Annotated in this window: 115 protein-coding genes, 1 tRNA gene and 1 other RNA gene (2 of these 117 only partly in view); 47 read left to right on the top strand and 70 right to left on the bottom strand. The window is 66.6% G+C overall.

Features of this window, described 5'->3' with window-relative positions; genetic code table 11:
* Positions 1-1,070 carry the 5' portion of a glutamine synthetase family protein gene (locus CLV77_RS02105; RefSeq protein ID WP_083707727.1) on the bottom strand. It extends 286 nt beyond the left edge of the window, so only the first 1,070 of its 1,356 coding nucleotides appear in the window; it begins with the start codon at positions 1,068-1,070; the stop codon falls past the left edge of the window.
* 135 nt (positions 1,071-1,205) lie between these two features.
* On the opposite strand from CLV77_RS02105, the gene CLV77_RS02100 reads away from it, so the two are divergent.
* The gene (locus CLV77_RS02100; RefSeq protein ID WP_076979473.1) at positions 1,206-1,913 is read left to right on the top strand and encodes a GntR family transcriptional regulator; all 708 of its coding nucleotides are present in this window, start codon (positions 1,206-1,208) and stop codon (positions 1,911-1,913) included.
* Positions 1,914-1,996: 83 nt separating this feature from the next.
* Here the strand turns inward: CLV77_RS02100 and CLV77_RS02095 are convergent, their stop codons facing one another.
* Genes CLV77_RS02095 through pcaD form a run of 5 tightly spaced genes read right to left on the bottom strand, consistent with a single transcriptional unit; the run spans position 1,997 to position 5,598 of the window.
* Positions 1,997-3,058 (bottom strand): 3-carboxy-cis,cis-muconate cycloisomerase, encoded by a 1,062-nt coding sequence (locus CLV77_RS02095; protein WP_076979474.1) that lies wholly within the window; start codon positions 3,056-3,058, stop codon positions 1,997-1,999.
* A gap of 38 nt (positions 3,059-3,096) precedes the next feature.
* Positions 3,097-3,696 carry a protocatechuate 3,4-dioxygenase subunit alpha gene (pcaG, locus tag CLV77_RS02090; protein WP_076979475.1) on the bottom strand — a complete coding sequence of 200 codons (600 nt, stop codon included), beginning with the start codon at positions 3,694-3,696 and terminating at the stop codon, positions 3,097-3,099.
* Entirely contained in the window at positions 3,696-4,439 is a 744-nt protein-coding gene (gene pcaH / locus CLV77_RS02085) for a protocatechuate 3,4-dioxygenase subunit beta (protein ID WP_197685768.1), read from the bottom strand. The genes pcaG and pcaH overlap by 1 nt, the downstream gene beginning before the upstream one ends.
* Positions 4,436-4,819: a 4-carboxymuconolactone decarboxylase gene (gene pcaC, locus CLV77_RS02080; RefSeq protein WP_076979476.1), complete on the bottom strand. Its 384-nt coding sequence runs from the start codon at positions 4,817-4,819 to the stop codon at positions 4,436-4,438. The genes pcaH and pcaC overlap by 4 nt, the downstream gene beginning before the upstream one ends.
* Complete coding sequence (gene pcaD, locus CLV77_RS02075; protein WP_076979477.1) at positions 4,816-5,598, bottom strand: 3-oxoadipate enol-lactonase; 783 nt, start codon at positions 5,596-5,598, stop codon at positions 4,816-4,818. The genes pcaC and pcaD overlap by 4 nt, the downstream gene beginning before the upstream one ends.
* Before the next feature lie 78 nt (positions 5,599-5,676).
* Here pcaD and CLV77_RS02070 point away from each other — a divergent pair, with 78 nt between their 5' ends.
* Both CLV77_RS02070 and CLV77_RS02065 read left to right on the top strand, forming a co-directional pair.
* The gene (locus tag CLV77_RS02070) at positions 5,677-6,597 is read left to right on the top strand and encodes a LysR substrate-binding domain-containing protein (protein ID WP_076979478.1); all 921 of its coding nucleotides are present in this window, start codon (positions 5,677-5,679) and stop codon (positions 6,595-6,597) included.
* A 158-nt stretch (positions 6,598-6,755) separates the two neighbouring features.
* A complete protein-coding gene (locus tag CLV77_RS02065; RefSeq protein WP_076979479.1) occupies positions 6,756-7,229 on the top strand; it encodes a MarR family winged helix-turn-helix transcriptional regulator in 474 nt (157 codons plus the stop codon).
* Positions 7,230-7,245: 16 nt separating this feature from the next.
* Here the strand turns inward: CLV77_RS02065 and CLV77_RS02060 are convergent, their stop codons facing one another.
* From CLV77_RS02060 to CLV77_RS02035, 6 genes are all read right to left on the bottom strand, one after another.
* Entirely contained in the window at positions 7,246-9,141 is a 1,896-nt protein-coding gene (locus tag CLV77_RS02060; RefSeq protein WP_076979480.1) for a TRAP transporter permease, read from the bottom strand.
* Positions 9,141-10,133 (bottom strand): TAXI family TRAP transporter solute-binding subunit, encoded by a 993-nt coding sequence (locus CLV77_RS02055; RefSeq protein WP_157801991.1) that lies wholly within the window; start codon positions 10,131-10,133, stop codon positions 9,141-9,143. Before CLV77_RS02055 ends, CLV77_RS02060 begins: the two co-directional genes overlap by 1 nt.
* Positions 10,134-10,218: 85 nt before the next feature.
* A complete protein-coding gene (locus CLV77_RS02050) occupies positions 10,219-10,683 on the bottom strand; it encodes a hypothetical protein (RefSeq protein WP_076979481.1) in 465 nt (154 codons plus the stop codon).
* A 7-nt stretch (positions 10,684-10,690) separates the two neighbouring features.
* Positions 10,691-11,683, bottom strand: coding sequence for an ABC transporter substrate-binding protein (locus CLV77_RS02045; RefSeq protein ID WP_233128079.1), 993 nt, complete (start codon positions 11,681-11,683; stop codon positions 10,691-10,693).
* Positions 11,680-12,873, bottom strand: coding sequence for a Gfo/Idh/MocA family oxidoreductase (locus CLV77_RS02040; protein ID WP_083707729.1), 1,194 nt, complete (start codon positions 12,871-12,873; stop codon positions 11,680-11,682). Before CLV77_RS02040 ends, CLV77_RS02045 begins: the two co-directional genes overlap by 4 nt.
* Positions 12,863-13,795, bottom strand: a complete 933-nt coding sequence (locus CLV77_RS02035) for a PDR/VanB family oxidoreductase (RefSeq protein ID WP_083707730.1) — start codon at positions 13,793-13,795, stop codon at positions 12,863-12,865. Before CLV77_RS02035 ends, CLV77_RS02040 begins: the two co-directional genes overlap by 11 nt.
* 131 nt (positions 13,796-13,926) lie before the next feature.
* On the opposite strand from CLV77_RS02035, the gene CLV77_RS02030 reads away from it, so the two are divergent.
* Both CLV77_RS02030 and CLV77_RS02025 read left to right on the top strand, forming a co-directional pair.
* Positions 13,927-15,207, top strand: coding sequence for a Rieske 2Fe-2S domain-containing protein (locus CLV77_RS02030; RefSeq protein ID WP_076979484.1), 1,281 nt, complete (start codon positions 13,927-13,929; stop codon positions 15,205-15,207).
* Between the two features lie 295 nt (positions 15,208-15,502).
* Positions 15,503-16,579: an AbrB family transcriptional regulator gene (locus CLV77_RS02025; protein WP_076979485.1), complete on the top strand. Its 1,077-nt coding sequence runs from the start codon at positions 15,503-15,505 to the stop codon at positions 16,577-16,579.
* 16 nt (positions 16,580-16,595) lie between these two features.
* Here CLV77_RS02025 and CLV77_RS02020 read toward each other — a convergent pair whose 3' ends face one another.
* From CLV77_RS02020 to CLV77_RS02010, 3 genes are read right to left on the bottom strand one after another with little or no spacing between them, the layout of a single operon-like run.
* Complete coding sequence (locus CLV77_RS02020; protein ID WP_076979486.1) at positions 16,596-17,681, bottom strand: ornithine cyclodeaminase family protein; 1,086 nt, start codon at positions 17,679-17,681, stop codon at positions 16,596-16,598.
* A 24-nt stretch (positions 17,682-17,705) separates the two neighbouring features.
* Positions 17,706-18,185 (bottom strand): tripartite tricarboxylate transporter TctB family protein, encoded by a 480-nt coding sequence (locus CLV77_RS02015; protein WP_076979487.1) that lies wholly within the window; start codon positions 18,183-18,185, stop codon positions 17,706-17,708.
* A complete protein-coding gene (locus CLV77_RS02010; RefSeq protein ID WP_076979488.1) occupies positions 18,175-19,686 on the bottom strand; it encodes a tripartite tricarboxylate transporter permease in 1,512 nt (503 codons plus the stop codon). Before CLV77_RS02010 ends, CLV77_RS02015 begins: the two co-directional genes overlap by 11 nt.
* A gap of 231 nt (positions 19,687-19,917) precedes the next feature.
* On the opposite strand from CLV77_RS02010, the gene CLV77_RS02005 reads away from it, so the two are divergent.
* The 4 genes from CLV77_RS02005 to CLV77_RS01990 all read left to right on the top strand — a co-directional run bounded on the left by CLV77_RS02005 (position 19,918) and on the right by CLV77_RS01990 (position 23,397).
* On the top strand, positions 19,918-20,769 hold the full coding sequence (locus CLV77_RS02005; protein WP_076979489.1) for an NAD(P)-dependent oxidoreductase: 852 nt from the start codon (positions 19,918-19,920) through the stop codon (positions 20,767-20,769).
* Between the two features lie 165 nt (positions 20,770-20,934).
* On the top strand, positions 20,935-21,513 hold the full coding sequence (locus CLV77_RS02000) for a cupin domain-containing protein (protein WP_083707732.1): 579 nt from the start codon (positions 20,935-20,937) through the stop codon (positions 21,511-21,513).
* Between the two features lie 20 nt (positions 21,514-21,533).
* Positions 21,534-22,121 carry a cupin domain-containing protein gene (locus CLV77_RS01995; protein ID WP_076979490.1) on the top strand — a complete coding sequence of 196 codons (588 nt, stop codon included), beginning with the start codon at positions 21,534-21,536 and terminating at the stop codon, positions 22,119-22,121.
* A 70-nt stretch (positions 22,122-22,191) separates the two neighbouring features.
* Complete coding sequence (locus CLV77_RS01990; RefSeq protein ID WP_076979491.1) at positions 22,192-23,397, top strand: Bug family tripartite tricarboxylate transporter substrate binding protein; 1,206 nt, start codon at positions 22,192-22,194, stop codon at positions 23,395-23,397.
* A 112-nt stretch (positions 23,398-23,509) separates the two neighbouring features.
* Here CLV77_RS01990 and CLV77_RS01985 read toward each other — a convergent pair whose 3' ends face one another.
* The 8 genes from CLV77_RS01985 to CLV77_RS01950 form a co-directional block, all read right to left on the bottom strand.
* On the bottom strand, positions 23,510-24,034 hold the full coding sequence (locus CLV77_RS01985) for a hypothetical protein (RefSeq protein ID WP_076979492.1): 525 nt from the start codon (positions 24,032-24,034) through the stop codon (positions 23,510-23,512).
* Complete coding sequence (locus CLV77_RS01980) at positions 24,031-24,651, bottom strand: hypothetical protein (RefSeq protein WP_100053102.1); 621 nt, start codon at positions 24,649-24,651, stop codon at positions 24,031-24,033. Before CLV77_RS01980 ends, CLV77_RS01985 begins: the two co-directional genes overlap by 4 nt.
* A gap of 32 nt (positions 24,652-24,683) precedes the next feature.
* Positions 24,684-25,160: a hypothetical protein gene (locus CLV77_RS01975; protein ID WP_076979493.1), complete on the bottom strand. Its 477-nt coding sequence runs from the start codon at positions 25,158-25,160 to the stop codon at positions 24,684-24,686.
* Positions 25,150-25,923 carry a class II aldolase/adducin family protein gene (locus tag CLV77_RS01970; protein WP_076979494.1) on the bottom strand — a complete coding sequence of 258 codons (774 nt, stop codon included), beginning with the start codon at positions 25,921-25,923 and terminating at the stop codon, positions 25,150-25,152. The genes CLV77_RS01975 and CLV77_RS01970 overlap by 11 nt, the downstream gene beginning before the upstream one ends.
* Positions 25,923-26,687 carry a sulfite exporter TauE/SafE family protein gene (locus CLV77_RS16255; RefSeq protein ID WP_076979495.1) on the bottom strand — a complete coding sequence of 255 codons (765 nt, stop codon included), beginning with the start codon at positions 26,685-26,687 and terminating at the stop codon, positions 25,923-25,925. Before CLV77_RS16255 ends, CLV77_RS01970 begins: the two co-directional genes overlap by 1 nt.
* 9 nt (positions 26,688-26,696) lie before the next feature.
* On the bottom strand, positions 26,697-27,269 hold the full coding sequence (locus CLV77_RS01960) for a hypothetical protein (RefSeq protein ID WP_076979496.1): 573 nt from the start codon (positions 27,267-27,269) through the stop codon (positions 26,697-26,699).
* Between the two features lie 16 nt (positions 27,270-27,285).
* Positions 27,286-28,572, bottom strand: coding sequence for a Rieske 2Fe-2S domain-containing protein (locus tag CLV77_RS01955; RefSeq protein WP_076979497.1), 1,287 nt, complete (start codon positions 28,570-28,572; stop codon positions 27,286-27,288).
* 63 nt (positions 28,573-28,635) lie between these two features.
* The gene (locus CLV77_RS01950; RefSeq protein ID WP_197685769.1) at positions 28,636-29,748 is read right to left on the bottom strand and encodes a cupin domain-containing protein; all 1,113 of its coding nucleotides are present in this window, start codon (positions 29,746-29,748) and stop codon (positions 28,636-28,638) included.
* 120 nt (positions 29,749-29,868) lie between these two features.
* Between CLV77_RS01950 and CLV77_RS01945 the strand changes: the two genes are divergently transcribed.
* The 5 genes from CLV77_RS01945 (at position 29,869) to CLV77_RS01925 (ending at position 35,369) form a co-directional block, all read left to right on the top strand.
* Positions 29,869-31,701, top strand: a complete 1,833-nt coding sequence (locus CLV77_RS01945) for an ethanolamine ammonia-lyase reactivating factor EutA (protein ID WP_076979499.1) — start codon at positions 29,869-29,871, stop codon at positions 31,699-31,701.
* A gap of 107 nt (positions 31,702-31,808) precedes the next feature.
* Entirely contained in the window at positions 31,809-32,630 is an 822-nt protein-coding gene (locus CLV77_RS01940) for an IclR family transcriptional regulator (protein WP_076979500.1), read from the top strand.
* A 23-nt stretch (positions 32,631-32,653) separates the two neighbouring features.
* Positions 32,654-33,640, top strand: coding sequence for a 2Fe-2S iron-sulfur cluster-binding protein (locus CLV77_RS01935; RefSeq protein WP_076979501.1), 987 nt, complete (start codon positions 32,654-32,656; stop codon positions 33,638-33,640).
* Between the two features lie 43 nt (positions 33,641-33,683).
* Entirely contained in the window at positions 33,684-34,505 is an 822-nt protein-coding gene (locus CLV77_RS01930; RefSeq protein WP_076979502.1) for a 3-methyl-2-oxobutanoate hydroxymethyltransferase, read from the top strand.
* 12 nt (positions 34,506-34,517) lie between these two features.
* Positions 34,518-35,369 (top strand): alpha/beta fold hydrolase, encoded by an 852-nt coding sequence (locus CLV77_RS01925; RefSeq protein ID WP_076979503.1) that lies wholly within the window; start codon positions 34,518-34,520, stop codon positions 35,367-35,369.
* A gap of 93 nt (positions 35,370-35,462) precedes the next feature.
* Here CLV77_RS01925 and CLV77_RS01920 read toward each other — a convergent pair whose 3' ends face one another.
* Together CLV77_RS01920 and CLV77_RS01915 are read right to left on the bottom strand one after the other, a co-directional pair.
* Positions 35,463-36,404, bottom strand: a complete 942-nt coding sequence (locus CLV77_RS01920) for an ABC transporter substrate-binding protein (protein ID WP_076979504.1) — start codon at positions 36,402-36,404, stop codon at positions 35,463-35,465.
* Positions 36,405-36,458: 54 nt separating this feature from the next.
* On the bottom strand, positions 36,459-36,749 hold the full coding sequence (locus tag CLV77_RS01915) for a hypothetical protein (protein ID WP_076979505.1): 291 nt from the start codon (positions 36,747-36,749) through the stop codon (positions 36,459-36,461).
* Positions 36,750-36,896: 147 nt separating this feature from the next.
* Here CLV77_RS01915 and CLV77_RS01910 point away from each other — a divergent pair, with 147 nt between their 5' ends.
* The 5 genes from CLV77_RS01910 (at position 36,897) to CLV77_RS01890 (ending at position 41,199) form a co-directional block, all read left to right on the top strand.
* On the top strand, positions 36,897-38,000 hold the full coding sequence (locus tag CLV77_RS01910; RefSeq protein ID WP_076979506.1) for a zinc-dependent alcohol dehydrogenase: 1,104 nt from the start codon (positions 36,897-36,899) through the stop codon (positions 37,998-38,000).
* Between the two features lie 36 nt (positions 38,001-38,036).
* Positions 38,037-39,047, top strand: a complete 1,011-nt coding sequence (locus CLV77_RS01905) for a CobW family GTP-binding protein (RefSeq protein WP_233128080.1) — start codon at positions 38,037-38,039, stop codon at positions 39,045-39,047.
* A 14-nt stretch (positions 39,048-39,061) separates the two neighbouring features.
* A complete protein-coding gene (locus CLV77_RS01900; RefSeq protein WP_076979508.1) occupies positions 39,062-39,772 on the top strand; it encodes a 4-carboxy-4-hydroxy-2-oxoadipate aldolase/oxaloacetate decarboxylase in 711 nt (236 codons plus the stop codon).
* The gene (locus CLV77_RS01895) at positions 39,769-40,791 is read left to right on the top strand and encodes an amidohydrolase family protein (RefSeq protein WP_076979509.1); all 1,023 of its coding nucleotides are present in this window, start codon (positions 39,769-39,771) and stop codon (positions 40,789-40,791) included. The genes CLV77_RS01900 and CLV77_RS01895 overlap by 4 nt, the downstream gene beginning before the upstream one ends.
* Positions 40,792-40,956: 165 nt before the next feature.
* The gene (locus CLV77_RS01890) at positions 40,957-41,199 is read left to right on the top strand and encodes a DUF1127 domain-containing protein (RefSeq protein ID WP_076979510.1); all 243 of its coding nucleotides are present in this window, start codon (positions 40,957-40,959) and stop codon (positions 41,197-41,199) included.
* 10 nt (positions 41,200-41,209) lie between these two features.
* Here the strand turns inward: CLV77_RS01890 and CLV77_RS01885 are convergent, their stop codons facing one another.
* The 4 genes from CLV77_RS01885 to CLV77_RS01870 all read right to left on the bottom strand — a co-directional run bounded on the left by CLV77_RS01885 (position 41,210) and on the right by CLV77_RS01870 (position 44,625).
* Entirely contained in the window at positions 41,210-42,133 is a 924-nt protein-coding gene (locus tag CLV77_RS01885) for a LysR family transcriptional regulator (protein WP_076979511.1), read from the bottom strand.
* A gap of 122 nt (positions 42,134-42,255) precedes the next feature.
* Entirely contained in the window at positions 42,256-43,242 is a 987-nt protein-coding gene (locus CLV77_RS01880; RefSeq protein ID WP_076979512.1) for an EamA family transporter, read from the bottom strand.
* Positions 43,243-43,394: 152 nt separating this feature from the next.
* The gene (locus tag CLV77_RS01875; protein ID WP_076979513.1) at positions 43,395-43,997 is read right to left on the bottom strand and encodes a cupin domain-containing protein; all 603 of its coding nucleotides are present in this window, start codon (positions 43,995-43,997) and stop codon (positions 43,395-43,397) included.
* 1 nt (position 43,998) lies between these two features.
* Positions 43,999-44,625, bottom strand: a complete 627-nt coding sequence (locus CLV77_RS01870; protein WP_083707737.1) for a cupin domain-containing protein — start codon at positions 44,623-44,625, stop codon at positions 43,999-44,001.
* Positions 44,626-44,889: 264 nt separating this feature from the next.
* Between CLV77_RS01870 and CLV77_RS01865 the strand changes: the two genes are divergently transcribed.
* Positions 44,890-45,228: a non-heme iron oxygenase ferredoxin subunit gene (locus CLV77_RS01865; protein WP_076979514.1), complete on the top strand. Its 339-nt coding sequence runs from the start codon at positions 44,890-44,892 to the stop codon at positions 45,226-45,228.
* 127 nt (positions 45,229-45,355) lie between these two features.
* Here the strand turns inward: CLV77_RS01865 and CLV77_RS01860 are convergent, their stop codons facing one another.
* The 11 genes from CLV77_RS01860 to CLV77_RS01810 all read right to left on the bottom strand — a co-directional run bounded on the left by CLV77_RS01860 (position 45,356) and on the right by CLV77_RS01810 (position 57,221).
* A complete protein-coding gene (locus tag CLV77_RS01860) occupies positions 45,356-46,888 on the bottom strand; it encodes a tripartite tricarboxylate transporter permease (RefSeq protein WP_076979515.1) in 1,533 nt (510 codons plus the stop codon).
* A gap of 64 nt (positions 46,889-46,952) precedes the next feature.
* A complete protein-coding gene (locus CLV77_RS01855) occupies positions 46,953-47,891 on the bottom strand; it encodes a Bug family tripartite tricarboxylate transporter substrate binding protein (RefSeq protein WP_076979516.1) in 939 nt (312 codons plus the stop codon).
* Between the two features lie 25 nt (positions 47,892-47,916).
* Positions 47,917-48,471, bottom strand: a complete 555-nt coding sequence (locus CLV77_RS01850) for a hypothetical protein (protein ID WP_076979517.1) — start codon at positions 48,469-48,471, stop codon at positions 47,917-47,919.
* Positions 48,468-50,054, bottom strand: a complete 1,587-nt coding sequence (locus tag CLV77_RS01845) for an ethanolamine ammonia-lyase reactivating factor EutA (RefSeq protein WP_083707738.1) — start codon at positions 50,052-50,054, stop codon at positions 48,468-48,470. The genes CLV77_RS01850 and CLV77_RS01845 overlap by 4 nt, the downstream gene beginning before the upstream one ends.
* Positions 50,055-50,060: 6 nt before the next feature.
* Positions 50,061-51,272, bottom strand: coding sequence for a cupin domain-containing protein (locus tag CLV77_RS01840; RefSeq protein WP_076979518.1), 1,212 nt, complete (start codon positions 51,270-51,272; stop codon positions 50,061-50,063).
* A gap of 59 nt (positions 51,273-51,331) precedes the next feature.
* Positions 51,332-51,943, bottom strand: coding sequence for a tripartite tricarboxylate transporter TctB family protein (locus CLV77_RS01835; protein ID WP_076979519.1), 612 nt, complete (start codon positions 51,941-51,943; stop codon positions 51,332-51,334).
* Complete coding sequence (locus CLV77_RS01830) at positions 51,940-53,445, bottom strand: tripartite tricarboxylate transporter permease (RefSeq protein ID WP_083707739.1); 1,506 nt, start codon at positions 53,443-53,445, stop codon at positions 51,940-51,942. The genes CLV77_RS01835 and CLV77_RS01830 overlap by 4 nt, the downstream gene beginning before the upstream one ends.
* A 112-nt stretch (positions 53,446-53,557) precedes the next feature.
* Positions 53,558-54,598 (bottom strand): Bug family tripartite tricarboxylate transporter substrate binding protein, encoded by a 1,041-nt coding sequence (locus tag CLV77_RS01825; RefSeq protein WP_076979520.1) that lies wholly within the window; start codon positions 54,596-54,598, stop codon positions 53,558-53,560.
* A gap of 34 nt (positions 54,599-54,632) precedes the next feature.
* Positions 54,633-55,769, bottom strand: a complete 1,137-nt coding sequence (locus tag CLV77_RS01820; RefSeq protein ID WP_076979521.1) for an ornithine cyclodeaminase family protein — start codon at positions 55,767-55,769, stop codon at positions 54,633-54,635.
* A 185-nt stretch (positions 55,770-55,954) separates the two neighbouring features.
* Positions 55,955-56,908 (bottom strand): EamA family transporter, encoded by a 954-nt coding sequence (locus CLV77_RS01815; protein ID WP_197685770.1) that lies wholly within the window; start codon positions 56,906-56,908, stop codon positions 55,955-55,957.
* A 236-nt stretch (positions 56,909-57,144) separates the two neighbouring features.
* A tRNA-Met gene (locus CLV77_RS01810) sits at positions 57,145-57,221 on the bottom strand.
* 292 nt (positions 57,222-57,513) lie between these two features.
* Here CLV77_RS01810 and CLV77_RS01805 point away from each other — a divergent pair.
* Complete coding sequence (locus tag CLV77_RS01805) at positions 57,514-58,089, top strand: hypothetical protein (RefSeq protein ID WP_143815112.1); 576 nt, start codon at positions 57,514-57,516, stop codon at positions 58,087-58,089.
* Positions 58,090-58,104: 15 nt separating this feature from the next.
* Here the strand turns inward: CLV77_RS01805 and hemC are convergent, their stop codons facing one another.
* A complete protein-coding gene (gene hemC, locus CLV77_RS01800) occupies positions 58,105-59,052 on the bottom strand; it encodes a hydroxymethylbilane synthase (RefSeq protein WP_076979523.1) in 948 nt (315 codons plus the stop codon).
* Between the two features lie 161 nt (positions 59,053-59,213).
* On the opposite strand from hemC, the gene hemE reads away from it, so the two are divergent.
* From hemE to CLV77_RS01785, 3 genes are all read left to right on the top strand, one after another.
* Complete coding sequence (hemE, locus tag CLV77_RS01795) at positions 59,214-60,245, top strand: uroporphyrinogen decarboxylase (protein ID WP_076979524.1); 1,032 nt, start codon at positions 59,214-59,216, stop codon at positions 60,243-60,245.
* Positions 60,246-60,408: 163 nt separating this feature from the next.
* On the top strand, positions 60,409-61,305 hold the full coding sequence (locus CLV77_RS01790; RefSeq protein WP_076979525.1) for a hypothetical protein: 897 nt from the start codon (positions 60,409-60,411) through the stop codon (positions 61,303-61,305).
* Positions 61,302-62,219, top strand: coding sequence for a hypothetical protein (locus CLV77_RS01785; RefSeq protein WP_076979526.1), 918 nt, complete (start codon positions 61,302-61,304; stop codon positions 62,217-62,219). Before CLV77_RS01790 ends, CLV77_RS01785 begins: the two co-directional genes overlap by 4 nt.
* A 6-nt stretch (positions 62,220-62,225) precedes the next feature.
* Here the strand turns inward: CLV77_RS01785 and hemF are convergent, their stop codons facing one another.
* Positions 62,226-63,119, bottom strand: a complete 894-nt coding sequence (hemF, locus tag CLV77_RS01780) for an oxygen-dependent coproporphyrinogen oxidase (protein ID WP_076979527.1) — start codon at positions 63,117-63,119, stop codon at positions 62,226-62,228.
* 102 nt (positions 63,120-63,221) lie between these two features.
* On the opposite strand from hemF, the gene CLV77_RS01775 reads away from it, so the two are divergent.
* Entirely contained in the window at positions 63,222-63,605 is a 384-nt protein-coding gene (locus CLV77_RS01775) for a hypothetical protein (protein WP_076979528.1), read from the top strand.
* Between the two features lie 59 nt (positions 63,606-63,664).
* Here the strand turns inward: CLV77_RS01775 and CLV77_RS01770 are convergent, their stop codons facing one another.
* The 3 genes from CLV77_RS01770 to clpS are packed head-to-tail and all read right to left on the bottom strand — an operon-like array spanning position 63,665 to position 65,868.
* The gene (locus tag CLV77_RS01770) at positions 63,665-64,474 is read right to left on the bottom strand and encodes an SDR family NAD(P)-dependent oxidoreductase (RefSeq protein ID WP_076979529.1); all 810 of its coding nucleotides are present in this window, start codon (positions 64,472-64,474) and stop codon (positions 63,665-63,667) included.
* Between the two features lie 41 nt (positions 64,475-64,515).
* Positions 64,516-65,526 carry a class I SAM-dependent methyltransferase gene (locus tag CLV77_RS01765; RefSeq protein WP_076979530.1) on the bottom strand — a complete coding sequence of 337 codons (1,011 nt, stop codon included), beginning with the start codon at positions 65,524-65,526 and terminating at the stop codon, positions 64,516-64,518.
* 18 nt (positions 65,527-65,544) lie between these two features.
* A complete protein-coding gene (gene clpS / locus CLV77_RS01760; RefSeq protein ID WP_076979531.1) occupies positions 65,545-65,868 on the bottom strand; it encodes an ATP-dependent Clp protease adapter ClpS in 324 nt (107 codons plus the stop codon).
* Between the two features lie 157 nt (positions 65,869-66,025).
* On the opposite strand from clpS, the gene CLV77_RS01755 reads away from it, so the two are divergent.
* Together CLV77_RS01755 and CLV77_RS01750 are read left to right on the top strand one after the other, a co-directional pair.
* Positions 66,026-66,721 carry an HAD family hydrolase gene (locus CLV77_RS01755; protein ID WP_076979532.1) on the top strand — a complete coding sequence of 232 codons (696 nt, stop codon included), beginning with the start codon at positions 66,026-66,028 and terminating at the stop codon, positions 66,719-66,721.
* Positions 66,722-66,881: 160 nt separating this feature from the next.
* Entirely contained in the window at positions 66,882-68,624 is a 1,743-nt protein-coding gene (locus CLV77_RS01750; RefSeq protein ID WP_083707740.1) for a D-alanyl-D-alanine carboxypeptidase family protein, read from the top strand.
* Between the two features lie 91 nt (positions 68,625-68,715).
* Here the strand turns inward: CLV77_RS01750 and CLV77_RS01745 are convergent, their stop codons facing one another.
* The 5 genes from CLV77_RS01745 to CLV77_RS01725 all read right to left on the bottom strand — a co-directional run bounded on the left by CLV77_RS01745 (position 68,716) and on the right by CLV77_RS01725 (position 75,228).
* On the bottom strand, positions 68,716-70,317 hold the full coding sequence (locus CLV77_RS01745) for an ABC transporter ATP-binding protein (RefSeq protein ID WP_076979533.1): 1,602 nt from the start codon (positions 70,315-70,317) through the stop codon (positions 68,716-68,718).
* Entirely contained in the window at positions 70,314-71,420 is a 1,107-nt protein-coding gene (locus CLV77_RS01740) for an ABC transporter permease (RefSeq protein WP_076979534.1), read from the bottom strand. Before CLV77_RS01740 ends, CLV77_RS01745 begins: the two co-directional genes overlap by 4 nt.
* A 4-nt stretch (positions 71,421-71,424) precedes the next feature.
* Positions 71,425-72,513, bottom strand: coding sequence for a microcin C ABC transporter permease YejB (locus CLV77_RS01735; protein WP_076979535.1), 1,089 nt, complete (start codon positions 72,511-72,513; stop codon positions 71,425-71,427).
* Between the two features lie 26 nt (positions 72,514-72,539).
* Entirely contained in the window at positions 72,540-74,405 is a 1,866-nt protein-coding gene (locus CLV77_RS01730; protein WP_100053109.1) for an extracellular solute-binding protein, read from the bottom strand.
* A 301-nt stretch (positions 74,406-74,706) separates the two neighbouring features.
* Positions 74,707-75,228, bottom strand: coding sequence for a c-type cytochrome (locus CLV77_RS01725; protein ID WP_076979536.1), 522 nt, complete (start codon positions 75,226-75,228; stop codon positions 74,707-74,709).
* Between the two features lie 113 nt (positions 75,229-75,341).
* Here CLV77_RS01725 and CLV77_RS01720 point away from each other — a divergent pair, with 113 nt between their 5' ends.
* Positions 75,342-76,175 (top strand): prephenate dehydratase, encoded by an 834-nt coding sequence (locus CLV77_RS01720; protein ID WP_076979537.1) that lies wholly within the window; start codon positions 75,342-75,344, stop codon positions 76,173-76,175.
* Positions 76,176-76,179: 4 nt separating this feature from the next.
* Here CLV77_RS01720 and CLV77_RS01715 read toward each other — a convergent pair whose 3' ends face one another.
* Entirely contained in the window at positions 76,180-76,650 is a 471-nt protein-coding gene (locus CLV77_RS01715; RefSeq protein WP_076979538.1) for an SRPBCC family protein, read from the bottom strand.
* 66 nt (positions 76,651-76,716) lie between these two features.
* Positions 76,717-77,679, bottom strand: a complete 963-nt coding sequence (gene nudC, locus CLV77_RS01710) for an NAD(+) diphosphatase (RefSeq protein ID WP_076979539.1) — start codon at positions 77,677-77,679, stop codon at positions 76,717-76,719.
* A 181-nt stretch (positions 77,680-77,860) separates the two neighbouring features.
* Here nudC and CLV77_RS01705 point away from each other — a divergent pair, with 181 nt between their 5' ends.
* The 6 genes from CLV77_RS01705 (at position 77,861) to recR (ending at position 83,680) form a co-directional block, all read left to right on the top strand.
* The gene (locus CLV77_RS01705; RefSeq protein ID WP_076979540.1) at positions 77,861-79,954 is read left to right on the top strand and encodes a 5'-nucleotidase C-terminal domain-containing protein; all 2,094 of its coding nucleotides are present in this window, start codon (positions 77,861-77,863) and stop codon (positions 79,952-79,954) included.
* Between the two features lie 72 nt (positions 79,955-80,026).
* Positions 80,027-80,124: signal recognition particle sRNA small type (ffs, locus tag CLV77_RS01700), an RNA gene on the top strand.
* Positions 80,125-80,213: 89 nt separating this feature from the next.
* The gene (locus CLV77_RS01695) at positions 80,214-80,645 is read left to right on the top strand and encodes a YidH family protein (RefSeq protein WP_083707741.1); all 432 of its coding nucleotides are present in this window, start codon (positions 80,214-80,216) and stop codon (positions 80,643-80,645) included.
* A 110-nt stretch (positions 80,646-80,755) separates the two neighbouring features.
* Positions 80,756-82,597: a DNA polymerase III subunit gamma/tau gene (locus tag CLV77_RS01690; RefSeq protein ID WP_076979541.1), complete on the top strand. Its 1,842-nt coding sequence runs from the start codon at positions 80,756-80,758 to the stop codon at positions 82,595-82,597.
* A 12-nt stretch (positions 82,598-82,609) separates the two neighbouring features.
* Positions 82,610-82,963, top strand: coding sequence for a YbaB/EbfC family nucleoid-associated protein (locus CLV77_RS01685; RefSeq protein WP_076979542.1), 354 nt, complete (start codon positions 82,610-82,612; stop codon positions 82,961-82,963).
* A gap of 114 nt (positions 82,964-83,077) precedes the next feature.
* Positions 83,078-83,680, top strand: a complete 603-nt coding sequence (gene recR, locus CLV77_RS01680) for a recombination mediator RecR (RefSeq protein ID WP_076981048.1) — start codon at positions 83,078-83,080, stop codon at positions 83,678-83,680.
* Between the two features lie 28 nt (positions 83,681-83,708).
* Here the strand turns inward: recR and CLV77_RS01675 are convergent, their stop codons facing one another.
* Positions 83,709-84,560, bottom strand: coding sequence for a class I SAM-dependent methyltransferase (locus CLV77_RS01675; RefSeq protein WP_076979543.1), 852 nt, complete (start codon positions 84,558-84,560; stop codon positions 83,709-83,711).
* A 160-nt stretch (positions 84,561-84,720) separates the two neighbouring features.
* Between CLV77_RS01675 and CLV77_RS01670 the strand changes: the two genes are divergently transcribed.
* The 3 genes from CLV77_RS01670 to arsC are packed head-to-tail and all read left to right on the top strand — an operon-like array spanning position 84,721 to position 86,178.
* The gene (locus CLV77_RS01670) at positions 84,721-85,071 is read left to right on the top strand and encodes an ArsR/SmtB family transcription factor (RefSeq protein WP_076979544.1); all 351 of its coding nucleotides are present in this window, start codon (positions 84,721-84,723) and stop codon (positions 85,069-85,071) included.
* Positions 85,068-85,763 (top strand): aquaporin, encoded by a 696-nt coding sequence (locus tag CLV77_RS01665; protein WP_076979545.1) that lies wholly within the window; start codon positions 85,068-85,070, stop codon positions 85,761-85,763. The genes CLV77_RS01670 and CLV77_RS01665 overlap by 4 nt, the downstream gene beginning before the upstream one ends.
* A gap of 1 nt (position 85,764) precedes the next feature.
* Positions 85,765-86,178, top strand: a complete 414-nt coding sequence (arsC, locus tag CLV77_RS01660) for an arsenate reductase (glutaredoxin) (protein WP_076979546.1) — start codon at positions 85,765-85,767, stop codon at positions 86,176-86,178.
* 122 nt (positions 86,179-86,300) lie between these two features.
* Here arsC and CLV77_RS01655 read toward each other — a convergent pair whose 3' ends face one another.
* On the bottom strand, positions 86,301-87,074 hold the full coding sequence (locus tag CLV77_RS01655) for a DUF1013 domain-containing protein (RefSeq protein ID WP_076979547.1): 774 nt from the start codon (positions 87,072-87,074) through the stop codon (positions 86,301-86,303).
* Between the two features lie 124 nt (positions 87,075-87,198).
* On the opposite strand from CLV77_RS01655, the gene CLV77_RS01650 reads away from it, so the two are divergent.
* Together CLV77_RS01650 and CLV77_RS01645 are read left to right on the top strand one after the other, a co-directional pair.
* The gene (locus tag CLV77_RS01650; RefSeq protein WP_076979548.1) at positions 87,199-87,873 is read left to right on the top strand and encodes a ribonuclease T2 family protein; all 675 of its coding nucleotides are present in this window, start codon (positions 87,199-87,201) and stop codon (positions 87,871-87,873) included.
* Positions 87,870-89,231: a DUF2254 domain-containing protein gene (locus CLV77_RS01645; RefSeq protein ID WP_076979549.1), complete on the top strand. Its 1,362-nt coding sequence runs from the start codon at positions 87,870-87,872 to the stop codon at positions 89,229-89,231. The genes CLV77_RS01650 and CLV77_RS01645 overlap by 4 nt, the downstream gene beginning before the upstream one ends.
* Positions 89,232-89,261: 30 nt before the next feature.
* Here CLV77_RS01645 and CLV77_RS01640 read toward each other — a convergent pair whose 3' ends face one another.
* The gene (locus CLV77_RS01640; RefSeq protein WP_076979550.1) at positions 89,262-90,233 is read right to left on the bottom strand and encodes an NAD(P)H-quinone oxidoreductase; all 972 of its coding nucleotides are present in this window, start codon (positions 90,231-90,233) and stop codon (positions 89,262-89,264) included.
* A 55-nt stretch (positions 90,234-90,288) separates the two neighbouring features.
* Entirely contained in the window at positions 90,289-90,993 is a 705-nt protein-coding gene (locus CLV77_RS01635) for a COQ9 family protein (protein WP_076979551.1), read from the bottom strand.
* Between the two features lie 103 nt (positions 90,994-91,096).
* Here CLV77_RS01635 and rpsU point away from each other — a divergent pair, with 103 nt between their 5' ends.
* Positions 91,097-91,303, top strand: coding sequence for a 30S ribosomal protein S21 (gene rpsU / locus CLV77_RS01630; protein WP_076979552.1), 207 nt, complete (start codon positions 91,097-91,099; stop codon positions 91,301-91,303).
* A gap of 148 nt (positions 91,304-91,451) precedes the next feature.
* On the opposite strand, the gene CLV77_RS01625 is transcribed toward rpsU, so the two are convergent.
* Entirely contained in the window at positions 91,452-91,916 is a 465-nt protein-coding gene (locus CLV77_RS01625) for an Lrp/AsnC family transcriptional regulator (protein WP_076979553.1), read from the bottom strand.
* A 135-nt stretch (positions 91,917-92,051) separates the two neighbouring features.
* Here CLV77_RS01625 and ald point away from each other — a divergent pair, with 135 nt between their 5' ends.
* On the top strand, positions 92,052-93,170 hold the full coding sequence (gene ald / locus CLV77_RS01620; RefSeq protein WP_076979554.1) for an alanine dehydrogenase: 1,119 nt from the start codon (positions 92,052-92,054) through the stop codon (positions 93,168-93,170).
* Between the two features lie 51 nt (positions 93,171-93,221).
* On the opposite strand, the gene mscL is transcribed toward ald, so the two are convergent.
* The 3 genes from mscL to pheT form a co-directional block, all read right to left on the bottom strand.
* Complete coding sequence (mscL, locus tag CLV77_RS01615; protein ID WP_076979555.1) at positions 93,222-93,656, bottom strand: large conductance mechanosensitive channel protein MscL; 435 nt, start codon at positions 93,654-93,656, stop codon at positions 93,222-93,224.
* Between the two features lie 126 nt (positions 93,657-93,782).
* On the bottom strand, positions 93,783-94,232 hold the full coding sequence (locus tag CLV77_RS01610; protein ID WP_076979556.1) for a YtoQ family protein: 450 nt from the start codon (positions 94,230-94,232) through the stop codon (positions 93,783-93,785).
* Between the two features lie 150 nt (positions 94,233-94,382).
* Complete coding sequence (gene pheT, locus CLV77_RS01605) at positions 94,383-96,803, bottom strand: phenylalanine--tRNA ligase subunit beta (RefSeq protein WP_076979557.1); 2,421 nt, start codon at positions 96,801-96,803, stop codon at positions 94,383-94,385.
* Positions 96,804-97,170: 367 nt separating this feature from the next.
* On the opposite strand from pheT, the gene CLV77_RS01600 reads away from it, so the two are divergent.
* Positions 97,171-97,371, top strand: a complete 201-nt coding sequence (locus tag CLV77_RS01600; protein ID WP_076979558.1) for a hypothetical protein — start codon at positions 97,171-97,173, stop codon at positions 97,369-97,371.
* A gap of 161 nt (positions 97,372-97,532) precedes the next feature.
* Here CLV77_RS01600 and pheS read toward each other — a convergent pair whose 3' ends face one another.
* From pheS to pyk, 4 genes are all read right to left on the bottom strand, one after another.
* Positions 97,533-98,606, bottom strand: coding sequence for a phenylalanine--tRNA ligase subunit alpha (gene pheS, locus CLV77_RS01595; RefSeq protein WP_076979559.1), 1,074 nt, complete (start codon positions 98,604-98,606; stop codon positions 97,533-97,535).
* Positions 98,607-98,767: 161 nt separating this feature from the next.
* The gene (gene rplT, locus CLV77_RS01590) at positions 98,768-99,130 is read right to left on the bottom strand and encodes a 50S ribosomal protein L20 (protein WP_076979560.1); all 363 of its coding nucleotides are present in this window, start codon (positions 99,128-99,130) and stop codon (positions 98,768-98,770) included.
* Between the two features lie 18 nt (positions 99,131-99,148).
* A complete protein-coding gene (gene rpmI / locus CLV77_RS01585; RefSeq protein WP_076979561.1) occupies positions 99,149-99,349 on the bottom strand; it encodes a 50S ribosomal protein L35 in 201 nt (66 codons plus the stop codon).
* Between the two features lie 146 nt (positions 99,350-99,495).
* Positions 99,496-100,941 carry a pyruvate kinase gene (gene pyk, locus CLV77_RS01580; RefSeq protein ID WP_076979562.1) on the bottom strand — a complete coding sequence of 482 codons (1,446 nt, stop codon included), beginning with the start codon at positions 100,939-100,941 and terminating at the stop codon, positions 99,496-99,498.
* Positions 100,942-101,076: 135 nt separating this feature from the next.
* Here pyk and CLV77_RS01575 point away from each other — a divergent pair, with 135 nt between their 5' ends.
* Both CLV77_RS01575 and CLV77_RS01570 read left to right on the top strand, forming a co-directional pair.
* Positions 101,077-101,811 (top strand): N-formylglutamate amidohydrolase, encoded by a 735-nt coding sequence (locus CLV77_RS01575; protein WP_076979563.1) that lies wholly within the window; start codon positions 101,077-101,079, stop codon positions 101,809-101,811.
* 30 nt (positions 101,812-101,841) lie between these two features.
* A complete protein-coding gene (locus tag CLV77_RS01570; protein ID WP_076979564.1) occupies positions 101,842-102,138 on the top strand; it encodes a DUF1244 domain-containing protein in 297 nt (98 codons plus the stop codon).
* A 106-nt stretch (positions 102,139-102,244) separates the two neighbouring features.
* Here the strand turns inward: CLV77_RS01570 and CLV77_RS01565 are convergent, their stop codons facing one another.
* From CLV77_RS01565 to CLV77_RS01555, 3 genes are all read right to left on the bottom strand, one after another.
* Positions 102,245-103,096: a D-amino-acid transaminase gene (locus CLV77_RS01565; protein WP_076979565.1), complete on the bottom strand. Its 852-nt coding sequence runs from the start codon at positions 103,094-103,096 to the stop codon at positions 102,245-102,247.
* Between the two features lie 13 nt (positions 103,097-103,109).
* Entirely contained in the window at positions 103,110-104,081 is a 972-nt protein-coding gene (gene dgcA, locus CLV77_RS01560) for an N-acetyl-D-Glu racemase DgcA (RefSeq protein WP_197685771.1), read from the bottom strand.
* 70 nt (positions 104,082-104,151) lie between these two features.
* Entirely contained in the window at positions 104,152-105,150 is a 999-nt protein-coding gene (locus CLV77_RS01555; protein WP_076981050.1) for a polyprenyl synthetase family protein, read from the bottom strand.
* A 55-nt stretch (positions 105,151-105,205) separates the two neighbouring features.
* Here CLV77_RS01555 and CLV77_RS01550 point away from each other — a divergent pair, with 55 nt between their 5' ends.
* The 3 genes from CLV77_RS01550 (at position 105,206) to CLV77_RS01540 (ending at position 106,499) form a co-directional block, all read left to right on the top strand.
* On the top strand, positions 105,206-105,424 hold the full coding sequence (locus tag CLV77_RS01550) for a putative signal transducing protein (protein WP_076979566.1): 219 nt from the start codon (positions 105,206-105,208) through the stop codon (positions 105,422-105,424).
* A gap of 7 nt (positions 105,425-105,431) precedes the next feature.
* Positions 105,432-106,232, top strand: coding sequence for a tRNA1(Val) (adenine(37)-N6)-methyltransferase (locus CLV77_RS01545; protein WP_236861022.1), 801 nt, complete (start codon positions 105,432-105,434; stop codon positions 106,230-106,232).
* A gap of 102 nt (positions 106,233-106,334) precedes the next feature.
* Positions 106,335-106,499: a YdcH family protein gene (locus CLV77_RS01540; RefSeq protein WP_076979567.1), complete on the top strand. Its 165-nt coding sequence runs from the start codon at positions 106,335-106,337 to the stop codon at positions 106,497-106,499.
* 316 nt (positions 106,500-106,815) lie between these two features.
* Here the strand turns inward: CLV77_RS01540 and phbB are convergent, their stop codons facing one another.
* The 3 genes from phbB to CLV77_RS01525 all read right to left on the bottom strand — a co-directional run.
* Positions 106,816-107,541, bottom strand: coding sequence for an acetoacetyl-CoA reductase (gene phbB, locus CLV77_RS01535; protein ID WP_076979568.1), 726 nt, complete (start codon positions 107,539-107,541; stop codon positions 106,816-106,818).
* An 83-nt stretch (positions 107,542-107,624) separates the two neighbouring features.
* Positions 107,625-108,800 carry an acetyl-CoA C-acetyltransferase gene (locus tag CLV77_RS01530; RefSeq protein ID WP_076979569.1) on the bottom strand — a complete coding sequence of 392 codons (1,176 nt, stop codon included), beginning with the start codon at positions 108,798-108,800 and terminating at the stop codon, positions 107,625-107,627.
* 290 nt (positions 108,801-109,090) lie between these two features.
* Positions 109,091-109,697 carry the 3' portion of an EAL domain-containing protein gene (locus CLV77_RS01525; protein ID WP_076979570.1) on the bottom strand. The gene runs 239 nt beyond the window's last position, so only the last 607 of its 846 coding nucleotides appear in the window; its start codon lies off the right edge, out of view; the stop codon is at positions 109,091-109,093.

The raw sequence follows: 109,697 nt of genomic DNA, 5'->3' as shown, positions 1-109,697 counted from the left end.
TAGGGGTTGGCATCGGCGCCCGCGACCCGGTGCTCAATCCGCCGCGCGGCGGGGGCCCCGCCGGGGATGCGGACCGCAACCGAACGGTTCTCGTAGCCCCACGCCACGTTCGAGGGGGCATGGGCCCCCGGCAGCAACCGGCGATAGGAATTCTCGTGCGGAGCGAAAACCAGCGTGTTCTCCTGCATGGTCTGCAGCAGCCCCGCCACGGCCGAGTGCATCAGCTCGGAGCCTTCTTCGCCGCCATTGTCGAAGACGTTGCGCCCGCGGCTGTCCTCCAGCGAGAAATGCACGTGAAAGCCGCTGCCGGCCCGGTGGCCGTAGGGCTTGGCCATGAAGGTCGCGGCAAAGCCATGCTTGCGCGCAAGGCCGCGGACCAGCCGCTTGAACAGCACCGTGTCGTCGGCCGCGCGCAGCGCATCGCCGATATGGCGCATGTTGATCTCGAACTGGCCGGCGCCATTCTCCGAGATCGCGGCATCGGCGGGGATGCCCTGCACCTCGCAGGCGGCGTAGACATCGTTGAGGAAACTGTCGAAATGCTCCAGCTCGTCCAGCGACAGGGCGCCGTCGGAATCCAGCCGCTTGCCGGTCACCGGCGACAGCGGCGGCTGGGGCACCGGCTCGGTCGGGTCGAAGAGGTAGAATTCCAGCTCGGTCGCGACGACCGGGGTCAGACCCATGGCGGCGAAACGCTCCATCACCGCGTTGAGCGCGTGGCGCGGATCGCCAAGGAAGGGCTCTCCGTTCTCCTGGTAAAGCCACAGGGGGATCAGCGCGGTCGGGCGGGTGGTCCAGTTGATGGCGACGATATCGCGCCCGGTGTAAAGGCAGCGGCCGTCGGCATCGCCGGTCTCGAAGACAAGGGCGCTCGTCTCGATATCCTCGCCCCAGATGTCCAAGCCAGCCAGCGACAGGGGCATCCGCACACTTCCCGCCAGCACCTTGGCCGCGTCGTCCACATGGACACGCTTGCCGCGCAGGGTGCCGTTCAGGTCGCAGATGCAGGCGAAAATGTTCTCGATGTCATTCCGCGTCGCCAGCCGGTCCAGCTGTTCCTGATGCGCCATGGGAGACATCCGACCACCCTTGAATTTTGTGATACCTTTTGCAGAAATATTCGCGATACCGGCTTGGAGTCAATCGGGCATATGCGCTAAGTTGCGGCCAATCACGGCGCGCTTGATCGCGAGGAGGCTTCGGCGATGACAGGCATCTTGGAGATCCCCACCATCGACGTGGACCCGCGCGCCACCGACCAGGAAAGCACCTATCTGCGCCTGCGTCACGCGATCATGACCGGCTTTCTCGCGCCCGAGACGACCCTGACGATCCGTGGCCTCGCCGAGGCGATGGAGGTTAGCCCCACCCCCATCCGCGAAGCGGTCCGACGCCTCAGCACCGAATACGCGATCGAGGTTCTGGGTAACCGGCGCATGCGCATCCCGCCCATGTCCTCGGCAAGGTTCGAGGAGGTGGTCAACCTGCGGATCGCGGTCGAAGGCCACGCCGCGACCCGCGCGCTTCCTTATGTTTCTTCCAGCCTCATCAGGGAGATGACCCGCGTTGACCGGCAGATGGACCGGATCCTCGGATCGCCCGACCGCGCCGGGTTGATGATCCTGAACCACGAGTTTCACCGCCTTCTCTACAGCGCCAACCCCCACCAGGCCGCGCTGCCGGTGGTCGAAAGCATCTGGCTTCAGCTGGGCCCGTTCCAGCGCCAGGTTTTGAACGAGGGGTTGGAGTTCTACCAGATCGACCGCCACAAGGAGATCCTGGGCGCCCTGCGCCGGCGCGACGCGATCGCCCTCGCCGTGGCGATCGAGGCCGACATCCGCGACGGCATCTACCGCTCGGGCCGGCAATACCTCGAAGACCGCGCGGCGCGGCAGATCGGGCTGTCGGCCTGAGCGGCTATGCCCCTACGACGGGATGTTGGCCGCGCGCCCTCGGCGCCCCGAAAAATGTGATACCATTCGACCGGTGGCAGGGGTCACCGCAGCCCGGGAGATCCCATCGTCTCGATGCTCTGGCACAATTCGATCGCCGCTGAGGTGGCGCGCCCGGTCGTCATCAGCATTTGCGGCAGAACCATCCATTCCAGCGCCCAGCCGCTGCCCGAGCGTTCCTGTTCGTGGATCAGGGCGTGGTGCATGGCCCCCACCTGCACGGCGTTGAACCGGGCCAGCGTCACCAGAAGCTCGGCCTTCACCGGGTTCTGCTTGTGCGGCATGGCCGAGGAGCTGCCGGTCCCCGTGACCGCGATCTCCCCGATCCCCTGCTGGGCCATGAGGGCAATGTCCTGCCCCAGCTTGCCCATCGTGCCCGAGACCAGCGACAGCCAGGAGGCGTATTCGACGATCCCGTCGCGCATCGCGTGCCAGGACCGGGCCGTGGGCGCCAGGCCCAGCGCCTTCGCCACCCCCCCGACAACTGCGTCGGCCTGGTCGCCAAGCGCCTTGCGGTCGCCCGAGGCGCCGCCCACCTGGACCAGTTCGACCCGAGGCCGGATCTCGGCCAGGCGCGCGCGGTGCGTGGTCAGCGGCTCGCGCCAGGTCGCAAGGCGATCGTGGACCGTGATCTCGGTCGCGGCCTGCATGCGGGTTCGCCCCATGAGCGGGGTCGAACCGAAACGGGCGTCGAGGTCGTCGAGCACCTCAGACAGCTCATCCAGACGCTGGGCGATGAGATCCGATGCCTCGCGCAGGGCAAGCACCGTGGCCGTGTCCAGGACATCCTGTGACGTGGCGCCCCGGTGAACGGCCGCCGGGTCCGCCAGCGTCTTCAACTGTGCCACCAGTTGCGGCACCGGAAGCCCGTCCCGCCCGGTCCCCTCGGCCAGATCGCCAAGGTCGATCCGGGCCCCTTCGATGGCCCTTGCTGCGGCCTCGGCCTTTTGGGGGTCGAAAAGGCCCGCGCTGCCGCATGCTCGGGACCAGGCGGCCTCGAACGCCAGCATGTGCGACAGGGTCCGCTCGGCCGACAGGATCTCGGCCATTGCCGGATCGCCAAATAGGCCGCCCAGCCAGGGGTGTTCGAATACGCTCACGCTCATCTTGTCCGGCTTTCGTCCAATCTTCTGCGGGGCTCCCCCTAGATATCCAGGAAGACAGTCTCGCCCTCGCCCTGGAGGCGGATGTCGAAACGGTATCGCCCATCATCCGTCTTCCGGGCGATCAGCGTATCGACCCGGGGCCGCTGTTCGATACGGCCAAGAAGGGGGTCACCGCTGTTGTCGCAATCGGAAAAGTAGATCCGCGTGTTCAACCCGATGTTGATGCCGCGCGACACGATCCACAGCGAGATATGAGGCGCGCTCTCGACGCCATTCCGCCCGGTGTAGGAGCCAGGCTTCACGGTGCGCAGGGTATATTCCCCGGTCTCGGCATCGGCGGCGAAGCGGCAGAAACCGGTGAAGTTCGGGTCGGCCCCGTCCTGGCCCGGAAACAGGCCATTCGCGTCGCATTGCCAGCTTTCGATCAAAACATCGCGCAGGGCCCAGCCGGTCCCGTCGAAGACCGAGCCCACGATCTCGATGATCTCGCCCTCGATCTTTCCCGCGATCGGATCGGTGCCGACCTCGGTCTCGAAACTGCCGCCGTTGCCGGCATAGGTGGGCATCAAACCGATGTGCACGTAGGGCCCGGCGGTCTGCGAAGCCGACTCGATCAGCGTGTCGATTTTCTGGACCATCACATGCCCTCCAGCTTGTTCTCGAACATGGTCTGGCGCCGTCCACGCAGAACGATGTCGAACTTGTAAGCAAGGTAATCCAGCGGCCGTGACTTCGAGAAATCAAGCGGCGCCACCAGCCGGTCCAGCGAGGCACGATCCTTGATCGTCGCTGCGATGGGGCAATGGTCGATAAGCGGATCACCCTCGAAATACATCTGGGTGATCAGGCGCTGGCCAAAGCTGTGCCCGAAGACCGAGGCGTGGATATGCATCGGCCGCCAGTCGTTGCCCCGGTTGGGCCAGGGGTAAGCGCCCGGCCGGATCGTCATGAACTCGTAATATCCGTTCTCGTCGGTGATCGTGCGTCCGCAGCCGCCGAAATTCGGATCCAGCGGTGCGAAATAGGTGTCCTTCTTGTGCCGGTACCGTCCGCCGGCGTTGGCCTGCCAGATCTCGACCAACGTGTTCGGCACAGCCCGGCCGTCCTGATCCAGCACCCGCCCGTGCATCAGGATCCGTTCGCCCAAGGCGGGGGCGGCGCCCTGGCTGAAGTTCAGGATCAGGTTGTTGTCCAGCTTTCCCAGAAGGCCGTGGCCGAAGGTCGGCCCCGTCTCTTCCGAGGGGCTGCTTTCCATCGATAGCAGCGGCAGGTTGGGCGAGCGGGTGACGCTTGTCTTGTACTCGGGATCGCGCGGCGCGGGATGGACAGTGCGGTCGCGCGGGATCAGTCGGCCGTGGTCCGGAATGGCGTGTTCGCTCATGTCTTGGCCTCCTCCATTTCCCGGTAGGTCTGCTTGACCAGCTTGAGCGCGTGGTTGGCCTTGGGCACGCCGGCATAGATCGCCACGTGCTGCAACGCCTCGGTCACATCCGTGATGGTCGCCCCGGTGTTGGCTGTCGCGCGAACATGCATCGGGATCTCCTCGAAATTGCCGGTGGCCGCCAGCAGTGCGAGCGTCAGCATCGAGCGTTCGCGCCGGCTGATCCGGTCAGAGGCCCAGACCGTGCCCCAGGCGGACTCGGTGATCAATGTCTGAAAGGGGATATCGATGTCGTTCTTGGCAGCTTCGGCACGATCGACATGCGCGTCGCCCAGCACCTCGCGCCGGACCTTCATTCCGGCCTCGTATCTCGCGCTCACGTGGCATTCCTTTCTACGAATCCGCGTATCATGGCGGCAAATTCCGCAGGCTCCTCGATCGCGGGAAGATGGCCTGATTGCTCGAAGAGGGCGAGGTCGGCGCGCGGCAGGCCCGCGGCCAGCCGCTCGACCACCTCGGGCGGGGTGGACATGTCATGCTGGCCACCGATGACCAGCGCGGGTTGGGAAATCTCGGCCAGGCGGGCCGTCACGTCGGCCCGGGAGATGGCGTCGCAAGTGGCCATGTAGCCCTGCGGATCGGTCCGGCGAAGCAGGTTGCGCCACAGATCCGCCTCGGGGCGGGCCATCATGGCGGGCCCGAACCAGCGCGGCAGGATCTCATCGGCCATCGCGGCCATGCCCCTAGCCCGGATCCCCGCGATCCGTTCCCGCCAGACGCTGGCGGTGACAAGTTTCGAGGCCGTGTTGGACAGGACCAGTGCAGTCACCCGCTCTGGCGCCATCAGGGCGACGTGCTGGGCAATCAGCCCGCCGACCGAGCAGCCGACGATCACGGCGCGTTCCAGGCCCGCGTGGTCCATCGCGGCGATCAGGTCCTCTGCCAGGTGGGTCAGGTCGTAGGGGTCCGGCGCGGTATCCGACAGGCCGTGACCGCGCTTGTCCATGCGCAGGCAGGTCCAATCCTCGGGCAGATGCGGCAGGACGGCGTTCCACATCCGCATGTCCGTGCCGAGGGAATTGGCAAAGACAAGCGCCGGGCCCATGCCTTTGCGGACCTCCAGGTGCACGCTGCCCCATTCGAGTTTCAAAGCTTCCACGACACATTCCTCCTAGGCGCATACTGGCATAGAATGTTCACTCGAAAACATACATTCTCATGCTAAAAGCATAACCATATGAATATACCAAGCGGACTCAAACTGCGCCATGTTGAGGCGTTTCTGGCCGTGGCGAGCCATGGCAACATCTCGGCCGCGGCACGCGCGCGCCACGTTTCCCAACCCGCGCTTTCCAAGACGGTGTCCGACCTGGAAGCCCTGTTGGGAGTCACGCTGTTCGAGCGTTCGGGCCGGCGCGCGGTGCTGACGCCTGCCGGCGAGACCTTCCGCGGCCATGCGCAGGTGGCGCTGCGCAGCCTGGAGGCGGCGGTCGACACGTTCTCGGGGCGGGCATCGGGCGGACAGGTGAAGGTCGGTGTGCTCCCGACCGTCGCGGGGCGGTTCTTCCCATCGGTGGCGCTGGAATTCTCGGACAGTTTCGAGGGCACGCTGGTGACGGTGCTGACCGGGCCGCACAGCAGCCTCATCGAGATGCTGAGATCGGGCAAGATTGACCTGATGGTCGGGCGCATGCCGGTTGCCCGCGACATGCCGGGCCTGTCGTTCGAGTTTCTGTACGAAGAACCGATCCTGCTGGTCGGGCGCCCCGACCACCCGGCCAGAAACATGTCCGCGCCCGAGGCCCTGGCACACTTCCCCCTGATCCTGCCGAACTCGGGCGCGATCATCCGGCAGAACGTGAACCTCTACCTTTCGACCCTGGGCCTGTCCGACAAGAAACCCCGGTTCGAGACGGTGGCCCCGCCGGTCGCGCTTGCGCTGCTGGAAAAATCGGACCTGCTGTGGTTCATCTCACGCGGCGTGGTCGAGCGGGAAGTGCAATCGGGCGCCCTCTCCTGCATCGAGCTTTCTTCCGATTACATGACCGGGGCAATCGGCCTGACGCGGAAGTTCAAGTTTGACGACAACAGCCCCGCCGACCGGCTGGCCCGCCTGCTGCACCGCCGCGCGGCGGAACTGGCCGATGGGTCGCGGTGATCGGCGTAGCGCAGACCGCGCATTGGGTTATATATGTTGACCTAGCGTCCCTGCTGGCATGTCCTCGGGACGCGACGCCCGGGCAGGGTCCCCGGCGCAGCCAGCCTTTTGAGTTAGGCGCCCGCGCTGATATTCTGCCCCCGTGAAGGAGACCGGAAATGGACGACCACAGAGCACCCTTGGCCGAACCGTTTCCGCTGGAAAACAGTTTCGGCTACCTGATCCGTTCGACCCACCGGCATTTTCAGAACTACCTGAGCCTGCGGATCCGGCCCCACGGGGTGACCCTGGGCATGTGGTATTTCCTGCGCGTCCTGTGGGAGCACAACGGCCTGACCCAACGCCAGTTGTCGGACCAGGTGGGCACGATGGAACCGACGACCCTGGAAGCCATCCGCGCCATGGAAAAGCGCGGACTGGTGCGGCGGGAACGGGATCCGGCCGACGGGCGCAAGCGCCTGGTGTTTCTGACCGAGGAGGGGGAGGCCCTGCGCGCGGTCTTGCTGCCAATCGCGCGCGAGGTGGTCGACGAGGCTGCCGCCGATTTCAGCACGGAAGAGCGCGAGCAACTGCGCGGCCTGCTGATGCGCATGCGCAGCCGCCTTGCCAAGGCGACTGCTGCATCCGACTAGCGCCGGGCGCGCCCGCTCAGGCCGCGCCCGATTCCGGCTTGGCCCATCCGCGCCTGCCCTGGCGGAAGACATAGGCCCCGTAAAGCACCGCCACCGCCGTCACCGTGGCCGATAGCAGCACGATAGGCGAGACGGCTGCCGCCGCCAGCACCAGGTAAAGGCCACGCCTCAGCCAGCTCATCTCGCGCTCCAGCGCATTGGCCAGCAATGACACCGCCACGACGCCGCCAACGGCCGCCAGGCCGATCTCGGGCCAGGTCCCCATCGCCAGAAGGGCGGGGTTCCAGACGAAGACGAAGGGCAGCGCAAAACCCGTCGCCGCCAGCTTGACCGAGGTCACCGCAATACGCATCGCATCTTCGTCCGCGATGGCCGCCGCGGCGAAGGCCGCGACCGCAATTGGCGGCGTCAAAGCCGAGAGCAGCGCAAAGTAGAGCAGGAACATGTTGGCCGGCAGAACCGCCAGGCCCGCCGAGGCGATGGCCGGACCGACCAGCACGGCGGCCAGGATGTAGGCACTGGGCGTCGGCATGCCCAGCCCCAGGATGATCGTGATCAGCGCCGCCAAAAGCAGGAGCGCGATATCACCCGACCCCGCCACCAGAGAGACCAGCCCGCTTGCCTTCATCGACAGGCCCGTCATGGTCAGCCCCCCGATCACCAGACCCGCAGCGGCACATGCGCCGGCCACGGGAAGCATCCGCATCGTGGTTTCGCCGATGCCTTCAAGCAGCTCCCGCGGCGACATCCGGGTGCGCTTCTGCATCATCGAGGTCGCCAGCAAGGAGACCGACCCGAAGACCGCCACGTAGGTCGGGGTGTAGCCGACCAGCAGGGCGATGGTGATGACGATCAGCGGCACGACGAAGATCCACCCGGCTTTTAGCGTCTCGAGGACGGGATCGACCTGGTCGACACCGCGCAGACCGAGGCGACGGGCGCGCAGGTGCACCTGGATATAGATGCCCAGGTAGTAAAGCAGCGCGGGGATCAACGCCGCGAAAACCACGGTGCGATAATCGATGCCGGTGTATTCCGCGAGGATGAAGGCGGCAGAGCCCATGACCGGCGGCATCGCGGCACCGCCCGTCGAGGCGGCAACCTCGACCGCGCCGGCGAAGCGCGCGGAATAGCCCAGCCGTTTCATGATCGGGATGGTGACCGAGCCCGTGGTCGCCACGTCAGAGGTCGGGCTGCCCGAGATCATGCCGTACATGCCCGAAGACAGGATCGCGATCTTGGCGGGTCCGCCCGGCGACCGGCCGGTAAGGGCGGCGGCGAGCTGGAACATGAACTCGGCCCCCCCTGCCCGGCTGAGCAGCGATCCGAACAGGACGAACAGGAAGACATAGCTTGCCGCCACCTGGATCGGGACGCCGAAGACACCGTCTGTCGTGTAGATCAGCGTGTCGATGAACGAACCGAAATCAATATAGCCATGTCCCAGCGGTGCCGGGATCAGGTGGCCCCAGAGGTTATAGGCAAGAAAGACCGTGACGACGACCGTAAGCCCGGGCCCGGTCGTGCGCCGCGTGGCCTCGAGGGTCAGCGCCAGCAGGGCCGCCCCGAAGAAAAGCTGCGCCGTGCTCAGCGGGTAGAGCAGCGTGATATGCGAGGCGAGCGCCTCTCGTGTGACATAGAAATAGACCCCGCAGGCCACCGCCAGAATGGCAAGGGACCAGTCGATCACCGTGGGACGGGGGCCGGCCTCACGAGTGGCGCCCACATGCAGGAACAGCAGCGCATAGATGCCGCAGACGAACAGGATGCCCACCAGCAGCGCGTCGGGAAGCGCAAAGATATTCGCATAGACGACCCAGAGCGCGAACGCCGCCGAGAACAAGGTGAGGGTCCGGCCGAGGGCGCCGCCAATCACGCGGCGGCGCCCGGTGCCCAGGAATCGAGCAAACATTACAGCAAGCCTGCCTCTTTATAGGCCCGGATCGCGCCGGGATGATGAGGCGCGGCGGTCTCGCGCACCATCAGCTGATGGCTGAGGGCCTTCATGGCGGGATGCACCGACTGGATCTTGTCGATATTCTCGATCATCGCCTTGGTCAGGGTATAGGCGGCCTCTTCCGACATCTCGTCGCTGACCGTCAGCACCGCGCCGAGGGCGAGGGTTGTGACCGGCTCGGGCTGGTTCTCGTAGGTGCCGGCGGGGATGGTGAACTTGGCGATCGAGAACTCCTTGCCGACGGTATCGAGAACATCGTCCGGGACATTCAGAAGCCGCATGTCCAGTGCCTCCTCGACCTTGCGGATCGAGCTGTGGCGCACGAATACGCCGTTGGCATAGACATCGACACGCCCGTTGGTCAGCATGTCGGCCTGTTCTTTCGAACCGGCGGTGATGATGGCGCCGCCCCAGCCCTCAAGCTGTTCGGCACCAGCGCCCGCGGCTTCCAGCATCGCCGCGGCGACCTGACCGGTGATGTTGCCCGCGCGGTTGATGGTGATCTTGGTGCCCACCTTGTTGGCGGCGATGTCGGCCAGCGAGCGGACGCCGTTCTTCTCGGCCCAGCTGTTCGAGGCGATGAACTGCATCGGGGCCCAGTCGTAGAGGTATCCGATCGTCCGCAGGTTCTTGACCGGACCCCGGAAAGGCGCGCCGCCGGCCAGTGCAATCTTCAGCTCGGCGTCGTGGATCAGGCCCATCTCGGCGCGTCCTTCCGAGACGATCAGCGCGTTGGCAAAGCCGCCACCCGAGGTCTGGTAGGTTACCGAAGATCCCGGCGAGTCGGCGCTCAGCGCGGCTTCCAGCCCGGCGCCCAGCAGGGTCCAAAGCCCCCCGGGGCTTGCCCCGGCCAGCGTCAGGTTCAACTGTTCGGCCTGTAGCGGCGCGGCCAGTGTCAGCGCGGCGGCGACGGCCGCGGCGGTTCTTCTCAGTGTCGATGCAAGCATGTTATCCTCCCTTGATGCCCGTTCGAGTTTCAGCCGGCGGGGGTCGCTTCTGGACCCACCCCGGCCTGTTGGTTGGAGCCTGCCATCACGGCGCGTCCCCAAGCCCATGGAGAAGAGCCGCGAAACCGGCGGCTCCGGTGACCTCGCGCAGCGGAAGGTCCGCCGCGGCCGAGGCCAAATCTGTTTCACTGCCTTCGTCGAAGCGAAGGCCCTCGCCGTCCCAATACCACCAGTAAATGACGGCCCCCGCGCGGTCGCGGATCGGGGTGCGGAACGTCGGGAAAGGAGAGTTGCCCGCCTCGTCGGGAAGCGCGCCCACCTTCTGCCAGTCGAGGTCCAGCTGCGAGAGAACCGTCTCGAGCGGCATGAGCAGGATCTCGCAATCCCCGCCCTGCAACAGGCCGGCCGGATCGGCGGGCCGCGTCTTGCAAAGCGACGGGGCCAGGCGGACGACCGGCGGGTAGCTGGGATGGACGTGGGTCACGCTGGCATAGGCCAGCCCGTTGCCAGTCTGCATTTCGATGATGTCGAGCGGTGCGATCCGGGTCATCGGGGCCTCACAGACTGTAGGATTCTATGGTGGAGGGGTGGAACAGCTCCTCCACCGCCACGCGCCGGGGTGAGAGACCCTGCGCGTGGTGGTAATCAAGAAATCGGTCCAGCACGTGGGCGTTGCCCGCGTAGCCGTAGGACCAGGGGTCCGATCCCATCAGGCGCTGCGCCATGCCAAGGCCGTCCTCGACAAAGGGCATCGTGACCTTGGTCGCCGAGGTGTCGGCCAGCGCCGCCTCTGCCAGGCCCTTGGCCTGGGTGAACGCCTTCAGCAGCGCGCCGGGCAGCCAGGGGTGGGCCTCGGCGAGGGAGCGGCGCAGGCCCAGCACGTGCATGATCGGAAAGATGCGGGTCGCGCGGAAATAATCCGCGGCGGCGGCCATGGTATCGGGCCACAGCCGGTCGACGTCTGGATGCCCCTCGGCAAAGCAGCGCGGCGCGCGCGGGCCGATGAACCCGTCGATCTCGCCGGCGGCCAGCATGTCGTTCAGGGTCGCCCCGTCGGGGGCGTTTTCCATGGTGATGTCGGACGGAAGGTCGACGCGGATCTTCTCGGGGCGCCCCGGTGTGTCCATCCCGCCCCGGATCCAGCGGATGTCCGAGGGTTTGACGCCGTGATGTTCCTCGAGGATCCCGCGCAGCCAGACATTGGCCGAAAGCTGATACTCGGCGATGCCGATGCGCCGGCCCACCAGGTCCTTGGGCTCGGAAATGCCCGCATCCTTGCGCACGTAAAGCGAGGTGTGACGGAAGGCGCGACTGAGAAAGACCGGGATCGCGACGTAATGCGGCTCTCCCCGGGCGACGGAGATCGAGTAGGACGACAGGGACAGTTCGCTGATGTCGAAGGCCTGGTGCCGGAAGGCACGAAAGAACATCTCCTCGGGCGACAGCAGCATCGGGATCGGATCCACACCGTCGATCTGCACCCGCCCATCCACGATGGCGCGGGTTCTGTCGTAATCGCCCATGGCCAATGACAGCCGCAACTTGCTCACTTGCTCGTCTCCCCGTGATCCGTTTTCACTTGATGTTCCAGGCGGACAGGTGCCCCGCCGTCTTTTGCCGAACGCAGGATGGCGTGGCAGACCTCAAGGCTTGCCATTCCCCAACGCGCGGTCTGTGCGGGCGCCCGCCCGTGGCGGACCGCATCCACAAGGGCGTCCAGCACCCCGTGGCGCGGACGATCCGTCCCGGGGGCAGCCCGGAATTCCCGTGTCTCGTTTCCGAAAATCTCGACCCCGTCGGGGGTCAGGCGAAGGTCGGCGCGGTCGAGCAGGGCGATCACCGGCCCGAAATGTTCATGGTGCTCGGGGGTCCGAAGCGGCGTGGCAGAACCGAAGGTCCGCGTGGACTTGAGCGCGGCTTCGCGCGCGGGATCCAGCTCCTTCAGGGCCCGACGCGCGGCGCCATACCCATCGGCGGGCTTTTCATGGCCCAGCTCACCCACGTTACCCATCCACAGGTCGCTGTCGAAATGCGCATAGCCCGAATAGGTCAGCGTGGCGAAGGCGCCCCCCTCGAAACCGATCAGCGCGCTGTAGGCGCCTTCGGTCGGCCGCTCGGGATCCCAATCGCCGGTCATCGCAGTGATCTGCCGGCCCATCCCGCCCGCCAGCAGCCGGACGATATCGACTTGGTGCACCGCCTGCGAGAAGAGGACACCGCCCCCCTCCTCGGTCCGAAGCTCTTCGGGGCGACGGGGACGGTAAAGGAAATCGGTGTAGTTGAACGCCTGGATCATCCGCAGCGCGCCGAACTCGCCGCTTTCGATGATGTCGCGCGCCAGACGCACGGGCGCGTCGAAACTGTGGGAGGGGCCGACGATGACCTGCACGCCCGCCGCCTCGGCGGCCTCCACCATGGCGGTGCCATCCTCGAGGGTGACGGCCAGCGGCTTGTCGACAAGCACGTGCTTGCCATGGCGCGCGGCGGCCTCGACATGTTCGCGGTGCATCTGGTGGGGGGTGGCGATGTAGACGGCCTCGACCTCGGGATCGGCGCACATGGCTTCGACACTGTCGTAGGCGGCGCCGCCATACTGGTCTTCGAAGGCCGCGCGGCTTTCGGCGCGGGGGGCAGCGGCGGCGACAAGCCGAACGCGCGGGTCGGCGTGAAACGCACCCTGCATGAGCACGAACGCCCGGCCCAGCCCGGCCACCCCGATACGCACCGCTTCAGAGGTCAAGGACAAGCTCCTTCGAGCGGGCGCGGGAGACGCAGATCAGGACGTAATCGTCCTTTTCCTCGTCCATCAGGACCATGTCGCGATGATCGGCCTCGCCCGCGATCAGGCGGCATTTGCATGTGCCGCAGGTGCCGCTTTCGCAGGAGGACACGGTCGCGACGCCCGCCTCGCGCAGGGCTTCAAGGATGGAGCGGTCGGCGGGCACGGTCACCTTCTTGCCGCTGGCCTGAAGCTGCACATCGAAGGCGACATCGTCGGGCCGGGTCACTTCGACCGGCTTGAAATCCTCGAAATTGACCCAGCCTTCGGGCCAATGTCCCGAGATCGCCTGGATCTCGTCCATCAGGGGTTTGGGGCCGCAGCAGAAGACCTTAACATCCCTGGGCTCCTCGAAATGGTCCCAGAAATCATAGACCTGCTCCGGATCCCCCCCGTCGTGATGCGCTGTCAGCATTGCACCCCAGCGCCCCTGCAACTCGTCAAGATAGGCACTCTCCTCGGCGCTGCGGGTGCAATAGATAATCTCGAAAGGCTTGCCCTCGGCTTCCAAGGCCTGGGCCATGGAATAGATGGGCGTCACGCCGACACCGCCTGCGATCAGCAGGTAGGCGGGCGCCTCGCTCAGGGCGAATTCGTTCTCCGGCGGCTCGATCGCCAGGACGGTGCCAACCTCGACCGCGTCATGCATCGAGGCCGAACCGCCGCGCGATCCCGGCTCGCGCTTGACGGCGATGACATAGGCTTCGGGCGTGGCACCCGGGCGGACCAGGGAATACCGGCGCATCGCACCCGAGGGGGTGCGGACGGTGACATGCGCCCCGGGCTCGGCCGCCGGCAGCGCGCCGCCCGCCACAGGGGTCAGGGTGAACTCGCGGATGCTGGGCGTCAGGTCCCGAATCGCGGTCACTTGCATGTCGATCATAGTGCTTTCGTTCGTCATTTTCGGGTCACTCTCCGAATGTGGCTTGAAAAAGCTTAGGGAACTAAGTATTAAGAGTCAACGGCCATTTGACATGGATCAATGACAGCGCAATTGACGAAGGAAGCGATCAAATGCTGACAAATGAAGAGAACGATCTGCTGACCCGTGTGACCGGCGACGCGCCCATGGCACAGCTTATGCGTCAGCACTGGACCCCTGTCTGCCTGCTCGAGGAGGTCGCCGAGAATGACGGCAAACCCCTCCGTGTCGAGGTTCTGGGGGAAAGCTATGTCGCCTTCCGCGACACCAAGGGCCGGCTGGGAATGCTGGACGAGCTTTGCCCCCACCGGAAAGCCTCTCTCGTCTACGGGCGCAACGAGGATTGCGGCCTGCGTTGCCTCTACCATGGTTGGAAAATGGACGTGGACGGCAACGTCGTCGCCATGTCCTCCGAGCCCGAGGGAAGCCCGCTGAAGGACAAGGTCAAGGCCCGCGCCTACCCGGTCCGCGAATGGGGCGGCTTTGTCTGGGCCTGGCTCGGCCCCGTCGAGGAGACCCCCGAGTTCGACCCGCCCTCCTTTGCCCCGACCAACGACACTCCGATCGCCATCCTGAAGATCCGCGTGCCCGCCAACTGGGCGCAGATCCACGAAGGCCAGATCGACAGCGCCCATTCCTCGTCGCTGCATTCCTCGGACATGAAGCCCGCGCGCGTCGAAGGTGCCGCGGCGGACGACAAGGCCTGGTATCGCCCTTCCACCGACAAGTCGCCGCGGATGCAGACCCAGACCACCAGCTACGGCTTCCACTACGCAGCGATCCGCAAGCCGATCAAGAACGCGGCCAGCCACAATTACCTGCGTGTTACCGAGTTCGTGGCGCCCTACTACTCGCTGATCCCGCCGAACAACAATTACAACGTCGCCTCGGTGATCGTGCCGATCAACGATGAAGAGACAGCTTTCCACTTCATCGCCTGGGGCGATCGCGGCACCCCCAGCACCGAGGAATGGCGCCGGTTCAACCATGCCGTTCCGGGCGAGGATGTCGATCACAAGTGGCGCCCCAAGCGCACGCTCGAGAACGACTTCCTTCAGGACCGCGAGGCCATGAAGGCCGGCAACTTCACCGGGGTGCAGGGCATCCCGAACCAGGACATCGTGATGTGGGTGTCGATGGGTCCCCGCGTCAACCGAAGCACCGACGTTCTGGGCGCCTCGGACCTTGCCATCGTCGAGTTCCGCCGCCTCATGGTCGATGCCGCACGCAAGGTGGAGGCCGGAGGCACCGCGATCGGCACGGGCCCCGACAGGGTGCCGCAAGCCCGGATCGCCTCCTGCGAGGGGGTCTATCCCAAGGAGGTCGACTGGCGCACGCTGGTCGCCAACGAAGGCGCCAAAGCCGCGGAGTGATCCGCGCCCGCCCGGGATAACCCTGGCGCCGCGCCCACGGACGGCCCGCCCAACGCCACGACAGCGCCCTGCCGGTAGCAGGGCCTGCCTGGCGGGCGGGCCTTTTCATGTTCAGGGACCTGCTCCGGTCACCCGGGCTCTCCCCCGCTTGGCGGAAAGCCCGGGGCGTAGAAATCAAGGGGGCCGGGATCGCTGTCGCCCGGGGGTGGAACAGCCGGATTTATCTTGTGGCACTGGCCAGTTGCCGGCGGCTAAGATAAGCCACGCGCGTCCATCAACGAACAAGGATCTTGCGATGCGACAGGTGATCGAATCCGGGATCATTGGCGCCGTTTCCGTCGGGCTGGCGGTACTGGGTGCCCTGGGGTTCCAATGGATCGGGATGCCCCTGCCATGGATGCTGGGGCCGCTTTTTCTGTTCGCGGTGCTCTCCTTCTTCGACCTCACCCCCTTCGGCCGGACCCTGGGCCTGCCGGGCAAGTTGCGTGTGATCTTCGTGCCGGTGGTCGGCGTGATGATCGGCGCCCGCGTCACCCCTGACATCATCAGTGAAGTCGCCCGCTGGTGGCCAAGCCTGCTGCTGGTGGTGCCCTACATGGTCGTGGTCCAGCTTCTGAACGCCGAGATCCTGCGCCGGCTGGGCGGCTATGACCGGCCGACCGCCTTCTTCGCCGCCAGCCCCGGCGGCATGGTCGAGGCCGTCCTGATCGGCGAGGCCAATGGCGGCAACGGCCCCCTTATGGCGATCCAGCATTTCGCGCGGGTGACGCTGGCCGTCTCGGTCATCCCCGTCCTGCTGAGCCTGGAACTGGGTCAGCCGGTCGGCAGCGCCGCGGGCGTCGTCGCCAGCGCCGATTTCCGCATGCCAGACGCGCTGGACATCCTGCTGATGTCGGCCGCCGGTGTCGCGGGGGTGTTCCTGGCGCGGGGGCTGCATATCCCGGCCGCGATCATGGTCGGTCCCCTGATCCTGAGCGCGATCATCCACGCCACGGGCATGACCGACGCCCAGATCCCCGACGCCCTTCTCAAGACCGCGCAGCTGGTGATCGGCACCACGCTTGGATCCCGCTTTGCCGGGCCGTCCAAGCGCGACCTGGTTCGCGGGCTGGGCCTGTCGGTGGTGACGCTCAGTTGTACGCTGCTGATCGCCTTCGGTGTGGCGCTGCTGACCTCGGCGCTGGGGCTTGCAGATACCGTGGTCTCGTTCATCGCCTTCGCGCCGGGCGGCCTGGTGGAGATGGGGCTGATCGCGATCTCGCTCGACGCGGACCCGATCTTCGTCGCCACCCACCACGTGATGCGGATCGGTCTGGCGGTGACCATCGCGCCATGGATCTTCCACTGGCTGAACCGCCGATCGCGGGGCTGATGGGGAGCAAGCCCCCTCAGTTGCGAATGGTCTGCAGGAACCAGGCGTCGGGCAGCTCGTGCCCGAGGTTTTGGGCGCGGGCGGCCTCGAATGTGGCGCCCGCGACGGCGTGGAACTGGGCGCCCTGCATGTTGCCGCGTTCGGACCACGTGATCTGATCCGCACTGGTCCGGCCCCGGGCGCGGCCTGCCACCAGGTCCGCCAGGGTCACGCGCTTCTCGGGCAGCATGTTGCCATGGGCGCGCTTGCGGCTCACGCCCTTGGTGGGCCCGGCGCGCCAGGTCAGGAACTCGTCATCGAAGGTCTCAAGCCCCAGGGCTGCCGGCGCGTCGCCGAAACGCAGGTAGGCGTCGACCCGGGCGATGGTGGCCGCGTCGGGCAGGCCACCGCCGCCGATGTTGACCACGTGGGTCCCCGGCTCGACCAGATCGCCGTTCAGCACGGGGCGGTCGGAATCGGTCAGGGCGGCCACGATGTCGGCGCCGCGATAGATCTCCTCGGGGCGGTCGCAGACGACGACCTCGATCCCGTGTTCGCGGCGCATCCGGTCGCCGAATTCCTCGCGGTTGGCCCGGGTCGGGCTATAGACCTGAAGCCGGGTGATGTCGCGCACTGCGGTGAAGGCCTTCATATGCGTCTCGGCCATGCCGCCGCTGCCCAGCATGCCGACGACCTTCGCGTCATCGCGGGCCATGTATTTCACCCCCAACCCGCCGTCGCCGCCCACGCGCATGTGCTGCAGGACCCCGTCGTTCAGCAGGGCCAGCGGCCTGCCAGTCTGCACGTCGGTCAGGAAGATCAGGCCACAGAACAGGCCAGGCTCGCCACAGTATTTCTCTTCCGTGGTGGTGCCGTCTGGGGTGGTGTCGCGGTAGATGATGTCGGACTTCATCCGGATCGCGAAATACCCGCCGATGGCCCCGCCCTCCATCGTGCCCCAGCGATATTCCTTGGCCGGATCATCGGTGGGGATGGTGATGTCGATACGCGGTCGGCAGGTCGCATGACCCGCGGCGGTGGCCAGGTAGCTGGCCTCGAGCGCGGCAATGGTGGCGTCCATGCTCAGCACCCTGTCGGTGGTCTCGTTGTCGATCAGAAGCATCGGGGCACCTTCCTGGCAGGACGATCAGAGACTCAAGCCCGGCAGCAGCAGGCCGGGAAAGAGGGACAATTCCAGAAGCTGGATGAAGATGCCGTAGAGCACCGCCAGCGTGGCCAAGCCCGCGATCGTGGCGTTGCGCCAGTTTCGGCGCCTCTCGAACCCGACGTAAAGGAAGACCGCCAGCGGCCCGCCGACGATGAACCCCGCACCCAGCAGCAGCGCCGTGAAGATGCCGAGCCACAGGAACATCACCCCCTCTGAGCGGCCGCCATCCTCGGCCACCCGTTCGCGGTGCGCGCGGCGAGTGGCGTCGGGGTCCGAAGCCTCCCGCCGCATGTCGCGGATGTCGAGCAATAGCTGCGCCCCCGCCAGAAGCGCCCCGGGCACCGCGATCAGCAAGGGCATGAACGCGGCCTTCTGGGGCAGCGCCAGTGCCATCAGCGCGGCGCCCGCGAAGAGGGCGAAGACCACCAGCGTGGTCAGGATACGGCTGTCAAAGGTCATTGGGCACCTCCCGGCGGCCAGGCTTGAAATGCTGGCGATGGATGTAAAGCGCGACCGTTCCGACGATCAGCGCGATCAGCACCAGGCTGAGCGGACGCAGGAAGAAGGTGGGCCCCCAGATCGCCAGGGCCTTGTGGATCGAATCCTCGGCGATCGCTCCCAGCACCAGGCCGATCACGAAGGGCGGGCGCGGCCAGCCGTGCTTTTTCAGGAAGAACCCCAGCACCCCGATACCGACCAGCAGGACGATATTTTCCCAGGCGGCCTCGGACAGGTAGGCCCCCAGGAAGGCCAGGACCAGGACGAAGGGGATCAGCAGCGCACCGCGCACGAAGACCAGCAGCGAGAAAGCCGGCGCCATCACCAGGAAGACGAAGACCGACAGGAAGTTGGCCAGCGCCAGCGCCCAGATCAGCGACCAGACCAGGTGCATTCCGGTCAGCGCCATCGCGGGGCCCGGCTGGATCCCAAGCATGACGAAGGCGCCGATCAGGATCGCCATGCCCGAGCTTCCGGGCACCCCGAAGAACAGGGTCGGAAGCAGCGCGCCGCCCTCCTTGGAGTTGTTGGCGGTCTCGGGCGCGATGACGCCGCGCACGTCGCCCTTGCCGAAGTTCTCGGGGTTCTTGCTGGTCTGGACCGCGTGGCCATAGCACAGCCACGAGGCCGCATCGCCACCCAGCCCCGGGATGGCGCCAATGGCCGCCCCCAGCACCGAGGTCCTGAGCGTCAGCCACGGGTGGCGGAAGACATCGAAGATCCCGTCCAGCACCTGCTTGATGTCATAACGGGCGGGGCGCCCCTCGACATCCGCGATGGCGCCACCCTTGACGCCCAGCGACATCATCTCGGGAATGGCGAAGAGGCCCAGGACGGCGGCCACGACGCTGACCCCGTCCCACAGGAAAAGCTGATCGAATGTGTAGCGTTCGGCCCCGGTGTGCGGATCCAGCCCGACCAGCGACAACAGCAGGCCCAGAAAGCCGACCGCGACGCCCTTGATCAGGGACCGGCCCGACAGCATGGCGATGAAGGTGATGCCGAACAGGGCCAGCAGGAAGAACTCGGCCGGCGAAAACGCCAGCACGACGGGGCGCAACACCGGCAACATCGCTGCCAGGAAGAGGGCGCCGATCACCCCACCCACGCCCGAGGCGCCAAGCGAGGCGCCAAGCGCGCGCCCGGCCTCGCCCCGCTGGGCCATCGGAAAGCCATCGACGATGGTCGCCGCATCAGGCCCGGTGCCCGGCACACCGAAAAGGATCGACGGGATCGAGCCGCCGGTATGGACAACCGCATGCATCGCCAGCAGGAAGACGGCGCCGGCCAACGGGTCCATGCCGAAGACGAAGGGAATGAGCAGGACAATCCCCAGTTTGCCGCCCAGCCCCGGCACCGCCCCGAAGAACATGCCTATCGGGATGGCCAGCATAATTAATCCCATCAGATGGAACGACGTGACGATTTCGTACAAGGGCGTGAAGATCGCTTGAAAATCCATACGGGCACTTTCTGACGGAGTGAACATCAGTCGAGGCGCATCGACAGCTCTGATCCGGAAAGGCCTGATTGGCGCTTCCGGTCGCGGGGTGCCCTGAAACGGTAGGGGCGACATCAGCGCCCACTCAAGAAAAATTGGACCGCCATTTCACATGAAGGAACAGGGCCGTTTCTGGTTTTGCACCTTTCGCAACCCTCGGCTCCACTCGATTCAGCAACGAGGGAGTGTCGAATGAGGTGCGGATTTATCGGTGTCGGAGAGATGGGGCGCCACATGGCAGGCCATGTTCAGAACGCGGGCCACGAGGTCCGGGTGCACGATCTGGACGCGGCCGCGCTCAAGGCCTGCCGCGCGGAGGGGCTGGCGCCGGCCGCTGGACTGGCCGAGCTGGCGACCTGGGCCGAGGCATTGGTGATCATGGTCGCGACCGACGACCAGACCCGCGCCGTCGTCGCCGACATCCTGGGGGCGCTGGGTGGGTCCGATTCCGCGCAGCCCCCTGCGATCCTCGTCACCGCGACCAACCACCCCGACACCATGCGCGAACTGGCCGCCGCTTGTGCCGAAGCGGGGGTGGATTTTGTCGACGCGCCGGTCTGCTATGGCCGCGAGGGGGCGCGCAACGGCGATCTTGTCTCGCTTGCCGGCGGCCCCGCCAGGGCGGTCGCGCGGCTGAGCCCGGTTATGCTGTCCTATTCCCGCAGCATCGAGCATATCGGCGAGGCACCGGGAAGCGGCCAGATCGCCAAGACCTGCAACAACATGATGCACTGGGCCGCATGCGTCGCCAATTACGAGGTGCTGTCGCTGGCCCGCTCGCTTGGCCTTGATGCGCAGCGGATGCGCGAGACGCTGCTGAAATGCCCGGCCCGCAACACCACGCTGGAACGCTGGGACACGACCCGGTTCACCTGGCATGAAAAGGACATGGATCTGGCCCTTGAACTGGCCCAGTCCCGCGGTCTTCCGCTGCCGCTTTTCGGGGCGGTGGATCAGCTGGTCAAGCACCTCGGCCCCCAGGACGTGGCCGACCTTCTGCGCGGGGAACGCGCGGCTTACCTTGGAAAGCCCCTCGACCCCTAGGCACGCCATCGCAAAGGGCGCGTCTCCAGACCCCAACGATCCTTGAGTGCAATCGGGACTTCATTCCTCTATACGGAATGTTGTCCCGTTGACGGAAACGATGCGCATTGCTAGCGTTTTTGCCAGCACCGACGAAAATCCAATGCCACGAAACAAGGAGGAGTCATGTCCACAGGACAGGATGAGAATGGTGGCCTTGGCCACAACAGCGACAAGCGCGAAAAAGTGGTCTGGGAACGCTGGACCCGCAAGCGCACCTTCGTTCGCGCGCTCGAGGGCAACTACAGCGAGATGAAAGAGGAGCTTTACAAGCAGCCTCGCGTCTACAAGACCTCCGAGATGAAGTGGAAGGGCGGGCCGCACAACTTCGGCAAGAAGGTCATCAACCCCCAGGCCAACAAGATCGCCCAGTCGATCGAGGCCCATGTCGATGCCTTCGCGCCCCACGGCTACGGCCAGATCCACGGCCACATGAACTCGGCCGTGTTCTTCGTGCTCAAGGGCAAGGGCCACGACATCCACGACGGCAAACGCCTGGATTGGGAAGCGGGCGACGCGCTGATCGTCGAGAATGCCTGCGTGCACCAGCACCTGAACGACAGCGACGACGAAAGCATTGTGCTGGTCCTGAAGGCCAAGCCGCTGTTCCTGTTCATGCACATGATCTTCCAGAAGATGGTCGAGTTTCCGCCCACCGAACCTGTGCCGGGCCACGAAGACTATCACCCCCCCGTCAGCCTCTGAGCGCAGGAAAGGATCAGACCATGGACGCATCGACTTTCGCCGACGCCATCGAACGCCAGCGCGCCAAGCAGGCCGCCCCCGAGGTGTCGTTCTACAACGACGCGCTGAAGGCCAGCCAGGAATTTCGCAAGGAATACGACAACCGTCTCAACGTCGTCAAAAGCGCGCAGATGCCGCTGGAGCGGTCCGGCGACGGGCTTATCAAGCACATCATCAACGAGCGCATGGACACCAAGGAGTGCTGCATCGACGTCTACATGCAGTTCATCGAGGCCCAGAAGGCCAGCGGCACCAGCCGTCACCTGTCCGAAGAGATCGCCTTCGTGATCGAGGGCACCGGCCACGACCTGCATTACGACGTGAAATTCGAGTGCAAGGTCGAGTTCGAGTGGGAATGGGAAACCACCCCCAAGAAATACGACTGGGGACCGGGCGATTTCATCTACGTGCCCCCCTATGTCGCGCACAAGCGGGTCAACACCTCGGACATCGAGGCGCGGATCGTCGTGTGCAACAGCCGCATCATGAAGTCCATCGGTCTGGACTGGTTCGATCAGCTCGAACCGGCCGAGGGCTTCGAGGATGTCTGGGTTCCGCCAGCTGACTGAACCCAGTCCACCAAGGGGGACCGGGCCGCCAAAAGAGTTCGGCTCCCGCATTTCAACCGGGAGAAGCGACATGAAGACACTACTGACGGCCCTTGCCGTCGCCTCCAGCCTGGCGCTGCCAGCCTGGGCGGACGGATATTTCAAGGGCAAGACGATGACCTACATCATCGCGACCAACCCGGGCGGCAACTACGATGCCTACGCCCGCCTGATCGGTCGGCACCTGGAGACGCGCCTTGGCCTCGACAAGCTGGTCTTCAAGAACCTGCCAGGTGCCGGCCACATCATCGGCACCAACACCCTTGCCGCCGCCGAGCCCGACGGGCTGACCATCGGCACCTTCAACACCGGCCTGATCTACGCCCAGATCCTGCAGCGCAAGAACATCAAGTTCGACCTGCGGGAGCTGAGCTGGGTCGGCAAGGCCGCAGCGGACCCGCGGGTCATCATCCTGTCCACAAACAGCGGGATCAGCAGCTTCCAGGAGCTCCTGGACACCCCCGAGACTGTGCGTTTCTCGGCCTCGGGCATCGGCTCGGCCTCGTTCACCGAGACCAAGATGCTGATCGACGGGTTCGACCTGAAGGTGGACATGATCCCCGGCTACAACGGCAACGAGGGCGAAATGGCCATGCTGCGCGGCGAGGTCGTCGGGCAGATCGGCAGTCACGGGTCGATGAAACCCTTCGTGGACGCCGGCAACGGCGTGGTCGCGGTGGCGCTTGGCGGGGACCTACAGCCCCAGGCCATCGACTTCGCCCAGTCCGATCGCGCGAAATCCATCGTCAACCTGATCAACGCGATGTCGAGCTTGGGTCGCCTGACGGCAGCCCCTGCGGGCGTTCCCGAGGACGTGCTGGAAGAACTGCGCACGGCTTATATCGAGGTGATGAACGACCCCGGCTTCCTGGCCGAGGCCGAGAAACTGGGCCTGCCGATCGAGGCCGCGCGCGGCGACGAGGTGGCCGAGCTTGTTCGTGCCGCCCTTACCCAGACCCCCGAGACCGTGGAGATCATCGCCACCGCGCTGGAAGTCGAGGTGCCCACCAACACCACCAAGACGAAGATCATGAGCATGGGACCCAAGAACAAGGTCGTGGAGTTCATGGATGGCGACAAGACGATCAAGGCCAAGATCTCGGGGTCGCGCACCAAGATCACGTTGGACGGCCAGGCCGCCGAACGCGAGGCGCTGATGGCCGGGATGGGCTGCGAGATCGAGTACGATCCCAACCATGAAGAGTTCGAGCCGAGCCGGATGGACTGCACAAAGTAATTCGCCCCTCCCCTGCTTCTGGGCGGGGGTCACTCACGCGAATGGAACGGGCGGGCCGGGCAACCGGACCCGCCCGCTTCCTTTTTAGCGGCACCTTTGTGGGGGGTGGGACCTACGGCGCGGCCATCGGCGCAGCTGTCCCGAAATCGCTGAGCAGCCCGACCAGCATCGCAAACCCTCCCGCCAGGAAGGGCACGACCAGCACCGACAGCACCCGCAGCCGGAAGAACGACGGCCCCAGCAGGGGCAGCTCGTAAATCAGGATGCGATGGGAGCCGAACAGGCTCCAGGACGTGATGAAGGTCATCAGCGCCGCCGTGCTGGCACCGGCCTTGGCGAACACGGCGGCAATCGCGAAGGAAATCACCGGCCCCGCGGGCACCAGCAGCCCGGCGGCGGCGGCCACCGGCAGGGCCAGCAGCCCCGCGTCGGGCCCCATGTGCCGCGAAATGGCCTCGGCCGGCAGGACGGCCGCGATGAACCCGGCCGCGATCAGTGCGCAGATCATTCGCGGGACCAGCTGCGCCCCCTGCTCGATCACGCGGCGCAAAACGGGGGCCGGATCTTTGTGCCGGTGGAAGGCGATGGCGACGAGGGCCATCAGCAGGCCCAGCAGGACGAGGAAACCGACGCTCATTCGCCGGGCCTTGCCTGGCGGGGCGAGTTGACCGGCCCGGCCTCGGGCGGCTCGCGCAGGGTCAGGGTCAGGGGAAGCGCACGGGCGATCATGCCGGCCAAGATCGGCAGGGGCAGGCTGACGGCCAGGCGCAGCATGGCGAATTCACTGCCCATGAACGGCACATCCCAGACCAGGACCCTTTGCAGCCCCAGCAAGGCCCAGGCGGTGATGTAGGAAACAAGCGCCCCGCGATCCGCCCCCGAGGCGGCCAGCACGGCCAGAAGCGCGTAGGCCGAGGTCGGCCCCCCGGGCGTCACCGCCCCCGCCACAAGGGCGATCATCAGTCCCGCCAGCCCGGATTCGCGCCCGACCAGGCCCGCCAGTTTCTCACGCGGCAGCATCACCCAGATCAGCGCGGCAATGGCCAGCGCCACCGCCAGCCGGGGCAGCAATTGCATCAGAAGGCCGATATCGCCTAGCAGCGCCTTCTCGACCCCGGACCAGCCCTTCACGAACCAGCACAGCACCCCCGCCGCGAAGGCGGCGCCCAGGAACCCCAGGAAACCGCGACCGAAGGCCGCCTGCCGCAGGTTGCGGCGCCATGCAGGGCTGGAGAGATAGCTGTAATCGGGCAATCGCACTCCTTCAAAGGGCCGACCGCAGGGGCCTAGTGATCGTGGCGGTGGCCGTGGTGCTCGTGGTCATGGTCGTGATCATGGTCGTCGTGGGAATGCCCGTGCGCCTCGTCCCGCTCGTCACGGTATCGGCGCTCCAGGGCGGCCGTCTCGGCATGACCGGCGGTCACGGCCTCGATCACGGCGCGGAAAAGATCGGCGTCGGGCGGAAGCTGGCCCGCCAGGAATCCCGCCAGCCGGGCGAAGGCGATGGCCTGGGAGGCGATGGCGTCGACCGCCTCGTCCTCGGCGGCAGTGCTGGCGTCGCGGATCGCGCGGGTCAGCCCCTGCTGGAACAGCTCTTCCATGTAGGCGGCGCGACCCTCGGCACGGTCAAGGCCGCGGGGCCCCGCCGGCGGGGCGGCGTCATCGCGTGGCTCCGGGGTTTGTCCCATCATGCGGGCCATGACGGAAAACCGCTCAAGCAGTTCCTGGTTGATCAGGATGTTCTCGTCGATCTCACCGCACATTGGCGTGTCTCCCTTGGCTCAGGTGAAAGGCCCAGCACTTGGCGAAAAGGCCGGGCTTGTCCAGGTTGGCGCGATGGGCGTCCAGGTCCCCGGGCGGCAACGGTGTGGCGGGGCCCAGCAGCGCCGCGCGCCATGCGCGTTCGGCATTCTGCTCGGAATAGATGGCAAGCGCCGTGGCCTCGGTCAGTGCGGCCAGCGGATCGCCCGCGCGCCCGGTGAAGACCGACCCGTGGCCGGCCAGGTAGATCCCCCGCGCCTGCCCCATCGCATCCGCCATCGCCGCACCGCGTGCGCGCGTCGAGATGGAATGGGCATGGGGATAGGTCGGCGTGTCCGAGATCAGCGCCGACTGGGGCATCAGCAGGGGCAGCGGCGTGCCGGTCTGGGTGAACAGGGTGCTCCACATCGGATGGCCATGGACGACGGCGGCCACATCCGGGCGGGCAGCGTAGATGGCGGCGTGCAGATGCGCCTCGTTCGGGGGGCGAATGCCGTCGATGGCCGCCAGCGTGTCGGGCGCATCGACCCGGACGCGGCAGACCTGGTCGGGGCTCATGGCGGCACGGTCGCTGGCGCCCGAGTTGATGTAGAAGCCCGGCTGCTGCGCGCCCGCGGCGGGGTCGCGCATCGAGGCGTGGCCGTTGTAATCCATCACCCCGGCGCCCACGAGGATGGTGACCGCGTCGCAGATGCCTTGCAGCAAGGCCTGATCGCGCGCCCCCGACCCGCCGGCTTGCGCCGAGGAGGAGGCCCGCGCCGTCATCAGGCGTGGCCGTCCAGCAAGGGTCCGAAGAGGGTCGCGAAATTCTCCTGCGCCAGCATTCCGCCGACAAGGATCGCGCCTAGCCCGATGGCGGTCATCGCCGCCCCCGGCAGCCAGCCGCCCAGCCGCTCCAGCTTGCCCAAGGGCAGCGCCACGACGGCGGAAAGCCCGGCCATGCCAAGGATGGAGCCCAGGCCGAAGACGAGAAGATAGCCCAGCACCTGTCCCAGGCTGTCGGCCGTGGCCGAAACGAGCACCAGGAACCCGGCGGAGCCTGCCAGCCCGTGCATCATCCCCACAGCCAGGACCAGCCCGTTGCGCGGGCGGCGGGCCAAGGCGGCGCGTTCGGGGGACTTGTGGCTGTGCTCATGGGCGCTGTCGGCGTGGCGGACCGGCTCTCCGGCATGGCTGTGCAGGTGCAGGTGGCGGGTGCGGTCGGCGTGTTCATGGGCATGCAGGTGGATGCGCTCGCGCCGCATGCGCAGCAGCACATGCGCCCCCAGCCCGGCGATCATCAGCCCGACCACGAACTCGAGGCCGGCTTCCATCCGCCCGCTGATCGTCAGCCCCAGGAAGAAGACCCCCAGGCAGACCGCGAAAAGCGAGACCGTGTGACCTAGGCCCCACGCAACCCCGCGCGAGACCATGGCCCGCACCCCGCCGCCGCGCGACTGAAGCGAGGCCACGGCGGCCAGGTGATCGGACTCGAGCGCGTGGGTCATCCCGATAAGAAGACCAAGGGGCAGAGCGGCAAGAAATTCCATCGGTTCCTTTCACGCCCTGAGGGCGTTCAGCATGGCAGGAATGAAATCGGCATCCCGCGCCACGACCAGGATCGAGGCGAAGGGGCGCAAGGTGTTGACCACATGACTGGTGGGATCGCTGTCAGGCGAGCTGGCGGGCGCCCCCGACCCACGGCCGTTGGCCAGGGCGGTGCCGGCCAGGGCCAGTCCGCCGCACATGATGTGACGGTGATAGGCTTCGCGGGCGATGACCTCGGCCGCGCCGGCATTCTCGCCGGTAGAGGAGATCAGGACCACGACATCGGCGCCCTCGATCTCCTCGCTCAGTTTCGCGCCGGTCCCGTCGGGGTGCGACAGCGGCAGATCGTCGGCGCCGGTGGCCTCGGGATCGACATCGCCGCCCGAGCCGACGGCCAGGAAATGGGCCCCCTGCCAGGGGGCCTCGGTGATGGCGAACATGGCCTCGGCGGCAGGACCGTCGAGGGCGAAGATCCGCGACCGGCGCCGCCCCGAGTTGGGGTAGTTCACCCGAAAGCGCGCCTCGGCCGCGGTCGAGGCACTGGCACAGCTTGCCAGCAGGGTCGGACGCGTCTGATCAGTCATGTCGCCCCCTTCCCGTTCAGACCGAGGTGTGTTTCTGACCGGGCCGGGCGGCCAGGTCTTCCTTGCAGGTCTCGGCATACGGCTGATCGGCCGGCAACACCACCGCGACCGAGCGGACCATCTGGTGCGCGGGGTCGCGTCCCGGCGGGGTCACGCCCTTGTCGCGCAGGGCCGTGACCGCCTTGCGAAGCCGGTGGCGGGCCATGATGATGCCGTTGTCGGTCGACACCAGGTTCTCCTTGGTCCGGTCCACGATGGGCCCCATGCTTTCCTGAAGGCTGGCGTCCTGCATGGCGATGCCCTTGATGCCGGAATAGGTGTCGCCGCGCTTCTGGGCGTCCCGGTCCATCATGTAGTCGTTGTCCTTGTTCTGCAACGGGCGGAACGTGCCCGGCACATACTCGTTATGGACGCCGTGACCGTCGCGCATGTACTGCACCTCGGCCTCGGTCAGGGCGCGGGTCGGGTGATAGTCGAAACTCCAGGCCCAGCAATTCTCGTCGTCGATCGGGATCCAGAAGTGCCCGTGCATCGGGTGGTCGCCGCGGGGCGGAACCATGGTGAAGCTGGGCATGACCCAAGGCGTGATCCGCCAGTAGAAATGCCCCTCTTCGGCGTTGCGGCGCGCGCCGATGTAAAGGCCGCCCTCGGCCTCGGTCACCTCGAAGACGGGCTTCTTGTCGGCGTGGTTGTACTGGTTGCCCTTGGCCCCCTTGAAAAGCGGATCGCTCTTGAGGCCGCCGGAGTGCAGGAAGGACACGTGGCTGGAATCGATCCCGCCTTCCATCGCCTGCAGCCAGTTGCATTCCTGCCAGCGCTTGGAGGTGTAGGTCTGCTCGGCCGGGACGGTGGCGAATTCCCAGGTCGGCTTGGGCGGACGATCTTCCTTGTCGCCCATGTGGGTCCACAGGATGTCGCCGATCTTGATGAGAGGATAGGCCTGCAATTTGACCTTCTCGCAGAAGCCCGACTCGTCGGGCTCGGACGGCACCTCGATGCACTGGCCGGTATAGTCGTATTTCCAGCCGTGGTAGGGGCAGCGCAGGCCGCCTTCCTCGTTGCGGCCGAACCAGAGCGAGACGCCGCGGTGGGCGCAGAACTCGTCCATCAGGCCATAGCGGCCCTTGCTGTCGCGAAAGGCGATCAGACGCTCGCCCAGCAGCTTGACGCGCACCGGGGCGCAATCGTCCTCGGGCAGCTCGGAGGCCAGGAGGGCCGGGATCCAGTACTGCCGGAACATGTCGCCCATGGGCGTGCCGGAGTCGGTCTGGGTCAGAAGATCGTTAACGTCCTTGCGAAGCATGGGACTGCTCCTTCTTCGTGGGATGGGGCCCGGCCGGGCAAGACCGGCCGGGCAGAGATCGGGTCAGGATTTCGGCGGCAGGTCGGGCTTTTCGGCCTCGTAGGCGGCGTCCATCGCGGGGGTCAGGCCATTGGCCGAAAGGGCCTCGGCGAACATGTTGCGTACCTGCTGGCTTTCGTCGGCGTAATCGATCTGGTCGCCGCCGATGCGCTGGCTGATCCAGGCTTTCGGCACGCCCTGGGCGTTGCGGATGGCGACGCCCTCGTATTTGAACGCGAGGTAGCGCGCGGGCGTGTTCCCGGTGTTGAAGTGCTGGTGATACCACATGTTGGGCGGCACGATCATGCTGCCGGGCTTCCAGTCGTAGCGGGCGGGCTCTTCGCCCTCGGGCCACATCAGGCTGTAGCCTTCGCCCGACAGGATGATGACGTGGGCGCCGGGGCCGTGTCGGTGGCACTTCTTGTAGGTGCCGACCGGGAACTGGCTGATGTGGCTGTTCATCGAGCATTTGGCGAGTTGGAAGCGGATGTGACCGCCGCCGGCGCCGCGCTCCTTGGCCTCGATCAGGGGCAGGTTGACCGCGTCGGCGACGAAGTTCGTCTCCATCAGCAGGCCCTTCTGCTCGCCCTGGTCGGCGAAGTAGTCAGGCTCACCCGAGAAGCGGCCCTTGAAGTCGTGGGGCGTATTGAACAGGAATTCGGGCTCTTCGAAGACGTTGATCAGCGGCGGCATGTTGGTGACCGACACGAACCGCGCAGGCTCGGAGCCCGAGCCGTTGAAATGCTGGTGATTGGCGTTCAGCGGGATGCCGAAGATCGCGCCCGCGCCCCACTCGAAGCTGGTCTTGTCGCCGTCGTCGTTCCAGACGGTGGTCGACCCTCGACCCGAAAGCACCAGGATCGTCTCTTCGTAAAGCTGGCGCTGGGGCTCCAGCTTCTTGCCGGCGGGGATTTCCATCACGTAGCAGTCGTTGGTGGTGCGCGACGCGTCGTGGTTGATGAACACGGCGTTACCGCCGCGACGGGCCCATGGCTTCAGCTCCACCTCGTGGAGGCTGGGGATGTAGTGGCCCTGAATGATGTCCAGGCCCTCGCCGGCGATGAAACGCGTATAGGGCGTTTCCTTCTCCTGCTTGAACTTCTCGGCCAGCTTTTCTGAAACCATAGCATTTTTCACGAGGCGTCTCCGTCTTGCTCAAGCCTTTGCGGGAAAGGCGGATTGGGTGGTTGCATTCACGATAGGGGATGGCTATTGTGTCGTCAATGGACCGACGGTCCGCATAAAGGAACAGTCGCGATGAGCAGCAATTCCCCAGATGACAAGCGGCACACGCTGGACGATCACATGTTCGGCGACTTCTATCCGCATGAGCACGGGGACGACGCCGATCACGACCATGACGACATCGACCCGGGCCCGCTGGAGGACAATCCGATCTGGCAGCGCGACAATGTCATGCTCACCTCGGTGGGGATCGACATCGGCTCGGCCGGCACGCAGATCCTGTTCTCGCGCGTGCACCTGCAACGCATCGGCGAAAGCCTGGCCAGCAAATACGTGATCGTGGACCGGCACACGGCCTATGAATCCCCCGTCACCTTCACCCCCTTCGCGGATGAGACCACCATCGACGGCGTCGCCCTGGGCGCCATCATCGACGACGCCTATGCCGCGGCGCAGGTCCGTCCCGCCGACATCGACGCGGGCGTGGTGATCCTGACCGGCGAGGCGCTTCGGCGCGAGAATGCCCATGCCGTGGCCCAGATCGTGGCCGAGCGGGGCGGCGATTTCGTCACCGCCACGGCTGGCAACCACATGGAGGCCATGCTGGCCGCCTTCGGCTCTGGCGCGGCCAAGGCCAGCCACGACGCGGGCTCGCGCATCCTCAACATCGACATCGGCGGCGGCACGACCAAATTGGCGATCTGCGACAGCGGCAAGGTCGTCTGGACGGGCGCGCTTCACGTGGGCGGGCGCCTGATCGCGACCGAGGCGGGCCGCGTCGTCCGCCTGGACCCGGCCGGACGCCACTTCGCCCGCGAGGCCGGGTTCGACCTGTCGGTCGGCAGTCCCGCCGACGAGGGGGTCTTGGACGAGATTGCGCGCCTGATGGCCGACCGCCTGATCACGGCAATCACCACCAACCCGATGCCCGCCGAGGTGTCCCGCCTGTTCCTGACCGACCTGCCGGGCGATAATTCCGAGCTGGCGTCCGAGGCGGACACGACCCGCATCGACGGGGTGATCTTCTCGGGCGGGGTCGGTGAATACGTCGCCGGGCAGGAAACCCGGTCCTTCGGCGACCTGGGCCTGCCGCTGGGCAACGCCCTGCGCGAACGCGCCGAGGCGGGCGACCTTGGCGCGCCGCTTCTGCCGGCTGCGGCCTGCATCCGGGCGACGGCGCTTGGCGCCTCGGAATACTCGGTCCAGCTATCGGGCCAGACCAGCACCATCACCGCCCCCGGCAAGCTGCTGCCGCGCCGCAACATGCAGGTGCTGAAACCCTATGTGGACCTGACAACCCACCCCGAGGCCGACGCCATCGCCAACAGCATCCTGCGACATTTCGAGGCCTTCGACCTAGAGCCGGCCGAGGACGAGGTCGCGCTGGTCTTCGAATACCGGCTGGAGCCGGACTATCCCTACATCCGCGCGCTGGCCGACGGTATCGTGCAGGCAATGGCGCCCCGGATCGCCGGGGGCCATCCGCTTTACGTCATCATCGACGGCGACATCGCCCACACCCTGGGCGGCATCCTGCGCGACGAGATGAAGCTGGAAAACGAGCTGCTTGTCCTCGACGGGCTCAGCCTGCGGGATTTCGACTATATCGACCTGGGCAAGATCCGCCTGCCCTCATTCACCGTGCCGGTCACCGTGAAATCCCTGCTGTTCGCGGAAGATCCCCGCGCCCCCAACCGGGTCGAGCGGATCCATTTCCGCGACGACGAGGCGATCGCGCGGGAAACCGGGAATGGGGACAGGCATTCACACGGGCATTCGCACGGTCACGCGCATAGCCATGGGCATGGGCACGGACACACCCACTCTCACGGGCATTCGCACTCTCACGGGCATTCACAACCTGACCAGGGAGCCGCCACTGCTGCGCGTTCTGGTCGCAAATGACGGCAAAGGGCCGCATCAGCCGGGTCGCGCCGTTGACACCCGCCGCACGACGGGGCGTTAATGGAACGCAGTTCTCTATCCCGGAACAGCGAAAGGCCCAGAAGAGCATGCCCACCCCGGAAAAATCCGAGCCGAACCGAAATCCGCGCCGCGACAGCACGCGCCTGTCTTCCGTAACGACCGCGATCCACCTTCTCAAGACCTTCAGCCTCGAAGACCAGGAGCTTGGCATAAGCGAGCTTGCCAAGCGGCTGGGCGTGGCGAAAAGCACCGTACACCGGCTGGCAAGCGCCCTACTGGACGAGGGGCTGTTGCAGCAGAACCCCGAGAACGGGCGATACCGGCTTGGCGTCGGTCTTTTCTCGCTGGGCTCGCAGGTGCGGTCGCGCTTCGACGTGGTGAACGCCTCCAAGAAGATCCTCAACGACCTGCGCGAGCGGACCCAGGAAAACGTGCGCCTTGCCGTCCTTGAGGGCCAGCGGGCCGTCTTCATGCATGATTTCGAAAGCCCCCAGACCCTGCGCCTGAAATCGGGTACGGGCCGCCAGCTTCCCGCCTTTGCCGTGGCCGAGGGGCTGTGCCTGCTGTCGGGTATGCGCGAGCCCGAGCTGGAGCGTTTCCTAGAGGCACCCCGCAAGCCCATGACCGAAAAGACCATCACCGACGCGGCCGAGATCCGCGAGCGCGTGCGCCGGGTCAAGCGTCAGGGCTATGCCATCGAGGATGAGGAATGCGAGATCGGCACCCGCTGCCTGGCCGCGCCCATCTACACCAGCGACGGCCGCGTTCTGGCCGCCGTCGGCGTCGCGGGCCCGCGCCTGCGCATGAAGAAAAGCCAATTCTCGAAACTTGCACCCGTCGTGATCGAGGCCGCCGAGACGATCTCGCAGACGATGGGCTTTTCGGGGAGGCCTCGCATCTATGTCTGACACTCACCCAATCCCGAGGGCCCATGAACAAGATCACGACCACGCCCGATGGCGCATCCTTTGACTGCGACCCCAACGACACCATCCTGCGCGCAGCCCTGCGCGCCGGGGTGGGCATGCCCTACTCGTGCAATGTCGGATCCTGCGGCAACTGCAAGTTCGAGCTGATCGAGGGCGAGGTCTCGCACCTGCGCGAGGATTCCCCGGCCTGGGGCGAGCGGGACCAGAAGCGCAACCGTTGGCTGGGCTGCCAGGCCCGCCCCGACGGCCCCTGCACCGTCAAGTTCCGCGCCGACCCGGCCTGCGTGCCCCTCCACCCCCCGGTCAGCCGCCCGGCCGAGCTGACTTCGGTCACCCAGATCACCCATGACATCACCGAGTTTCGCTTCATGGCGGACGGGCCGGACGACTTCCGCCCCGGCCAATACGCCCTGCTGCACCTGCCCGGCGTGAAGGGCGCGCGCCCCTATTCCATGTGCAACCTGCCCGGCGAGGACAGCTGGAACTTCCAGATCCGGCGCGTGCCCGGCGGCAAGGGCACCGAGGCCCTGTGGGCCATGACCCCCGGCGATCGGGTGCGCATGGACGGCCCCTATTCCACCGCCTACCTGCGCGAGGATTCGCCGCGTGACCTGATCCTGATGGCCGGCGGCTCGGGCCTGTCGCCCATGGTCTCGATCGCGCGCGGCGCCAAGGCCGCCGGGATGCTGAAGGATCGCCAGCTGCATTTCTACTATGGCGCGCGGGGCGAGCAGGACCTGATCGACCCGATCCTCCTGGGCGAGGATCTGGCCGACAGCGTGCGCTTCACCGCCGCTCTCTCGGATGCGCCCGAGACAAGCCATCGTCAGGGGTTCCTGCACGATGTCGTCGCCCAGGACCTGGGGGACGCGCTGAAGGATCATGAGATCTACTTCGCCGGGCCCGCCGTCATGTCCGCGGCGATCCAGAAAATGGCCCACGAGGCCGGCGTGCCGATGGATCAGCTGCATTTCGACGAATTCTACTGAGCCCAGCGCCCCCCCCTACAGACATACAGCCAAGGAGCCTTTCATGGCCAAAATCACCATTCCGGCCCTACAGGCCAAGAAACGCGCGGGCGAGAAGATCTTCGGTCTCGTGGTCTGGGACTACCAGATGGCCCAGATCGCGGACCGGGCCGGCGCCGACATCATCTCGGTCGGCGACACAGTGGGTCACAACCTCTGGGGTCAGCCCAACCCGCTGGAAATCACGATGGATCAGATGATCACCGTGACCCAGGCGGTGCGGCGTGGCACCAAGAACGCCCTGCTGAGTGCCGATTTCCCCTATGGCCCGTTGCAGGAAGGTGCCGACAGCGCGGTCAGCGCGGCGATCCGCTTCGTCAAGGAAGCCGGGGTCGACATGATCAAGCTGGACGGCGCCGCCGATTTTCCGGAGGCCACGACCGCGTTGGTCAAGGCGGGCATCCCCGTCTGGGCACAGTTCGGCGTGACGCCGCAAACCGCCCTTTCCTACGGGATGGAATACGGCGCCATGAACCGAACCGACGCTCATGTCCCCGAAGGCATGACCGACCGGCTGATCGAAGAGGCCCTGATGCTGGAGGCCGCGGGCGCCTCGATGCTGGACTTCACCAATTCCGGCCCCGTGGTCGGCCCCAAGGTGGTCGAGCGGATCGGCGTGCCGGTGATCGGCGGATTCGGCGGCGGCCCCTGGCTGGATGGGCGCGTGCGCATGGCCAATGCCGCCATCGGCTACAACGCCAAGTCGCTGGACAGCGACGCCGAGAACTACGCCAACGTCGCCAAGATCATCCACGGTGCGCTGACCGAACTGGGCCAGGACGTGCGCGCCGCCCGCCAGATCAAGGGCACGCCCCCCGCCAAGTAAGGAACTACCACCATGCCGATGGTCAAGATCGACGGGATCGAAACCCGCTACGAGGAAATGGGCCAGGGGCCCGCGCTGCTGATGTTTTCGCCCGGCGGCTTTGACGCCCGGATCGAGAAGTGGACCGACCTCGGGGTCTACAAGCGCATCCGCCTGCTGGAGCATCTGCCCAAGCATTTCCGCTGTATCCTCTTCGACCGGCGCGAAAACGGCCAGTCGGGCGGCCGGGTCGAGCGGATCACCTGGGATCATTTCGTGACCCAAGGCGCCGGCCTGCTGGACCACCTCGGGGTGGAGCGTGCGCATCTCATGGGGGGCTGCATGGGCTGTTGCCCGGTCGCGGCCTTCGGCGTGGCCCTGCCCGAGCGGGTCCTGTCGATGGTGCATTACTGGCCCGTGGGCGGCGCCAATTACCGCATCAGCGGGCATCAGCGATTTGCCCGCCACCTGGCTTTTGTCGAGGAAAACGGCCTGCAGGCGGTCGTCGACCTGGTACGCAGCCACGACAAGAACTTCAGCGCCGATCCGCGCGGTGGTCCCTGGGGGCAGCCGATCCGCAACTCGGACGCCTTTGCCGCCGAATACGCCACCCTCGACCAGGCAAAATACCTGCTGACGGTCACGGCCATGTATCGCGGCATGATCGATCGCGACACCGCCCCCGGGGCCGAACCCGAGGACCTGATGCGCCTTGAGATCCCCAGCCTGATCGTTCCCGGCGCCGACGGCTTTCACGCCACCTCGGCGGCGCGCTACCTTCAGGAATGCCTGTCCGGTTCGGAATATTGGGACATTCCCGTCGATCAGCAGACCGAGGACAATGCCCCCGCCCGGGTGATCGAGTTCCTTCAATCGGTCAGCTGACTTCGCCATCGATCCAGAAACTGAAAAGGCCCCGGGGATCATCCCGGGGCCTTTTGTCTTTCCGACTGCGAGGCGCGGATATGCGCGGACCTGTCAGCCAACCCGGTCGTGCATCGAGGGCGGAAACAGCTCTTCCAGCGGGGTGCGCTTGGCGATGATGCCCTGGGTCACGGCATGGTCCATCAACGTGTTCAGCACCCCCGCGTTCGGGGCGATGCCATAGGGCAGCGGGTCGTCCATCACCTCCAACGCGGCCATGTGGACCTTGTCGGCATGGGTCGGCTCGGAGATGCGGCCGGCCTTCAGGTCCTCAACATACATCCGCTTCGATTCGGCGAAGGCGTCGAAGACCTGGACGGCGACGTCGGGGTTCTGCGCCAGCAGCTCGTCGCGCACCACGACCACGTGGTTGATTGGGTAAAGCCCCCGGCCTTTCAGCGCGGCAACGCCGGCGGCAAAGGGGTCAGCGATCATCGGGGCCACATCAGGGTGGTCCACCTTGGCACCGACCGCCGCCACCAGCTCGCCCGAGGTCAGCCGCCCTTCCAGGTCGCCGTCGGGAAGTGATTCGACATTGGCGGGCGGCGTGTAATCGGCCACATGTTCATCCCCCGACGGGCACCAGGTGACCGACGACAGGTCAAGCCCGTGCTCCTCCTGCAATATCGCGCGGCCCCAGACACCGGTGGTGACGGTGTAGCCGCGATTGACCCCCACCCGGCGCCCCGCCAGGTCGGCGGGCGAGGTCAGCCCCGAGGGCACGTGGTGCAGCGTCGCGCCGTGGTGGAAATCGCGCACCAGAAAGATCGGCAGCGCGGTGAACTTCACCCCGTGGGCGCGGGCCGTGATATAGGTGGTCAACGCCATCTCGCTGACATCGTAGGCCAGTTCGCGGACCATGCGGCGGAAGCCCTTGACCAGGACCGGCACCTCCTCCCACTCCAATTCGAAATCGGGCAGCGCGACGCGCCCTTCCTTGAGGGCGCGGTTGTTGCCTTGCAGGCGCGAGACGGCGCTCAGTTTGGTCTTGCTCATCTGGGTCGTGTCCTTTCGTCGGGTATCAATGCTTGAGGGGTGTCCATTCGCGGGTCAGCAGCAGTCGCCGGTGCCGTCGTCTTCCAGACGTGGCAGCATCCAGGCGGGCGGAAGATCCCGCGCCGTAATGCGCCCAAGCGGCAGGAACAGGCGCAGGCGGTGGCGCCGCCCGTCTTTCCAGAAGACGATATTCGTCTCCTGGTCGGGGAAACCCGGCTGGCGCGGCACATCCTGCGAGACCAGGACGATCTCGTCCGGGGCAATGCCGAACTGCGCCCGGATCAGCCCTTCGACCCGGGCCAGCGACGGCAGGTCTCCCCTGGTCTGGTTGAGGCGGGTGAACATCGCGTTTCGGGACCTTTCGCGCGCGCCCTTCGGCGCGGTCGGATTTCTCACTTGTTCCTATATATGGAACTTCGTTCTTGCCCGCAGTCTGCCGCTTTGCTAACGGTGGGTCAACGCCGAATGGGCCGGATTGGGGAGGGATCGAACTTGACCGAAAAAGTTCTTGCCGCTGTTCGCACAGCACCGCAGACAACCGAGTTCCGGGAGTTCGACATGCCCGAAATTCCCGACGATGCCGCTCTTCTCAAGGTCGAGGTGGCGGGCATCTGCGGGACGGATGTCAAATTCTACTCCAAACCCCCGATCGACGATCCGGTCATCATGGGGCACGAGAATATCGGCGTCATCGCCAAGGCCGGCGCCACCTTCAAGAAGCGCCGCGGCCTCAAGGAAGGCGACCGCGTCTTCGCCGAGCATTACGTGGGCTGCATGAACTGCGAACATTGCCACCGCGGCGATTATCGCCTGTGCTATGCCACCGATTGGCGCAAGAACCCCGAGGGGCTTCGCTTTGGCTACACCTCGGCCAAGCGCCCGCCGCATCTATTCGGCGGCTTTGCCCAGTACATGTTCCTGCCGTGGAACTCGGTCCTGCATAAGGTGCCCGACGGGCTGTCGCCCGAACTGGCCGGTGTCGTGACCCCCATGGCCAACGGCATCCAGTGGGCGCTGTTCGACTGCAACGTCGGTTATGACAGCCGGGTGCTGGTGCAGGGTCCGGGCCAGCAGGGCCTGAGCCAGGTCGTCGCCTGCCGCCAGGCCGGCGCATCGCTGATCATCGTCACCGGCACCTCGAAGGACCGCAAGCGCCTGGAGGTGGCCAAGAAGCTGGGCGCCGACCATGTCATCGTGGTCGACGAGGAAGATCCGCTGGCGCGGATCATGCAGATCACCGGCGGCGAAGGTGTCGACGTCTCGTTGGACTGCACGGCGGGGGCGGGCACCATTCCCGTGATGCTGGGCATCGAGGCGATGAAGCGCAAGGGCGGCACCCTTCTGATCCAGGGCGAGTTGAGCGAGTTTCCCAACTTCCCGCTGGCCAAGGTCGCTAACAAGTACATCACCATCAAGGCGGCCCGCGGCCACAATTACGAAAGCTGCGAGCTGGCGCTGAAACAGCTGAACTCGGACCGCTTCGACCTGGACCTGATCACCACCCACAGGTTCGGCCTGAAGGACACCCACGAGGCGATCAACGCGGTCGGCGGCAGCGGCGAGGTCATCCACGTCTCGCTCATGCCCTGGGAATAGGCCTTGTCCGCGCCGTCGAGCGATAGCCGAACGCCGGTGACAGTGATCACCGGCTTTCTCGGCGCGGGAAAGACCACGCTGGTCAACCATCTGCTGAACCAGTTGGGCCCGGATGACGGGGGACGCAACTATGCGATCATCGTCAACGAGTTCGGGGACATCGGCATCGACGGTGCCCTGATCGATACCGGCCCCGAGGAGCTGATCGAGCTCTCCAGTGGCTGCCTATGCTGCGTCGTGCGGGGCGACCTGATCCGCACGCTGCGCGACCTGTTGACCATCCGCCCGAATCTGGCGGGTGTGCTGATCGAGACGACGGGCCTGGCCAACCCCAGCCCAGTCATCCAGACGCTGGTGGTCGATCAGGTCATCGCGGCGCAGTGCCGGCTGGACTCGGTGGTCTGTGTCACCGACGCGGCCCACCTCGACCAGCAGCTTGCCGACAGCACGGACGCGGCCGAACAGATCGTCTTTGCCGACCATGTCATCCTCAACAAGACCGACGCCGCCGCACCCGGGCAGGTCGAGGCGCTGGGCGCGCGGATCGCGGCGCTGAACCCCTTTGCGCGGATCACCCCCGCCACGCGCGGCAAGGTGGCTGCGTCCCAAGTGCTGGGGCGGGACGCCTTTTCGCTGGAACGGCTGCCGCGTGACCTGTTGGAAGATGGGGCCGCGTCCCCCGCCGAAGAGCCGCATGACCACGATCACGCGCACGGCCACGACCACATCGCCCAAAGTGGCATCACCAGCGTGTCGCTGACGCTGGACGCCGCCGTCGATCCCGACCGGCTGGAAAGCTGGTTGACCGATCTCTTGTCCCGCCACGGCGCCGACATCCTGCGCACCAAGGGCATCTTCGCCGTGCCGGGCGAGGCGCGGCGCCTCGTGATCCAGGCCGTCAACATGATGCTCGAGGGCGATTTTGCCGGCCCCTGGGGCGACGCCCCCCGCCTTTCGCGGCTGGTCTTCATCGGCCGCCGCCTCGACCGCGCCACCCTTTCCGCCGGGCTTGCCGCCTGCGCCGCCCTTGATCCTTCCGCGTCCTGACAGGAGAACCCCCCATGCCCACCGTTGTCACCAACATCGCCCGCGCCGATCGCGCGGCCACCGACGCCCTTGCCGGGTTCGGCGTCTCGACCGTGCACGAGGCGCAGGGGCGCACCGGGCTCATGGCCTCGCGCATGCGGCCCATCTTTCGCGGCCCCGCGATCAGCGGCACCGCCGTCACGGTCAGCGCCCCTCCGGGCGACAACTGGATGATCCACGTCGCCGCCGAGCACCTGCAAGAGGGCGACGTGCTGGTGATCTCGCCGATCTCGCATTCGGTCTCGGGGTATTTCGGGGACCTGCTGGGCACGCTTTGCCGGGCGCGGGGGGCGCGCGCCGTGGTGATCGACGCCGGCTGCCGCGACGTGAACGACCTTGAGCAGATGGGCTTTCCCGTCTGGTCCCGCGCCATCGGCGCCCACGGCACCGTCAAGGAATCGCTGGGCGACGTGAACCTGCCGATCTCCTGCGGCGAGATCGTGGTCAACCCGGGCGACGCCATCGTCGCCGACAATGACGGCGTGGTCGTCGTGCCCCGGCTGGACGTGACCCGCGTGGCCGAGGCGGCCCGCGCCCGAGAAGAGCGCGAGGAAGGCATCCGCCGCCGCTATGCCACGGGCGAGCTGGGCCTGGACATGAACAACATGCGCCCCCGCCTCAAGGAAAAGGGCCTGATCTATGTCGACCAGGCCGAGTATCTTGCCGGGAAAGGATCCGCGAAATGATCATCGACTGCCACGGTCACTACACCACCGCCCCCGCGCAACTTCAGCAGTTCCGTGACGCCCAGATCGCCCATTTCGAGGACTCGTCGAAGCCCGCCCCGACCCTGGCCGCGATCAGCGACGACGAGATCCGCGAAACGATCGAGCAGAACCAGCTGCGCGCCCTGCGCGAGCGCGGCGCCGACATGACCATCTTTTCGCCCAAGGCCAGCGCCATGGCCCACCACATCGGCGACGAGCGCGTGTCGCGCGAATGGACGCGGCTGAACAATGACCTGATCCACCGGGTCGTCACGCTGTTTCCCGAGCATTTCGTCGGCGTCTGCCAGCTTCCGCAATCGGTGGGCGTGCCCATCGCCAACTCCATCGAGGAGCTGGAGCGTTGCGTGCTGGAATTGGGTGCCGTCGGCTGCAACCTGAACCCCGACCCCTCGGGCGGGATGTGGTCGGGCCGGCCTCTGACGGACAAGAGCTGGTATCCCTTCTTCGAAAAACTGGTCGAGCTGGACGTGCCGGCGATGATCCATGTCTCGGGCTCGTGCAACGACAATTTCCACGCCACGGGCGCCCATTACATCAACGCCGACACGACCGCCTTCATGCAGTTCCTGCAAGGTGATCTGTTCACCGATTTCCCGGACCTGCGGCTTATAATCCCCCACGGGGGCGGGGCGGTGCCCTATCATTGGGGTCGCTATCGCGGGCTGGCCGACATGCTGGGCAAGCCGCACCTGAACGAACACATCATGCGCAACGTCTATTTCGACACCTGCGTCTACCACCAGCCCGGCATCGACCTGCTGTTCGAGGTGATCGATGTGGACAACATCCTGTTCGCCTCCGAAATGTTCGGCGCGGTGAAGGGCAAGGACCCGGAAACAGGGCATTATTTCGACGACACCAAGCGTTACGTCGACTCGCTGGACCTGACCGAGGCCGACCGCGCCAAGGTCTTCGAGGGCAACACCCGCAAGGTCTATCCGCGCCTCGACGCCCAATTGAAGGCCCGCGGCCTCTGAGCCGCCGAACCTGAATTCGCGGGGGCGGCGGGATTCTGCCCTCGCAACAGCATTGCACCCGGTGCAATGCGGCCTCCCACCGATCACCCCTGTTTTTCGCTGCGCTGCGGTATATATTTACTGCAACGCAGCAATTGGCGCACCCTGCGCCCGAGGAACAGACTCATGGACGCTACTCTTTACGGCCGCTCGCAGGCCCCTCTTGTCACCGATCTCATCAATCGCATCGCCCCGCGCAAGTTCCGCCGCGATCCGCTGGGCCTGGTTTCGGGCTACCGCGCCTACCTGGTCTATTCGCACCTCAGCTCCCTGAGCGACTGGGAACTGGCCGAGCTTGGCCTGCGCCGCGCCGACCTGCCCCGCATCGCCGGCGACGTGATCTTCCAGGCCCGCAACGAGGCCCGCTAGGCCCTGCCGGCTACAGCCGGCGCATGATCGGCCCCTCGGCCGCCAGCAGCAGGTCGCCGATCAACGCGATCAGCCGGGCCACGTCCGGCGTGTCGGCGATTGCCGCGCGATCCCGCGGATAGGTGAAAACCAACGTCCGGGTGACGGCCGGGGCCTCGATCTTGCGCGACAGAAGTCGCCCCTTGCGAAGCTCCCCCTCGGCGGCGCCGTAGGGCATGACCGTCGCCGCGACGCCCTTGGCGACCAGGTTCTTGACCGCGCGGATGGATTGCACCTGGTAGGCGACGTTCAACTTCAGACCCAACCGCTCGGCGTTGCGGTTCACCATCTGGTAGACCGCGTCCTCCTGGCCGGTCAGGGCCAGGTCCGATTCGATCATTTCGCGAAAACTGATGGGCCCTTCCGGCAGCCCGAACTCGGGCGCCGTGATGTAGACCAGATCCTCTTCGAGGATCGCCCGCCGCTCGAGGTTCGGATCGGGATCTGGGGTATAGGTAAGCGCGCAATCGAGCTCCCCCTGCGTCAGCAGGCGTTGCAGCACGAAGCTGAAATCCTCGACAATTCTCAGGGAAAGCTGCGGAAACTGCTCTTCCAGGCGCATCACCACGTCGTCTCCAACAAGGCGGATGATGCTGGGCGTAAGACCCAGCGACAAGGGCCGCACACCGCTGCCGCTGAGGGCGGTGACGGCGACGCGCGCCTCGTCCAGCTTGGACAGGATGCTTTCGGCATGGGCCAGCATCAGCTCGCCTGCGGCCGTGGCCGTCACCCCGCGCGAATGGCGGTGCAGAAGCTGCACGCCCAGCTCGTCCTCGAGGTTGCGGATCTGGATGCCCAGGGCGGTCTGGGCGACGTGGAGCTGCTCGGCGGCCTTGGTGATGTTGCCCACCTCGATCGCCTTCTTCAGATAGATCAGCTGGCGCGTCTTTATCATCAAGCCCCCTCCCAGGCGCCCAAAATATACATCCGGGGGATGTAGAGCAAACTTTTATTGCTGGGTCTGTGCGCGCTTAATCCGCTGCCGACAGGGTAAGGCTACCGCTACCGGGTCCGACCCTACCACAAGGGCCCCGCCAGGACGGCGGCAATCTTCGCGGGCACGCCCAGGAAGGACAGCAGCACGCCGCCGTCCGCCGCAAGGGCCACCGCCCCGCCGACCGCCAACAGGATCGTCAGCACAACCCAGCGGTCGAACACCTCGTGCTGTCGGTTGATCATGGCGTTGAAGATCAGCCGGAAGACCACCGACAGGCGCTGGATCGGCACCACGACCGAGACTGGCGCCAAGGTCAACGCCATGTACCGAAAAAGCTGGCTGAGGGCGACGAAGACGGCCGAGACGACGAACCAGAAGCCGGATCCGCCGTCCATCCCGCGCATGTAGGCCGGTCCGCCCATCCACAGCACCGCCATCACGACAACAACCGTCGCCGCCGCGTAGGAGATCATGACCCCGGCCACTGCGTCCGCCATCCCGCCCCCGGGCCCCAGGCCCAGCGCGATCAGAAGCGGGCTGATCCCGTATCCCAAGGCACAGACCCCACCCCAGAAAAGACCGGGGCCGTATTCGGGGGTGAACCCGTCGGGGCCCGCCTTGGCCGACGCGGCACCCGGTTGCTTCGAACGGCGGACCATCAGCATCGGCCCCACGACGATCAGCGCGATGCCCATGACCTTGAGCAGGCTGAGCGTCTCGCCAAGGAAGATCATCGCCAGCACCAGCGACACCAGGATCGAAAGCTGCTGCACCGGCGTCGACAGGGTGGAGCCAAGCGCCTGGGTGGCGCGGTAGTTGCCGTAGCGGCCAAGCACGAAATGCACGACCCCGGCCAGCGCCATCCAGCCCCAGGTGGGCAGCTCCCACGCGGCAAGCGCCTGGAACCCGCCCATGACCAGCGCGAAGGCCACGAAGATGGGGATGCCTAGGGGCACGGTAATCGCCATCCCCTGAAGGACGGTGGATTTCAGCACGCCGCGCCTCGTGGCGGCGTTGTTCAGCCCGAAAAAGGCCGCCGAAGCGAAAGCGAACAAGGCTCCGAGCATGGGGAAAACTCCGGCTGGCATATCGGGAAAACAGAGGGCGGGGGCCTGCCCCCGCCTCTCCTGGACCAAGATACGCCGGTCCGCACCTTACGCTTCACAAGCCACCCGCGCCCCTCTCCTCAAGAGGGGGCGCGAGCCGGCAATCCGACCCTTCAGCTGGGCTTTTTCAGGAAATCCCGGATCATCTCCGGGGTCAGGGTCACGCCGGGGGAGTATTCCGGCGCGTCCTCGATCTGCTCGAGATCGTTGAGGCCGCACTGCTTGAAGATCCGGTTGATGCACGAGATCAGGCGCAGGGGCCGGTCAGGGCTGGCGTTGAAATGCTGGTGGATCGTGTTGGGCGGCACGTAGATCACGTCGCCAGCCTCGTACTCGAACTTCTGCACCTTGTCCTGAGGGGTCCAGTGGAAGTCGTCGGTGATCTCGACCTCGCAATCCTGGTGCATGTCGTATCCCTGCCCCTCGAGGACATAGAGGACCTCTTCGGCCAGGTGCCGGTGCTTGCCCGAGCGCGAGCCGGGCGGCACGATCTGCATATAGGCATCCATGGTTTCGATGCGGGTGTTCATCTGCTCGTTGATGAGGTGCTTGAGCAGACCCTGGCGGGACATCTCCCAGGGCATCTCCTCGGGGTGGACGACCTTCTTGCGCTCGGCGTTGCGCGCGGGCGCGGCCTCGGCGTCATCAAGAAGCTGCTGGTAGAGATCCTGGTTGTCCTGTCCGGCCAGCCAGACGTTGCTTTCGCCCCATGCCATATCAGTAGCCCTCCGACGGGTGGTTGTAATCGTCTTCCTCTTCGCGCACCTCGAAGCCTTCGCCACCGGGGGCGGGCTCGGTCTTGCGCGGCTCGACGGTCTTCTGGAACAGCATGTTCATGAAGACGAACATCGGCTTGGTCTTCAGCACCAGCGCGCGGGCGGGCTTGGTATCCGATGCGTTGAAGTGCTGGTGCACGCAGTTGTTGTGCACGATGGCGATATCGCCGGCCTTCCAATCGTACTTGATCGTGTCGTGGATCTCGTAGCCTTCACCGTCGAGGATGTAGAACGCGGCCTCGTTCACGTGGCCATGTTTCTGGCTTTTTCCGCCGGGGCCGTACTCTTCCAGATGGATGTGGAAAAGCTGGCTGATCCCGTCCTTGGGCTCGACATAGTGGCGGCTGTAGGCCTGGGGGCCGTCGACGAACTTGATCTCGCTGGCCTTGCGGACGCGGGGCATGGCGCGCAGCTTCTCAAGCTCCTTGCCCAGGTTGTATTCGCCCTGGACGGCCCGGACGAAGATCCGGTCCTTGCGCGAGTGGTAGTAGCCTGCCGGTTGTCCCTCGGCAGGGGTGTCGTCAATTTCGGGCGTCTCCGCCGGTGGATGGTTATGGTCATCATGCATGGGCAATCCCCTTCTGTTGCGGCGGTTATAGCGCAGTATTCCATGCGGAACAATATTCCTTTATGCGGAACGTATGCGCGGACCAAACACCCGCCCAACACTAACTCATTGCAAAACATGAAATTTAACTCCGCTGACACCGCCCGCGATTTTCTCGCTGGCTCGTCGCGAAAATTTCTTTCGGCATTTCGGAGGCTATTTCTTGCATGCGGAACGCCGTTCCGTTACGTCGGTAGGGAACCCCAGATTAGCCATGAGGCAGGTATGACCACGACTGAAACGACGACCCGGCCCACCCTCCGCCTTTGCCCCAAGGACGATGTTCCCGAGGGCGAGGCCATCAAGATCGAGACCGACGGCCTGTCGCTTGCCGTCTACCATGTCGAGGGGGAGTTCTTCGTCACCGACGACACCTGCACCCACGGGCCCGGGTCCCTTTCGGAAGGGTATCTTGAGGGCCACGTGATCGAGTGCGATTTCCACGCAGGCTGTTTCGATATCCGCAATGGCGAGGTCGTGGCGCCCCCCTGCATGGTGCCGATTCGCACCTACACCGTGGTGCCCGACGGCGACCACGTGGTGATCGAGGCCCCCGCCGACTGAGACCAATTCCCCTGCCCCCGCCGGGGGCTGGGACTTACAGACCTCCTCCCGAAGAACTGGGGCGCCGCACGGAAATGCGGCGCCCCTTTTTTAGTCTTCAGGCAGTGAGGTTCGGCGCGGCCTCGGCCTAGAGGCCACCCGTCGTCGCACGGCGCCGGCGCGCGCCTTCCAGCATCTTGCGCCCGATCGGCAGCAGGAAGGTCAGCAGCGTCGCCACGATCAGCAGCATCGAGACCGGCCGCGCCATCATGAATTCCAGCGCGTGCCCGTCGGAGATCAGCTGAACCTGGTGGAACGACTTCTCGGCCGTCTCGCCCAGGACCAGCGCGATAACCAGCGTCAGGCGCGGATAGTCGAAGCGGATCATCAGGTAGCCGATCACCCCCATCACGACCGTCAACAGCACGTCGGCCATCCGCCCGTCCAGCACGTAGACACCGGTCAGCGAAACGGCGACGACCACGGGGACCACGATGCCCACGTCGACCCGGGTGATCAGCACCAGGAAGCGCGACAGCAGCAACCCGATCAGGGAGGCGCCGACCGCGGCGCCGGTGATGGCGACGATCAGGCCATAGATCTCGCGCTCATGGTAAAGCAGGATCGAGGGGCCGGGATCGATGCCGTGCAGGACCAGGATGCCCAGGAAAAGGGCCGTCTCGGCGCTGCCGGGGATGCCGAAGGCCACGGTGGGGATAAGCGATCCGCCGTCCTTGGCGTTATTGGCGGATTCCGGCGCGATCACGCCGCGGATGTTGCCCTTGCCATAGGTCTCGGGGTCCTTGGCCGTCTGGACGACCGAGCTGTAGGCCAGGAACGAGGCAACCGTGCCCCCCAGCCCCGGGATCGCCCCGATCACCGTCCCGATGAACGAGCCGCGCAGCAGCACGGTCCAGTTCTTGAACACCGACAGCACGCCGTCCCAGACGCCACTGATCTCGATCCGCTCGGCGCGCACTTCCCCGTTCTTGTCGGCGACCGATCCGCCCTTCAGCGCCAGCTCCATCATCTGGCTGATCGCAAACATGCCCGTCAGCGTCGGAACCAGCGGGATGCCGTCCCACAGGTAGTTGACCCCGCCAGTGAAGCGCAGATCACCCGTGATCGCATCCGATCCCACGAAGGCCAGCATCAGGCCCAGGCACCCCGCAATGAGGCCGCGCAGCAGCTTGCCCCGCACCGAGACGGCGATGGCGGTCAGGCCCAGGACGGTCAGCAGGAAGAACTCGGCCGGGCCAAAGGACAGCACGATCTCCTTGGCCAGCGGTATGAACAGGATCAGGGTGAAAAGGCCGATCACCCCGCCCATGGCCGAAGCACAGGCCGCCGCCCCGATCGCCAGTCCGCCCTTGCCCTGCCGGGCCAGTGGATAGCCGTCGAAGGTGGTCGCGGCGTTGGGCGCGGTGCCGGGTGTGTTGAGCAGGATGGCGGTGATCGACCCCCCGAAGGATGTCGCCCCCATCACGCCGCCCGCCAGGTACATGGCGTCCAGCTTGTCCATCCCGAAGGTCACCGGGATCAGAAGCGCCAGCGCCGTCGTGCCCCCCAGCCCCGGGATCACGCCGAAACACAGGCCCAGCAGGATGCCCGCCAGCAGGTAGAGGAAACTGCCTCCGCTCGCGACCTCGGCCGCGGCGCTCAGAAGCGCGTCAAATCCCATTCTTCTCGTCCCCAAAGGTTGAACCGGGCGCGCAAGGGCGCGCGCCCGGGGAAAATGGCCCCTGTTACTGGAGCTTGTCCTTGAATTGCAGATAGAACTTCGACAGGTCGCCCATCATCGCCTTGGTGTCCTCGGCGTTCAGGTAGCGCAGCTCGGTGCCGGTGCCGTCGGCCCAGGTCTTGATCTCGTCGCTCTCGGCGGCGTTGCGGAAGGCCTCGGCCAGCTTGGCCACCACGTCGGCGGGCATGTTGGGGGGGCCGCCGACAACCCGGTTCAGGCCGAACTTGGCCAGCTCGGGGTGACCCAGCTCGGATGTGGTCTGCACGCCCTCGACAACCGTCTCGTCGGTCAGGGTGGCGATCAGCTTCAGGTCGCCCGTCTCGGTGTATTTGGCAAGCGAGGTGATCGGCTTCAGCGTCGCGTCCACTTCGCCGCGCATGACGGCGATCATGGTGTCGTTGGAACCGCCATAGCCGGTGATGTTGACGATCTCGCAGCCGAGGATGTCGAAGGCGATGACCGCCGTGATCGACGAGGTCGAGTCCTTGCCCGTGTCCGACAGCTTGATCGGATGGCCCAGCGCGCAAAGATCTTCCAGGCTGTTGATCTCGCTGTCGCCCTTGACGGCCACGGCGTATTTGGATTCCGCCAGGTTGGCGATCCAGGTCACCTCGTTCAGCGAGAAGCCGATATCGCGGCCCAGCGTCTCGGCGACGGTCAGGCCGGGGATGTTGTAGATGCCGATGGTGTAGCCGTCGGGCTTGGCACGCGCCACTGCCTGGCCACCCCGGGTGCCCGAGGCGCCCTTGATGTTTTCCGGCACGACGGTCTGGCCCAGGGTCTTCTCGACCTCGGGGGCAAAGGTACGTGCGATCGTGTCGAAGCCGCCGCCGGCGCCGTAGGGCACGACGAAGGTCACGGGTTTTTCGGGATACTCGGCAAGTGCCGGCCCCGCGAGGGCGATCGCCAGCGCGGCCACCCCTGCCTTGATCGAAACGTTCATTCTGTCTCCTCCCTGGTTTTTTGCATCACCATCCGGCAAGTCCGTCTGCCGAGAAGATGATGCCGCGATAAAGTTCGTAGTTCAGCGCCTGTTCGAACACGCCGTATTCGAACAGGAACACGATGCCCCCCGCCCCCACGGCCGTGCGCAGGGCGCGGCGCGACTGAAGCCAGACGTAAGCGGTGGTGAAGAGGGGCGCGCCAACAAGGATGCCCAGCAGGGTCATCGCGCCGAAGGCCGTGGCGATCCACGCGAACAGCGCCGCCTCCTGGCGGATGGTGGGCGCATGGGTCATTTCGCGGCGGGTGAAGCCGCTGCCCCAGAACGCATCCAGCGCGGCGCCGCCGGGCAGGCCCGTGCGGCTGTAAAGGTCGATGCTGGCCAGAACCGCAAGGGTGGCCGCCACCATCGTCGGGAACCGCGCCGAAATTTCGCTGTAGCCCTGGGCCACCACCAGAACCGCAATCGCCAGCAGCAGAAGCAGAAGCGCGGGCCACACGGACCGGACCGAGGCCGGAACCGCTTCGGGGACGGCTTCGGGAATGCTTGTCGGTTGGAGGCTGGGATCGGTCTGGGTCATGCGTCGGGATCCTTGGAAGACGAGGTGCCCTCGCCAGGGAAGATGAGCGACTTTACCACGACTGGAACCGATCCGGTGGTCCGGATCACCTCGCCGATATCGATGAAGTCGAAAGTGGAAAGGGCGATGCCATCGATCGAGACGATGGCGTTGTCGGTCAGGCCGTTCTCGCGACAATGCATGCCCAGAAGACCGCCGATGTCGCTGTCGCTGACGATCACCAGTGGATGGCCGGCATCAAGCACGGGCGCCAGCCCCTGGCAAAGCCCCCGGGCCAGCCCGTCAAGCCGCCCGTAGCTGGCCGAACCTTCCCAGGCCAGGGCGATAGCCACAGGCTCTGCGTTGATTGCATCCCCCGCCTCCCCGGCTTCGCGCAGGGCCAGGGCCTCGGCCACGGCGCGGGCCACGGCGCCGGGGTCGATGACCTCGTCCGCCAGCGGCAGCACGGGGCGAAGGGCCGCGACATTGCGCAGGGGCAGAACCTCGATCGGGTCGAGGTAGACGGTGCTGCCGCTCAGCTGCACCGAATATTGCGAGGCGCCGACGACCGTGGCGCGGATCCCGTCGCGATGGGGCAGGATGGCCGCCCCCGCCTCGGACAGGCACTGGCGCAGGGTGCGGGCCATTTCCGGGCCTAGGTCGCCATAGCTTTCCGTCGCCCGCCCGTAGAAGAATTCCGAGACCCCGCCCGAGACGATCACCCCGTCGAAATCCAGCCCCTCGGGCAGCGGCGGAAGGCGGTGGTGATCCGCCTCGGCGCGCCCTCGAAGCGCCGCCATGATGCGGCGGGCCATGTCGCGGGCCAGCCCGTCGCGGCGCGCGGCCGGCAGGACCTGGCCCAGGGCGGCGGCGGGGGTGTCGGGCTCGGTCGCGTCGCGGTCCAGCGCCTCGGCACCGAAGCGTTCCAACCGGCTGATGCGCCGGGCGGCGTCGGTCACGACCAGACGCGCACCGGCCTCGACCGCCGTCAGATGCGTGATCTCGCCGGCCTCGCAGACGGCAATCTTGGTGGTGCCGCCGCCCACGTCGATGTTGACGATCCGGCGCCCGTCGCGCGAGGCCTCGACCGCGCCCGAGCCGTGGGCCGCCATCACCGTCTCAAGCCGGTCACCGGCGCTGACGGCGACGAACTTGCCGGCCTCGGCGGCGAAAAGCTCTCCGATGGCGCGGGCGTTGCGGCGGCGCACGGCGACGCCGGTCAGGATCAGCGCGCCGCTGTCGACCTCGGCCCGGTCGATGCCGGCCTGCCAATATTGCTTGTCGATGAAGGCCTGTAGCCGCTCGGTATCTATGTCCGAATTCTCGAGATAGGGCGTCAGCAGGATGTCCGAAGCGTGGATCACCTCCCGCTCGACCACCACGTACCGGGTATCGAGCCGCTCCAGGGTGATCCGCGAAAACAGCAGATGCGCCGTGGAAGAGCCGATATCGACCCCCACGCTGGTCAGGTTGATCTCATCTTCCTCGACCAGGCTGCGCTCGGCACCCGAGAAGAAGATGCGTCCCCCGACGGGTTTCTCCGCTGGGGGACTTTGCTGATCCAGGGTCGGCTCAGCGAAGATCTGCTCTGGCGCGTCGCTCATGCCTCGTCAGTCCAGTCCCGCCGGTTTCTCGTAGCGGGAAGGCTCCATCCGGATTTCGGCGCCGGCCTGGCGCAGGCTCTCCTGGAACTCCTTGCGCAGGAACGGATCCTCCAGCCAGTAAGGGATGGCGGTGCCCCCTTCGTGGATGTCCATCGCGGTGTAATCGGTCTGCTTGGCGCCCGGGCGCAGGCCGGTGACAAGGCTGGGGTGGTTGGGCCCGAACCAGGCCGAGATCCGGAACGGTTCGGCCGAGACGTTGAAATGCTGGTGATACCAGCGCGCGCCACCGGGGGCGGCGCTGACCATGCCGAACTGTCCGTAATCGATGCGCTGGACCTGGTCGCCGTTGCCGTCCTTCCAGGGGTTCACGCCCAGTTCCTCGGGCCAGGTATAGGTGTAACCCTTGCCCTTAAGCCCGATCAGCACGGCGGCGGAGGTATGGGCATGGGCCTTGGAATAGCGGCCGGTCTCGTGCTGACCCAGCCACAGGTAGAACTTGTTGCCGGTCATGAACGGCTCGACCCGGCGGTAGCCGGGCGAGCGGCGGTTGTCCAACGGCAGCTCGCAGTTGACCACGTCGGGCACCAGGTTGGTGCGGCGCATGGCGAGGCCCCGGATCGGGTCGGGCTCCACATCCTCGGACGGCTTGTAGAAGTCGCGCGCCGCCGAGAAGCGGTCATTGAAATTGTAGGGCGCGTTGTAGATGAAGTCGGTGTTGCCGAGCAGGTCCATCAGGTTGGGCGCCGTCGTGCCCGCAATCAGAAGCGCAGGCTTGTTGGTGGCGTTGACCACCCGGTGGTAGGCGTTGACCGGGATCGAGAAGAGAGAGCCCTTCTGCCACTCGAACACATGCTTGGGGCCGCCATCCTCAAGCCAGACCTCGGTGGTGCCCCGGCCCTCGGCGACCAGGAAGATCTCTTCATAGATGTGCTTCTCGGGGTTGAGGGCGCCGCCTGCGGGCACCTCGACCACGTAGCAGCCCCACTTGCCCTCGGTCCCGTGCAGCTGGATGAAATGGCCGCGTCCGCCCATGCGGGGCCAGTCGTTCAGCGGCAGGTCGAAGACCGAGTTGAAGCCAAGACCGCGGTAGATGCCGATGCCTTCGGCTTCCATGAACTTGTCATAGTCGGTCAGGGGCTGTCCGAATGTGCCGTGACCGGCGCGCTCCTCAGAGACGGGTTCGTGCCAATGGACCTTGCCTGTGACTTCGTCGTGCATGTGTCATCCTTGCGAGTTTATGAGGCCGGAGAACCGGGGCGTTGGGGGCGGCAGGCCGCTCAGAACACCCGGTATCCGGCGAAATATCGGTAGACGAGGCCGCGATAGAGCTCGATGTCGAAGCCCCATTCGAAGGCCGCGTAGATCAGCGCGGTGGTTGCGACCGTCACGATCAGCGTGATGCGCCACGGCTCTCGTGCCAGGCCGCGCATCAGCACCGTCAGGAAGCCGGCGATGGCGATGTAATGGCCGGCCACCGCAATCGTCAGCAAGAGCGCGATCAGCCACCAGACCATCCCGATCATCTTGCGAAACGAGGGCACCCGACCGGCCAGCGCCTCGGAGGCGCGGGCGCGGACTGAGGCAAGGCTGTCCGCCCGCAGAAGACGAACAAGCTGGGCCGTCAGCAGCGCGATCAGCGGCACCAGCGCCACGAACGCAATGCGCGAGGAGACCAGCTCGTAGGTCAGCGCCTCGAGGAAGGCTGCGACCGACAGCAGCAGAAGCAGGATCACGAAGCCTGTTTCAAGCGCGTGGGAGTCGGCCCGCGCCGTCTCGATGGCCTCAGCCTCGGCCGCGCTGACGGCGGGCGTTGCTTCGGGGCCGGTGGCGGGGGCGTGGTTGACGGCCTCGACGGCCTGCGACTGGGTGGGGGTGGTTGCGGCGGTCATACCCGGCTCCTGCGGCGGTCGCGGACGTAGCCCACGACATTGATGAGAAGAAAGCCCAGCGTCACCAGGCTCAGGCCCAGCGGGATCGGCTCGAGGAAGAACAGCGGCCCGTCGATCAGCAGCGCCAGGTAGAGGTTCTTTTCAACCGCAAAGCCCAGCACGAAGCCGATCAGCAGCGCGGCGCGGGAATAGTTCAGAACCTTCATCAGGTAGCCGACCACGCCGAAGAACAGCGCGATGCCGATATCGAACAGCGAGCGGTCCGAGGCGTAGGCACCCGTGACGATGATCACCAGCAGCACCGGCACCATGAACGATGCCCGGATCGAGGTCGCCCGGCTGAGCGGGTTGACCAGGAACATGCCGACGATCGTGCCGATCAGGTTGCCGATGATGATCGTGAAGATCATGATGAACACGATATCCACGTGGTCGTTCAGCATCTGCGGCCCGGTCTCGAGCCCCAGGATGAAGAGGCCCGACAGCAGGATCGCCATCGACGAGGATCCCGGAATGCCGAAGGCGATGGTCGAGGCCAGCGCCCCGCCCTCGACCGCGTCATTCGCGGCCTCGGATCCGATCACGCCCTCGACGTTGCCCTTGCCGAACGTCTCCTTGCTTTTCGAGGTCTGCTTGGCATGGCCGTAGGCCACGAAGGCGGCGGGCGCGCTGCCCAGCCCGGGGATCAGCCCCATGACCGTGCCGATGGCGCTGCAACGCATCACCAGCCACCAATGCCTGAAGGCCGTGCCGATACCCTGGAAGATCTGCTTCTGGGTCTCGCGGCCCGACAGGGCGTCGGGCATGTTCTTGGCCAGTGCGCCGCCGCGGATGCCCAGCTCGAACATCTCGGCCACGGCGAAGAGGCCCAGGATGACCGGCACCAGCGACAGACCGTCGGCCAGATTGTCCGAGCCCATGGTGAACCGCTCGGTGTTGGTCACGTTGTCAACGCCGATCAGCGCCAGCATCAGCCCGCCGAGGGCCGCGATCAGGGACCGGGTCATGTCCTCCTTGCCCAGCACGGCGACGAATGTCAGCGCCAGGAAGGCCAGGACGAAAATCTCGGGCGGGCCGAAGAACAGCACCACATCGCGCAGCACAGGGATCAGCAGCGCCAGCGCCAGGGCACCGAAGGTGGCCCCCAGGAAACAGGCGGCCATGGCGGCACCAACGGCCTTGCCGGCCTCGCCCCGGTCGCGCATGGGCGGCCCGTCAAGCAGCGTCGCCGCGTTCTGCCCGGTGCCGGGCGTGGAAAACAGGATGGCCGTCAGACCGCCGCCCTGGGCCACGGTCGAGTGGGCGCCCAGCATGAAGGCGATGCCGGCGCCCGGCTCCATCGAGTATAAGAAGGTCACCGCCATCGCCATTGCGAAATGGCCTGAAAGGCCGGGGATCACCCCGATCACCAGGCCAAAAACGGCCCCGGTCATCAGGTAGGGCAGCACGCCCAGGCTGATCGCCTGGAAGAAGCCGCTGGTCATGCCTTCGATGATGGTCATGTAGCCTTGCTCACTCTTATGGAACGTAGAGGGCCGGTATGTTGGTCCGGCGCCAGGGAATGGAGCCGGCGGCAGGAAAGGCCCTGCCGCCGGAAAGGTCAGGTCGAGGGGATCAGATCTCGCCGCGGATGGCGGCGACGAACAGGTCCTTGATCTCGGGCGTCAGCTGCGTGGCCTTCTTGGCCAGTGCGGCCATTGCCTTGCCGTCGATATACTCGACCTCGCGCTTGGCCTTCTTGGCCTTGTCGACGAACTCGGGCGCTTCCATCGCGCTGGAGAAGGCAGCCTGAAGGAACTCGATCCGGTCTTCCGGCACGCCCGGAGGGGCCGCGACGGGGCGACCGACGGCCGACAGCGCATCCCATGCCTCAAGGATTTCCTCGGACTTGGCCGGGTCCGCGGTCTTGGCGGCGAATTCGAACACACTCGGGATGTCGGGGGTGTTCTTGCTGCCCTCCTTGGCCGAGTGGGTGACGATCCGGAAATCGCCCGACTGCACGCCCTTGCGGGCCGAACCGTAGGATCCCCACATGCCCTGGATGTCGCCGCGCAGCAGCGCCTGGCGCACGTCGGACGAGCTGTTGAAGCCGTGGATGACCTTCTGGTTGTTGCCCATGATCTGCCCGATCACGACCGCGTCCACATAGGTCGAACCGCCAAGGCCCGTGGCCCCCAGCAGGATCGGCTTGTCGGACTTGAGCATGTCGTCATAGGTCTCGATGCCGCTTTTGGTCGAGACGGCTAGCACACGCTGGTCGGCCACGACCCGGCCCAGGAAGTTGTAGTCGGCAACCCGGTAGTCGGCGCCCTTGATGCCGGCCAGTTCGTTGGTGACCATGGCAGAGCCGTTGATGATGCCGATGGTCAGGCCGTCGGCGGGCGAGTTGAAGATCTCGTTGGCGCCCTTCATGCCGCCCGAACCGGGCATGTTGACGATCTCGACCCGTGCGCCGGTCTGCTTTTCCAGCGAAGGTGCCAGCAGGCGGGCGTATTCGTCATAACCGCCACCGGGCTTGTAGGGCACGATGAACTTGACCTTCTTGCCCTTGTAGAACTCGGCTGCCGTCTCGGCGACCGAGGGCATGGCGCCAGCCCCGAGCGAAAGTGCCACCGCGGTCGTTGCCGCCAGGCCCTTCAGAAAAATGCGTCTCATGTTAGTCCTCCCTTGGAATAGTGAAACGTCGGTCTCAGTTACGAATGTCCTGCAGGAACCATTCGGTCGGAATTTCCCGGGCGCCCCCTTCGGCAAGGGCCTTCCGGTAGACCAGCTGGCCCACCGCCGAGAATTGCAGGCCCTGGTTGCCCACATTTCGGTAGAACGTGATCTGCCGGTCGTTCTGGCGCCCGGCAGCGCGTCCGTTGATGAGGGCGCAGAAATCGGGCTTTGACCCGCCCTGCCCCCGATCGGTGAATTTCGGATCGTCGCCGCCGAAGCCGGGGCGCGGGTTGGGCTTGGGCAGGCGCTCCATCTCCTCGGCGGTGCCGCCGATGAAGGCGGCGGGGGAGTGGCCCCGTTCGGCCTGGAAGCGCTCGGTCTGCTCCATCTGAAGCCCGGCGGTGCCCTGGCGGATCACCACGTCGAATTTCGGCATCGCCTCCTCGGGCATCTCGCGGCGGCCCAGGTTGGTGACGTGCATTCCCGGCTCCAGCCAGTCGGCGTCATAGACCGGCTCCATGCTGTCGGTGCAGGTGCTCAGGATATCGCAGCCCGCGACCGCCTCCCGGGCCGTGGCCACGGGAATGACCTCGACCCCCAGCTTGTCGGACATCTCGGTGGCGAAGGATTCGCGATTGGCGCGGCTGGGGGAAAAGACCCGGCACCGCTTGATCGACCGGACACAGGTAAACCCCTCGAGAAAGGTGCGGGCCATGCCGCCCGAGCCGATCATGCCCACGGTCTCGGCATCCTCGCGCGCCAGGTATTTGGCGCCCAGCGCGGCGCCGCCGCCGACGCGCATGTGCTGCAACGCGCCGTCGTTGATGAAAGCCAGCGGCTCGCCCGTCTCGGTGGACATCAGCATGATCAGCCCGCAGAAGGTCCCGGGCTCGACGCAGTATTTCTCTTCGGTCCAGGTGCCGTCCTCGGCCCGGGGCCAGTGGACGATGTCCGATTTCATGCGGATGGCGAAGACGCCGTTGTTGGCCCCCTCCATCGTGCCCCAGCGATAATAACCGTCATCGCGCTGGCACGGCACGTACATGTCGATGCGCGGCCGATGGATCGATCGACCGCTGTCGAGGCCGGCAAATGCGCTTTCCTGCGCGGCAATGCAGCCGGGCATGTCCAGTAGCCGTGCCACCAGCGCGTTATCGACAATGAGCATGCGATTTCAGTCCTCCCTCCACCACCATAGGTTTCGCGCCGCGTTCAGGTCAATGGAAAGCCGGTCCATATATAGGAACGATAAACAGCGCCAAGGAAGCTGATTTTCAGCTTGCTGGGTCCGCCGGTTTGCCGGGGCGCGCCGCACCCCCTTCCAGCAATTGAAAGCATTGGGAAAAGCCGGGATCAGCCCCCGGCGACCAGCACCACGCCCATGGTGGCGAAAACGGCCGAAAGGATCACCGGCAGGCCGGGCCGCAGCTCCAGCCGGAAGACGACAACCGACAGGAACATCGAAACGAACACCTCGAGCGAGGCGATCATCACCACCGTCGACACCGACTCGTAGGCCAGCGCCGCGAAAAGGAGAATCTGTCCGCTCGACACCAGAACCGCCGAAAGCACGATCCAGCGGTCGAGATGGCGGAAGATCCCCGCCAGGTTGGCCCGGTGCCGGGACGAGAAAAGGCCCAGCAAACAGAAGACGACAAGCCCGGTCGCCGCGCTGATGAATGTGCCCAGCGCTGGGTCGGGCAAGTACCCAAGCCCGATCTTCCGGGTGACATAGGCAAATGCATAGGACAGGGCCGCCAGCACGCCCACCACGTAGGCCGCGGCAGGCAAGCGGGTCGCCACGGCCGCCGGGCCGCCGCCCGCGCCAGTGCTCGCCTGGGCAATCGGGGCGGCATGGCTCATCCGTTCGTAGATCAGCAGGCCGAATCCGATGGCGATCAGCACGATGCCGGCCATGTCGGGCCCGGTGATCGTCTCGTGCAGGATCAGCGCGGCCAGCAGGACCGAGAAGAACGGGTTCAGACGCTTCACGGCCGAGGCCCGCAACACCCCAAGCCGCCGCACGGACTGGTAAAGCAGCGTCCGGCCGAAAACCATCGCGCTGATCCCCGCAATGGCGAACCAGAGGATGCCCGTCACCTCCTGCGCGCTCAGCGATTGGAAGATCCCGGCGCCGCTGCCGGCGATCCACCACAGAACGCCCGAGAAGCCCAAGGTCACCAGAACCGAGAACATTACCCCCTTGTCGCCACCCGACGCGGTCGTGCGTGAAATGGCAAGGTTGGAGCCCGAGAAGGAACAGGCCGAGGCAAGCGCCAGCAGTTGACCGAAAGTTTCGCTTTCCAAGGCACAGGCTCCCGTCGGCGGCCACGTCCGGCGCGGCCCGCCCCATCCCTAGCCCCGTGGCCCGGCGATCGGCCAGAGGGATTGGAACGCGGTTCCTTGATACGGAAAGGCCGTCCGCAACCCCGCCTTTGTCCGTGGGCTGTTGATGACGCCGAGCCACGACAACCGGGTGCGCGAAATCCCCGAAGGCGCATGCGCGCCCTCAGCTCGAACTCGGATTTTCAAGGTGGGGGAAATGGTAGCGGAGGAGGGACTTGAACCCCCGACACGCGGATTATGATTCCGCTGCTCTAACCAGCTGAGCTACTCCGCCATAGGCGTGGGCGTAGGTAAAAGAGGTGCCGCAGGCCGTCAAGGCGAAAAGCACGGCCGAGAGGGGGATTTTTGCGCCCTGCCCGCGCGGGGCGAGAGCGTGGACGACCGGTCGGGGAATGGCGGGTCGGTGGCGCAATCGGTCGGAAAGACGGGCGGGCCTTGTCGAAATACTTCGCCGAAGGACAAAGTCATGATATGATTAAGTATCGGACCCTGCTCGGGAACTTGAATTCGGCGGTGAAAAGCCGCTCCCAGCGGGGCCGCAGAGGCAGAATACAGGTTATCCAGGCGTGCTGAGAACCCGAGCGGAAATCGCGCATCGTTTCGACATGACGGCCTGCAACCGCAGGGCGGCGGATTTCGTTGTCTCGACCCTGTTGGCCGGGCCCGCGCCCTTCCTGCCAAGCGTCGACGGCGAGGCGGGCGAGGCGCTGTTTCTGACCCGCGCCGCCGAGCTTGCGGCGATCGAGGTGCGCATCGCCGAGCAGATGCTGGACCGCTGGAGCCTCATGCACCGGGATCTGGAGGCCGCGAAGACGGCGGCGACCACCCACCTCTGGACCCGGCTGTCGCAGATTCGCGAGACCGCGCGCCAATGGATGAGCGATCATGCCGCCCGCCTCGCCGAGCAATCCGCGGACGGGCCTGCCGGGCAGGCGCCCGCCTTCGATACCTATCGCAGCTATGGAATGACGATGGCGGGGGTGAAGGACCTCACAGCCGCCCTGCCCGCCCCCGGATCGCCCACCGTGCACACGGTGCCGACGGCCGAGGAACATCGCGAGCTTCTGCGCGGCGGGGCGCGCCCCGTCTCGCGACCGCCGCCGCTGGTCCTGACCGAACCGCGGAAGTTCAACGCGGGCTGAGGGGCCCGCCCACGCTTAGCCGCGCCAGTCGAAGAACCCCGGTCCGCCGCGTTCCAGCAACCTCAGCCCCATCTCGCGCCCCAGCGCCGCGCCATCTTCGGCCGGGGCCTCTGCCTTGTCGTCCAGCACGTCCGAGCCGTCGGGGCGCAGGATCTCGCCGCGCAGGGTCAGGGTGCCACCCTCCAGCCGCGCAAGCCCCGCGATCGGCGTCTCGCAGGAGCCGTCCAGCGCCGCCAGGAAGGCCCGCTCGGCCGCCAGTTGCAGGGCGGTGTCGGCGTCGTGAATGGCCTCAAGCATGGCAGCCACCCGATGATCGTCGGCACGCCGCTCGATGCCGATGGCGCCCTGGGCCACCGCCGGCAGCATCTCCTCGGTGTCGATGGCGCCCTTGGCCACCTCGGCCATGCCAAGGCGGTTCAGCCCGGCCATGGCCAGGAAGGTCGCCAGCGCCACGCCATCGTCCAGCTTGCGCATGCGGGTCTGCACGTTGCCGCGAAACTCGACCAGGTTCAGGTCGGGGCGCCGGGCCGCGAGCTGGGCCCGGCGACGCAGGCTTGAGGAGCCGACGGTCGCGCCCTGGGGCAGTTCGGCGATCGCCGACACCTCGCGCGAGACGAAGGCGTCGCGCGGATCCTCGCGCGGAAGATAGGTGTCGAGGACCAGCCCCGCAGGCTGTTCGACCGGCATGTCCTTCATCGAGTGGACGGCCAGGTCGATGGCGCCCGACAGCATCGCCTCCTCGATCTCCTTGGTGAACAGGCCCTTGCCGCCGATCTCCTTCAGGGGGCGGTCCAGCACGATGTCGCCGGTCGTCTTGATGACCACCACCTCGAAGGCCGCCGGGTCCAGATCGAAGGCCCGCGCCAGCCGGTCGCGGGTCTCGTGCGCCTGGGCCAGCGCCAGCGGAGAGCCACGGGTCCCGATCTTGAGCGGGGCGTCGGGGGTCGGTCGGTCTGCGGTCATTGCGACTGCCTTCTTGTCGTTGCGTTTCGCGCGGGGCGGATGGCGGCGCGGGCGGCACCGCCGCACGGTGGTTGCGCCCTGCGGCCGCAGCCCGCCCGGTCGGGGTTGTTATAAGGGCGCGAAACCCCGATAACCACGGCGAATTGGCGCAGGGAGCGAAGATGACACAGACGAAAAAGCTGCTCAGGTCGCTGGCGGGAGAGGTGCAGGACGTGCCGCCCGTCTGGCTGATGCGTCAGGCCGGGCGTTACCTGCCGGAATACAAGGCGACACGCGCCCAGGCGGGCGATTTCCTCAGCCTGTGCTACACGCCCGAATTGGCCGCCGAGGTCACGCTTCAGCCGATCCGGCGCTACGGGTTCGACGGCGCGATCCTGTTCGCCGACATCCTGCTGATTCCCGACGCGTTGGGGGCCGACCTGACCTTCGTCGCGGGCGAGGGTCCGCGCCTGTCGACCATCACCTCGGCCCAGGACCTGGCGCGGATGGCCCCGGCCGATGCGATCCACGATCACCTGGCACCGGTCTACGAGACCGTGCGGATCCTGCGCGAGAGCCTGCCGGCGGAAACCACGCTGATCGGTTTCGCGGGCGCGCCCTGGACCGTGGCAACCTACATGATCGCAGGTCGCGGCACCCCCGACCAGGGCCCGGCCCACAAGCTGATGCGCGAGGACCAGGCCACGTTCGACGCGCTGATGGACCTGCTGACCGAGTCGACCATCCAGTATCTCTCGGCCCAGATCGAGGCCGGGGCCGAGGTGGTAAAGCTTTTCGACAGCTGGGCCGGCTCCCTGCGGGGCGAGGCATTTGACCGCTACGCGCTGGAACCCGCGCGCAAGATCATCGCAGCCCTGAAAAGCCGCTATCCCGACACGCCCATCATCGCCTTCCCGCGCGAGGCGGGAGACCGCTACATCGGCTTTGCCAAGGCGACGGGCGCCGATTGCGTGGCGATCGACAACTCGGTCAGTGCCGACTGGGCGGCCGAGAATGTGCAGAAGGACGGCTGCGTGCAGGGCAACCTGGCGCCGCAGCACATGATCACCGGCGGACAGGCCCTGATCGACGAGACCAAGCGCATCCGCGACGCCTTCGCGGGCGGGCCGCACATCTTCAACCTCGGCCACGGCATCACCCCCGAGGCCGACCCCGAGAACGTCAATGTCATGCTGCGCGCCCTGCGCGGCTGAGGCACAGGTCACAGGCCGATCAAGGGGGCGTCGGTCCGCACCGGCGCCCCTTTTCGATTCCGCCCCACCCGGCAAAATTCCCGATCTTCGCCCCACTGCCGCCCCACCCTTCCCCCCTTATCGCGCGGGAACGGCCCGGTCGGGCGGCGGATGGGATGGCGGAATGGGCGTCCACAACACAGGTCTGGTCCTTGGCACCCTGCTGATGGTGTTCGTCCTGCTGTGCGGGCCCGGAACGCTGTTGCCTGCGCCCCCGGGCCGGACAGGCCTGGCCGCCCTTGGCGGACAGGGGGATCCCGTCGCAGACCCGCTGCCCCCCGGCGCGGTGATGATGATGACACCCGCCTCGGGGTGTGAACCGGGCACGGGTGGCGCGGGCGAGGTGCTTGTCGACCTGGCCAACGCCGGGGGCGGCACGGCGGCACCGCTGGCCACCTTGGAAGACAGGGACCTGGCCGCAAGCGCGTTGTCCGTGTTGCGCCAGGTGAAGGGGGCGGGCCCGAGGGACCTGCCCGCCGCCATGTCCGAAGGCGTGGCGGGGCTGAACGCCCTGCGGCTGGTCGGGGTGGATCTGAACGACAGCTCGGCGCCGCTTCACCTGGTGCTGCAAAGCCTGGCGGGCGGCACCTTGTGGGAGGTTCGTCCCGCCCCCGGCGTTCGGATTGCCCGGATCACGGTGGTCGGCGCCACCCCCTCGGGTCTTCTGGACCCTGCTCCGGGCATCCCCGTCCGATTCCTCTTGGCCGGGACCGAGGAATGCCTGCCGCCCCTGCCCTGGATCAACGCGGATGGCCGGCCTCTCCCGGTCTATGTGCGCTGGTTTGAGGATTTCGCGCGTCGGGCAGACGGCAGGGTCGTCGCGCCCCGCCCGGCCCCGGACGCCGCGATCCCCGTCACCGGGGGGCGCCCCGTGCTCCTGTCCCGCAGCGATCATGTGCTGGCCGCCGCCCCGGCCGCGCTGCCTCGCGCGGCGCGCGACCTGCGCACGGATCTGCTGACGCGGGCGGCGGGCGGCGATCTGGCCGCGATCTGGCCCGCCCCTGTGGGGTCGGATCCGTGACCGTCCTGCGCACCCTCGTCTTCATGGGCCTCAGCATCGCTGCGGTCCCTTACGTGCTTCTCAACGGCATGGGGGGCGGGGCGGCCCGCGCCCCGGTCGCCGGCACCGCCAGCGCCCTGCCGGCCGAGGTGGTGGATCACCGCAGGCTGGGCGACCTGGAGCGTGAGGCCCGGGCCCGCGAACGCCGCCACGTCAGCGCCGTCTTCGACCCCGACAGCCTGGGCCCGGCCCGCGTGGTCACTTTCGCCACCGTCGTCAGCCTGGCCGATCTGCTGGCCCCGGGAGAGGCGCCCCCGCCCCCGGCGCTGGAAGACCTCTACGCCGAGGCCCGCGCCGCGCGTCACATGCAGGCGGAATGCACGGCGCTTCTGGCTAGCTTCGCGCGGCGCTGCGTGGTGCAAGAGGCAGGTGCCGAACGGATGGGCGACGGGCGATGGCGGTTGCAGGCCAGCCTGGCCTTCAGCCCGCGCGACGAGATCGGCGCGATCCCCATGGAGGGGGCGGAATACACGCCCTGGCGCACGCGAATGCGCCTGAAGGCACACGTCGCCCCCATGCCGCCCGAGGACCTGGCCCGGGCCCGCGCCGATTATTACCAGCATGCCCGCCGGATCTGCGCGGCGATCCGGGGCCGCAGCGGCAATTGCGTGATCGAGAGGATCGAGTTCACGGCCACCCCTGCCGCTGGCCCCGGCTACAGCGTCACGTTAGGCGCAAGGGCAAGGTTCGCGACGCTGGATCCGCCCGGTCCGGCCGAAACCGCCCCTCCCGGGGAAGAAAGGCCAGGCCTCGCCCCGGACTGGGGCCCGCCCGGCACCGAGGATGTTGACCTCGACCCGGAGCGTCCAACCTATGACGCCGACACGGTCACGCAGGGACCCGGCCCCCGTCCGCACCGCCTGGCCGCGCGCTAGCCGGGATCAGGGCCAGCTTGCCAGCGGCGGCAGGCTCATCAGGACGGCGGTCGCGTCGTGGCCCGTCTCAAGCCCGAATTTCGTTCCCCGGTCGTAGACCAGGTTATACTCGGCATAGAGGCCGCGATGCTCAAGCTGGCGCTGCTTGTCGTCCTTGCTCCAGGCCGTGGTGCGGCGCTTTTCGACCAGGGGTTGATAGGCCGGCAGAAACGCCTCGCCCACGGCCTTGGTGAAGGCGAAATCCCTCTCCCAGTCGCTGGTGTTGAGATCGTCGTAGAAGATGCCGCCGACGCCCCGCGCGCGGTGGCGGTGGGGGACATAGAAATACTCATCCGCCCATTCCTTGAAGCGGGGGTAGTAGCCCGCGTCATGGGGGGCGCAGGCCTCTTCCAATACCTTGTGGAAGAAGGCCGTGTCCTCGTCATACTCCAGCGCGGGGTTCAGGTCGGTGCCGCCGCCGAACCACCAGGCGTGGGGCGTCCAGAACATGCGGGTGTTCATGTGGACCGACGGGGTGTGCGGGTTCTGCATGTGGGCAACCAGCGAGATCCCCGAGGCCCAGAACCGCGGATCCTCCTTCATGCCGGGGATGCCCTTGCGCGCGGCCATCGCGGCCTGCGCCCGCTCTCCCAGCTCACCGTGCACGGTCGAGATGTTGACGCCGACCTTCTCGAACAGCCGCCCGCCGCGCATCACGCTCATAAGCCCGCCGCCGGCGTCCGACCCGTCGTCCGAGCGCCGCCTGGTCTCGGTCATCTCGAAGCGTCCGGCCGGCAGGGCGGCGAAGGGCCCGTCGCGCTGGCTGTCCTCCAGCCCCTCGAAGGCGGCGACGATGCGGTCGCGCAACTGGCGAAACCAGGCCGATGCGGTGCGCTTTCGATCATCGAAGTTGTCTGTCATGCGGCGGTTCCCTATCGTGTTCTGCGGCACGGGGTCCGACGCAATTCCTGCGTCCAGGGCGCCCGGTCCACGGCCAATCTATCTTCAGCAAAGGACGGCACAATGCGATCCCTGGCTCTTTTGCCCCTGCTCGGACTTCTTGCCGCATGCGCGACCCCGCAGCAACGCTGCATCGCCGAGGGCACCAAGGATCTGCGCGTCGTGCGCAGCCTGATCGACGAAACCCGCCAGAACCTCGACCGTGGCTATGCCATGACCACCGAGACGCGGGTGACGCCCCAGTTCCGCGTCTGCACCGGCACCCGCGCCGGCGTGGCCGGCGTGCAGGGATGCTGGGACAACCGGGTGAGCGAACAGCGCAAGCCCGTCAGCATCGATCTGGCCGCAGAGCGTCGCAAGCTGGAAGAGCTGGAGCGCAAGGAGCGCGAGCTTGCCCGCCGCGCGGCCGACCGGGCACGGCAGTGCCAGGCACGCTACCCAAGCTGATTCCGATCAGGCGGCTTCAGGTGCAGACCCGTGCCACTGGCTCAGGTGACTGGGCCGGACTAGTGGGCGGGCAGGCTGATCGTGTCGAGCACGGTGCGCCCGCCGTCCACCGTCACGACCGAGCCGGTGACAAAGCTCGAGGCGTCCGAGGCCAGGTATTGCACCGTGTTGGCCAGCTCCGAGGCCCGCGCGATCCGGCCAAGCGGCGTCGTGTCGGTGATCTCCTCGCGCAGTTCCTCATGCTCTTTCAGGTAACGCTTGAGGCTGGCGGACATCACGCTTCCGAAGGCCACAGCGTTTACCCGGATGCGTTCGGGCGCCAGGGCCAGGGCAAGCGAGCGGGTCATCTGTTCGGAGGCGGCAGCGGCGATGGAATAGCCCATCAGTTCGGGGTGGGTGCGGCGCGCGGCGATGGATGACAGGTTGATGATCGACCCGACTTGGGCGGCATCGCTTGCCCCCTCGCCGCCCTGCTTGATCATGCGCTTGGCGACCAACTGGCTGAGGCGCAACGCGGCCAGCACGTTCTGCTGCATCAGCATCTCGACCGAATCATCGTCGCCATCCAGCGGATCGGTCGGCATGACCTGGCGCGCCGCATTGACCAGAATATCGACCCGGTCGAAGGCGTCGAGCGTCAGCGACAGCAGGTTCGCGATGTTGAGCTTCTCGCGCAGGTCGCCGGCGAAGTAGCGCGCGGCGCTTTCTTCGTCATCCACCTTGCCGACCTCGGCCTTCAGGCGCTTTTCGTCCATGTCGGCAAAGACGACATTGGCCCCCTGAGAGACGAAATGCCGGGCGATGGCGAGGCCGACGCCATTGGCGGCCCCCGTGACGATGGCCGTGCGGCCAGCGATGGAAAACGACATTCTGCACCTTTCGCTTCGTACGCGGGCGGCGCGGGGCCGCCCTAGCGTGATCTGCGGGGTTTGGACGCCTGCATCACCTTGTAGCCGCTTTCGGTGGTCACGGTTTCGACCCGTCCGAACGCCGCGGCTAACGGCGCTTCATAAGGCAGGTGCCGGTTTGCCACAAGCCACAGCACCCCCGAGGGGCGCAGCAGCCGTGCCGCGCGTGTGATGAAAGCCGCGCCCAGGGCGGGTTGGGCCGCGCGTCCGACGTGGAAGGGCGGGTTGGTGACGATGGTGTGGTAAAGCTCGGCCGGCGGCGCCATCTCGGTCGCGTCTTCCCACAGGAACTGGGAGCGGGGATCGTCGATGTTCGCCCGGGCGCAGTCCAGCGCGCTGCGGTCGGCCTCGACCAGGTCGAGGTGGGTGACGTCGGGCGATTGCAGGATGCCGCGGGCCAGATAGCCCCAGCCTGCCCCCAGGTCCGCCACCCGTCCCTTGAGCGGCGGCAGATGTTTCAAAAGCAGGGCCGAGCCTGGATCGACCGCCTCGGCGGAGAAAACTCCGGCGCGGGTCTCGAAACCCTCGGGGGAGCGGATGTCGGGCGCGGACCAATCGGCCAGCGGCGCCCCCTCCCCCCGGTTGAACCACACAAGCTTGCCGTGCGCCTTGGAAAAGACCCCCTCCAGATCGAGCCGCTTGCGCAGGTCCTTCTGAAGCCCCTCGATACCGTCGGTCTTCTGCCCGTCCAGCAGGATCAGCCCCCCGGGCGCCACCATCTCCCAGGCCTCGGCCAGCATCTGGTGCGCGCGGGCGCGGGCGCGCGGCGCCTGAACGAGCACGGCGGCGCAGGACTCCGGTTCGGGCAGGTTGGTCGTGACCTCAAGCCCCTGCCGGGCCAGGGCGTCATGCTCGGGGCGGAAGCCCTGGATCGCAAGAAGCCGCTCGGGCGCCACGTCGTCCAGCCGGTGCAACCCGGCCTCGGCGTTGGCGCCGTGAAGACAGATCCGCCCCGATGGCGGCAGCGAAAGCGCGCCCGATCCGAGCGCGAGGGAAAGTCGGTGTTCGGTCATGGCAAGGCGGGCCGGGCCCTATTCCTTTTCCATCGTGCATTGCAGGGGGTGCTGGTGCCGGCGGGCGAAATCCATCACCTGCGCCACCTTGGTCTCGGCGATCTCGTGACTGAAGATGCCGACGACCGCCAGCCCTTTCTTGTGCACGACCAGCATGATCTCGACCGCCTGAGCGTGATTGATGCCGAAAAACCGCTCCAGCACGTGGACCACGAATTCCATCGGAGTATAATCGTCGTTCAGCAGCATCACCTTGTAGAGCGGCGGGCGCTGGGTCTTGGATTTGGCCTTCGTGATGACACCGGCGTCATCGTCCGGTTTGTCCGGATTATCGGCCATCATGTTCGCAGGAAGGGTCAATCTGGTTCTCCACGAGGGGTAAGTCGTCGGTGCGGGCTGATTGAACAATATATGACCTTGAAGCTCCATGAAAAGAGCACGCCGTGACAGTATCACGCAATCATGGCAGAACCTGCCGGATTCCGGCGCGGAGAGACACATGACACGACTGACCACCATCGGTTTCGACGCCGACGACACCCTGTGGCACAACGAGCAGTTCTTCCGCCTCACCCAGGAGCGGTTCACCGATCTGCTGGCGCCGCACACCGATACCGAAAGCCTGCACGAAAGGCTTCTGGCGGCCGAACGGCGCAACCTTGGCCATTATGGATACGGCATCAAGGGCTTTACCCTGTCGATGATCGAAACCGCGATCGAGGTGACGGGCGGCAAGATTCCCGCAGCCGTCATCGCCGAGATCATGGAGGCCGGCCGCGAGATGCTGAGCCACCCGATCGAGCTGTTGCCCGATGTCGACCAGGCGATCGAGACGTTGGCGCCCGACTTCCGCCTGGTGCTCATCACGAAGGGCGACCTGCTGGACCAGGAGCGCAAGCTGGCCCAGTCGGGGCTGGGAGAGCGGTTCGACGCGGTCGAGATCGTCTCGGAGAAGACCGCCGAGACCTATGACCGCCTGTTCCGCCGCCACGGCGACGGGGCCGAGCGGGCGGTGATGATCGGCAACTCGCTACGCTCGGACGTGATCCCGGCGCTGGAAGCCGGAAGCTGGGGCATCCACGTTCCCCACGACCTGACCTGGGAACTGGAACATGCCGAGCCGCCCCGCGATCACCCCCGCTTCCGCCTGGTCGAGCGCCTGGGCGCGCTGCCCGAGCTGCTGCGCCGGCTTTAGCCCCTGACCGGCCCTGCCCCCCAGAACGGCAGGGCCACACCCCCCGGTTGATCGGCGCCTATACGGAAGGCTCTCAAAAACGCAGAAGCGTATGAACGGTCTCAGCAAGGGACAGCTGTTTAAAATTCCGCAAACGCGTGTTACAGTTCATAAAAATAACATGTTTCCGGTCAATGAATCGGAGACGAGGCAAAGACAGGTATCCGACGTGCACAGGCGTCCCGAGCAATTCAGACTTGCATGGCTTGCGAGCTATGTCCTGGCAGCCCTGTTGCTGCTTCTTCCTCTAGGTGCAGCCGCGGCCCCCTATGCCGCCATGGTGATTGACGCCCGCACGGGCGAGGTCCTGCATTCCCGCAACGCCGAAACCCGCCTTCACCCGGCCTCGCTGACCAAGATGATGACCCTCTACATCACCTTCGAAGCGGTCGAGCGGGGCGAGCTGTCGCTGGACACTGAGGTCACGATCTCGCGCAATGCCGCGTCCGAGCCGCCCTCCAAGCTGGGGCTGAAGCCGGGCCAGAAGATCGCCATCCGCTACCTGATTCGCGCAGCCGCCGTGAAATCGGCCAACGACGCCGCCACCGCTCTTGGCGAAGCGGTATCGGGGTCCGAGGCAGCTTTCGCCCGCCGCATGAACCGGACCGCCAAGGCGATCGGCATGCGCAACAGCACCTTCCGCAACGCCCACGGCCTGACCGCAGACGGCCACCTGTCCACGGCCGAGGACATGACGCTGCTGGGACGCCGGTTGTTCTATGACTATCCGCAGTATTACAACCTGTTCTCCCGCCGCTCGACCTATGCCGGGATCAAGCAGGTTTCGAACACCAACCGCCGCTTCCTGGGCTCTTACACCGGGGCCGACGGGATCAAGACGGGCTATACCCGCGCCGCCGGCTTCAACCTCGTGGCCTCGGCCGAACGGGGCCAGGAACGCGTGATCGTCACCGTCTTCGGCGGCCGCTCCTCGGCCACGCGCAACGCCAAGGTCGCCGAGCTGATGGATCTGGGCTTCCGCCGCGCCCCCAGCCGGGTGGCGGTCAGAAAACCCGCCAAGCTTCCCTACATCGGACCCGCCGTGGCCCGCACCACCAACGGCGACATCGAGGATGCCGTCGCCGAGGCCACCGGGTCGCGCGTTGCAGGCAAGACGATCCGCATCGTCACCGCCATCGACCGCAGCCAGCGCCCGACCGCCCGACCGGCCCCCGCGGCGCCGCCGACCGAGATGATCGCGGCGCTGAAAGAGGGCGTGGATTCGGCCCTGGCCAACGCCATCGGCGGGGCCGTCGCCGCCGAAACCGCATCGGCGGTCGAGGCCGCGCAGCCCGCCCGCATCGCCGCCATCGCCCCGATCGGCCGCCCCGCGCGCCTGAGCGAGACAGAGGTCGAGGTCGCGGTCGTGGCAGCCATCGCCGCCGCCCCTGCCGCCCCCGCAACGCTTGCCGCCCTGGCCGAGGTCGCCCCCGCAGCGGACGAACCCGCCCTGCAAGAGGCACCCGCCTCGGTGGCCCAGGCCGTCGCTGCCGCGGTTCCGGCCCCCGTCGCCGCGCCCGCAGCCGCAAGCGCGATCCGCGGCAATGGCAAGCCAACCTATGTCACCGCCACACGCAGCCTGGTCGATCCCCGCCCGCGGGAGGTCGTCACCCGCGCCTCCACTTCCGGCGGCCGCCACTGGGCGATTACCCTGGGCAAGTTCCCGTCGCGCGACGCGGCCGAGCGGATCCTGCTCAAGACCGCCCTGGCCGAGATCGAGACCCTGGACCAGGCCCTGCGCAAGGTCATCCAGCGCTCCAACGGGTTCGAGGCGAATTTCGTGGGCCTCAGCGAAGAGCGCGCGGACCTCGCCTGCCGCCGCCTGGCCGCCCGTCAGCAGACCTGCCTGACCGTCGGCCCCTGATCGCGGCAAGACACCCTGTGGATTGAAAAAGGCGGCCCCCGGGGCCGCCTTTTTTCATTCTCATGTCAGTCGCAGAACGCTCCCTGCCCCGTCAGGCGGCGCCCGCCCGCAGGTCGAACGCCGCGGCCAGCAGGGTGCGGGTGTAGGGATGGGTGGGCCGCTCGAACACGGTCTCGCTGTCGCCGGCCTCGACAATGTCGCCCTGCTTCATCACGATCACCTTGTGGCTGAGCGCGCGGACCACCTTCAGGTCGTGACTGATGAACAGATAGGCCAGCCCGTATTTCGACTGCAACTCGCGCAGCAGGTCGACGATCTGCACCTGCACCGTCATGTCCAGCGCCGACGTCGGCTCGTCCAGCACCAGCAGGCGGGGCTTGAGGATCATGGCGCGGGCGATGGCGATGCGCTGCCGCTGCCCGCCCGAGAATTCATGCGGGTAGCGGTCCATCATCTCGGGGCGCAGACCCACTTCGGTCAGGATCTCGGCCACCATCTCGCGGCGGTCTCGGCCCTGTTCGACCCCGTGGACGCTGAGCCCCTCGGACACGATCTGCTCGATCGTCATGCGCGGGCTGAGCGAGCCGTAGGGGTCCTGGAACACGATCTGCATGTCCTTGCGCAGCCGCCGCAGCTGGGCCGAGCGCCAGCCTTGAATATCCTCGCCCTCATAGAGGATCCGCCCCTCGGACGAGATCAGCCGCATGATCGCCAGCGCAAGCGTCGTCTTGCCCGAACCGGATTCGCCCACCACGCCCAGCGTCTCGCCCTGACGGACCGCGAGGTCCGCGGCGTTGACGGCTTTCACATGACCCACGGTGCGTTTCAAAAGCCCACGCTGGATGGGGAACCACACGCGCAGATCCTCGGTGCGGATCACCTCTTGGGCGCCTGCGGGGACCGGGGCCGGGTGGCCCGAAGGCTCGGCGCCCAAAAGCTTCTGGGTATAGGGATGCTGCGGGTTGGCGAAGATCTCGGCCGTGGGGCCGGTCTCGACGATCTCGCCGCCCTGCATGACGCAGACCCGGTCGGCGATCTTGCGCACAATGGCCAGATCGTGGGTGATGAACAGAAGGCTCATGCCAAGCCGCTGTTTCAGGTCCGCCAGCAGATCAAGGATCTGCGCCTGAATGGTCACGTCGAGCGCGGTGGTCGGCTCGTCCGCGATCAGCAGCTCGGGGCCGTTGGCCAGCGCCATCGCGATCATCACCCGCTGCCGCTGGCCGCCCGAAAGCTGGTGCGGATAGGCGCCAAGACGTTCTTCGGGGTCGCGGATGCCGACCTGATGCAACAGCTCAAGGATACGCTCGCGGGCGGGTTTGCCGCTTAGCCCCTGATGCAGCGCCAGCGATTCCGCCAGCTGCTTTTCCAGCGTGTGCAGCGGGTTCAGCGAGGTCATCGGTTCCTGAAAGATGAAGCTGATGTCGTTGCCGCGCACCTTGCGCAAAAGCGCCTCGTCGGCACCGACCATCTGCTGATCCTGATAGGTGATCGAGCCCGAGATGCGGGCGCTGTCGGGCAGAAGCGAAACCGTCGACAGCGCGGTCACCGACTTGCCGGACCCCGACTCGCCGACCAGCGCCACGGTCTCGCCGGTGTCGACGTGAAACGACACGCCGCGCACGGCGCTCGTGGTCTCACCGTCCTGGCGAAAGGCGATCTCCAGATCCCGGACATCCAGTATGCGGCTCATTGAAACGTCTTTCTGGGGTCGAACGCATCGCGGACCCCCTCGAAGATGAAGACCAGCAGCGACAGCAGCACCGCGAAGGTGATGAACGCGGTAAAGCCCAGCCACGGGGCCTGCAGGTTCTGCTTGGCCTGAAGCGTCAGCTCGCCCAGCGAGGGCAGCGCCGAGGGCAGGCCAAAGCCCAGAAAGTCCAGCGAGGCCAGCATCCCGATAGTGCCCGACACGATGAAGGGCAGCAGCGTCAGCGTGGCCACCATCGCGTTGGGCAGCATGTGGCGGAACATGATCTTCCAGCTGGACACACCCAGCGCCCGCGCCGCGCGGACGTATTCATAGTTGCGCGCGCGCAGGAACTCGGCCCGCACCACGCCCACCAGCGCCGGCCAGCCGAACAACACCGACACGAAGACAAGCAGCCAGAAACTGCGCCCGAGGATCGCGAAAAGGATGATGATCACGTAAAGCGACGGGGTCGACGCCCAGATTTCCAGGATTCGCTGGAAGATCAGGTCGGTCTTGCCCCCGAAAAAGCCCTGCACCGCGCCTGCGAAGATGCCGATCAGCGAGGCGAGGCCGGTGACGATGATGGTGAAGATCACGCTGAGGCGCACGCCGTAGATCACCCGCGCCAGCACGTCGCGCTTGGTGTCGTCGGTGCCCAGCCAGTTGTTGGCGTCGGGCGGCGACGGGGCCACGCCCTGAATGTCGACGATGGTGTTGTAGGAATAGGGGATCAGCGGCCAGATCATCCAGCCCTTGTCGATCGCCTGCCCCTCCACGGTCCCGTCCTGCGCGTCGGCCAGCACCTCTTCGGGGGCGTCGAAACAGGTGTCGAGCCCGCCCGAGACGATCAGGCATTCGACCTCGACATCGCGGTAGATGGCCTCGGTCTTGAAGTCGCCGCCGAACTCGGTCTCGGGGTAGAACTTGGCGATGGGGACATAGAAGTCGCCGCGATAGTTCACCAGCAGCGGCTTGTCGTTGGCCAGAAGCTCGGCAAAGAGCGACAGGCCGAAGAACAGCACGAACAGCACCAGCGACCAATAGGCCCGGCGGTTGCGGCGGAAGTTGCGCCAGCGTCTCTGGTTGAGGGGGGAGAGGGTCATGCGATCAGGTCTCCCGGCTTTCGAAATCGATGCGGGGATCGACCAGCACATACATCAGGTCCGACAGGATGCCGATCACCAGCCCCATCAGCCCGAAGATGTAGAGCGTGCCGAACAGCACCGGGTAATCGCGTGCCAGCGCGGCCTCGAACCCCAGCCGGCCCAGCCCGTCCAGCGAGAAGATCGTCTCGATCAGCAACGAGGATGAAAAGAGGATGCCGATGAACATGGCCGGAAAGCCCGCGATCACGATCAGCATCGCGTTGCGGAAGACATGGCCGTAAAGCACCTTGCGCTCGCTCAGGCCCTTGGCCTTGGCGGTGACGACGTATTGCTTCTTGATCTCGTCCAGAAACGAGTTCTTGGTCAGCAGCGTCAGCGTGGCGAACCCCGAGATCGAGGTCGCCAGCACCGGCAGCGCGATGTGCCAGAAATAGTCGGCGATCTGGCCCAGCAGGCTCAGCTCTTCCCAATTGTCCGAGACGAGGCCCCTTAGCGGGAAGATCTTCCAGTAGGAGCCGCCGGCGAACAGCACCAGCAGCATGATAGCGAAAAGAAACGCGGGGATCGCATAGGCCACGATGATCAGCCCCGAGGTCCAGCTGTCGAATTTCGACCCGTCGCGGACCGCCTTGCGCACCCCCAGCGGGATCGAGACCACATAGGCGATCAGCGTCGACCAGAGCCCCAGCGTGATCGAGACCGGCATCTTTTCCAGCACCAGATCGATGACGCTGATCGAGCGGAAGTAGCTTTCGCCGAAATCGAAGCGCAGGTAGTTCCACATCATCTCGAAGAAGCGTTGCAGCGGCGGCTTGTCGAAGCCGAACTGCTTTTCCAGATCGGCGATGAACTCGGGCGGCAGGCCGCGTGCGCCCTGATAGCGGTCGTCGCCGCCGATGGCGTTGGCGCCACCGCCCGCATCGCCGCCCCCGGCAAAGCCCTGAAAGACGTTCCCCTCGCCCTCCATCTGGGCAAGGATCTGCTCGATCGGGCCGCCGGGCACGAACTGGGTCAGTGTGAAGTTGACGATCATGATCCCGATCAACGTCGGGATGACGAGGGCCAGTCGCCGGAGGATATAGGCACCCATTCAGATCTTCCCGTTTCCCGCCTGCCTCAGAACGCGCCTGCGGCTTTCAGCTCTTGTGCGCGTTCCTTGTCGTACCACCAGAAGCTCAGCTCGCCCAGCGCATAGGGCGGCAGAGCTTCGGGATGACGGTACATGTCGTAATAGGCAACCGTGAACGCGCCCTTGTACCACTGCGGGATCGAGAATTTCTCGGCCCGCAGCACCCGGTCCAGCGCCTTGATGCGGGCGCGCATCTCATCCTCGGTCTCGGCGGCGATGAGCAGGTCGATCAGCTTGTCGACCGCCTCGGACTTCAGCCCCGCCTTGTTGAAGACCGAGCTGTCGGCGGTCTCGGACCCGTAATACTGGCGCAGCTCGGTGCCCGGAATGTACGAGGTCTGGAGGAAGTCTGTGATGATGTCGAAATCATAGTTGGGCGGCCGGGTGCGGCTTTCCATCTGGGCGTTGTCGATCCGGTTGTGCACCGCATCCACGCCCAGCCGGCGCAGGTTCTCGACATAGGGGTTCAGCACCCGGTCGAATGTCTGGCTGTCGTTCAGGAATTCGACCTTCAGGGTGTCGCCCTTGGCGTTGCGGCGCATGCCGTCGTCGCCCACGATCCAGCCGGCCTCTTCCAGAAGCTGGCCGGCGCGGCGCAGCATCTTGCGATCCACCTGCCGGTCGCTGCCGTTGGGATAGGAGAAGGGTTCGTCATCCATCGCGCCTTCGGGCAGGATGTCGGCCAGGGGTTCCAGCAGGTTGCGCTCACGCTCGCTCATGGGGGCCTCGGCCGCCAGGTCGGAGTTCGCCCAGAAGCTGCTCGACCGCTCGTAGATGCCGTAGAACAGCGTCTCGTTCGACCATTGGAAGTTGAACATCAACCCGATCGCCTCGCGCACGCGGGGATCCTGGAACTTCTCGCGGCGCAGGTTGAAGACGAAGGACTGGCCCGGGGCCTTGATGCCATGGGGGATCTCGGCCTTGACGACCCAGCCCTTTTCCAGCGCCGGAAAGTCGTAGGAAGTCGCCCAGATCTTCGACGAGGCTTCGTCGCGGAAGGTGTAGGCACCGGCCTTGAACCCCTCGAAAGCGGTGTTGTAGTCGCCGAAGTAGAGGATCTTGATCCGGTCGAAATTGTTCTGTCCGATATTGATCGGCAGATCGGCGCCCCAGTAATCGGGGTTACGCTCGTAGACGATGGATTTGCCCCGGTCCACATCGCCCAGCACGTAGGGGCCCGATCCCAGCAGCGGCTCGAAACTGTCTTCCTCGAAATCGCGGTCGTTCTCCTCGTAGAACTTGCGCGAGAAGACCGGTAGCGAGCCCACGTCCATCGGCAGGTCGCGAGTAGGGATGTCGGTCTTGAACACGTAGCGGATGCGCTGCGGGCCAAGGACCTCGACCGTCTCGACCTTCTTGGACAGTTGCGCGCGGAAGCTGGGCAGCCCCTTGTCACGCAGGATCTCGAACGAGAAGAGGACATCGTCGGCCGTCACCGGCGTGCCGTCCGAGAACTGGGCCTCGGGGCGCAGGTTGAAGATCACCTCGCTGCGGTCCTCGGGGAATTCCAGGCTTTCGGCCAGCAGGCCGTAGTAGCTGCCGATCTCGTCGGCGGTGCCGGTCAGCAGGCTTTCGAAGAAGATCGACGACAGCCGCCCGGCCCGGCCCTTCAGCGTGTAGGGATGCATCGAGTCGAACTCGCCAAACGCCCATTGCGAGATCTCGCCGCCCTTCGGGGCCTCGGGGTTCACGTAGTCGAGATGCTTGAAGTCCGCAGGATATTTCAGCTCCCCGTAGGTCGAGATGCCGTGCGCCACCTTCATGTGGCTTTCCGCCCGTGCCAGCCCCGTGCCCAGCGCCAGCACCAGCAACATCACGAAGAGCGTGCCGATCAATGCCCCGATCCGGGCCATGTGGGCACCGGCGCCCCCGTCCCGGGTCGCCGTCAGGACGGCGGCGTCCGCACGCCGCGTGGTCTGCATGTGGTCGGGCTGTCGCATCCGCTCCTCCTCTGTGGATCCGGGGGCCGCGCCGGGGCGGCATCAGGACAAGAGTAAGGTAAACTTCGGGAAAGCAAATCAACAATTGCGTTTTTGCCGGCGGGCGGCGGAATTTCGGGAACGCGGCTGCGGACACGAAAAAGGCCGCCCCGGGGGCGGCCTTTGGAAACTGTCGTGGCAGGCCTTCCGGCCCCGCGCCAGAGTGAGCGGCGCGTCAGCCGCCGATGGTGCCGAGGTAGGCGATCAGGTTGGCGCGATCCTCGACATCCTTGAGGCCCGAAAAGCCCATCTTGGTGCCGGGGGCATAGCCCTTGGGGTTCTTGAGGAAACCGTCCAGATGCTCGGGCGACCAGACATCGGCCACCGCCTTCAGCGCGCCCGAGTAGGAGAAGCCGGGAACCGAGCCGACTTCGCGGTCGACGACGCCGTAAAGATGCGGACCGGTGCCGTTCGCGCCGTCCTCAAGCTTGTGGCAGGCCTTGCACTTGGAGAAGACCCGCTCGCCCTTGCCGGGATCGGCTGCTGCCAGGACCGCGGCAAAGTCGACTTCCTCGGCTGCTTCGCCACCGCCTTCACCGCCGGCGTCGGCAACTTCGATCACGTAGGAAGCGTTTTCGCCCTCATGCCCGCCCGCAGGCTCGTAAATCAGTTCCGCTGCCCAGTTCCCCAGAAGAAAAACAAGCAGCGCGCCGCAGCCCGCCCCGATGATCTTGGTCAGCGTCATAGTGTCAAACATGAGAGATCCCGCTTCAGAAAGCCAATTTGCGTGGCTATCTACCGCCTTCCCCTCGGGCATCGCAAGGTGTAGTTAGCGCGATCAAACCTGTTTGCGCGGAATGTTCTTGAAATATGACTGACAGAATTGCCTTCCAGGGCGAGCTTGGGGCCTATTCCCACCAGGCTTGCCGCGATGCCCGGCCCGGTCACGAGGTGCTTCCCTGCCGCACGTTCGAGGACGTGATCGACGCCGTGCGCCAGGGGGAGGCGGATCTGGCGATGCTGCCGGTCGAAAACTCGACATACGGCCGGGTGGCCGATATCCACCACCTGCTGCCCGAATCCGGCCTGCACATCGTCGACGAGGCATTCGTTCGCGTGCACATCAACCTGCTTGCAGTTCCCGGCACCCCGCTGTCCGGCGTGCGCCGCGCCATGAGCCACCCGGTCCTGCTGGGCCAGTGCCGGGATTTCCTGGCGCAACACGGCATCGAACGGGTGACCGGCGCCGACACGGCGGGCTCGGCCCAGGCCGTGGCCCGCGACGGGCGCCCCGAGGTCGCGGCGCTGGCCTCGGAGCTGGCGGGCGAGATCTACGGGCTGGAGGTCCTGGCCCGCCACATTGAGGATCACGACAAGAACACCACCCGCTTCCTCATCATGGCGCGCGAGGCCGACACCACCCGGCGCGGCGACGGGCCGATGATGACCTCGTTCGTGTTCAAGGTGCGCAACATCCCGGCCGCGCTTTACAAGGCGATGGGCGGCTTTGCCACCAATGGCGTCAACATGACCAAGCTCGAAAGCTACATGGTGGGCGGCTCGTTCTCGGCGACCCAGTTCTACGCCGATATCGAGGGCCACCCCGAGGATGCCAACGTCAAGCTGGCGCTGGACGAGCTGGCCTATTTCTGCTCCGAGCAGACGATCCTGGGCGTCTACCCCTCGGATCCCAACCGCCGCTGATCGCCTAGGCGGTCGGTCGGCCGTAGCGCCCGTTCAGGTCGGTGGCAAAGGCGCGGATGCGCTCCTTGTAACGCTTGGTCAGCGTGTGCTTGGCCAGGCGCGCGGACTGCATCACCAGGCGGGCCGACAGAATCCGGGGCTTCAGCTCGATCGCGATCCGCATACGGGTGCGGTTGGGCGACAGCGCCACCAGTTCGGCCACCACCGAAAAGTCGAACCCGTCCGACTGTCCGCTAAGCTGCAACTCGGTCGGGGCCTCGCATTTCACCAGCTCTGCCTCGAACTTGCGCTCCTTGCCCCGGAAATCGGCCCGGCCCCGCCATTTCGTGCCCACCTGGGGCCGGCCATCGCCGGTGATCCGCTGGACATCGGCGCCCCGGCGAAGCGCGGCACGCTCGAACCCGTCGAAATCGCTGAGTTGCGCGAAGACGTATTCGATCGGGGCGTCGACATCTTCTTTGGTGGAGAATTGCATTCAAGAGGGCCTTGTCAGTTGGGGTCCGCCAGCTTCGGCGGGGTCAGGAACGGGCGCAGTCTTCCGTCAATCCAGCCGATCCGCAAGCCAGTTCCACAGTAGGAACCGTGCGATCGACCCGTGACGGGCGGGGGCGATGTCCCGGCGCCGCCCGGCGAAAACGTCCATCACCTCCTCGCGCGAGAGCCAGAGCGCGTCATCAATCTCGACCGGGTCGATGCGCAGATCGCGGCTTTCGGCGCGGCCGTGACAGCCGATCATCAGCGAAGAAGGGTAAGGCCAGGGCTGGCTGGCAAGGTAGCCGACTTCGCCAACCTTGACGCCGGTCTCCTCGGCGACCTCGCGGCGCACGGCGGCCTCGATCGTCTCGCCCGGCTCCACGAAGCCGGCCAGAAGCGAATACATCCCCTCGGGCCAATGGTGGGAACGGCCGAGCAGCACGTCGTTGCCATGGCGCACCAGCATGATGACGACCGGGTCGCAGCGCGGGAAGTGATGCCGCCCGCAGGCGTCGCAATCGCGCTGCCAGCCGCCCGAGGTGGCGCGGCTCTGGGCGCCGCAGGTCGAACAGAAGCGGTGGCTGTTGTGCCAGTCCAGAACCGACTTGCCCGTCGCGACCATCTCGGCCTCGGCGGCCGAAAGGCCGGCCATCACGCCCCGCAACTCGACGAAGCGGTGATCCCCGGGCTGTCCCGGGGCGGGCTGTTCGCTGGCGTCGAAGAAGGCTGCGCCCTCCGGCTTGTCGGCCTCGGCGGGGGTCCAGGCCGAGACGTCGGCGGCAAAGCGGGCCGTCCCGCCAGCGTGGCACAGGAAGACGACCGGCGCCCCCTCCAGCAGCGGATCGCCCCCCTCCAGCCAGATCAGCCGGTCCCGGCGCTGCGCATCGATCAGCGGCTTGCCCCGCCACAGGGCCAGAAAGCGGGTGGAGGGGTCGCGCTGCAGGGCGGCCACCCCCTCGGGGTCGCGCCGTGCCATGCCGGACCGGTCCAGCCCCGCCCCTCCGAAGGTGACGCTTTCGGCGATCTTCATGTCCCTGCCTCCGTCGACGCCCGGTAATCCATGGCGGTCATTGGCGATGGGCCCGCTGCACAAAGACAGTTGACCTAACGCATCGGTTGTTTCACACATGTAAAAACAACCATAACGTGTATACACATTTCAGCTCATCTTCTAGCGGCCAAAAGGCCCTCTGCCAATTCGGGACCTGTCGATGAAGTCCGAGCATGATTTCCAGTCTTTCGCCAATTCCCCTTTTCACGTGCACCTACGGATCATGGCGACGGCCGATCTGCACATGCATATCCTGCCCTATGACTATACCGCTGACCGTCCCAACCACCGGGTCGGCTTCGCGCGGACGGCCTCGCTGATCCGGGCACGGCGCAGCACGGCGGCCAACCATCTGCTTTTCGACGTAGGCGACCTGTTGCAGGGAACTGTGATGGGCGATCTGGATGCCACCGCCCGGCGGCAAGGCCTGGGCCCCGCGATCCATCCGATGATCAAGGCCCTGAACGAGATGGGGTATGACGCGGCCACCATCGGCAACCATGACTTCAGCTACGGGCTGAGGCATCTTCAGCAGGTGCTGCGCGGGGCGCGTCACCCCGTCGCCGTCAGCAACCTCGAACATCGGCACGCCCCCGACGGCGCGTCCGCCATGGCGCCCCCCCTTCCGGGCGACGTGCCCGCACAGTTCGCCCCCTACCTGCTTCTGCCCCGGCAGGTGCAGGACACCGAGGGTCGAACCCGGCAGCTTACCTTCGGCGTGCTTGGCTTCCTGCCGCCGCAGACCGCCGTGTGGGAGTCCCACCTGGGCGACAGCATAATCGTGCAGGACATCGTCGCATCCGCCCGCAAATGGCTGCCCGAGCTGCGCGCGGCGGGCGCAGACATAGTGATTGCTCTCTGCCATTCGGGCCTGGGCGAGGCCTGCCCAGACCGGGGCGCCGAGAACGCGGCGGCTGCACTGGCCGCGCTGGACGGGATCGACGTGGTGCTGGCCGGCCATTCCCACCAGCTTTTCCCGCCCCACGCGGTCAACGAGGATGCGACCGCCGGGGACGGGCAAGGAGAGAGGGTCCTGGGTCTGCACGCGCTTGCCGGAGTAGCGGGGGCCGGGCCCGTCGAGGCGCGCGGCTACCGCGCCGAGGCCCCGGACGACGCGCCCGTCCGCTCTGCCATCGACCCCGTCAACGGCACCCTTTTCGGCAAGCCCGCGGTGCAACCCGGCTCGAACGGGTCGCACCTGGGGATCATCGATCTGACGCTGGCACGCACCGAGAGGGGCTGGCACGTCGCCGATCACCGGTCCGAGGTGGCGGCGATCTTCTCGGTCGGCCCGACGGGCGAAGTCTCTCCCACCGTGGAAAGCTGCGAACGGGTGTTGGCCAAGGTCGAACCCGACCACCGCAGCGTCATCAAGCACATCCGCCGCAAGGTCGGATACAGCCACCGCCGGCTTCACAGCTTCTTCGCGCGGCTGATGCCTGATCCGGTGTCCTGCCTGGTGGCCCGGGCCCAGCAGGCATTCGTCGAGGAGCATTTGCGCGGCGGCCCCGACGAAGGGGCGATCGTGCTCGCGGCGGCCGCCCCCTTCCGCACCGGCGGGCTGGCCGGGCCCGACAATTACACCGACATCGCCCCGGGCGAACTTACCTTGCGCAACATCGCCGACATCTACCCCTTTCCTAATCGCCTGAGCGCGGTGAGCCTGACGGGCCGGCAAGTGCTGGAATGGCTGGAATGCGCGGTCAGTGCCTACAACCAGGTGCCCCACGGCGCCCGCGACCATCCCCTCCTGCGCGAGAGGTTTCCTGGTTACAATTTCGAGATGGTCTGGCCGCTGGAGTTCCGCGTGGACCTTGCGCGCCCGGCCCGCTACGACGCCGCCTTCCAGTTTGCGGACCCGTTGAGCCACCGCATCCGGGGCCTCCGGCTGGCAGGCCAACCGGTCGAGCCGGAGCAGCGTTTCATCGTCGCGGCCAGCGACTATCGCATCAACCGTTTGCAGGCGGCGCGGCGTCTGGCGGGCGGCAAGCCCGTGCCCCGGATCGACCTGCGCGCCCCGGATGAGCTGTCGGATCCGGCGATGCGCGACGTGCTTGTCGCCCACTTGGCCCGCGAACCCTCAAGCCCGCCGCCCCAGCCCCGGCGCTGGGGCTTCTGCCCGATGCCGGGGACCAGCGTCAGCTTCGCGACCGCGCCCCGGGCGCGCGAATGCACGGACATGCTGGAAGTGCTGGGGGTCGAGGATCTGGGCGACCGGCCTGACGGTTTTGCCCTGCTGCGCGTGAACCTCTAGGCCTGCCCGGATTGGCACCCGCGGGGCTGCTGGCGTCTTGCGCCCCGCCCGCTCAGCGCATATATGCCGGGGTGAGAGGTTGGCGCGGGCGGGCGCCTTGCCAACCCGGTCAGGTCCGGAAGGAAGCAGCCGCAACAAGTTTTGCTCGGGTCGTGTCCAGCCTCTCACCTTTCCCACACATCGCGTCGTGAAGCCGGTCCCACCTGCCGCCCCGCCCCTCGGGCCTTGGCACCGCGCCCCTCTGCCCTACAACCATGGCATGGACGATGCCCGGACCCAGACCGATGCGCCCGACGATCGCCGCGTGCAAGAGCCGCCCGTTGACGAGGCCGAGCGCGGCCCAAGCCTGGCCGAGAAGCGCACGTTCTGGGCCGAGGACCGCACCCTGCTGGCCAATGAACGCACCTTCGCGGGCTGGCTGCGCACGGGCATGGCATCCCTTGCGGTGGCCATCGGCCTGCGGGCCGTCTTCGGCGCCTTCGATCCCACATGGGTCGCCAAGCTGGTGGCGACGATCTTCATTGCGCTCGCGATCGTGGTCTTCTGGGTCGCCCGGCGCGAGGCCTGCCGCACCCTCGGCCGGATGGAACGTCATACTGCCCGACCCCTCGACAGCAGCCGCATCACCTTTCTTGCCAACGGCCTGTCCGTGGGCGCGGTCGCGGTGGGCGTCGTGCTGTGGCTGCTCTGATCCGACACCCCGCACGCGCCCCCATGTCATGCACCCCGCGCACAGACTAGCGGTGGACCTTGCCCCCTGCTGGCCTTAGGTTTGTGCGGACCGACATGCACCGAGGTTTCATGAGCGACTCTCCCGACACCGGCTACCAGGTTCTGGCCCGCAAATACCGGCCCGCCACATTCGCTGACCTGATCGGACAGGACGCGATGGTGCGCACCCTGCGCAACGCCTTTGCCGCCGACCGCATCGCCCAGGCCTTCATCCTGACCGGCATCCGGGGCACCGGCAAAACGACGACGGCGCGGATCATCGCCAAGGGCATGAACTGTGTCGGCACCGATGGCGAGGGCGGCCCCACGACCGATCCCTGCGGCACCTGCGAGCATTGCGTCGCCATCGCCGAGGGGCGCCACGTCGACGTGATGGAGATGGACGCCGCCAGCCGCACCGGCGTCGGCGACATCCGCGAGATCATCGACAGCGTGCATTACCGGGCCGCCAGCGCCCGCTACAAGATCTACATCATCGACGAGGTTCACATGCTGTCCAACAGCGCGTTCAACGCGCTGCTGAAGACGCTGGAAGAACCCCCCGCCCACGTGAAGTTCATCTTCGCCACCACCGAGATCCGCAAGGTGCCCGTCACCGTGCTGTCGCGCTGTCAGCGCTTCGACCTGCGCCGGATCGAGCCCGAGGTGATGATCGCCCATCTACAATCCATCGCCGGCAAGGAAAGCGCCCAGATCAACGACGACGCGCTGGCGCTGATCACCCGCGCCGCCGAGGGATCGGTGCGCGACGCCATGAGCCTTCTGGATCAGGCCATCAGCCACGGCGCGGGCGAGACCACCGCCGATCAGGTGCGCGCCATGCTGGGTCTGGCTGACCGGGGCCGGGTGCTGGACCTTTACGAGCTGGTGATGGCCGGCGACGCGGCGGGTGCGCTGAACGAGCTGTCGGCACAGTATTCCGACGGGGCCGACCCGCTGGCGGTGCTGCGCGATCTGGCCGAGATCACCCATTGGATCTCGGTCATCAAGATCACCCCCGAGGCGGCGGAGGATCCCACCGTCGGCCCCGACGAGCGCGCGCGCGGCCAAGGCCTGGCCCAGCGTCTGCCGATGCGGGCGATGACGCGCATGTGGCAGATGCTGCTGAAGGCGCTCGAGGAGGTCTCGGCCGCACCCAACGCCATGATGGCCGCCGAGATGGCGGTGATCCGGCTGACCCATGTCTCGACCCTGCCTTCGCCCGAGGAATTGATCCGCAGGCTTCAGGACACGCCCGCCGCGCCGCCCGCCGGTGCGTTTTCGGCCCCTGGCGGTGGCGCCGGTGCGCCCGGCCCCTCGGCCGGCGGCCAAAGTGGGCATCAGGGCGGGTCGCAGCAGGGCTCGGGGCACGTGCCCACCCACACCCCGCCCCCCGGCACGCCACAGGCCAGCGGCTCGGCCCCCGTTACGGCTGGCGGTGGATCCGGCAGCGCCATCCCCGCAACCGCCGCCGCCCCCTCTCAGCAAACAGCCCTTGCCCGCTTTGCCACCTTCCAGTCAGTGGTCGAACTGATCCGTCAGAACCGGGACGTGAAACTTCTGGTCGAGGTCGAGACCACGCTGCGGCTGGTGTCCTACCAGCCCGGCCGCATCGAGTTTCAGCCCGATGACCGCGCCCCTCGCGATCTGGCCCAACGCCTTGGCCAGCGGCTTCAGGGCTGGACGGGCGCCCGCTGGGCCGTCAGCGTCACCGCCGAGGGCGGAGGCGAGACCATCGCCGAGGGCCGCGACGCCGAGCGCCTGGCGATGGAGCGAGAGGCCGCCAAGCACCCGCTGGTGCAGGCCGTGATGGACGCCTTTCCCGGGGCGAAGATTTCCAACGTAATCCCCTTCGAGACCATCCAGGCCGAGGCCGCGATCCAGGCCCTGCCCGAGGTGGACGACGAATGGGACCCCTTCGAAGAAACATAGGAGTAGCATGAGATGCTGAAAGGACTTGGCGGATTGGGTGGTCTTGGCGACATGACCAAGATGATGAAAGCCGCGCAGGAGATGCAGACCCGGATGACCGAGCTGCAGGAAGAACTGGCCGCGACCACCGTCACCGGCGAGGCCGGCGCCAGCATGGTCAAGGCGACGGCCACGGCCAAGGGCGAGCTGACGGGGCTGGAGATTGACCCCTCGCTCTTCAATGCCGAGAACCGCGAAGTGGTCGAGGATCTGATCCTGGCCGCGATCAAGGACGCGCAGCAGAAGGCCAAGGACAAGTCGCAGGAAGAGATGGCCAAGATCACCGAGGCCATGGGTCTTCCGGCCGACATGAAGCTGCCCTTCTGAGGAACCGGAGGCTGAAGCGCGCCGGATGCCCCAGATGACCCGAGGTCCGCGATGATCGACGAGGATCCCGATAACGGGACCGGCGGCGCCCCCGCGTCGCCGGAGCCCGACCGGATGGGGGCCGCCACCGATACCGGCGCCATCGATGCGCTGATCGACCTGATGGCGCGGCTGCCCGGGCTTGGCCCGCGCTCGGCCCGGCGGGCCGTGCTGCACCTGGTCAAGCACCGGGGCCGGCAGCTTGCCCCCTTGGCCGAGGCGATGCGCACCGTCGCCGACACCGCGCGCGAATGCCTGAACTGTGGCAATATCGGCACCGCCGACCTCTGCCCCATCTGCCAGAACAACGCCCGCGCCAACGGCCAAATCTGTGTCGTGGGCGATGTCGCCGATCTTTGGGCCATGGAACGCTCGGGCGTCTTCAAGGGCCGTTACCACGTACTGGGGGGCACCCTCTCGGCGCTGGATGACATCGGGCCCGAGGAATTGCGCATTCCCAAGCTGCTGGACCGGGTGGTCAGCGAACATGTCTCCGAGGTGGTGCTGGCCCTCAACGCCACCGTGGACGGGCAGACCACCGCCTTCTACATCGCCGAGCAATTGGGCGAGGGGGTCGAGGTCACCTCGCTTGCCCAGGGCGTGCCCATCGGCGGAGAGCTGGATTATCTGGACGACGGCACGATCACCGCCGCGCTGAAAGCCCGCCGCAAATTCTGAGCCAAAAAATTCTGGGTCGCGAGCGGTCTCAGACAGCCGTCAGCTTGAAGCCGCTGGGCTGGGACCAGTGCATGTGAACCGAGGTGCAGCGGAACCCGTTCCGGTCGAACCGCCGCAGATCCAGCATGACCTGGCGATACTCGGCGGAGTAGTCGGGATCGGCCTGCAAGCCTTCGGTAAGCGGGTTCGGGACGACAACGATGGTCTTGCGCGTGATCCGACAGAACTCGTCCAGCACGGCGGCCCAGCCCGAGGGGCGGCAATAATGCTCGATCGCCTGAAAGCAGATCAGCACGTCGAAGGACTTGTCGACCAGCGGATAGGGGGTGACGCCCGCGTCGAAGATCTCCATCGGCAGGTTTATCGCGTTGGTGATGTGGCGATAGGGCCAGTCGGGCGCGTCATCGGCCTCGGGGTCCAGCCGGTTGCCGTAGTCGTCACGGAAACGGGCGAACCCTTCGTCGTTCACCTTGCGGAAATAGCTGCTGTCGCGGCCGCCGCGGCTTTTCATCATGTTGGCGTAATCATTGCCGGTCACGTCATGGCCATAGTGGCGCAGGATCTCCAGCATGGCGCCGTGGGCGGTCGACATCTCCAGCACCCGCTGCGGTGCGCCGGGCAGCAGAAGCTCGGGCAGGAACAGCTGCGTACGGTTCCAGCAGCGGGATATGTTGCGGGCGCGGTCGGTGTATTTCTTCTGAAGCAGGGCGCTGCGGGAAAGCGACTCGGCGCCCAGCCGGTAGGGGGTGAGCAGCTCGGCCGGGGGCTCCTCTCCGAAGAGGTCCATGTGATCCGCCTTGGTCTTCTCCAGATGCAGGCGGCGTTCCAGCACGCGCAGTTCGGACGGGACGGAGACGGGTTCATTCACGCGGATGTTCATCGGATCGGGCCTCGTTAATCATACTCACACACACGCAGGATCTTGCCGGGCTTTGTGGTCTGAGTTGGGCCGCATTGGTCCGATTGCAGGACGACGGGAGGATGGCGGGAGGACGACGGAGGGCTTGACCGGAATAACATATATCCATAATCCATGATTCATGGATATGAATCGCGCCATCACCGCCTTTGCCGCCCTTGGACAGGAAAGCCGCCTTGCCGCCTTCCGCCTGCTTGTTCAGGCCGGCCCCGAGGGCATGCCGGCGGGCGAGATCGCGCAGGCCCTCGATGCCCGACAGAACACCATGTCGGCGAATCTTGCGGTGCTGCTGCGGGCCGGGCTGGTGCGGCGCGATCGTCACGGTCGCGAAATCCGCTATCAGGCCGATCTGGAGGGGATGCGCAGCCTGCTTGGATACCTGATGAAGGATTGCTGCGGCGGCAGCCCGGCGCTTTGCCAGCCGGTGATCGACGCCATCGCCTGCGACGCCGCGACGGAGACCACCCCATGATCTTCGATCTGCGCCGTCGCCTCGCGGCAGAGTTCCTTGGCACCGCCTTCCTGCTGGGCACGGTCGTGGGGTCCGGCATCATGGCGGCCGGCCTGACCAATGACACGGCGCTGGCCCTGCTGGGCAATACGCTGCCGACAGGGGCGATACTGGTGGTTCTGATCACCATTCTAGGGCCGATTTCGGGGGCGCATTTCAACCCCGCCATCTCGCTGGCGATGGCCATCGGCGGCGGCCTGCCCCGGACCGAGTTGGTACCCTACATCATGGCGCAGGTCGCGGGCGCGCTGCTGGGCGGGGTCGTGGCCCATGCCATGTTCGACCTTCCCATCGTGCAATACTCAGCGACCGTGCGCACAGGGCCCGGCCAGTGGCTGGCCGAGGGGGTGGCGACCTTTGGGCTGGTGGCGACGATCCTGTCCGGCGCCCGCTTCCGCGCCGAGGCCTTGCCGTGGCTGGTCGGGCTTTACATCACGGCGGCCTACTGGTTCACCTCGTCCACGTCCTTCGCCAACCCGGCGGTGGCCGTGGCACGGGCCTTCTCGGACACCTTCGCCGGCATCAGGCCGAGGGACGTGCCCTTCTTCATTCTGGCCGAGGGCGCAGGCGCAATGGCCGCGGTCGCGGTCTGCGGCTGGCTTTTGCGCGATGCCGCGCGGCAGGCCGCCCCGACCCCTAGCGGAGCAAACTGACATGCAGGTCGTCATCCACCACAACCCAAGCTGCGGCACCTCGCGAAACACCCTGGCCATCATCCGCGCCAGCGGCATCGAGCCCGAGGTCGTAGAATACATGAAGACCGGCTGGACCCGGCCGCAGCTTCTGGCCCTTTTCGCCGCCGCCGGAATGCCCCCCCGCGATGCCCTGCGCACCGGCAAATCCCCCGCCGAGGAGCTGGGCCTGCTGGACCCCTCGGTCAGCGACGAGACCCTGATCGAGCAGATGCTGGCCCACCCGGTGCTGGTGAACCGGCCCATCGTCTGCACCCCCAAGGGCGTGCGCCTCTGCCGCCCGTGCGAGCGTGTGCTGGACTTGCTGGACAGCGCCCCCGGTGACGATTTTCTGAAGGAGAACGGCAAGCCGCTGGACCTTGACGCCAAGGCCTGAGGTCGTCCCCGCAGGAAGACGCCGCAAAGAAAAAAGGCCCCCCGCATTTCTGCGGAGGGCCCTGGATCCTGCCCCTCAGGGCCGGTGCGCGGCTGACCGGGCGCTCACCCGGCCCTGCGCGATCACTTGTCGTCTTCGTCGTCCAGGTCGGGCTGATCCGACGGCAGGTTGAAGAAGCTGTCGGCATCGACGATGTCGCCGCCCTTGCGGGGATCGTCATCCTCTTCCTCGGGCTCTTCCTTGTCGCTCAGGCTGAAGGTCTCGAGGCCCGAGATCGCGGTCGGGATCCGGGGCTCGGTGTCCATGCCCAGCGACTGCTCAGTCGAGACCAGCTTGCGCCGTTCGTCGTCGGTCATCACCTCGCCATCGCGCGCCCGCTTGGCGGCGGCCTTCTGCACGGCGGCGTCCAGTTCAGACTGACGGCACAGGCCCAGCGCGACCGGGTCGATCGGCTGGATGTTGGCGATGTTCCAGTGGGTCCGCTCGCGGATGGCCTGGATCGTCGGCTTGGTGGTGCCGACCAGCTTGCTGATCTGGCCGTCGGTCAGCTCGGGGTGGAACTTGACCAGCCACAGGATCGACGCCGGGCGGTCCTGGCGCTTGCTGAGGGGGGTATAGCGCGGGCCACGGCGCTTTTCCTCGCCCACGGCGGCGGCATTGAACTTCAGTTTCAGGTTGATCAGCGGGTTCTTCTCGGCCTTGTCGATATCGGCCTGGTCCAGCTGGTTGTTGGCCACCGGATCGAAGCCCTTGACGCCCTGGGCCACGTCGCCATCGGCGATGCCCTGAACCTCCAGCTCATGCATGCCGACGAACTCCGCGATCTGCCGGAAGGTCAGGGTGGTGTTGTCGACCAGCCAGACTGCCGTCGCTTTCGCCATAATCGGTTTGTTCATCGAACGTCTCCTTTGACACATCTTCCCCGTGCCGGGAAATCGGCGGCTCCTTGGTGGAACCATTCCTCGTTTTCGGGGAAGCTGTGGGCTATATAGTGATCCCCCGACCCGGAGGAAAGAGAAAATGCACCCAGCCGCCCGGCTGCTTCCTGCCCTTGCCCTTGTGACGACGCTGATCGCAGCCCTTCTCACGGGGCTTGCCGCCCCTGCCGCTGCCGAAGGCGAACGGGCTGGCGATTTCGACTATTACGTCCTCAGCCTCAGCTGGTCGCCCAACTGGTGCGCGGTGGAAGGCGACGCCCGCGAAGCCGACCAATGCGATCCGCGCCATGACTATGGCTGGACCCTGCACGGTCTGTGGCCCCAGAACGAACGGGGCTGGCCCAGCTATTGCCGCACCGGGGCGCGGGATCCGTCGCGGCGCATGACCGCCGCGATGACCGACATCATGGGATCCTCGGGGCTGGCCTGGCACCAGTGGAAGAAGCATGGCCGATGCTCGGGCCTTGCGGCAGACACCTATTTCGATACCGCCCGCGAGGCCTACGGGGCGATCACCGTCCCCGAAGTCTTCGGCAAGCTGCGCAAAAGCGTGCGCCTGCCTGCAGCGGTGGTCGAGGAGGCGTTCCTGCAAGCCAATCCCGGAATGGACGCTGACATGATCACCGTCACCTGCAAGGCCGACCGCATCCAGGAGGTCCGCATCTGCATGGACCGCGACCTGGGCCTGCGCCGCTGTGGCGCCGACACGCGGCGGGACTGCCGGATGCAGGGCGCGCTGATGGATGGCATCCGATGAGGGGCCGCAAGGCAATTCGCGGGCAGCGCGGCATTCACCGGCCCTTCCTGATCTTCTTCACCCTGCCCGCCCTGATCGCGGCCGGGCTGCTGGCGCTTGGCGCGCTGTCGGTGTGGCTGGACGTCGTGCTGGACCGCAACGGCTGGCACGCCCTGTCGCTGGCCCCGCCTGCGGGCACGGCCATCACCTTCCACGCGGCGGTCGCCACGGGCGCCATCACCGCGCTGTCGCTGGCCTATTCGCTGACGCTGATCGTCTTCACTCTGGCGGCGGGCAACGTGGGACCCCGCCTTCTGCAACGCTTCACCTCCGAGCTGACGATCCAGCTTACGGCCGGCATCTTCGGCGGCACCTTCCTTTTCGCGCTCAACGCGCTCTTCGCCACCCACGACGAGTTCGTCCCCGAGGTCACGACCATGCTGACGGCGCTGCTGGCGCTGATCTGCGTGGTGCAGCTGATCTATTTCGTGCGCCATGTCGCCGCCAACGTGACCATCGACGACGAGATCAGCGCCATCGGCCACACCCTGGCCGGCGAGATGGAGGAGATCCTGGACCGCGGCGCGCTCCCGCCCCCCCGGATGCCCGACGCCCCCCGCTGCCGGCTGCTTGCCCCCGAGGACGGCTACCTGACCCAACTGGACATCGCGCGGCTGATCGCCATCGCGACCGAGCGGGACCTGACCCTGCGGTTCAGCGTCGGCATCGGGGCGTTCGTGCTGGCGGGCGGCACCCTGCTGGAGGTCGAGGGACAGTCACGTCTGACCGACGAGACCGCCGAGGCAATGCTGAAGGCGATCACCCTCTCCTCGTCGCGCAGCCAGGCCCAGTCGGTCGATTTCTCGATCCGGCTGCTGATCGAGATTGCCCTGCGCGGCCTGTCGCCCGGCGTCAACGACACGTTCACGGCGATCGCATGCCTCAACCGCCTTGCCTCGGCCCTGCGCCGGCCCCTGGCTTTGATGAGCGACGGGCGGCACTTGGCGGGCCCCGGCGGCCAGGTGAGGCTGATCGTGCCCGGCACGTCGGTCGGAGAGCTGGTGGAACTGGCCTTCACCCCCCTGCGCGACGCCATGGGCAGCAACCTGCTGTTCGCGACACACCTGGCGCGGGCGCTGTGCCAACTGGACGAGATCGCCGATCCCCGCGCCCGCCCCCACCTGGAAGAACAGGCGACGCTGTTGCTGAAAAGGGCCGGCATGTCGGATTTCATGTCCGAGGATCGCGAGGCCATCCGCGAGGCACTGGGCGCACTGGGCCAGCGGGTTGGCCCGGGGGCGAAAGGCCGTGGCGACGAACAGCAGGCGGACCGGGCCGACCCATGCGAGGTTGATCCCAACACTGACCCCCAAGCCTGATCCGCGCCTGATCCGGCCAACGACGTCGGGTCAGCCCACCTTCAGCAGCACCTTGCCGACGTGATCGCTTTCGTCCAGGCGGGCGTGGGCACCGGCGGCATCCTCCAGCGCGAACTCGCTGTCGATGACCGGCGCCATGCGGCCGCCGGCCAGCAAGGGCCAGACGTGGCGGCGCAGCTCATCGGCGATGCGCGCCTTGGCCAGATCGCTTTGCGGGCGCAGGGTCGAGCCGGTGAAGGTCAGTCGACGGGCCATCAGCTTGGTGAAATTCACCTGCACCTCTGGGCCCTGCAGGAAGGCGATCTGCACCAGCCGCCCCTCGACCGCCAGGGCGTCGAGGTTGCGCTGGATATAGGGCCCGCCGACCATGTCGAGGATCACGTCGGCGCCGCCCTGCTCCTGCATCAGGGCTGTGAAATCCTGCGTCCGGTAGTTGAAGGCGCGCTCGGCGCCCAGTTCCTCGCAGACCCGGACCTTGTCATCGGAACCCGCCGTCGCGAACACCCGTGACCCCAGCGCATTGGCTATCTGGATGGCGGTCGTGCCGATGCCAGAGGTGCCGCCGTGAACCATGAACCGGTCGCCCGCCTGAAGCCGGCCGCGCTGGAAGACGTTGGTCCATACGGTGAAACAGGTCTCGGGCAGGCCGGCGGCTTCGCGCAGGTCCATTTCCTCGGGGATCGGCAGCGCGTGGGCCGCGTGGGTGACAACCTCCTCGGCGTAGCCGCCGCCGGGTGTCAGGGCACAGACCCGGTCGCCGACGCGCCAGCCGGTGACACCGGCGCCCAGTGCAGCCACCTCGCCCGAGACCTCGAGCCCCGGCAGCGGGCTTGCGCCCGGGGGCGGATCGTAGCGGCCCGCGCGTTGCAGGGCATCGGGGCGGTTCACCCCGGCATAGGCGACGCGGATCAGGATCTCCCCATGGCCGGGACGGGGGGCGGGGCGTTCCACCGGGGTCAGTACCTCGGGCCCGCCGGGCCGGGAAATCTCGATCGCCTTCATGCCGTCTCCTTGCCTTTGCGCGCACGGCCTGCGGGCGGCAGCGCCTGCGCCGTCGTTACCAGCCCTGGCGGTTGATCGACCCGGGCATGCCCCGGAACCGACCCCGCCCAGGCGCCTTCACCCCCCGTGTGAGCCAGGCAGGCCCCGCGATCAAGGGGCGCAGCAGGGGATTCTTGCGCATGGTCCCCTTGGCCTTCTCGATCTGCATGACGTTGTCGATGCGCCGTTCAAGGAAGTCCCAGGTGTTCATCCACCCCGGCGAATCGTCGCCCAGCCAGAACAGGACCGTCGCACCATAGACCGCGCCCAGCGTGCCGCGCTTCGTGTACCAGTTGATGTCGTCCGAGGGGTCGCCCAGTGCCGTCCAGATGGCATCGACAGTGCCCCAGATCGCCCCCGCCCCGTCGGGCATGTATTGCGGCAGCGAGAACAGGGTCGTGCCCCGGCGCACCGCCTCCTTGTGGGGGGCGACAATTTCGATCCGGTAGCGCACGGCGCGCTGGATGCGGTCGCGAAAGCGCAGGGCCGACAGATCCTCGGCCTTCAGCCGCTCGACCATCAGCCTGTCGCCGCGGCGGTGAAAGGACAGCGCAAGATCGACCGCGCCGCGCGGGCAAAGCGCCCGTGCCGTCGCCGGATCCACGCCGGAATCGGTCACTGCCGCGTCCCAGGTCGCCTGTGTCCAGCCGTCGAACGCCACGTGGGGCAGCGCCGCGTCGATGAGCCGCTCGAGCGGCGTGATCGTGGTATCCGGGGTCATTGGATCCTCCTGCATGGCATGGTGGACAAGCTAATGCGGCTTTGCTATACGGCCACTTCCTGCGTACCGATGCAACTTCAACTTAGAAAGGTGGTGACACCATATGCAGGTGAGTGTTCGCGACAACAACGTCGATCAGGCGCTTCGTGCGCTGAAGAAGAAGCTCCAGCGCGAAGGCGTTTTCCGTGAGATGAAACTTCGGCAGCACTACGAGAAACCCTCTGAAAAGCGGGCTCGTGAGAAAGCTGAAGCCATTCGCCGGGCGCGCAAGCTGGCCCGGAAGAAAGCACAGCGCGAAGGCATGCTCTGAGCCTTACGGCTTGGATCCTGTCGGATCGATTGCGAATAGGCGGGTCACCCCGTCGTCCAGACGACCCCCGTGTTAACGCCCGGGGGTTTGTCGTTTCTGGGGCCCGGGTAACGGCCCTCTTCCCCGATGATGCCCCCTTGCCGGTTTCTCAGATAGGGATCGCCGTCGTGTGGGACACGGTGCGCAGGGCAAAGGATGAATGCATCTGCGCCACACCCGGCAGGCGCGCCAGAAACCGGCGGTGGATGCGCGCGAAATCGTCGGCGTCACGCACCACCACCTTCAGCAGATAATCCGCCTGTCCCGCCATCAGGTGACACTCCAGCACGTCCGGGATCAGCGCGACCTCCCGCTCGAACGCGTCCAGCACCTCGTCGGCCTGGGCGCTCAAGGTGATCTCGACGAAAACCAGGGTCGGGCGGCCCAGCTTGCGCCCGTCGGCCAAGGCCACGTATTCGCGGATCAGTCCCGCGCGCTCCAGCCGCTGAACCCGCCGGTGACAGGCCGAGGGCGACAGGTTCACCCTTGCCCCCAGCTCGGCATTCGACAGCCGACCCTGGCCCTGGAGGGCCCTAAGCAGTGCGCGATCGGTGGCGTCGATCATCTCATCCATGCAAAATCCTCCCGATTATCGCCCGTTCCCTCGGACGATCCTGCATTGCTCATCCGGAATGCTATATAATTTGCGACCCGATTGCAGGCGAAATCTGGCACAATCGACTCATCACCAGGGAAAGGGAGACCCGCCATGATCATCGGATGCCCCACCGAGATAAAACCGCAGGAGTTCCGTGTCGGGATGACGCCCCACGCGGCGCGCGAGGCCGTCACCCACGGTCACGAGGTGCTGATCCAGGCCGGCGCCGGGATCGGCGCGGGTTTCGACGACGCCGCCTATGAAGAGGCCGGCGCCCGCATCCTGCCCGATGCCGCCAGCCTGTTCGAGCAGGCCGAGATGATCGTCAAGGTCAAGGAACCCCAGGCGGGCGAACGCGCGATGCTGCGCGAGGGCCAGATCCTGTTCACCTACCTTCACCTGGCCCCGGACCCCGAGCAGACCCGCGACCTGATGGCCTCGGGCTGCACCGCCATCGCCTACGAGACGGTGACCGACGCCCAGGGCGGCCTGCCCCTGCTGGCCCCCATGTCCGAGGTGGCCGGCAAGCTGGCGCCGCAGATGGGCGCTTGGACCCTCCAGAAGGCCAACGGCGGGCGCGGCGTGCTGATGGGCGGCGTGCCGGGCGTGGGCCCTGCCAACGTGGTGGTGATCGGCGGCGGCGTCGTCGGCACCCATGCGGCCCGGGTCGCGGCGGGCATGGGGGCGGCGGTGACGGTGCTTGACCGCTCCCTGCCCCGGATGCGCTACCTAGATGACGTCTTCGGCGGGGTTTTCGCCACGCGCTTCGCCTCCCAGGGCAACCTGGCCGAGCTGGTGACCGAGGCCGACCTGGTGATCGGCGCGGTCCTCGTGCCCGGGGCGGCGGCCCCCAAGCTGGTCACCCGGGAGCAGTTGAAGACGATGAAGCCGGGTGCGGCGATCGTGGATGTCGCCATCGACCAAGGCGGCTGCTTCGAGACTTCGCGCGCGACCACCCACCAGGATCCGGTCTTCGAGGTCGACGGGATCATGCATTACTGCGTCGCCAACATGCCCGGCGCCGTGGCGCGCACGGCGACCATTGCCCTCGGCAACGCGACCATGCCCTACATGCTGGCGCTGGCCGACAAGGGCTGGCGGCAGGCCTGCGCCGACGATCCGCATCTTTCGGCAGGGCTCAACGTTCATGCCGGGCGGATCACCCACCCCGCCGTGGGCGAGGCGCTGAAGCTGGACGTGCTGCCGGTGGCCGACGCTCTGGCCGCCTGATCCCGTAAAAAGGGGCGTCCCGCCTAGGGGCGCCCCTGTCCTTCCGGTCCGTCAGCCGCGCCCGGCGACCAGCGCATCGCGGATCTCGACCAGCAGGTCCTTTTCCGAAGGGCCGGTGTGCACCTCGGGGGCGACATCGTCGGGCTTTTCGGCCATGGCCCGGATGCGGTTGACCCATTTCACCAGCATGAAGACGACGAAGGCCACGATCAGGAAATTGACGACCGCCGTGACGAAGCTGCCGTAGGCGAAGACCGCCTCGCCCGCGGCGCGGGCCTCGTCCAGCGAGGCGTAGGTGTTCGGCCCGCTCATCACCCAGAACTTGTTGGAAAAATCGACCCCGCCGGTGAAGATCCCGATGACCGGGTTCAACAGGTCGTCCACCATCGACTTGACGATCGCCGTGAAGGCGGCCCCGATGATGATGCCCACGGCCATGTCCATGACATTGCCCTTGGCGATGAAATCCTTGAATTCGTTCAGCATGCGCGTCCCTCCGGCTTTGCCCGCCTTGGGGCGGGGCTCGTTTCATGCGGGGGGATTTTCGGGCGCAAAGGGGCCGGGGGCAAGCCCCGGCAGCCTTCGGTCCGGTTTGCCGGTGGTCGGCCTGGATCAGGTCGGCAGCTTGCCGGTCATCACATAGCGCAGGATCGAGACGACCTGCTGGGGGGTTTCGGCGACGGCCAAGGCGGCGGCGTCCACCTCTTTCAGGGCGTGCTGGTGGTCGGGGCCGTGCAGCACGATCAGCGACTTGCCAAGGGCCGCGGCATAGCCCGCGTCGAAGGCCGCGTTCCACTGCTTGTACTTGTCGCCGAAGCGCACGACGACGACGTCGGCCTCCTCGAGGCCCTTGCGTGTGCGGATCGCGTTGACCATCGCGCCCTTGTGGTCGTGCCAGTACTTGCTGTCCTCGGCCCCAAGGATCGCGACGCCGCAATCGTCCGAGGCATCGTGGTCGGTGACCGGCGCGCTGAAACGCACGTCCAGCCCCTCGGCGCCCTCGGTGATCTGCTCGCGCCAGTCGGTGTGGATCTCGCCGGAGAGATAGACATTCAGGGTCATGGTCGGTCCTTTCGGTCTGGGTGTTGTGGCCGGTCGGCCTTTGCCACCGTGGGTAGCGCCGGCAGCCGGGCCGCGCAAGGCGCGCGCCCAGGTGCGCGACGGTCCGTCCCGACTGAGGGATCGCAGGGGCGGCTTCCCGCCCCCACATGTTCAGCCGCGCAGCGTGCCGCCCGTGGCCTTCGCGACCTTCTCCACAATCTTGGCGCTGACGGCCTCGATATCGGCCTCGGTCAGGGTCTTGTCGCGGGGTTGAAGCCGGACGGTGATCGCCAGGGATTTCTTGCCCTCGCCCATCTGGGTACGCGCCTTGTCGCCGGTGAACTCGTCGAAGACGCGGACATCCTCGATCAGGGCCTTGTTGGCGCCGGCCGCGGCGTTGACGAGGCCCAGCGCCTCGACCCCCTCGTCGACGACGAAGGCGAAGTCACGCTCGACCGCCTGAAGGTCGCGCATCTCCAGCGCCGGGCGGGTCGCGCCCTTGGCTTTGGGCACCGGCACCTCGGACGGCCAGATGGTGAAAGCCACCGCCGGGCCCTTGATGTCCAGCGCGTTCAGCACCTTGGGATGCAGCTCGCCGAAGACGGCCAGGACCTTTTTGGGTCCCAGACGCATCACGCCGTGGCGGCCGGGATGCCACCATTCCTCGGCACCGCGGGCGATCTGAACCTTGGCGGGTGCGCCCAGCTCGGCCAGCACGGCCTCGGCGTCGGCCTTGGCGTCGTAGATGTCGACCGGGCGGCGGCCGCCATGGGGTTCGCGCGGCGAGTTGTGACCGACCAGCAGGCCTGACATCTGCAAGCGCTGATCCTCGGGCTCACCGCCCTCGAAGACGGGGCCGACCTCGAACAGGGCCAGGTCGGTGAAACCCCGGGCCTGGTTGCGCGCAGCGGCCTGAAGCAGCCCCGGCAGCAGCGAGGGGCGCATGTGGCTCATGTCGCTGGAGATCGGGTTTTCCAGCATGGTGGCAAAGTCGCCGCCGCCGAACATCGCCGCTGTCGGCTGGTCGATGAAGCTGTAGGTGACGCATTCGTTGTAACCCAGCGCCGCGCCGGCGCGACGGGCCGCGGATTCGCGACGCTGCAGCGGGGTGAGGATGGGGCGCGGAACGCCCGGCACGCGCGGCATCGGCCGCCCCTCAAGGCGGGTCAGCGAGGCGATGCGCGCCACTTCCTCGACCAGGTCGGCCTGTCCCATCACATCGGGGCGCCAGCTGGGAACATGGGCCATGTCCCCCTCGAGGCGGAAGCCGAGGGCGGTCAGGGTCTGGCGCTGGGTGTCGGCGGGAATGTCCATGCCGACCAGCGACTGCACCCGGTCGGTGTCCAGCCGGTAGGCGCGGTCGGTGTCGGGCACGGCACCGGCGCAGACGACCTCCGAAGCCTCGCCGCCGCAGATCTCGAGGATCAGCGCGGTCGCGATATCCAGCCCCTCGGGCGTGAAGGCAGGGTCGATCCCCCGTTCAAAACGGTAACGCGCATCCGAGTTGATCTTGAGCGCGCGGCCTGCGTGGGCGATCGCCACCGGGTTCCAGTAGGCGCTTTCGACGAAGACGTTGACCGTCTCCTCGGTGCAGCCGGTGGGCGCGCCGCCCATGATGCCTGCGATGCTCTCGACGCCCTGGTCGTCCGAGATCACCATCATCCCGGCGCCCAGTTCGTATTCCTTGTCGTCCAGCGCGACCAGCCGCTCGCCGCCCTTGGCGTAATGAACCCGCAGGTCCCCCTGAACCTTGTCGACATCGAAGACGTGCAGGGGGCGGTTGCGGTCATAGGTCAGGAAGTTGGTCACATCGACCAGCGCCGAGATCGGCCGCAGCCCGATGGCGCGCAGGCGCTTTTGCATCCACTCGGGGCTGGGGCCGTTGCGCACGCCCCGGATCATCCGGCCGCAGAACACCGGGCAGGCACCGTCGGCCAGCACGTCGTCATCGATGGAGACGTTGATCGGGCTGGGACCGCCCGAAGCGACGCTGACGGCGGGCGCGTCCTTCAGCCGGCCGAGGCCGCGGGCGGCCAGGTCGCGGGCGATCCCGCGAACGCCCAGCGCGTCGGGGCGGTTGGGGGTGATCGCAATCTCGATCACCGGGTCGTTGACGCCCCGGTAGTCGATGAACCTTTCGCCCAGCGGCGCGTCCTCGGGCAGGTCGATGATGCCATCATGGTTGTCCGACAGCATCAGCTCGCGCTCGGAACACAGCATGCCGTTCGATTCCACGCCCCGGATGACGCCGGGCTTCAGATCGACGCCGGTGCCGGGGACATGGGTGCCGACGGGGGCGAAGACGCCCACCAGCCCGGTGCGCGCGTTGGGCGCCCCGCAGACAACCTGCACCTCTTCCGTGGGGCCGTCGGGGCCCTGGGGCCAGGTTTCGACCCGGCACAGGCGCAGACGGTCGGCATCGGGATGGGGTCCGGCCTCGATCACGCGGCAGATGCGGAAGGCGCCCAGCGTGTCGGCGGGGTTCTCGACCCCTTCGACCTCAAGCCCCAAGTCGGTCAGCGTGTCGCAGATCTCGTCGACCGAGGCGTCGGTTTCCAGATGATCCCCAAGCCAGGATACCGTGAATTTCATGGGTGCAGGTCCTTTGCCGTATCGCGCATCAGGGCCGTCTTTAGCCCAAAGCGCCGGGGGGCGGAAGGGGCCGCCCGGCGCTCGCGATCCTTGGCGAAGGAATTGGGGCGGGCCTGGGGGCAGTGGGCGAATCGCAGGACCGACAAAGGCGGCGAAAAGGGGGCGCGTGATCGCGGTCCGACGGCGCAAGGCCCGGTCCCTTGGCCGCCGCGCCCCTGATTGGCACGGGCGCGGTCCGCAATACTGCCCTCTTTGCCCCATTGTTGCGCCACATTTTCGCCACATGCCACATTTTCGCCCGAATTCGCCGCCAATATGGTGGGATCAGCGTGGGGGCGCTTGATCGACCAGGACGAAGGGGCCTGAAATGTTGCCGTCTTTCCTTGCATATGCCGCGTCCCTGTCGCGGATCGTGCTGTTCTTCCTTGCCGTGGCCGTGGGCATCGGGTTGTCTTCGAATGCCAACGGGGCGAACGGCGCTTTCTGCCAGAGCGTCACGCCCTGGTCCGAGGTTGACCGCGTGATCTGTGCCGTGTCGCCGGCAAGGATCCTGGACCTGGTGCTCTGACAAGGGCAGGCCCCGACGAGATAACCCGTGCCGGTTCGCCCGGCACGACGACTTTCCCCTCCAGAGGGAAACGGAAAGGGCGCCGCCGACATACCGGGGGCGCCCTTTCATGTTCTGGAGAGCATCCTCACCTGCGCCCGAAATGCCGGGCGCCCCGCGTATCAGCGGCTGAGGCCGCCGCGCAGGGTCGGCTGGTCCAGCGAGGCAAAGCCATAGTGGCGTAGCCAGCGCAGATCGCTGTCGAAAAAGGCCCGCAGGTCGGGGATGCCGTATTTCAGCATTGCCAGCCGGTCGATCCCCATGCCGAACGCAAAGCCCTGCCAGGTGTCGGCGTCGATGCCGCCGGCGGCCAGGACCTTGGGGTGGACCATGCCGCTGCCCAGGATCTCAAGCCAGTCGTCACCCTCGCCTACGCGAAGCTGACCACCCTCCCAGGAACAGCGGATGTCGACCTCGGCAGAGGGTTCGGTGAACGGGAAATGGCTGGCGCGGAACCGAAGCTCGACCTCGTCAACTTCGAAGAAGGCGCGGACGAACTCCTCCAGCACCCATTTCAGGTTCGCCATCGACAGATCCTTGTCCAGGGCAAGCCCCTCGACCTGGTGGAACATCGGCGTGTGGGTCTGGTCGTAGTCGCAGCGATAGACGCGGCCGGGCGCGATGATCCGCAGGGGCGCGCCACGCTCCTGCATCGTGCGGATCTGGACCGGGCTGGTGTGGGTGCGCAGGACGTGGGGCGGACGATCGTCCCCTTCGGCGCGGGCCATGTAGAACGTATCCATCTCGGCGCGGGCCGGGTGGTGGCCGGGGATGTTCAGCGCGTCGAAATTGAACCAGTCGCTTTCGATCTGGGGACCCTCGGCGACCGAGAAGCCCATGTCGGCGAAGATCGCGGTAACCTCTTCGGTGACCTGGCTGATCGGGTGGATCGTGCCTGTGCGGCGCGGGCGCCCGGGCAGGGTCACGTCCAGCCACTCGTCGCGCAGACGGGCCTCAAGCGCGGCATCGCCCAGGGCGGCGCGCTTGGCGGCCAGGGCCGAGTTGATCTCGTCCTTGAGGGCGTTGAGGGCGGGGCCGGCGGTCGTGCGCTCTTCCGGGGTCATCTTGCCCAGCTCGCGCATCTTCAGGCTGATCTCGCCCTTCTTGCCCAGCGCCTGGACGCGGATCGCCTCAAGTGCTGCCTCATCGGCGGCATCGGCGGTCGCGGCAAGGTATTTCTGCCTCAGTTCATCCATGTCGGGCCCTCGTTCTGCTTGGGTTCAGCTACTGAGAACGCGGCCGGAATGCAAGCCGCAGGGCGGGCGCGGCGGCGCCGCAGCCCGGAACGCAAAAGGCCCCCGGACCCGGAGGTTCGGAGGCCTTTGCGATATCTGCGGGTGCGAGGCACCCTGCCAGATCAGTTCAGCGCGGCTTTCGCCTGGTCGACGATGGCGCCGAATGCTTCGGGCTCGTGCACGGCCAGGTCGGCCAGAACCTTGCGGTCAACTTCGATACCGGCGAGGCCGAGACCGTTGATGAAGCGCGAGTAGGTCAGGCTGTCGTCATGCAGACGGACGGCGGCGTTGATTCGCTGGATCCACAGGGCGCGGAAATTGCGCTTGCGGGCCTTGCGATCGCGTGTCGCGTACTGGTTCGCCTTGTCGACGGCCTGGGTTGCGGTGCGGAAGGCGTTCTTGCGACGGCCATAGTAACCTTTGGCTGCCTTGATGACCTTCTTGTGACGGGCGTGAGTGGTCGTGCCACCTTTGACTCGGGACATGTTCTAAGCTCCTCGGGATCAGCGCGCGTAAGGCATGTATTTTTTGACGATGTTCTCGTCGGGCTTGCTCAGCAGCGTGGTGCCGCGTGCGTCCCGCAGGAACTTGTTCGTCCGCTTGATCATGCCGTGCCGTTTGCCGGCCTGGCCTGCCTTGACGCGGCCCGAGGCCGTCATCTTGAAGCGCTTCTTGGCGCTCGACTTGGTCTTCATCTTGGGCATTTCCGTCTCCTCTTGGTCGGGCGGTGCGCACGCGACTCGGCATGCCACTACGGGCCGGTCGCGCGATTGAAGGGGCCGTATAAGCGGCTTTGCCCAGACTGACAAGGGGCAAAGCCGGGGTTGCGATGGATCCGCCAGGCGGCCCCTTACTCGGGGTCGCTCTTGAAGATCAGACGCTCGTCGCAGGGGGCGACGCGCAGGATGTTGGTGGTGCCGGGCACGTTGAACGGCACACCGGCGGTCACGACGATCTGGTCCTCGGTGGTGGCGAAGCCGTCGGCGCGGGCGGCGCGGGCGGCGCTGACCACGGCCATCTTGAAGCGGTCCACCTCGTCGGTCACCACACAGTGCAGGCCCCAGGACAGGACCAGCTTGCGCGCGGTGCCGATCAGCGGGGTCAGCGCCAGGAGCGACACGAAGGGACGTTCGCGCGCCACCAGACTGGCGGTCGTGCCCGAATGGGTGAAACAGCAGATGGCCTTGATGTCGGTCGTCTCGGCGATCTCGCGGGCGGCGGTGACGATGGCATCGGCGACCGAGGCCTTCTCGCCCGTGCGGGCGGCGGCGATGATCTGGCGGTAGTTGGGGTCTGCCTCGACCTCGCGGGCGACGTCGTCCATCGTGCGCACGGCCTCGACCGGGTAAGAGCCGGCGGCCGACTCGGCGCTCAACATGACGGCGTCGGCCCCTTCGTAGATCGCGGTCGCCACGTCCGAGACCTCGGCGCGGGTGGGCAGCGGGCTTTCGATCATGCTTTCCAGCATCTGGGTCGCCACGATCACCGGCTTGGCCTTGGCGCGACACTTGCGGATCATGCGCTTCTGGATCGGGGGGACATTCTGGATCGGCAGCTCGACGCCCAGATCGCCACGGGCGACCATGATGCCGTCGGAGGCTTCGAGGATCTCGTCAAAGGCCTGGATCGCGGCCGGCTTTTCGATCTTGGACATGATCGCGGCGCGACCACGGACCAGCTCGCGGCCTTCCTCGACATCGGCGGCGCGCTGCACGAAGGACAGCGCCAGCCAGTCGACGCCCAGTTCACAGGCAAACTCCAGATCCTCGCGGTCCTTGTCCGACAGGGCCGCAAGCGGCAGCACGACGTCGGGAACGTTGACGCCCTTGCGGTCCGAGATGGTGCCGCCGACGCGGACGATGCAGTCGGCATAGTCAGCACCGCAGGATTCGACTTTCAGGCGGATCTTGCCGTCGTTGACCAGCAGGCTGGCACCGGGTTCGAGGGCGGCGAAGATCTCGGGATGCGGAAGGGTGACGCGGGTGGCGTCGCCGGGGGCGTCGGTCAGATCCAGGCGGAAGGCCTGGCCCTCGGTCAGTTCCTCGGCGCCGTTGGCGAAAGTGCCCACGCGCAGCTTGGGACCCTGGAGGTCGGCGAGGATGGCGATCGGACGCTCGACGTCTTTTTCGACCTGGCGGATGATGGTGTGGCGGGCGCGCTGCTCTTCCTGGGTGCCGTGGCTCATGTTCAGGCGGAACACGTCGGCGCCTGCATCGTAAAGGGCGCGGATTGTCTCGTAGGTGCTCGAAGCGGGGCCCAACGTGGCCACAATCTTGACTTTGCGAAGGCGTCTCATAACGTCGCCATCCTTTCATTAATGCTTCTGTTTTCGTGGGCCGGGGAAAGATATGGCCGAATTCCGATAGGCGGGCAACTGGTGCTTTTGCCGCGCGTTGAATAAACAGCAGCACAAGGAAACAGGAGTGTGACGATGCCTCAACCCGCCTTCGAGATCATCAACGAGGACCGCCCCGGCCCGTGGCTTCTGACCTGCGATCACGCCACGAACCGCGTCCCCGAGGAAATCGGCGGCGGTGACCTGGGCCTGTCGGACGAGGACATGGAGCGCCACATCGCCTATGACGTCGGCGCCGCCGGTGTCACCCGTCATCTGGCGCGGATGCTGGATTGCCCGGCGGTTCTGTCGACCTTCTCGCGGCTGGTGATCGACCCCAACCGCGGCGACGAGGACCCGACCCAGATCATGCAGCTCTATGACGGCACGATCATCCCGCAGAACCGCAACATCGACGCGGCCGAAACCGAGCGCCGGCGCGAACACTACCATCGGCCCTACCACGACGCGGTGGCGCGGCTGGCGGCGCGTGCGCCCGAGACGCCCTATATCGCCGTGCACAGTTTCGGGCCCAAGCTGGTGGGCCGCGCCCCCCGGCCCTGGCACGTGGGCTTTCTGCATTCGGGCGACACCCGCCTGTCGGACCCCGTGATCGAACGGCTGTCGCAGGATCCCAACCTCTGTATCGGGGACAACCAGCCCTATTCAGGCCATCTGCCGGGCGACTCGGTGGATCGGCACGCCCTGTCGACAGGTCGGCCCAATCTGCTGATCGAGGTGCGCCACGACCTGATCCGCACCGACGAAGAACAGGCCTACTGGGCCGGCATCCTGGCGCCGGTCCTGCAAGAGGCCGCCGCCAAGCTATGACATTTTCCCATCCGTGAAAGGATACGACCCATGGACGACAAGACCCGCACCGAACTTGAGGCCGCCGCGTTCCGCCGGCTGCGCGACCATCTGGCCGAACGCACCGACGTGCAGAACATCGACATGATGAACCTGGCCGGTTTCTGTCGCAACTGCCTGTCGCGCTGGTATCAGGAGGCGGCGGCCGAACGGGGGATGGATATGGACAAGGACCAGAGCCGCGAGATCGTCTACGGCATGCCCTATTCCGAGTGGCGCGACAAATACCAGACCGAGGCCACGGCCGAGCAGGCCGACGCCTTCAGCAAGTCCGCACCCCACGACTGATCGCCCTGCGTGCAGGGCAAGTGCGCCCTGCCCCGGACATGAAAAACCCCGCCGGTGGCTGCCACCGGCGGGGTTTCGATTGGAGGGTGCCGGCGCCCCGGGGCGGTCAGACCGCGCGCTTGCGGCTTTCCTCGATGTAGATTTCGCGCAGGCGCTTGGCGTGGGCGCCGGGGGCGCCTTCGCCGATCGCCTCGCCGTCGATCTCGACCACCGGCATCACGAAGGTCGAGGCCGAGGTGATGAAGGCCTCGTCTGCGGCTTGGGCCTCTTCGATGGTGAAGCTGCGCTCTTCGACCCTCATCTGGGCTTCGCGGGCGTAACGCAGGACACTGGCACGGGTGATGCCGTGCAGGATGTCGTTGGAAAGCGCCCGGGTGATGATCGTGTTGCCCTTCACGATATAGGCGTTGTTCGATGTGCCCTCGGTCACCTCGCCATCCTCGACCATCCAGGCGTCATCCTTGCCGGCGGCCTTGGCCATCATCTTGCCCATCGACGGGTAGAGAAGCTGCACCGTCTTGATGTCGCGACGGCCCCAGCGGATATCCTCGATCGAGATGACCTTGATCCCGGTCTGGGCGGCGGGGGCGTGTTCGACCACCTTGGACTGGGTGAACAGCACCATCGTCGGCGTCGCGTCCTTGGGATAGGCGAAATCGCGATCAGCCGCGCCGCGCGTGATCTGAAGGTAGACGCCGCCTTCGGTCACGTCGTTGTCGGCGACCAGCTTGCGGTGGATCTCGAGTAGGTCATCGAACTGCGGCGGCTGGGCCATGTCCAGCTCGGACAGGGAGCGTTTCAGCCGGTTCAGGTGGCCCTCGAACTCCAGCAGCTTGCCGTCCAGCACGCTGGTGACCTCGTAGACCCCGTCGGCCATCAGGAAGCCACGGTCGAAGATCGAGATCTTGGCCTCTTCCTCGGGAAGGTAGTCTCCGTTCACATAGACGATGCGGCTCATTGAGCTTCCTTTCTCATCCCCAGAGCTCCGCCTCGGGCGGGTGCACTCCGGCCTGATCGTAATGAAGTGGTCGGTTGCGGTCTTCGGCCAGCAGAAGCGGCCCGTCAAGGTCCGTCAGCTCGGCCCCCTGCGCAAGCAGGGTCGCGGGCGCCATGGCAAGCGAGGTGCCGACCATGCAGCCGACCATGATGCCAAAGCCCGCCGCCCGTGCCTCGACGCGCAGGGCCAGCGCCTCGGTCAGGCCGCCGGTCTTGTCCAGCTTGATGTTGACCATGTCATAGCGGCCCGACAGTTCGGCCAGGCCGGCCCGGGTGTGGCAGGATTCGTCGGCACAAAGCGGCACCGGGCGGGCCAGCCCGTCCAGCTCGGCGTCCTGGCCCGCAGGCAGGGGCTGTTCGACCAGCGCCACGCCCAGCCGCGCCAGGTGCGGGGCAAGATCGGCGTAGATCCCGGCGCTCCAGCCTTCGTTGGCATCGACGATGATGCGCGCGCGGGGGGCACCCCGGCGCACGGCCTCAAGGCGCGGCATGTCGTCGGGCGTGCCCAGTTTGACCTTCAGCAGCGGGCGATGGGCATGGCGACGGGCGGCGGCCTCCATCGCGTCGGGGGCGGCCAGCGACAGGGTGAAGGCGGTCTGGACCGGCCCCGGCGCCTCCAGCCCCGCCAGCTCCCAGGCGCGTCGGCCCGTGCGCTTGGCCTCCAGGTCCCAAAGGGCACAGTCCACCGCGTTGCGCGCGGCACCCGGCGACAGCATCTCTTGCAGGCTGCGCCGGTCAGGCACCGGGTCCAGTGCGGCGATCTGCGCCGTCACCGAGGCAAGGCTTTCACCGTTGCGCGCATAGGGGACACATTCGCCCCGCCCTTCGAAGCCGTCAGCGGCGATACGGACGCAAAGCACCTCGGCCCGGTCGCGGGAGCCGCGGGAAATGGTGAAGGTCTCGCTCAGCCGGAAGCTTTCGGCGGTGACGGTCAGGCTGCTGGGCACGCGCGGTCTCCGGCGGTTGGTCAGCGGCGCGGCACCCCGCGGCGGGGGCGGCGCGGGAAAAGGGGATGGATCAGTTGATCCGCTCGACGACGTAATCGGCCAGGTCGCGCATCAGCTCGCGGATGCGCCCCTCGGGCAGCGGCGCCAGCGCATCCTTGGCCTTCTTGGCCCAGCCCAGAGCCTTGTCGCGGGTGGCGTCCAGCGATCCGTGACGGCGGAAGAGCTCGATCGCCTGCTCCAGATCGCCCTCCTGCTGGCGGCCCCGGGCGATGACGCGATTCCAGAACGCGGCCTCTTCGCCTTCTGCCGCCGCGACGGCGTGGATCACCGGCAGGGTCATCTTCCGCTCGCGGAAATCGTCGCCGATGTTCTTGCCGATGGCGGCGGTGCCGCCGTAATCCAGAAGATCGTCGGCGATCTGGAAGGCGATGCCCAGCGCGTCGCCATAGGCATGAAGGGCGGCGACCTGGTCCTCGGGGGCGCCGGCGATGACGCCGCCGACCTCGGTCGCGGCCGCGAAAAGGGCCGCCGTCTTGCCGCGCACGATTTGGATATAGGTCGCCTCGTCAGTGGCCAGGTCCTGCGCCGCAGTCAGTTGCAGCACCTCGCCCTCGGCGATGGTGGCGCTGGCGTTGGCCAGGATGTCGAGGACCCGCATCGATCCCGTCTCGATCATCAGCTGGAAGGAGCGCGCGAAAAGATAGTCGCCCACAAGCACGCTGGACTTGTTGTCCCAAAGCAGGTTGGCCGAGGGCCGGCCGCGCCGCTGGCCGCTTTCGTCGACCACGTCGTCATGCAGAAGCGTCGCGGTGTGGATGAACTCGACCGTCGCGGCAAGCTTGACGTGATGGGCCCCGTCATAGCCGCACATGCGCGCCGCCGCGAGGGTCAGCATCGGGCGCACCCGCTTGCCGCCCGCCTCGACCAGATGGGCCGTCACCTCGGGGATGCGCGGCGCGTGCTCCGAGGCCATGCGCTCGCGGATCAGGTGGTTGACGGCGTCCAGGTCCCCGGCAAGCAGTGACCGAAGTTCGTCGTGCGGCTTCGCAATCGCGGTATCGAGTCCCATGTCCACCCTGCCGTTCCGATGGACAAACCCGGCGGTCTGTCCTTTAGTCACTCTCATGAAAGAGCTTTTGCGCAGCAACGACCCGACGGTCATCGCCTTCGCCTCGGCCCTCCTCAAGGGCGAGGATATAGAGACGTTTCAGATGGACGTCCACATGAGCGTGCTGGAAGGATCGATCGGCGTCCTGCCCCGGCGCCTGATGGTGCGCGGCGAGGATCTGCACTTGGCGCGCGCCATCCTGCGCGACAATGATCTGCACCCCTCCGCCGGCTGAGGCATCCGTGACCCTGCCCGACAGCCCCCCGCCCGGCCAAGGCGACACGCCCCCGGATGACGACCTGACCGACGACGGGTTCCTTGGCGGCGCCCTGCAGATCCTGCAACCGCGCCGTGGATACAGGGCCGCGACGGACCCCGTGATGCTGGCCGCCGCGATGCCCACCCGCGAGGGGGAGGAGGTTCTGGAACTGGGCTGTGGCGCTGGCGTCGCGTCGCTGTGCCTGGCCCATCGCACCGGCGCCCGCCCCACCGGGGTCGAGTTGCAGCCGGCCTATGCCGCGCTGGCCCGGCGCAACGCCGCCCGCAACGGGATCGCGATGGAGGTGCTGACCGCCGATCTGGCCCGCCTGCCGCCCGAGGCGCGGCGCAGCTTCGATCACGTGATGATGAACCCGCCCTTCTTTGCCACGGGCGACGGCACCCCCGCCGCCGACCCCGGGCGGGAGACCGCCAACCGCGAGGATCTGCCCCTCGCCACATGGACCGATGCCGCCACCCGGCGGCTGCGGCCCGGCGGCTGGCTGGGCGTCGTGCACCTGGCCGAACGTCTGCCAGACCTGCTGCGGGCCTTGGACGGACGGATCGGCACGGTCTCGGTCCTGCCGCTGGCGGGGCGCGCCGGGCGGCCTGCCGGACGCATTCTGCTGCTGGGCCGCAAGGGTGGGCGCGGCGCCTTCCGCCTGCTGCCCCCGCTGGTCATGCACGAAGGCGCCGACCACGAGGATGGGGGCGGCGCCTTCAGCCCCGAGACTTTGCGAATATTGCGTGGCGGAGAGCCGCTGACAGCTTTTCGATCAAATTGAAAGAATTTTGCGACATCCCATATCGAAGGGACGCAGCGCCATAGGTGACACGACTCGCCAAATGTGCTGCACTCTAGTTCTACAGCAAGAGGAGACTTCGGAATGGCATTGAGTTCGCATGTGCAGGAACTCCGCAAGAAGCATCAAACTCTTAACGACGAGGTCAAGGAGGCGCATCGCAGCCCCTCGGTAGACGCTCTTCGGATCGCTGAACTCAAGAAACAGAAATTGAGACTCAAGGAAGAGATCGAAAGGCTCAGTCGCTAGCCGGTTCACACCCGGCCAACCAAGGCCGCGGCTGCGCCCTGAAAGGCACCTGCAAGCCCGGCCACGTGGAAACTTCCTGGAAAGACTTCCGGCGTCGGGACATGTTCCCGACGCTGATTTGCAAAAACCGCCGGCTGCCCTTTAGGGGTGCTCCACATGTCTCGGCCCGCCGGGCCCACGTCCCTCCCCCTTTCGACATTCCAAATCGCTCAAGCCCTTGGTGAGGGCGCGATACCCCCTTTGAAACGAAAACAGCGCCGCCCCGGAGGGACGGCGCCGTGGTTTCGGGCGATGGACGGCAAAAGCCGGCCGTGGCTCAGGCCATGTACTGGCCGCCGTTGGCGGTCAGGGTCGATCCGGTGATGAACCCCGCGTCGTCGGATGCCAGGAAAACCACCGCACGGGCGATCTCGTCGGCTTCGCCCAGGCGACCGACGGGGATCTGCGGCAGGATCACCTCGTTCATCACCTTTTCGGGGATGGTGCTCATCATCTCGGTGTTGATGTAGCCGGGGCAGATCGCGTTGACCGTGATGCCGGCGCGGGCGCCTTCCTGGGCCAGCGCCTTGGTGAAACCGATGTCGCCGGCCTTGGCCGCGGCATAGTTGGTCTGGGCGAACTGGCCCTTCTGCCCGTTGATCGAGCTGATGGTGATGATGCGGCCGAACTTGCGTTCGCGCATCCCGGGCCAGACCGGGTGGGTCATGTTGAAGACACCGGACAGGTTGGTATCCATCACCTCTTTCCACTGCTCGGGGGTCATCTTGTGGAAGGGCGCGTCGCGGGTGATCCCGGCGTTGTTGACCAGCACCTCGACCGGGCCAAGATCCCCTTCGACCTGGTGGATGCCGTCGACGCAGGCGTCGTAATCGGCCACGTTCCACTTGTAGGTCTTGATCCCCGTCTCGTCGGTGAAAGCGCGCGCCTTGTCGTCGTTGCCCGCGTAGGTGGCCGCCACCGAATAGCCGGCCTTCTTCAACGCGGTCGAGATCGCCGCCCCGATGCCGCGCGAGCCGCCGGTGACGAGTGCTACTCTGCTCATGTGTTCCTCCCGGAAAGTCTACAGGTAATTGTGTTACTCAATATTAAAAGCGCGCGCAATAATATTGCGCGCGCTTTTTGGGGTCAGGGGCGTTCGACGCACATGGCAACACCCATGCCACCGCCGATGCACAGGGTAGCAAGGCCCTTCTTGGCGCCCCGGCGCTTCATCTCGAACAGGAGGGTGTTGAGGACGCGCGCGCCAGAGGCGCCGATGGGGTGGCCGATGGCGATGGCGCCACCGTTGACGTTCACGACCGCCGGGTCCCAGCCCATGTCCTTGTTGACGGCGCAGGCCTGGGCAGCGAACGCCTCGTTCGCCTCGACCAGGTCCAGGTCGGTGGGCTTCCAGCCGGCCTTTTCCAGCGCCTTGCGCGAGGCATGGATCGGGCCGACGCCCATGATCGCGGGGTCCAAGCCGGCGGTCGCGTAGGAGACGATGCGCGCCAGCGGTTCGATGCCCCGGCGCTCTGCCTCGTCGGCGGTCATCAGCAGCGCGCCGGCCGCGCCGTCGTTCAGACCCGAGGCGTTGGCGGCGGTGACGCTGCCATCCTTGGCGAAGGCAGGCCGCAGTTTCTGCATCGCCTCGATCGTGGCCCCGTGGCGGATATACTCGTCCTGGTCGACGACGATGTCACCTTTGCGGGTCTTGACGGTGAAGGCGACGATCTCGTCGGCGAACTTGCCGGCTTTCTGGGCGGCCTCGGCCTTGTTCTGGCTGGCGACGGCGAACTCGTCCTGCTGGTCGCGGCTGATCTGCCATTTCTCGGCGACGTTCTCGGCGGTCTGACCCATGTGATAGCCGTTGAAGGCATCCCAGAGGCCGTCGCGGATCATCGAGTCGATGAACTTCATGTCGCCCATCTTCTGGCCCGAGCGCATGTGCGCGACATGGGGCGAAAGGCTCATGCTTTCCATGCCGCCTGCGGCGACGATGCCCGCGTCACCCAGCTGGATGTGCTGGGCGGCCAGCGCCACGGCGCGCAGGCCCGAACCGCAGACCTGGTTGATGCCCCAGGCGGCGCTTTCCTGCGGCAGACCGGCCAGGATGTGGGCCTGGCGGGGCGGGTTCTGTCCCTGCCCGGCGGTCAGCACCTGACCCAGGATCGTCTCGTCGACATCGGCGGCCTCGACACCGGCGCGGGCGACCAGCTCCTTCAGGACGGTGGCGCCCAGCTCGTGGGCGGGGGTGTCGGCGAAGGCGCCGTTGAAGCTGCCGACGGCCGTGCGTGCGGCAGAGGCGATCACTACGTTGGTCATTCAGGAAAACTCCGGGGTTAGGTTAATGCGCGGAAAGGTTCGCGGGCGAACAGATGGCCTGTCTATACCGCCTTTGGGCCCTTTCGCATACCCGGCTTGCTGCATCTGCGAGAGGAATGTTGCGGGCGCAACATGGCGCGGGCCCAGCCCCGGGGCTTGGCCCGCGCCCCACTGACACGCGGAACCAAGGCCCCTTTCCGGGCCCGACCGGCGCACTTGGGACAAGCGCCCCGCACGCCTCGGCCCACTCGCCGACCCAACCAGTCCCCGGCCGCCCTACCCCGGGCCGATCAGGCCTGCCGCAGGTCGCCCCGCCCGCCAGTGACCCGGGTCTTGTCCCAGGCCGGGCGGATGGTCGGCGCCCCGTAATAATAGCCCTGCAGGCAATCGACACCAGTCTCGCGCAGAAATTCGGCATCGGCGGCCCGTTCGACCGATTCGGCAACGGTGAACATGTCGAAATGGCGCGCGATCGAGACCAGCGCCTGGGCCAATACCTGGTTATCGGGCTCGGCATGAATATTGCGGATGAACTGCCCGTCGATCTTGACGATGTCGAAGTAAAGGTCGCGGAGGTGCCGGAAAGCGGTGTAGCCCGAGCCGAAATCGTCCAGCGCGAAGGAGATCCCCCGCGCCTGCAACCGCCGCATGAAGAACGAGACCACATCGGGCATCACGATGGCCGAGGATTCCGTGATTTCGAGGATCAGCCGCTCGGCCACGGTCGACGACCGTCCAAGGCCGCGTTCCAGCGTCTGCACCCAGGGTTCGTATCCGACCGAGCGGGCGGACATGTTGATCGACAGGCGCAGCATCTCGTTCTCGGCCAGGGCGCGCAGGCCCAGTTCCAGCGAGCGGCAGTCGATCTGGCGCCCAAGTTCCAGCGTTTCGGCCACG

The sequence above is a fragment of the Brevirhabdus pacifica genome (genome assembly GCF_002797755.1).
GTDB classification, from domain to species: Bacteria; Pseudomonadota; Alphaproteobacteria; order Rhodobacterales; family Rhodobacteraceae; genus Brevirhabdus; species Brevirhabdus pacifica.
The sequence above is the reverse complement of the archived record's forward strand: the minus strand, read 5'-3'. Positions and strand labels throughout refer to the sequence as shown.

Excerpts from the sequence above, each read along its gene's own strand:
- CLV77_RS01820 (WP_076979521.1), bottom strand. The coding sequence starts at position 55,769 with ATGCTCATTGTCGATAACGCGCTGGTGGCACGGCTACTGGACATGCCC.
- CLV77_RS01895 (WP_076979509.1), top strand. The coding sequence starts at position 39,769 with ATGATCATCGACTGCCACGGTCACTACACCACCGCCCCCGCGCAACTT.
- CLV77_RS02020 (WP_076979486.1), bottom strand. The coding sequence starts at position 17,681 with ATGCTTCTGATCGACAACGAGACCACCGACAGGGTGCTGAGCATGGAC.
- CLV77_RS01750 (WP_083707740.1), top strand. The coding sequence starts at position 66,882 with ATGTTTCCGGTCAATGAATCGGAGACGAGGCAAAGACAGGTATCCGAC.
- CLV77_RS02035 (WP_083707730.1), bottom strand. The coding sequence starts at position 13,795 with ATGATCGACATGCAAGTGACCGCGATTCGGGACCTGACGCCCAGCATC.
- CLV77_RS01685 (WP_076979542.1), top strand. The coding sequence starts at position 82,610 with ATGCTGAAAGGACTTGGCGGATTGGGTGGTCTTGGCGACATGACCAAG.
- CLV77_RS01690 (WP_076979541.1), top strand. The coding sequence starts at position 80,756 with ATGAGCGACTCTCCCGACACCGGCTACCAGGTTCTGGCCCGCAAATAC.
- CLV77_RS01735 (WP_076979535.1), bottom strand. The coding sequence starts at position 72,513 with ATGGGTGCCTATATCCTCCGGCGACTGGCCCTCGTCATCCCGACGTTG.
- phbB (WP_076979568.1), bottom strand. The coding sequence starts at position 107,541 with ATGAGCAGAGTAGCACTCGTCACCGGCGGCTCGCGCGGCATCGGGGCG.
- CLV77_RS01885 (WP_076979511.1), bottom strand. The coding sequence starts at position 42,133 with ATGATAAAGACGCGCCAGCTGATCTATCTGAAGAAGGCGATCGAGGTG.
- CLV77_RS02070 (WP_076979478.1), top strand. The coding sequence starts at position 5,677 with ATGAATATACCAAGCGGACTCAAACTGCGCCATGTTGAGGCGTTTCTG.
- pcaH (WP_197685768.1), bottom strand. The coding sequence starts at position 4,439 with ATGAGCGAACACGCCATTCCGGACCACGGCCGACTGATCCCGCGCGAC.
- CLV77_RS01845 (WP_083707738.1), bottom strand. The coding sequence starts at position 50,054 with ATGAGCGACGCGCCAGAGCAGATCTTCGCTGAGCCGACCCTGGATCAG.
- CLV77_RS16255 (WP_076979495.1), bottom strand. The coding sequence starts at position 26,687 with ATGGAATTTCTTGCCGCTCTGCCCCTTGGTCTTCTTATCGGGATGACC.
- CLV77_RS01715 (WP_076979538.1), bottom strand. The coding sequence starts at position 76,650 with ATGCAATTCTCCACCAAAGAAGATGTCGACGCCCCGATCGAATACGTC.
- pheT (WP_076979557.1), bottom strand. The coding sequence starts at position 96,803 with ATGAAATTCACGGTATCCTGGCTTGGGGATCATCTGGAAACCGACGCC.
- CLV77_RS01940 (WP_076979500.1), top strand. The coding sequence starts at position 31,809 with ATGCCCACCCCGGAAAAATCCGAGCCGAACCGAAATCCGCGCCGCGAC.
- CLV77_RS01830 (WP_083707739.1), bottom strand. The coding sequence starts at position 53,445 with ATGACCATCATCGAAGGCATGACCAGCGGCTTCTTCCAGGCGATCAGC.
- hemC (WP_076979523.1), bottom strand. The coding sequence starts at position 59,052 with ATGACCGCAGACCGACCGACCCCCGACGCCCCGCTCAAGATCGGGACC.
- pcaG (WP_076979475.1), bottom strand. The coding sequence starts at position 3,696 with ATGGTCCAGAAAATCGACACGCTGATCGAGTCGGCTTCGCAGACCGCC.
- CLV77_RS01900 (WP_076979508.1), top strand. The coding sequence starts at position 39,062 with ATGCCCACCGTTGTCACCAACATCGCCCGCGCCGATCGCGCGGCCACC.
- CLV77_RS01960 (WP_076979496.1), bottom strand. The coding sequence starts at position 27,269 with ATGACTGATCAGACGCGTCCGACCCTGCTGGCAAGCTGTGCCAGTGCC.
- CLV77_RS01870 (WP_083707737.1), bottom strand. The coding sequence starts at position 44,625 with ATGCATGATGACCATAACCATCCACCGGCGGAGACGCCCGAAATTGAC.
- CLV77_RS01625 (WP_076979553.1), bottom strand. The coding sequence starts at position 91,916 with ATGGATGAGATGATCGACGCCACCGATCGCGCACTGCTTAGGGCCCTC.
- CLV77_RS01825 (WP_076979520.1), bottom strand. The coding sequence starts at position 54,598 with ATGAGACGCATTTTTCTGAAGGGCCTGGCGGCAACGACCGCGGTGGCA.
- CLV77_RS01945 (WP_076979499.1), top strand. The coding sequence starts at position 29,869 with ATGAGCAGCAATTCCCCAGATGACAAGCGGCACACGCTGGACGATCAC.
- CLV77_RS01865 (WP_076979514.1), top strand. The coding sequence starts at position 44,890 with ATGACCACGACTGAAACGACGACCCGGCCCACCCTCCGCCTTTGCCCC.
- CLV77_RS01645 (WP_076979549.1), top strand. The coding sequence starts at position 87,870 with ATGAGGGGCCGCAAGGCAATTCGCGGGCAGCGCGGCATTCACCGGCCC.
- CLV77_RS01650 (WP_076979548.1), top strand. The coding sequence starts at position 87,199 with ATGCACCCAGCCGCCCGGCTGCTTCCTGCCCTTGCCCTTGTGACGACG.
- CLV77_RS02055 (WP_157801991.1), bottom strand. The coding sequence starts at position 10,133 with ATGCTTGCATCGACACTGAGAAGAACCGCCGCGGCCGTCGCCGCCGCG.
- CLV77_RS01575 (WP_076979563.1), top strand. The coding sequence starts at position 101,077 with ATGCCTCAACCCGCCTTCGAGATCATCAACGAGGACCGCCCCGGCCCG.
- CLV77_RS01730 (WP_100053109.1), bottom strand. The coding sequence starts at position 74,405 with ATGGCCCGGATCGGGGCATTGATCGGCACGCTCTTCGTGATGTTGCTG.
- CLV77_RS01790 (WP_076979525.1), top strand. The coding sequence starts at position 60,409 with ATGGGCGTCCACAACACAGGTCTGGTCCTTGGCACCCTGCTGATGGTG.
- CLV77_RS01935 (WP_076979501.1), top strand. The coding sequence starts at position 32,654 with ATGAACAAGATCACGACCACGCCCGATGGCGCATCCTTTGACTGCGAC.
- CLV77_RS01655 (WP_076979547.1), bottom strand. The coding sequence starts at position 87,074 with ATGAACAAACCGATTATGGCGAAAGCGACGGCAGTCTGGCTGGTCGAC.
- CLV77_RS01995 (WP_076979490.1), top strand. The coding sequence starts at position 21,534 with ATGGACGCATCGACTTTCGCCGACGCCATCGAACGCCAGCGCGCCAAG.
- rpsU (WP_076979552.1), top strand. The coding sequence starts at position 91,097 with ATGCAGGTGAGTGTTCGCGACAACAACGTCGATCAGGCGCTTCGTGCG.
- CLV77_RS02015 (WP_076979487.1), bottom strand. The coding sequence starts at position 18,185 with ATGACCTTTGACAGCCGTATCCTGACCACGCTGGTGGTCTTCGCCCTC.
- CLV77_RS01975 (WP_076979493.1), bottom strand. The coding sequence starts at position 25,160 with ATGTGCGGTGAGATCGACGAGAACATCCTGATCAACCAGGAACTGCTT.
- CLV77_RS01540 (WP_076979567.1), top strand. The coding sequence starts at position 106,335 with ATGGCATTGAGTTCGCATGTGCAGGAACTCCGCAAGAAGCATCAAACT.
- rplT (WP_076979560.1), bottom strand. The coding sequence starts at position 99,130 with ATGTCCCGAGTCAAAGGTGGCACGACCACTCACGCCCGTCACAAGAAG.
- CLV77_RS01925 (WP_076979503.1), top strand. The coding sequence starts at position 34,518 with ATGCCGATGGTCAAGATCGACGGGATCGAAACCCGCTACGAGGAAATG.
- CLV77_RS01725 (WP_076979536.1), bottom strand. The coding sequence starts at position 75,228 with ATGTTTGACACTATGACGCTGACCAAGATCATCGGGGCGGGCTGCGGC.
- CLV77_RS02005 (WP_076979489.1), top strand. The coding sequence starts at position 19,918 with ATGAGGTGCGGATTTATCGGTGTCGGAGAGATGGGGCGCCACATGGCA.
- CLV77_RS01840 (WP_076979518.1), bottom strand. The coding sequence starts at position 51,272 with ATGCACGACGAAGTCACAGGCAAGGTCCATTGGCACGAACCCGTCTCT.
- CLV77_RS01880 (WP_076979512.1), bottom strand. The coding sequence starts at position 43,242 with ATGCTCGGAGCCTTGTTCGCTTTCGCTTCGGCGGCCTTTTTCGGGCTG.
- CLV77_RS01765 (WP_076979530.1), bottom strand. The coding sequence starts at position 65,526 with ATGACCGAACACCGACTTTCCCTCGCGCTCGGATCGGGCGCGCTTTCG.
- CLV77_RS01610 (WP_076979556.1), bottom strand. The coding sequence starts at position 94,232 with ATGACCCTGAATGTCTATCTCTCCGGCGAGATCCACACCGACTGGCGC.
- CLV77_RS01835 (WP_076979519.1), bottom strand. The coding sequence starts at position 51,943 with ATGACCGCCGCAACCACCCCCACCCAGTCGCAGGCCGTCGAGGCCGTC.
- CLV77_RS01600 (WP_076979558.1), top strand. The coding sequence starts at position 97,171 with ATGTTGCCGTCTTTCCTTGCATATGCCGCGTCCCTGTCGCGGATCGTG.
- CLV77_RS01930 (WP_076979502.1), top strand. The coding sequence starts at position 33,684 with ATGGCCAAAATCACCATTCCGGCCCTACAGGCCAAGAAACGCGCGGGC.
- CLV77_RS01705 (WP_076979540.1), top strand. The coding sequence starts at position 77,861 with ATGAAGTCCGAGCATGATTTCCAGTCTTTCGCCAATTCCCCTTTTCAC.
- CLV77_RS02065 (WP_076979479.1), top strand. The coding sequence starts at position 6,756 with ATGGACGACCACAGAGCACCCTTGGCCGAACCGTTTCCGCTGGAAAAC.
- CLV77_RS01755 (WP_076979532.1), top strand. The coding sequence starts at position 66,026 with ATGACACGACTGACCACCATCGGTTTCGACGCCGACGACACCCTGTGG.
- CLV77_RS02010 (WP_076979488.1), bottom strand. The coding sequence starts at position 19,686 with ATGGATTTTCAAGCGATCTTCACGCCCTTGTACGAAATCGTCACGTCG.
- ald (WP_076979554.1), top strand. The coding sequence starts at position 92,052 with ATGATCATCGGATGCCCCACCGAGATAAAACCGCAGGAGTTCCGTGTC.
- clpS (WP_076979531.1), bottom strand. The coding sequence starts at position 65,868 with ATGATGGCCGATAATCCGGACAAACCGGACGATGACGCCGGTGTCATC.
- CLV77_RS02060 (WP_076979480.1), bottom strand. The coding sequence starts at position 9,141 with ATGTTTGCTCGATTCCTGGGCACCGGGCGCCGCCGCGTGATTGGCGGC.
- CLV77_RS01855 (WP_076979516.1), bottom strand. The coding sequence starts at position 47,891 with ATGAACGTTTCGATCAAGGCAGGGGTGGCCGCGCTGGCGATCGCCCTC.
- CLV77_RS02030 (WP_076979484.1), top strand. The coding sequence starts at position 13,927 with ATGCTGACAAATGAAGAGAACGATCTGCTGACCCGTGTGACCGGCGAC.
- CLV77_RS01635 (WP_076979551.1), bottom strand. The coding sequence starts at position 90,993 with ATGACCCCGGATACCACGATCACGCCGCTCGAGCGGCTCATCGACGCG.
- CLV77_RS02050 (WP_076979481.1), bottom strand. The coding sequence starts at position 10,683 with ATGACCCGGATCGCACCGCTCGACATCATCGAAATGCAGACTGGCAAC.
- rpmI (WP_076979561.1), bottom strand. The coding sequence starts at position 99,349 with ATGCCCAAGATGAAGACCAAGTCGAGCGCCAAGAAGCGCTTCAAGATG.
- CLV77_RS01740 (WP_076979534.1), bottom strand. The coding sequence starts at position 71,420 with ATGACCCTCTCCCCCCTCAACCAGAGACGCTGGCGCAACTTCCGCCGC.
- CLV77_RS01775 (WP_076979528.1), top strand. The coding sequence starts at position 63,222 with ATGCGATCCCTGGCTCTTTTGCCCCTGCTCGGACTTCTTGCCGCATGC.
- CLV77_RS01955 (WP_076979497.1), bottom strand. The coding sequence starts at position 28,572 with ATGCTTCGCAAGGACGTTAACGATCTTCTGACCCAGACCGACTCCGGC.
- arsC (WP_076979546.1), top strand. The coding sequence starts at position 85,765 with ATGCAGGTCGTCATCCACCACAACCCAAGCTGCGGCACCTCGCGAAAC.
- CLV77_RS01695 (WP_083707741.1), top strand. The coding sequence starts at position 80,214 with ATGGACGATGCCCGGACCCAGACCGATGCGCCCGACGATCGCCGCGTG.
- CLV77_RS01970 (WP_076979494.1), bottom strand. The coding sequence starts at position 25,923 with ATGACGGCGCGGGCCTCCTCCTCGGCGCAAGCCGGCGGGTCGGGGGCG.
- CLV77_RS01675 (WP_076979543.1), bottom strand. The coding sequence starts at position 84,560 with ATGAACATCCGCGTGAATGAACCCGTCTCCGTCCCGTCCGAACTGCGC.
- CLV77_RS01890 (WP_076979510.1), top strand. The coding sequence starts at position 40,957 with ATGGACGCTACTCTTTACGGCCGCTCGCAGGCCCCTCTTGTCACCGAT.
- CLV77_RS01990 (WP_076979491.1), top strand. The coding sequence starts at position 22,192 with ATGAAGACACTACTGACGGCCCTTGCCGTCGCCTCCAGCCTGGCGCTG.
- CLV77_RS02100 (WP_076979473.1), top strand. The coding sequence starts at position 1,206 with ATGACAGGCATCTTGGAGATCCCCACCATCGACGTGGACCCGCGCGCC.
- nudC (WP_076979539.1), bottom strand. The coding sequence starts at position 77,679 with ATGAAGATCGCCGAAAGCGTCACCTTCGGAGGGGCGGGGCTGGACCGG.
- CLV77_RS01860 (WP_076979515.1), bottom strand. The coding sequence starts at position 46,888 with ATGGGATTTGACGCGCTTCTGAGCGCCGCGGCCGAGGTCGCGAGCGGA.
- CLV77_RS01530 (WP_076979569.1), bottom strand. The coding sequence starts at position 108,800 with ATGACCAACGTAGTGATCGCCTCTGCCGCACGCACGGCCGTCGGCAGC.
- CLV77_RS01555 (WP_076981050.1), bottom strand. The coding sequence starts at position 105,150 with ATGGGACTCGATACCGCGATTGCGAAGCCGCACGACGAACTTCGGTCA.
- CLV77_RS01570 (WP_076979564.1), top strand. The coding sequence starts at position 101,842 with ATGGACGACAAGACCCGCACCGAACTTGAGGCCGCCGCGTTCCGCCGG.
- hemF (WP_076979527.1), bottom strand. The coding sequence starts at position 63,119 with ATGACAGACAACTTCGATGATCGAAAGCGCACCGCATCGGCCTGGTTT.
- pyk (WP_076979562.1), bottom strand. The coding sequence starts at position 100,941 with ATGAGACGCCTTCGCAAAGTCAAGATTGTGGCCACGTTGGGCCCCGCT.
- CLV77_RS01920 (WP_076979504.1), bottom strand. The coding sequence starts at position 36,404 with ATGAGCAAGACCAAACTGAGCGCCGTCTCGCGCCTGCAAGGCAACAAC.
- CLV77_RS01985 (WP_076979492.1), bottom strand. The coding sequence starts at position 24,034 with ATGAGCGTCGGTTTCCTCGTCCTGCTGGGCCTGCTGATGGCCCTCGTC.
- CLV77_RS01850 (WP_076979517.1), bottom strand. The coding sequence starts at position 48,471 with ATGACCCAGACCGATCCCAGCCTCCAACCGACAAGCATTCCCGAAGCC.
- CLV77_RS01720 (WP_076979537.1), top strand. The coding sequence starts at position 75,342 with ATGACTGACAGAATTGCCTTCCAGGGCGAGCTTGGGGCCTATTCCCAC.
- CLV77_RS01770 (WP_076979529.1), bottom strand. The coding sequence starts at position 64,474 with ATGTCGTTTTCCATCGCTGGCCGCACGGCCATCGTCACGGGGGCCGCC.
- hemE (WP_076979524.1), top strand. The coding sequence starts at position 59,214 with ATGACACAGACGAAAAAGCTGCTCAGGTCGCTGGCGGGAGAGGTGCAG.
- CLV77_RS01670 (WP_076979544.1), top strand. The coding sequence starts at position 84,721 with ATGGATATGAATCGCGCCATCACCGCCTTTGCCGCCCTTGGACAGGAA.
- CLV77_RS01565 (WP_076979565.1), bottom strand. The coding sequence starts at position 103,096 with ATGAGCCGCATCGTCTATGTGAACGGAGACTACCTTCCCGAGGAAGAG.
- CLV77_RS01640 (WP_076979550.1), bottom strand. The coding sequence starts at position 90,233 with ATGAAGGCGATCGAGATTTCCCGGCCCGGCGGGCCCGAGGTACTGACC.
- mscL (WP_076979555.1), bottom strand. The coding sequence starts at position 93,656 with ATGCTGAACGAATTCAAGGATTTCATCGCCAAGGGCAATGTCATGGAC.
- CLV77_RS01665 (WP_076979545.1), top strand. The coding sequence starts at position 85,068 with ATGATCTTCGATCTGCGCCGTCGCCTCGCGGCAGAGTTCCTTGGCACC.
- CLV77_RS01915 (WP_076979505.1), bottom strand. The coding sequence starts at position 36,749 with ATGTTCACCCGCCTCAACCAGACCAGGGGAGACCTGCCGTCGCTGGCC.
- CLV77_RS01550 (WP_076979566.1), top strand. The coding sequence starts at position 105,206 with ATGAAAGAGCTTTTGCGCAGCAACGACCCGACGGTCATCGCCTTCGCC.
- recR (WP_076981048.1), top strand. The coding sequence starts at position 83,078 with ATGGGGGCCGCCACCGATACCGGCGCCATCGATGCGCTGATCGACCTG.
- pheS (WP_076979559.1), bottom strand. The coding sequence starts at position 98,606 with ATGGATGAACTGAGGCAGAAATACCTTGCCGCGACCGCCGATGCCGCC.
- CLV77_RS02095 (WP_076979474.1), bottom strand. The coding sequence starts at position 3,058 with ATGAGCGTGAGCGTATTCGAACACCCCTGGCTGGGCGGCCTATTTGGC.
- CLV77_RS02025 (WP_076979485.1), top strand. The coding sequence starts at position 15,503 with ATGCGACAGGTGATCGAATCCGGGATCATTGGCGCCGTTTCCGTCGGG.
- CLV77_RS01875 (WP_076979513.1), bottom strand. The coding sequence starts at position 43,997 with ATGGCATGGGGCGAAAGCAACGTCTGGCTGGCCGGACAGGACAACCAG.
- CLV77_RS01745 (WP_076979533.1), bottom strand. The coding sequence starts at position 70,317 with ATGAGCCGCATACTGGATGTCCGGGATCTGGAGATCGCCTTTCGCCAG.
- CLV77_RS02000 (WP_083707732.1), top strand. The coding sequence starts at position 20,935 with ATGTCCACAGGACAGGATGAGAATGGTGGCCTTGGCCACAACAGCGAC.